Below are 92,817 nucleotides of genomic sequence, written 5' to 3'. Positions count from 1 at the left end.
TGTTTCGTCTGCTTTGGGGTGGGGGGGTTCTTGTCTTTCGCGGGGGGGGGGGGGGGGGGGGGCGGGGCCCGCGGGGGGGGGGGGGGCCGCGGCACCGGCCCCCACCCGGACCTGCGGTCCGACCTCCCCACAAAGGGGGAGGTAGACGGCTGAGCTAAGCCCGCTAAAACAGCGCCTTCAGCTCGTCCAGCTTGTCGTTGACCAGCCAGCCGTAATAATTCTCCTCGGGCAGTTTGACCGCCTCACCCGCTGCGCGACGTCTGTCGTTTTCAACCTTCAGCGCATAGGCGCGCTGCTCGGGATTGCCGACATTGTAGAGCGTGGCGGTCAGCCCCGGATTGCCTGAGATGTCGAAGCCGGCAATGTTTTTGTAGGCGTCGACCGATTTTCTGATCGTCGCTGCGACGTAGGGCAATGTCAGATCCGGATCCATGATCGTCTTGTAGACCCCATTGGGGTCGCCGACATCGAGTTCGGGCAGCCCCGAAACCTTATGCACGAGATCGCTCATCTGCAGCGCGGTCAGCGGGTTGAGCTGGCCGAGGCCAAAGGTCTGGCCGGCATAATAGGGCTGGAAGAAGGTGGCGCCGAAGCGGTCGTTGGGAAAGCTTGTGCCGCCGACGGTCTTGCCGCGGAAGGAGCGGTTCCACACCTGCTCGCGGCATTCCCACAGGTCGTAGCTGTCCGACATTGTGCACTTCTTGAATTCCGGCCGCTGCACGAAATCGGTGATGTCCTCGCCGTCATAGGCGAAGGACAGCTTGCTGGAGAGGTAGGAAATCGCCTTGACGTAGTAGGTCTGCAGCCGGTCGTAGGCGTCGACATTGTAGGTGTGCTCGCCGACGATGGCGCCGACGATGTGCAAAGGATTGATGCCGTAGGCAGCGGCGGCCTTCCTGATCTTGGCGCGCAGTTCGGCGTCGTTCTGAAGCAAGGCGTAGACCTTGCGGTATTTGGCCTGGAAGGTGGTGTTGGTGGCCTGGGTGCGGCGGCTGGAGGCGCCCGGTATGTCAGGTTGCACGGCATTGCGGTTGCCCGCCGGCACCAGTGTCGCCGCGTCGGCCGCGAACAGCGTCGCCGCCAGCGTCAAGCCGAGAATGACAAGGATCAGTTTTTTCATGCGCCGCCGCCCAAGCAATTCCAGGAAAGTGTGAAACGGCTTTCCGTCCGGAATTGCGTCTAGAGAATTGCCGCGCAAACTAGGGAGTGCTCCCGGTCGAGTCGAGAGCGCCCCTGCAGCCGGCAAGACGAAAGGTGGTCCGATGATACCATCCGGCCACACATCAACCTGTTAGCCGGATTGTTGCCTAAGCATCGGCCCAAAGATCGAAACCGATTTTTGGAAAGTCCGATGCATCGATTCAATACTGCTAGAGCGACCTTTGCGTGTCCAAAGGACGCGCGGCGCTCTAATACCGGCGCCGGATGAACCGGCGCCCTCGTTTAAAGGATGAATCGCGACAAATCTGTGTTTCGCGAGAGGTCGCCGACATGCTTTTCCACATAGGCGGCATCGATGGCGACGCTGGTGCCGTTGCGGTCGGGCGCGTCGTAGGAGATCTCGTCCAGCACGCGCTCCATCACCGTCTGCAGGCGTCTCGCTCCGATGTTTTCGACGCTAGCGTTGAGGTCGACAGCGATGCCGGCCAGCGAATCGATGGCATCGTCGGTGAAGGTGAGGTCGACGCCTTCGGTCTTCATCAGCGCGATATACTGCTTGATGAGGCTGGCCTCGGTCTCGGTGAGGATGCGAATGAAATCGTCCTTCTCCAGCGCCCGCAACTCGACACGGATCGGCAGGCGGCCCTGCAATTCCGGCAACAGGTCGGACGGCTTGGAGACATGGAAGGCGCCCGAGGCGATGAACAGTATGTGGTCGGTCTTCAACGGTCCGTATTTGGTCGCCACCGTCGTGCCTTCGATCAGCGGCAGCAGGTCGCGCTGCACGCCTTCGCGCGAGACGCCGGCGCCCATGCCGCCTTCGCGCGAGGCGATCTTGTCGATCTCGTCGAGGAAGACGATGCCGTCATTTTCGGTCGCGTCGAGCGCCCGGCGCACCACCTCGTCCTGGTCGAGCAGCTTGTCGGACTCGTCGTTGACCAACAGCGCGTAGGACTCCTTGACCGTCGTCTTGCGCGCCTTGGTCTTCTTGCCACCCATCGCCTTCGACAGCATGTCGTTGATGTTGAGCACGCCGATATTAGCGCCCGGCATGCCGGGGATCTCGAAGCCGGGCATGCCGCCGGTGCCGGTGTCGGCAACCTCGATCTCGATCTCCTTGTCATCGAGCTCGCCGTCGCGCAGCTTCTTGCGGAAGGAATCGCGGGTCGCCGGGCTCGCCGTCTTGCCGACCAGGGCTTCCAGCACGCGCTCCTCGGCATTGAGGTGCGCGCGCGCCTTCACGTCCTCGCGCATCTTCTCGCGCACCAGGCCGATGGCGATCTCGACCAGGTCGCGGATGATCTGCTCGACATCGCGGCCGACATAGCCGACTTCGGTGAACTTGGTGGCCTCGACCTTGACGAAAGGCGCACCGGCGAGCCGCGCCAGGCGGCGCGAGATCTCGGTCTTGCCGACGCCGGTCGGGCCGATCATCAGGATGTTCTTCGGCATCACCTCTTCGCGCATCTGGCCTTCCAGCTGCTGGCGGCGCCAGCGGTTGCGCAAGGCAATGGCCACGGCGCGCTTGGCGTCCTTCTGGCCGATGATGAAGCGGTCGAGTTCCGAAACGATTTCACGGGGAGAGAAGGTGGTCATATCACTGAATTCCACTTTGCCACTGCTTGATGGACTCGAACGGATGCAGCAGCATGATCACGTTGAGCGTCAGATTGTCCCGGATGAGGTAGCCGACACCCAGTTCGAAGATGAGGGCGAGGCCGACGACCACCCATATAGGTAGCTTTCTGGCCATCACAAACCCCAGCACCATGGCCAGCGTGTCGGACACCGAATTGATGATGCTATCGCCATAGTAATCCAGCGAAATGGTGCCGGCGCGGTAGCGCTCGATGATGAACGGGCTGTTTTCCAGGAGTTCCCAGCCGCCCTCGATGACAACGGCGAAAGCCAGGCGCAGACCGATTGGCGAGCGCGGGAAGAGGAACCAGGCCAAGGCGTAGAACAGGAAGCCGTGGATGATGTGCGAGAACGTGTACCAGTCGGAAATATGCTGGGAATTCTCCGAACTGTTCACCACACCGTGCCAGAGTTTGACGTAACCGCAGGTGCAGATCGGCGTGCGGCCCATGCCGTAAAGCGCGCCGGCCTGGAAGATGAGCAGAGCGAGCACGAGCAGAAGCCCCATGCGCCAGCTGTCTTCATAGGCCGAGTAATTTTTGGCAGTGCCCGGTGTCGCCATCAACTCATTCCCCTTCTTCCGCGTCGCTCTCTTTGGCATCGACAGACATCAGCACGACGTCCCCATATCTAGAGTGTCTGCGATCGATAGCCCTGAAGCCCGCCTTTTCATAGGCGCGGATGGCGCGGCCATTGTCGGGATGCGGATCGATGATGACGCGCGGCGCGCCTTCCTCGAACAGTTGCTCAACGAATTGCCTGACGATAGCCGAGCCATGACCTTTGCCGACCAGGTCCGGCACGCCGATCGACAGGTCGATGCCGAGCGTGCCGAACGGCTGGTCGGCATAGGGATGGCCGTGTTCCAGATGCGGATCGTAGCTCTGCAGATAGGCGATCGGCCTGCCGTCGAGCTCGACGATCAGCGGCTCTACAGAAATAGAGTCGATGTGCTCCCGGATTTCGGCGATTTCCGTCTCCGGATCGTCCCACAATTCGGCGACATGCGGCTCGGCCAGCCAGCCGGCGATCATGGGCAGGTCTTTTTCGGCAACCGGTCGAAAATCATAGAGCACCGGCGGGTTAGCCGGCATCGAGCGTTTCGACAACAAAGTTGTTGTTGGTGTAGACGCAAATGTCGGAGGCGATCTGCATCGCCTTGCGGGCGATCTCCTCGGCATCCTTGTCGCTGTCCATCAGCGCGCGGGCAGCGGCCAGCGCATAGTTGCCGCCGGAACCGATGGCCATGACGCCGAATTCGGGCTCCAGTACGTCGCCGGTGCCGGTGAGCGCCAGCGAAACCGACTTGTCGGCCACCAGCATCATCGCTTCCAGCCGGCGCAGATAACGGTCGGTGCGCCAGTCCTTGGCGAGCTCGACGCAGGCGCGTGTCAACTGGTCGGGATATTGTTCGAGCTTGGCTTCGAGCCGCTCCAGAAGGGTGAAAGCGTCCGCTGTGGCGCCGGCGAAACCGGCAATGACATTGCCGCCCTTGCCGATGCGGCGCACCTTTTTGGCGTTGCCTTTCATGATGGTCTGGCCAAGGCTGACCTGGCCGTCGCCGGCGATCACCACCTTGTTGCCCTTGCGCACCGTCACGATGGTCGTGGCGTGCATACTCAGTTCATTGGACATTTTTAGCTCCGATTCGCGCGATCCCGATAAGGCGATTGGCGCGCGGTACGAGTGATTTCGATCGGCCATATGTATGCATGGGGCGGGTGATTGCAAACGGCGTACGCCATGGCCGGTGGCTGTCCGCATCGCAACTGGCAATCGCCGGATCATGCTGCTAGAAGGCTTTCGTTTTCAAGCAAATGACAGCTTGGAACCCCGTCTTGAGTTTCGAACCCCTCAGCCAAGGACAAGGTCATGGCGTCCCGTTCCGCCGAAGTCAGCCGCAAGACCAAGGAAACCGAGATCAGCGTCTCGGTCCATGTCGACGGCACCGGAAAATCCGACATGTCGAGCGGCGTCGGCTTCTTCGACCACATGCTGGACCAGCTGTCGCGCCACTCGCTGATCGACATCACGGTGAAGGCCAAGGGCGACCTGCACATTGACGACCACCACACGGTCGAGGACACCGGCATTGCGATCGGCCAGGCGCTGGCCAAGGCGCTGGGCGAGCGGCGCGGCATCATGCGCTACGCCTCTGTCGACCTTGCCATGGACGAGACGCTGACGCGGGCCGCGATCGACGTGTCGGGCCGTCCGTTCCTGGTCTGGAATGTCGCCTTCTCGTCGCCCAAGATCGGCACGTTCGACACCGAACTGGTGCGAGAATTCTTCCAGGCGCTGGCGCAGAATGCCGGCATCACGCTGCATGTCACCAACCATTATGGCGCCAACAACCACCATATTGCCGAGACCTGCTTCAAGGCGGTGGCGCGCGCGCTGCGTTTCGCACTGGAGCGCGACCCGCGCCAGCCGGAAGCGGTTCCCTCCACCAAGGGATCTCTGAAAGGGTAGGCTGATGGCCATCTATGTCGTGATGGAACCGCCAGGCCGCACCGAGGCGGCCGACGCAACCATTTTTGTCCGCGACGGTTTTTCCTGGCTGGCTTTCCTGGTGGCGCCGCTGTGGCTCGCTTGGCACCGGCTTTGGATCGAGGCCGCGCTCGCCTTCGTCGCCATGGGGCTCATCTCGGTGCTCGGCCAATGGCTGGGACTGGACTGGGCCGGCTCCGCACTGTCTTTACTGGTGTCGCTCTATATCGGGCTGGAAGGCCAAGGGTTGCGGCTCGCAGCGCTGCGCCGCGGCGGCTGGCATGAATGGGGCGTCGTCGAAGCCGACAATCCTGACGATGCCGACATCCGCCAGTCACTGGACGCCGAGGCGCTTGCCGATGAGCCGGCGCCGCTGCCGCGCATCGTGCCGGACGCCAGCCTGGCCCGGCCGGCGCAGACCGGGCTGACGCTGGGCCTGAGCCATACGCCGGGAAAAGCCTGAGATGCGGGTCGCGATCATCGATTACGGGTCGGGCAATCTGCGCTCGGCCACCAAGGCCTTCGAGCGCGCCGCGCATGAAGCCGGCATTGCGGCTGCCATCGAGCTGACCGCCGATGCCGAGCGTGTGCGCAGCGCCGACCGCATCGTTTTGCCCGGCGTCGGCGCCTATGCCGATTGCGCGGCGGGCCTGCGCGGCGTCGCCGGCATGTGGGAAGCGGTGGAAGAGGTAGCGATCGCCAAGGCGCGGCCGTTCCTCGGCATCTGCGTCGGCATGCAGCTGATGTCGGAGCGCGGCCTGGAAAAGACCGTGACCAAGGGCTTCGGCTGGATTGCCGGCGACGTCAAGGAGATCACGCCCGCCGATCCGGCACTGAAGATCCCGCAAATCGGCTGGAACACCATCGATCTGGAGCGCAAGCACCCGCTGTTTTCGGGTATTGCGACCGGGCCTAAGGGTCTGCACGCCTATTTCGTTCATTCCTACCATCTCGACGCGACAAGGCCGGACGAAGTGCTGTCCGTCGCCGATTATGGCGGCCCGGTAACGGCGGTGGTCGCGCGCGGTAACCTTGCCGGCACGCAATTCCATCCGGAAAAGAGCCAGGCGCTCGGCCTGGCACTGATCACCAACTTCCTGCGCTGGAGGCCTTGAGATGAGCAAGAAGGGCTACTGGATGGCGATGGTCGATGTGACCGATCCGGAAAACTATCCGAAATACATCGCCGCCAACAAAGCGGCGTTCGACAAATACGGCGCGAAATTCCTGACGCGAGGCGGTCAGTCGTCAAGCCCGGAAGGGCCATCCGGCAATCGCCATGTGATCGTCGAGTTCGAAAGCTACGAGGTCGCGCTGGCTTGCTTCCATTCCCCCGAATACCAGGCAGCGCTGAAATTCCGGCGCGCTTATTCGACCTCGCATTTCGCCATTGTGGAAGGGGTCTGAACGGTGATCCTGTTTCCGGCCATCGACCTCAAGGACGGCAAGTGCGTGCGGCTGAAGCACGGCGATATGGCGACCGCGACCATCTACAATGACGACCCTGCGGCCCAGGCCAAGGCCTTCGAAGAGCAAGGGTTTGAATGGCTGCATGTCGTCGACCTCAACGGCGCCTTCAAGGGCCAGAGCGTCAACAGCGCGGCGGTCGGCGCCATCCTCAAGGCGACGAAAAACCCGGTGCAGCTCGGCGGCGGCATCCGCACGCTGGCGCAGATCGAGGACTGGCTCGACCGCGGGCTGGCCCGCGTCATCCTCGGCACGGTGGCGGTGCGCGATCCCGACCTGGTCCGGGAAGCCTGCAAGGAATTTCCTGGAAAGATCGCCGTGGGCATCGACGCCAAGGGCGGCAAGGTGGCGGTCGAAGGCTGGGCCGAGGCCTCCAGCCTCGGCGTCATCGAACTGGCGCAGAAATTCGAAGGCGCCGGCGTTGCCGCCATCATCTACACCGACATCGACCGCGACGGCGTTCTGACCGGCATCAACTGGGACGCCACGATCGATCTCGCCGACGCGGTGTCGATCCCGGTCATCGCCTCGGGCGGGCTGGCCTCGATCGCCGACATCGTGCGCATGACCATGCCCGACGCAAAGAAACTCGAAGGCGCCATCTCCGGCCGCGCGCTCTATGACGGGCGCATCGATCCGGCCGAGGCGCTTGCGGTGCTGCAGGGCAAGGCGATGGAGGCCCGATCTTGAAGATCTCCATCATCCTGGCCTCCTATGACAGCGGCCACTATCACGGCGGCATGGGCCGAGGCCCGGATGCACTCGTCGCCGGCGGGCTGGTCGACGCGCTGACGCTCTCCGGGCATGACGTCGTCGTCACCGATATCGGCAGGGTTGGCGACGAACAGCAGCGCGAGATCGCCACCGGCTTTGCCGTGTGCGGCGCCGTCTCCGGCGAGGTCCGCATCGCCATAGACCGCAGCCGGTTTCCCATCGTGCTGGCCGGCAATTGCCTGACATCGGCCGGTGCGGTTGCCGGCGAGGATGCCGATGCGATCATCTGGGCCGACCAGCATGGCGATCTCAACACGCCGGAGACGTCCATCTTCGGCTTTCTCGACGGCATGGCGCTGGCCACGGTTCTCGGCCTGTGCTGGAAGCCGATGGCCTCGGCCATCCCCGGCTTCAAGCCGATCGATCCGGCGCGCTGCGTGCTGGTCAACGCGCGCGATCTCGATCCGGCCGAAACAGAGCTGTTGAAGACGTTGCCGGTCATCCGCACCGAATGCCCGGACTGGGCCACGGCGAGCGGCAGGCTGAAGGCGCCGGATGCGAAGCGGGTGCACCTGCATCTCGATCTCGACGTGCACGACCCCGGGGCGCTGCAGGCCAACCGCTACACCACGCCCGGCGGCCCGGAGCCGAAACAGCTGCGCCAGGCTGTCTGCGGCATGGCCGGCCTGCTGCCGATTTCCGGCATCACCATTTCCGCCTACGATCCGGCGTTCGATGCGCAGGCCGAGGTTCCGCCGCTGGTCGGCGAACTGCTCAGCGAGTTGCTGGCGACGATGGAGAAGGGCTGATGCTGAAGGCCCGAGTCATCCCTTGCCTCGACGTCAAGAACGGCCGCGTCGTCAAGGGCGTCAATTTCGTCGACCTCATCGATGCCGGTGATCCGGTCGAGGCGGCCAAAGCCTATGACGCGGCCGGCGCTGACGAGCTTTGCTTTCTCGATATCACCGCGTCGTCCGACAACCGTGAAACCATCTTCGACGTCGTCGCCCGCACCGCCGAACAATGCTTCATGCCGCTGACCGTCGGCGGCGGCGTGCGCCAGGTGGCCGATATTCGCAAACTGTTGCTGGCCGGCGCCGACAAGGTGTCGATCAACACTGCGGCGGTGAAGAACCCCGATTTCGTCGCGGAAGCCGCCGACAAGTTCGGCAACCAGTGCATTGTCGTCGCCATCGACGCCAAGAAGGTGTCGGCACCCAATGAAGCCGACCGCTGGGAGATCTTCACCCATGGCGGCCGTGAAAAGACCGGCATCGATGCGGTCGAGTTTGCGCGAAAAATGGTCGATCGCGGCGCTGGCGAGATCCTGCTGACCTCGATGGACCGCGACGGCACCAAGGCCGGTTACGACATTGCGCTGACCCGCGCGATAGCGGATGCGGTGCGCGCGCCGGTCATCGCGTCGGGCGGCGTCGGCACGCTCGACCATCTGGTCGAGGGCATTCGCGACGGCCACGCCGGCGCCGTGCTCGCGGCCTCGATCTTCCATTTCGGCACTTACACGATTGCGGAAGCCAAGGCGCATATGGCCGAGGCCGGGCTACCGATGCGGCTGGACTACCCGGTTCAATCCACTCCACAAAGGCTGTAGGCTGCGCCATGGCTGAATTTTCGCTGTCCGATCTGGAAACGATCATTGGCGAACGCGCCCGTTCCGGCGACCCGGACTCGTGGACGGCAAAACTGTTCGCCAAAGGCATCGACAAGGCGGCGCAGAAGCTTGGTGAAGAGGCAGTCGAGACCGTCATTGCCGCCGTCAAGGGCGACAAAAATGCCCTCGTTTCCGAAAGTGCCGATCTCATATATCATTGGCTCGTCGTGCTTGGCATGGCCGGCGTTTCGCTGGGCGAGGTGCTGAAGGAGCTTGAGGGCCGTACCGGCCGTTCGGGCGTCACTGAAAAGGCATCCCGGCCGAAAGGCTGACCGCTAGAGCCGGATGATTTCGGGCCGAGGCCTTAAATCTGAATCCGTCTCTAAATTGATAGAGGGAGCATGATGTCGCCCGAAAACCGCTTCACACTTTTCGGCCTCATGCTCTAGAGGGCAGGAAACTCGATGGACCAGCTCGCTCCGACCGAGAAATATTCCCCCTATCGTTTCTTCTCGGCCGAGCAATGGTCGAACTTCCGCGCCGACACGCCGATGACGCTGGGCGAAGACGAGATCAACCGTCTGCGCTCACTGAACGATCCGGTCGACCTGGAAGAAGTCAAGCGCATCTATCTGTCGCTCTCGCGGCTGCTTTCGGCGCATGTCGAGGCCAGCCAGTTGCTGTTTCGCCAGCGCCAGGCCTTCTTCAACGCGCTGGATGTGGTCAAGACACCGTTCATCATCGGCATTGCCGGTTCGGTTGCGGTCGGCAAATCGACCACGGCGCGCGTGCTGAAGGAGCTTCTGGCGCGCTGGCCGTCGAGCCCCAAGGTCGATCTCATCACTACCGACGGGTTCCTGCTGCCCAACAAGGTGTTGCGACGCGACAATCTGATGGAGCGCAAGGGCTTTCCCGACAGCTACGATGTCGGTGCGCTGCTGCGTTTCCTGTCGGGCATCAAGTCGGCCCAGCGCAATGTCCGCGCGCCCGTCTATTCGCATTTGACCTATGACGTCATTCCCGGCGAGTTCGTCACCATCGACCGGCCAGACATTCTGATCTTCGAAGGCATCAACGTTCTGCAACCCGGCAAATTGCCGAAGGACGGCAAGATAGTGCCGTTCCTGTCGGATTTCTTCGATTTCGCCATTTATATCGACGCCGACGAAAAGCTGATCCACCAATGGTACATCGCCCGCTTCATGCGCCTGCGCGAGACGGCCTTCCGCAATCCGGACTCCTTCTTCCACCGCTATTCGCAGCTTTCGGAAGACGCCGCGCGTGCCATTGCGGAAGGCTTGTGGGCCAACATCAACCTGAAAAACCTGCGCGAGAACATCGTGCCGACACGAGCGCGGGCCGACCTCATCCTGCGCAAGGGCGCCAATCATCTGGTCGAGGAAGTGGCGCTCAGGAAACTGTGACGACTGGGTTAACGGCGCCTTAGGCAATCCCGGCTAGTTTTTGCTGCAATTCCAGCGGGTCGGGAGCAAGCGGTGATCAATGCGAGCGATGCCGGGGGCCGCCAAGCCCCGGTCTATTCCCTGGTCATTCCGATCTTTAACGAGGAAGCGGTGCTACCGCTGCTGGTGCGGCGGATCCGCATGCTGCTGGACGCGCTGGACGGCCGTGCCGAAGCGATTTTCATCGACGATGGCAGCCGCGACACCAGCCTCATCTTCCTGCGCGGCATGGTTGCCGAGGACGACCGCTTCCGGCTGATCGAGCTGTCGCGCAATTTCGGCCACCAGATCGCCATCACGGCCGGCATGGATGCTGCCGCCGGGGACGCCGTCATCGTCATGGATGCCGACCTGCAGGACCCGCCGGAGGTGGTGCTCGATCTCGTCGCCAAGTGGAAAGAAGGCTACGAGATCGTCTATGCGCGGCGCATCCGGCGCGAGGGCGAAACCTGGTTCAAGCGGGTCAGCGCCAATCTGTTCTATCGCGCGCTCGAGCAGATGACCTCCGTCAGCATTCCGCGCGATGTCGGCGATTTCCGCCTCGTCGGCCGCAAGGCGCTCGAGACTTTCAAACGCATGCCCGAGCGTGACCGCTTCGTGCGCGGCATGTTCGGCTGGATGGGTTTCAAGCAGACCGCCGTGCCGTTCGAGAGGCCGACGCGGGCAGCAGGCGAAACCAAATATCCGTTCTGGAAGATGGTGCGGCTGGCCGTGCACGGTATCATCAGCTTTTCCGACAAGCCGCTGCGGCTGGCGCTGTGGGCGGGTCTGGCCATTTCCGGCCTCGCCGCCCTGCTTGGGCTCTACGCGGTGTTTTCCTGGCTTTTTGTCAGCGGCGTCGTCCATGGCTGGACATCGACGGTGGTGATCATTTCCTTCTTGTCGGGCATCAATCTGCTGATGACCGGCGTCATCGGCCTTTATGTTGGCGGCATTCATGCCGAGGTGAAACGGCGGCCGCTTTACGTCGTCGACCGGCTGACCGGCTTCGAGGAAGCGATCGCCGCCATCAGCAATTCCCAGGCGTCGAAAAAGACGCCGCCCGCGACGCACGAACGCCGGTTCGGTTGACTGTGCGCCAGGCGGTCAACGATCCTTTGCCCGGCTACCGGTTCTGGTCATGGGCCATGGGCCGTTCGGAGCCGGCGCGAATCCTGCGGTTTGCTACAATCGGCGGCGTATCAACCCTGATCTACGCCGTGCTGACCTTGGCCCTTTCGGCTCTGCATGGCTTTGGCAGGCCTGCGACAATCGCCTCGGTCGCTGGCTATGGCGCCGGCGCGGTGTTCTCCTATTGCGGGCATCGCTTCGTGACGTTCATGTCGGACGGCTCGATTGGCTTCGAGATCGTCCGCTTCGCCTGCGCCACGGCGATCGGGTTTCTGCTCTCGGTCGGGCTGGCCATGATCCTTACCGACGTAGCTGGACTGCCGCCATTGGTGCCAGTGGCAATCGCTTCCATCCTGGTTCCGGTCCTGAACTTCATTATCCTGCGCAAATTCGTCTTCGTGGCGGCCCGATGAGTACGGAGATCCGCACTTCGCTCATCGAGAGATCCGCCCTGACTTCGGCCCAGGGCAGCTCGCGAACGCTGCCACCGACCAGGGTCATCTGCCTGCTCGTGCTGGTGGCGGCCGTGCCCTGGCAGATGCGCTGGGGCGTCATACCCGACACCAGTTGGGCAATCACCATGTCCGAGAAGGTGCTTGCCGGCTCACGGCTCTATGTGGATCTCTTCGAGGTCAATCCGCCGTTCACGCCGTGGATGTTCATGCCGGCCGTGGCCTTGGCGCACGCTCTCGGCATTTCGCCGGAAGTCGTCATTCATCTCTATGCCTATACGATCTGCCTGCTGGGTCTCGGCATTGCCGCACGGATCGCTAGATTGGCCGGCTTTGCCGAGAACCATGTGCTGTTCTCGATGCTGCCGCTGTTTCTGGCACTGCTGATCATTCTTCCGGGCAACGCTTTCAGCGAGCGGGAACATCTGGGCATCGCCCTGTTTCTGCCGTTGCTGGTGTTGATGGCTTGGCGCGCCGCGCCGACGGAAGGGCGCACGCCGAGCTTGTCGATAGCGGCATTGGCCGGCCTTTGTGGCAGCGTCCTGGTGCTGGTGAAACCCTATTATGCGCTGATGGTGCTGGTTCCGGCGCTGTACGTGGCCTTTCAGCGCCGGTCGATCTGGTCGCTCTTCCGCATCGAATACTGGGTAATCGGCTTGGTCTGCGTCGCCTATCTCGTCGCCGTGCTGTACTTTTATCCAGAGTTCCTCAACACCATCTATCCGGTGCTGACCGACACCTATATGCGGCTGCGGGTGGTGCAAGCGCTGTTGGTCAAGTATGCACCAGCCTATCTCGTCGCTCTCTACATGTTACGCTCGCTTCGGCCAGGCCTCTCCCTGTCGCCGATGATCGTGGTGTTCGTCCTGGCGTCATTGGCCGCCACCGTGCCTCTCGTCTACCAGGCCAAGGGCTGGCCTTATCATGCATTCCCGGCGATCAGCCTGATAGCGGCGGCGTTGCTGCTCAGAGCCATCCAGATTGACCCAGCGAGGCAATCGCTATCGGGCATGGGGCTGGCGCGGATGCTTTTGCTTGCCGCCACCATTTTGGCCAATGCTGTCCCCTTCTGGCCCAGCCAGAAGCCCAGCGCCGATTTCGTCGCGACGATAAATGCCGCGGTAGACCATCCGAAGGTCGCGCTCATAGGTTCGGACATTGCGGCGGGCCATCCGCTGACGCGAATGGTCGGCGGGAGCTGGATCTCGACGTACTGCAGCGATTGGCTCGGGGGATTTGCTACCTATTTCGCGAAGGTCGAGGCGCAAAGCGGCAACGAGGCGGGGGCCGAACACTACAAGCGGATCACCGATCGCTACATCGATGACAAGCTTGCCCAACTCGAAACCAACCAGCCATCGCTGGTCATTGTGCAGAAGGAGGACATCTTGTGGCTGACCGAGCTTTCCGGCCGGCAGGATTTCGTCCGCTTCATGCAACACTATCGCCAGATCGCGGAGGACGATACGTTGAGGGTCCTTGTTCGCGACGACTTTAGCCGGGCTCCGTCACCCGCCGCAGCGTCAGATTGATGCGGCCGCCATTCTTCAGCAGCGCCGAGGTCGACGGATAGATGCGGTCGACGCCGTGTAAGCAGAGCCGGCCTTCGCCGCCGAGCACGACGACGTCGCCGCTTTTCAGGCGGAACGATTTGGTGCCGCCGTCGCGTGTGGCCCCCCTGCCCGTCACTTGGCCGACCCGGAACAGGCAATCGTCGCCAAGTGACACCGAGACCACTGGGGCCGAGAAATCGGCTTCGTCGCGATCCTGGTGCAGACCCATTTTGGCGTCCTGCGTATAGAAATTGACCAGGCAGGCCTCCGGCGGATTCGGATAGGCGGCGACCTCCCGCCACAATTGCAGCAGCGCGTCCGGGATCGGCGGCCATGGCTCTCCGGTGAGTGGGTGCGTTGGCTGGTAGCGATAGCCCAGCTCCTTGTCAGTGACCCAGCCGAGCGAGCCGCAATTGGTCATGCGCACGCTCATCTCCTTGCCGGTCCGCGGCATCGCCGGCACGTACAGCGGCGCCCGCTGTACAATTGTCCTCACCTCTTCCACCAGCGCTTCCTGCGCCGCGCGGGACAGATAGCCGGGCATATGGCGGACGCCTTTGGGCAGAACGAGCATGACTTCGCCTCCGGTTGATACTGAAACCATGCCACCGCCAATCAGAAACGGCGACCCGAAAGCCACCGTTGTCGGTCTCCCTTGCTGTGGCAATGGTGAAACCTTGCGTCTGCGGTTCCGAAGGGGAGGCCGCTTTATGCACGCAGTCGGCGCGGTCCTTAGTCGTTCTCTACCCGGCCGCGCAGCTTTTTGATCGTGCCGCGCCCTGCCTTGCTTTGCAGCCGCCGCTCCACCGAGCCTTTCGACGGCCTGGTCTTCTTGCGCGGCGGCGGCGGCGGTTCCGCGGCCTTGGCGACCAGCGCCGTCAGCCTTGCCCGGGCATCGGCCCGGTTCTGCTCCTGGGTGCGGAAGCGGCCGGCCTCGATGACGATGACGCCGTCCTTGGTGGCGCGCTGGCCGGCGAGCTTGATCGTGCGCGCGCGCACGCGTTCGGACAGGCCAGCCGCATTGGCGGCGTCGAAGCGCAACTGGACCGCGGTCGCCACCTTGTTGACGTTCTGGCCGCCGGGACCCGACGAGCGGATGAAATCCTCGTGCAGGTCGCCCGGGTGGATTACGGCCTCGTCTGATATGATGATGTCGTCGATAGGCATACCGCAGTCATGGCGCGGCGGACCAAAAAAGAAAAGGCCCGATCGAGACCGCGCCTTTCAAGGATGCTTCGGTGAAGATGTCTCGACTATTCCGCAGCTTCCTGCAGGCGGGGTGCTGCGCCGAGCACGACGGCATCGACATGGCTCTCGAATTTCTCGAAGTTGACGGCGAACATGCCGACCAATCGCGCTGCCTGCCGGTCATAGGCTGCCTTGTCGGCCCAGGTCGAACGCGGGTCGAGAATGGCGCCGTCGACGCCAGGCACAGCAACCGGCACCTCGAAGCCGAAATTGGCGTCGGTGCGGAAACCGGACGCCTTCAACGAACCGTCAAGCGCTGCGGCCAGCAAGGCGCGCGTCGCCTTGATCGGCATACGCTTGCCGGTGCCGTAGGCGCCGCCGGTCCAGCCGGTGTTGACCAGCCAGCAATCGGCGCCGTGGCGGGCGATCAGCTCGCGCAGCAGATTGCCGTATTCCTTGGGGTGGCGCGGCATGAACGGGGCGCCGAAGCAGGTCGAGAACGTCGCTTCCGGCTCGGTAACGCCTTTCTCGGTGCCGGCCACCTTGGCGGTGTAGCCGGAGAGGAAGTGATACATCGCCTGCGCCGGGGTCAGCCGTGCGATCGGCGGCATGATGCCGAAGGCATCGGCGGTCAGCATGATGATGTTTTTCGGGTGGCTGGCCCGTCCGCTCTTCGAGGCATTGGGGATGAAATCCAGCGGATAGGCGCAGCGCGTGTTTTCGGTGAGCCGGCCGTCGTTGAAGTCCGGCACGCGGTCGGCGTCGAGCACGACATTTTCCAGCACCGTGCCGAAACGCTGCGTGGTGGCGAAAATCTCCGGCTCGGCCTCGGCCGACAGCCGGATCGTCTTGGCGTAGCAGCCGCCTTCGAAGTTGAAGATGCCGTGCGGTCCCCAGCCGTGCTCGTCGTCGCCGATGAGCGTACGTGACGGATCGGCCGACAGCGTCGTCTTGCCCGTCCCGGAAAGCCCGAAGAAGATCGCTGCGTCGCCGCCCGGGCCCTCATTGGCCGAGCAGTGCATCGGCATGACGCCCTTTTCCGGCAGCAAATAGTTGAGCATGGTGAACACCGACTTCTTCATCTCGCCGGCATAGGAAGTGCCGCCGATCAGCACGATCTTGCGGGCGAGATCGACCGCAATCACCGTATCGGTGCGGCTGCCGTGACGGGCCGGATCGGCGCGGAAGGACGGCAGGTCGATGATCGTCATCTCCGGCACGAAATCCTCGAGCTCGGCGGCCTGCGGGCGGATCAAAAGATTGCGGATGAACAGCGAGTGCCAGGCGAATTCGGTGATGATCCGCGTCGGCAGCTTCAGCTCGGCATCGGCGCCGCCGATCAGGTCCTGGACATAAAGGTCCCTGTCGGCCGCATGGGCAAGGAAATCGGCAAGCAATGTTTCGAACTGAGCCGGCGAAATCGCCTTGTTGTTATCCCACCAGATATGCGGCTCGGTGGCACTGTCGCGGACGACAAACTTGTCCCTGGGCGAGCGGCCGGTGTGCTGGCCGGTCTCGGCAAGCAGCGCGCCATGCGCGGTCAGCCTTGCCTCGCCACGGCGGATCGCGTCCTCGTACAGCGCCGCGGCACCGAAATTATAACGCACCGTTCCGGTAGTTTTCAGTCCGATGCGATCGATCGCGCAGGCGGAATTGCGTTTGCCGACTTCCGACATCAAGGGTACCTTCTTCTGGAATCGCCGCACTTTGCCGTCGTATTTCCGGCAGGCCCGCGAAGTGGGCTAAGATGGTCAGAACCAGAAAACCCAAATGATATCAAATCATTAATCGATTTAAAAAAATTGAAAGTTGTTTAAATCGTTTATATATGCAAAAAATTACAGTGGTTACCCAAAGGATTGGCCAGGGTCAGGCTTCCAATCTGCATAGAGGTGCGGGATGGGTCACCGGCAAGCCTTCCGTGACAGCGGACGGAGCCTGTGCCACATTTTGTACCTAATTTGTCCTGCAAAAGCCCTTTCTCTTATCGAAGAAGGGACAGCTCATGAGGGAGCCGCTTGAAATGGCAACAATCGCGCTTGTCGATGACGACCGCAACATTCTGACATCGGTGTCGATCGCCCTCGAGTCCGAGGGGTATCGCGTCGAGACCTACACGGATGGTGCGTCGGCGCTGGAAGGCCTGGCGGCGCGGCCGCCGAATCTCGCCATCCTCGACATCAAGATGCCGCGCATGGACGGCATGGAGCTGTTGCGCCGGATGCGGCAGAAGTCCGACCTGCCGGTGATCTTCCTGACCTCGAAGGACGATGAGATCGATGAGCTTTTCGGCCTCAAGATGGGCGCCGACGATTTCATCCGCAAACCGTTCTCGCAGCGCCTGCTGGTCGAGCGGGTGCGCGCCGTGCTGCGCCGCGCCAGCGCCCGCGAAGCTGCGGCAAAGGCGCCCAGCCAGCAGGCCCGTTCGCTGGAACGCGGCCAGCTCGTCATGGACCAGGAACGCCATACCTGCACCTGGAAGGGCGAGCCGGTGACGCTGACGGTCACCGAATTTCTCATCCTGCACTCGCTGGCGCAGCGCCCCGGCGTGGTAAAAAGCCGTGATGCGCTGATGGATTCGGCCTATGATGAGCAGGTCTATGTCGACGACCGCACCATCGATAGCCACATCAAGCGGCTGCGCAAGAAGTTCAAGGCCGTCGATGACGACTTCGAAATGATCGAAACCCTTTACGGAGTCGGATACCGGTTCCGCGAAGCTTGAGTTGATGCATGTCGCCCAAAAGTGGTCGCGTTTATGGGACGACGACATGCATAAAACCAAAGACTAGGCGGGAGCTGCTATTCGATGGCAGTGGATGTACAGCGGAGCAGACGAACGAGCGCTGTCAGGCGGTCGCGGATTCTGCCCGCATTCCTGTCGAGGTTGACGGTGCCGATGCGCCGCTTCCTCGGCCACCACATCTTTTCCAGCCTGACCCGGCGCATCCTGTTCCTCAACCTGGCCGGCCTCGCCGTGCTGGTCACCGGCATCCTCTATCTCAACACCTTCCGCGACGGGCTGATCGACGCCCGCGTCGAAAGCCTGATGACGCAGGGCGAGATCATCGCCGGCGCCATTGCCGCGTCGGCAACGGTCGAGACCGATTCGATCAGCATCGATCCGGAAAAACTGCTCGAACTGCAGGCCGGTGAAAGCCTGGGGCCGGGCTCAGACCAGCTCGACAATCTGGATTTCCCGATCAATCCCGAGCGCGTCGCGCCGGTGCTGCGGCGGCTGATTTCGCCGACGCGCACCCGGGCCCGCATCTATGACCGCGACGCCAATCTGCTGCTCGATTCGCGCCATCTCTATTCGCGCGGCCAGATCCTGCGCTACGACCTGCCGCCGGTCGAGGACGAGCAGCCGGATATGCTGGAGCGCGTGCAGAAATTCGTCTTCGACTTCTTCCGCAACAAGGACCTGCCCGTCTACCACGAGCAGCCCGGCGGCAACGGTGCGGCCTTCCCGGAAGTGGTCAAGGCGCTGACCGGCAGTCCATCGACGATCGTGCGGGTGAGCGAACAGGGCGAGCAGATCGTTTCCGTGGCGGTGCCGATCCAGCGCTTCCGCGCCGTTCTCGGCGTGCTGATGCTGTCGACGGAAGGCGGCGACATCGACAAGATCGTCGCCGCCGAGCGCAAGGCTATTTTGCGCGTGTTCGGCATCGCCGCCCTGGTCACCGCCATCCTGTCGATGCTGCTCGCATCCACCATCGCCAATCCGCTGCGCCGGCTATCGGCGGCGGCAGTGCGGGTGCGGCGCGGCGTCAAGAGCCGCGAGGAGATCCCCGACTTTTCCGACCGCCAGGACGAGATCGGCAATTTGTCGGTCGCGGTGCGCGACATGACCAACGCGCTCTATGCCCGCATCGAGGCGATCGAAAGCTTCGCCGCCGATGTCTCGCACGAGCTGAAGAACCCGCTGACCTCGCTGCGCAGCGCGGTGGAGACCTTGCCGCTGGCCAAGAACGACAATTCACGCGGCAGGCTGATGGAGATCATCCAGCACGATGTCCGGCGTCTCGACCGGCTGATCACCGACATTTCCGATGCCTCGCGCCTCGACGCCGAACTGGCGCGTGAGGATGCCGCCACGGTCGATTTGAAGAAATTCATTACCGATCTCGTCGCCGTGTCGCGCGAAGCGACGCGCAACAAAAAGGCTGTCGAGATCGAATTCAAGGCCGCCAAGCTGCCGCAAGGCGTCAAAGGCTATTTCGTCACCGGCCATGATCTGAGGATCGGCCAGGTCATCACCAATCTGATCGAGAATGCCCGCTCCTTCGTGCCGGAGGACCACGGCCATATCGCCATTTCCCTGGCACGCTCGGGCAAGGTCAACATCGTCACCGTCGACGACAACGGCCCCGGAATCCGCGCCGACGCCATCGACCGCATCTTCGAGCGCTTCTACACCGACCGCCCGGCGGGCGAGGCGTTCGGCCAGAATTCGGGGCTTGGCCTGTCGATATCCAGGCAGATCGTCGAAGCCCATGGCGGCACGCTGACCGCCGAGAACATCCCCGGCACCAAGCCCGGCGACATCAAGGGCGCGCGCTTCGTCGTTACGCTGCCGGCCGAAGGCTGATCGCGGCTGCGCATGCCCGATCCCACCGCGGAACCCGAGAACATCCATGCCACCGCAGTCCTGATTGGCGAGCGGGGCGTCCTGATCACCGGGCCGTCCGGCTCGGGCAAGACAACGCTGGCGCTGGCGCTCATCGACCATTTCAGCCGGCTCGGGCTGTTTGCGCGGCTGATCGGCGACGACCAGCTGTTTGTCGCGGCGCGTTTCGGGCGGCTGGTCTGCCATGCGCCCGCCAGCATTGCCGGCCTCGCAGAGGTGCCCGGGCTTGGTCCGAAGCCGCTTTTGTTCCAACCTGTGGGGGTCATCGACCTGGCAATCCGGATGGTTTCCGCAGACGCGATCGCGCGTTTCCAGGAAGAGTCGACCGCGACCATTGCCGGCTGTGTGGTGCCGCGCATCGACCTCGTTCAGCGCAACGTCACTGCGGCTTTGCCGGCGGTAATGGCGCGGCTGGCGATTGCGCCTTTCGTATGATCCGCCGCCGGTTTTTTGCTGCAATGCGTCAAATTGGCCATGGCTGACGCAATTTTGGGCTTGTCAACGCGCCGCGCGTCGACAAGATAGCGCTCCCGCCGCCTGGGATGGCCGGCGAGCATAAAAAGCGCCTGTGAAGCGGCGATGACGGGAGCCACCATAGAATGATCGGACTCGTGCTTGTAACGCACGGTCAACTGGCCGCCGAGTTCCGCCATGCCGTGGAACATGTCGTGGGGCCACAAGACAATTTCGAAACCGTGGCAATCGGCGCCGATGACGATATGGAGCAGCGTCGGCGCGATATCGTCGACGCCGTCGGCCGCGTCGACACCGGGACCGGGGTCATCGTTCTGACCGATATGTTCGGCGGCACGCCTTCCAACCTCGCCATTTCGGTGATGGAATCCGGTCGCACCGAGGTCATCGCCGGCATGAACCTGCCGATGCTGATCAAGCTGTCATCGATCCGCAAGGGCGACAACATGGCGACCGCGCTCGACGAGGCGCAGGCCGCGGGGCGCAAATACATCAACGTCGCAAGTCAGCTGCTGAGCAGCAAATGAACGCGCTGTCGCCCGGTGAGATCGTGCGCGAGTTCCCGATCGTCAACCAGCGCGGCCTGCATGCGCGCGCCTCGGCGAAGTTCGTCCAGGTCGCCAGCGGCTTCGACGCCACCGTCCATGTCGAGAAGGATGGTCTCAAGGTCGGCGGCACCTCGATCATGGGGCTGATGATGCTGGCGGCGAGCCCCGGTTATTCGATCCGCGTCACCGCCAGCGGCGCTGAAGCCGCAGCGGCGATGGACGCGCTGGAGCAGCTGGTCGCCTCGCGCTTCGGCGAAGAGTGCTGAAGTTTTTGCTTTGAACGCCGTTGCCCCAAACCGCGGGATACTTTTGGGCGGCATGCATCCCCGTAAACACATACGCGCATAAAGATTTCTTTATATCCCATTGTCGTCTTGGCGGCGATCTGCTAGTCAGGCCGGCATTCCGCGCCCTTCGACGCGCCGTGTGGCGCAGGCGCATTCTGAAGACAAATCACACCGGAGCACTGCCATGACAGGTAGCAAGGACTATGTGGTCGCCGACATCTCGCTTGCCGGCTGGGGCCGCAAGGAACTCGATATCGCCGAAACCGAAATGCCGGGCCTGATGGCCTGCCGCGAGGAATTCGGCGACAAGAAGCCGTTGAAAGGTGCGCGCATCACCGGATCGCTGCACATGACCATCCAGACCGCGGTGCTGATCGAGACGCTGAAGGCGCTTGGCGCCGATATCCGTTGGGCCTCGTGCAACATCTTCTCGACCCAGGACCATGCGGCCGCAGCCATCGCCGAGGCCGGCATCCCGGTGTTCGCCGTCAAGGGCGAGTCGCTCGAGGAGTATTGGGACTACACCGACAGGATCTTCCAGTGGGCCGATGGGGGCCTCTCCAACATGATCCTCGACGATGGCGGCGACGCCACCATGTACATACTGATCGGCGCCCGCGCCGAAGCCGGCGAGGACGTGCTGTCCAACCCGCAGAGCGAGGAAGAGGAATACTTCTACGCCCAGGTCAAGAAGCGGCTGAAGGCTTCGCCCGGGTTCTTCACCAAGCAGAAGGAAGCCATCCGCGGCGTCACCGAAGAGACGACCACGGGTGTCAACCGACTCTACCAGCTGCAGAAGAAGGGCCTGCTGCCCTTCCCGGCGATCAACGTCAACGACTCGGTCACCAAGTCGAAGTTCGACAACAAATATGGCTGCAAGGAATCGCTGGTCGACGGCATCCGCCGCGGCACCGACACCATGATGGCCGGCAAGGTTGCGGTCGTCTGCGGCTATGGCGACGTCGGCAAGGGCTCGTCGGCTTCGCTCAAGGGCGCCGGCGCCCGCGTCAAGGTCACCGAAGTCGATCCGATCTGCGCGCTGCAGGCGGCGATGGACGGCTTTGAAGTCGTCACGCTGGAAGATGCCGCACCGACCGCCGACATCGTCATCACCACCACCGGCAACAAGGATGTGGTCACCCTCGACCACATGCGCTCGATGAAGGACATGGTGATCGTCGGCAATATTGGCCACTTCGACAATGAGATCCAGGTCGCGTCGCTGCGCAACCTGCAATGGACCAACGTCAAGCCGCAGGTCGACATGATAACCTTCCCGGACGGCAAGCGGATGATCCTGCTGTCCGAGGGGCGCCTGCTCAACCTCGGCAACGCGACCGGTCATCCGAGCTTCGTGATGTCGGCTTCGTTCACCAATCAGGTGCTGGCGCAGATCGAGCTCTACACCAAGCCCGGCCAGTACCAGAACCAGGTCTATGTGCTGCCCAAGCACCTCGACGAGAAGGTGGCGCGTCTGCATCTCGACAAGCTTGGAGCCCGCTTGACCGAACTTTCCGGCGAACAGGCCGCCTATATCGGCGTGACCCCGCAGGGTCCGTTCAAGCCGGAACACTACCGCTATTAGCCAAAGCGGCGTTTACCACTAGATATTGAAGCCGGGCGATTGACTTTTCGCCCGGCTTCTTTTTTGCGCGGATGATTCTTCACGCCGATTCCAGCACGCGCTATTGTGCTGATTCGTGGGCCGGGGACGAGGCCGGCGTACGCATCGAGAGCATGATTCGAACCGAAGGACCGCGTCAGCGAAAAGTGGGAAGCGGTTTTCGGAAAAGATCATGCCCTTTAGAAAAGAGTTAGGTCAGAAGGGCGTTTCCATCAAACGTGATCCTGATCTAGGCGGTCTTGCATTCAGGCGGCGAAGAGGACCAAGGCATGCCGGGGGAAAACCCGCCTCGCGCGGGATCGGCCGTTTCCGGCGGCCATGACGATTCCGATAGCAATGGCTCCGTCACGACAGGCGGTGGCCTGAAGAGGCGCGTTGGCGCCCGCACCGCCGGCTTTCTTGCCACCTCAGCTCTTGCCGGCCCGCTCACCTCGTTTGCCGCCCATGCCGAGCCGGCCATTGCGCAGAAGGCCGGACTGTCGGTCAGCGCGGTCGAAGTCATCCAGCTCGCCATGTTCGTCGGCGTCATGGGCGCGGCACTGGTCTCGGCCATCTTCCTGATCCGCGAAAGAGCCCGCACCTCGGCGCAGAATGTCGAACTCAGAGCCCGCATTGCCGACATCAATGCGGCGCTGCAGCGCTCCGAGGCGCTGCTCAATCTGCGTGACCAGCGCGTCATCGTCTGGGCGTCGGAGAACAAGAAGCCGGAGCTGATCGGCACGCTGCCGCTGGAAAGCGGTGCGCCGGACGACCGTGCAGCCTTCCTCGCCTTCGGCCGCTGGCTGATGCCGCGCTCGGCGGCGGCGCTCGAAAATGCCGTCGCTGGTCTGCGCGAGAAAGCGAAACCCTTTGATCTCGTGATCGAATCGCAGGCCGGGGCGCCGCTTGAAGTGCATGGCCGCAAGAGCGCCGCGCATGTGCTGGTGCGCTTCGTCTCGCTGTCGGAGACGCAGCGAAGCCAGGCCAGGCTGAAGATCGAGAACCAGCGGCTGGCCGCCGACTACGAGACGATGATCGGCCTGCTCGACGCCTTGCCGATGCCGGCCTGGCTGCGCGCCACCGACGGGCGGCTGAAATGGGTCAACCGTGCCTATGCCGGAGCGGTCGAGGCACCGAACGCCGAGACCGCGGTGCGCGAAGCCAAGGAATTCCTCGGCGCCCAAGCGCGCGAACAGATCGCCGCGCAGCACAAATCGCGCCCGATCTTCGAACAGACGCTGTCGACGGTGATCGAGGGCGACCGCCGGGTGTTCGCCGTCACCGACTTCGCCGGTGCCGACGGCTCGGCCGGTCTTGCCTGCGACACCAGCGCCACCGAAACCATTCGCGGCGAATATGAGCGCACGGTGCGCAGCCATGCCGACACGCTCGACCAGCTCAACACGGCGGTGGCGATCTTCGATGCCAACGAGAAGTTGCGCTTCTTCAACCAGGCGTTCCAGAAACTGTGGGGGCTGGACCCGGGCTTCCTGCACAGCGCGCCCGACAATGCGCTGCTGCTCGACCGGCTGCGCAGCGAAGGCAAGATCGCCGAGCAGCCGGAATGGCGGCGCTGGAAAGAAGGCCTGCTTGGCGCCTACCGCGCGGTGGAATCGCAAGAGCATTGGTGGCATCTGCCCGACGGCAAGACCATCCGCGTGGTGGCCAACCCGCAGCCGAAGGGCGGCGTGACCTGGGTGTTCGAGAACCTGACCGAGAAGATGGACCTCGAAAGCCGCTACCAGACGGCGGTGCGGGTCCAGGGCGAAACGCTCGACAATCTGGCCGAAGGCGTCGCCGTGTTCGGTCCCGATGGGCGGCTGCGCCTGTCGAACCCGGCCTTTGTCGCGCTGTGGGGACTGAGCCAGGATGTGATCAAGCCCAACGTCCATGTCTCGGCGATCCGCGATCTCAGCGACCAGCGCGCCGTCGACAGCCCGTGGGGCGGGTTCGTCGCCGCCATCACCGGTTTCGACGACGAGCGCCGCGACCGCCATGGCCAGACCGAACTGAAGAACGGCACAGTGCTCAGCTACGCCGTCATCCCGCTGCCCAACGGCCAGGTGATGATGACCTTTGTGGACGTCACCGACAGCGTCAATGTCGAGCGCGCGCTGAAGGACAAGAACGAAGCGCTGCAGAAATCCGACCAGCTGAAGAACGAGTTCGTGCAGCATGTCTCCTACGAGCTGCGCTCGCCGCTGACCAACATCATCGGCTTCACCGAGCTTCTGTCGCTGCCGGCGACCGGGCCGCTCAGCCCAAAGCAGCGCGAATATGTCGAGCATGTCGGCTCGTCATCCTCGGTGCTGCTCACCATCGTCAACGACATACTCGACCTCGCCACCGTCGACGCCGGCATCATGCAGCTCGACATTTCGGAAGTAAGCGTCGAGCGCACCATCGAGGCCGCGGCCGAACTGGTCGCCGACCGGCTGCAAGAGCATTCGATCAAGCTCCGGATCGACGCCGCTGCGGCGCCGAAGAGTTTTCACGGCGACGAGACCCGGGTTCGCCAGATCCTCTACAATCTGCTCAGCAACGCCGCCAATTACGCGCCGGAGGCGAGCACTATCACGCTTGCCTGCCGGCATTTGGAGCAAGGTGTGGAATTCTCCGTCCATGACAACGGCCCCGGCATGCCGCCGGACCTGCTCGATTCGGTGTTCCGCCGCTTCGAGCCGCGCACCAATGGCGGGCGCCGGCGCGGTGCGGGCTTAGGCCTGTCGATCGTCAAGAGCTTTGTCGAGCTGCACGGCGGCAGCGTGCGCATCGAGACCGGCAAGGACAAGGGCACCACCGTCATCTGCACCTTCCCCGATGCACCGTCGGGCATCCGCGCCGCGGCCGAGTAGCGCGCTCGATGACCGTTGTTGTGCTGGAGCGTTTTCTCGCCGACGAGGCTGCGACCGCAAGGCTCGGCGAGGACCTGGCCATGGCGCTGCGGCCGGGCGACGTGCTGGCGCTCAAGGGCGATCTCGGCGCCGGCAAGTCGACGCTGGCGCGGGCCCTGATCAGGGCGCTGGCCGACGATGCCGGCCTCGATGTGCCGAGCCCTACCTTCACCTTGGTGCAAAGCTACGACACGCGCATCCCCGTGCACCATTTCGATCTCTATCGCCTGTCCTCGGCCGGCGAGATGGACGAGCTGGGTTTCGACGAGGCGCTGCTGCAGGGCGCTGCCCTTGTCGAGTGGCCGGAACGGGCGGAGGCCGCTCTGCCCAGGACGTCGATCTGGATCGAACTCGTCCATCAGGGCGAAGGCCGCCTGGCGAAACTATCGGGCCAAGGCGTTGCCTTCGAACGCGTGGCCCGATCGCTGGCGATGCGCGATTTCCTCAAAACGGCCGGTTGGGGCGACGCCGCGCGGCGCCATTTCGTCGGCGACGCCTCGGCGCGCTCCTATGAGATCGTCTCGCGCGCCGGCCTTGCGCCGCGCGTGCTGATGAATTCGCCGCGGCTGGTGCTGGGGCCGCCGGTGCGCGACGGCAAGCCCTATGCCGTGATCGCCCACACCGCGCAGTCGGTCACCGCCTTCGTCGCCATCGACAAGGCGCTGCTGGCGCAAGGTGTCAGTGTCCCAAAAATCCATGCCGAGGATCTCGAGCAAGGGTTTCTGCTGCTGGAGCATCTGGGCTCGGAAGGTTTTCTCGACGGCAATGGTGAGCCGGCGGCCGAGCGCTACACGGCAGCAGCCGAATTGCTGGCCATGATGCATGGCAAGACCTGGCTGCAGCGCATGGAAGCCGTCCCAGGCGTCTTCCACGAGGTGCCGCCCTTCGATCGCGACGCCATGCTGATCGAAGCCGATCTCTTGGTCGATTGGTATGTGCCGATGGTGACCGGCAGCCCGGCAAGCGAGGCTTTACGCGCCGGCTATCACAGGGAATGGAACGCGGTTCTCGATCGGCTGGACACACAGGAATACACGCTGATGCTGCGCGACTTCCATTCGCCCAACATCATCTGGCGCGGTGACCGCAAAGGCCACGACCGCCTCGGCATCGTCGACGTCCAGGACGCGCTGATGGGTCCGGCGGCCTATGACGTTGCGTCGCTGGCCATGGATGCCCGCGTCACCGTTTCGCCCGATATCGAGCAGCGGACCGTGGACGCCTATGTCGCTGCGCGCCACGCCGCCGGCGGCTTCGATGAGGACGCCTTCCGCGCGGCCTATGCGATCATGGCGGCGCAGCGCAATTCGAAGATCCTCGGCATTTTCGTGCGGCTCGAAAAGCGCGACGGCAAGCCCTATTATCTCCGACACCTGCCGCGCATCCGCGATTATCTCAGGCGGGCGCTGGCGCACCCGGCGCTGGCTCAGCTGAAGGAGTTTTACATGGCACATGGCCTGCTGGAGGAACGGCTCCCGTGACCTTGACCACAGCGATGGTGCTGGCGGCGGGTCTTGGCAAGCGCATGCGGCCGATCACCGACACCATGCCGAAGCCGCTGGTGCGGATCGCCGGCAGGACCTTGCTCGACTGGGGGCTGGACAGTCTCGAAGCGGCCGGCGTCGAGAAAGCCATCGTCAACGTGCACTATCTGCCGGACCAGATCGTCGCCCATATCGCCCACAGGCGGGCGCCAAAGATCGTCATTTCCGACGAGCGCGACGCGCTGCTGAATTCGGCGGGTGGCATCGTCAAGGCATTGCCGCTGCTGGGTTCCGAACCCTTCTACATCATCAACGCCGATACGTTCTGGATCGACAGCGGCCAGCCCAGCCTCGAGCGCCTTGCCCTTGCATGGGACGACGCGAAAACGGATATTCTGCTGATGCTTACCGATCTCGACTCGGCCACCGGACACGGTGTCGGCACGGATTTCCTGATGGCGCCGGATGGCGGCCTGCGGCGCTCGAAAGGCGATCCGGCCGGGTTGATCTATGCCGGAGCGGCAATCGTCAATCCCGCCATCTTCATGGATGCGCCGGCCGGGGCGCATTCGCTCAACACCTATTTCGACAAGGCAATCGCCTCTGGCCGTCTGTTCGGCATGCAGATGCGCGGAAGCTGGATCACCGTCGGCACTCCCGACGCCATTCCGCAGGCGGAAGCGGCGGTCGCCGAAGCTCTCGCGAAGGTGGTATGAGCGGCGCGCGCCGCGTTCTTTCGATCCCGCCCGGAGCGCCATTCCTGCCGACTCTGGCCGAGGCCTTGCTGGCCGGACGGCTGGTGCCCGGCTTCCGGTTCGACGGCGATCCGCTGGCGCTGGCTGATGTCACCATCTATGTGCCGACACGGCGCGCGGCCCGTGCGCTGCGCGGCGCTTTTGTCGACGCGCTTTCGGGACCGGGGGGGAGCCGCCGTTCGGCGATCCTGCCGGTCATCCGCCCGCTCGGAGAGTTCGACGAGGACGAAGCCGCCTTCGACGCCGGCACGCCGACCGAGCTTGAAATGGCGCTGCCGATCGCAGCCATCGAACGCCTGCTGCTACTGGCGCCGCTGGTGCGGGCCTGGAAGCGCACCTTGCCGGCGCATGTCCTTGATATGTTCAACGAAGAGATCGTCGTGCCGGCCTCCGCCGCCGATGCGATCTGGCTGGCGCGTGACCTCGCCCGGCTGATGGACGAGATCGAAACCGAAGGCACGGACTGGACCAGGCTTGCCGATCTGGTCACCGGCAATCTTGCCGGATGGTGGCTTGTGACGCTCGATTTCCTCCGTATCGTCACCGAGGCCTGGCCGAAATTGCTGGAGGAGCGCGACCGCTCCAACCCGGCCGCGCACCGCAATGCGCTGATCCGGCGCGAGGCGAAGCGGCTGGAACGCAACCCGCCCAAAGGCCCGGTGATCGCCGCCGGCTCGACGGGCTCTATTCCCGCCACGGCCGAACTGCTTGCCACGGTCGCCAGCCTGCCCAACGGCGCCGTGGTGCTGCCCGGGCTCGATGGGATGCTGGACGAACCGTCTTTTGCCGCGATTGGGGCGCCCGGTGCGCGGCCGGCACTGCTTGGCCACCCGCAATACGGCATGGCCAAGCTGATCGGCAAGATTGGCGTGCTGCGTGGCGATGTCGAGGAAGTGGTCTCCGCCGAGCCCGCACTGGCGCTCCGCGCGGCCCTTGTCGGCGAGGCGCTGCGGCCGGCCGAGACCACGGAACTATGGGCCGAGACCCGCATACGCTTCAACGCCCTGGATATCGCCGAGGCCTTCGCCGATGTGACGCTGGTCGAAGCCGCCAGCGAACGCGACGAGGCGGCGGCGATCGCCATCGCGCTGAAAACCGCCGTGGAACAGCCGGGGCACAGGGCAGCGCTCGTTACCGGCGACCGCGGGCTGGCGCGGCGCGTCTCGGCCGAGCTGTTGCGCTTCGGTGTGATCGCTGACGATTCCGGCGGCACGCCGCTCGCCAACACGCCTGCCGCCAGCCTGCTGCGGCTCACACTTCAAGCGGTATTCCGGCCCGGCGATCCCGTCGGCCTTTTGTCGCTGCTCAAGCATCCGCTGCTCGGGCTCGGACTTGAGCGCACCGGCGTGCGCCATGCCGCCGAGCTCATCGAACTCGTGGCGCTGCGCGGCGGCACCGGACGCCCCGACATCGCCGCCTTGCCAGCACTGTTCGAGGAGCGTCTCGCCGGGCTGAGCGGGGACAAGCGCCAGCCCTTCTGGTTTTCGCGCCTGAGCGTGCGCGGCATCGACGATGCCCGCGATATGCTGAGCCGGCTTGTGACGGCACTGGCGCCGCTGACCGCCTTTCGCGGTGAAGAGAATGCCGATCTTGTCGCGTTGACCAGAGCGAGCGTCGCCGCGCTGGAAAATCTCGGCCGCACGGCGGAGCGCAGCCTGGCTGAATTTTATGCCGGCGACGCCGGCGAGAAACTCGCCGAGCTGCTGCGCGGTGTGGTCGCGGCCTCGGCCTCGTTCGACTTCCCGGCCGACGAATGGCCTGATGTGATGGACGCGCTGGTAGCACCGGAAACGGTCAAGCCCGGGCAAGGCACCGACCGCAACATCGCCATTTGGGGGGCGCTGGAAGCGCGGCTGCAGAATGTCGACACGCTGGTCATTGGCGGGCTGAACGAGGGCGTGTGGCCACGCAAGCCGGAAAGCGATCGCTTCATGTCGCGGTTGATGAAGACCGGCATCGATCTCGAGCCGCCGGAGCGCCGTATCGGCCTTGCCGCCCACGACTTCCAGATGGCGATGGGGGCGAAAAAGGTGGTGCTGACGCGCTCCGCCCGAGCCGGCGACGCACCGGCGGTGCCGTCGCGCTGGCTGCAGCGCATCCTCACCTTCATCGGCAAGGATCCGGCGGCCGCATTGCGCGGGCGCGGCGACGAATTGCTTGCCTGGGCGCGCGCGCTCGATGCCGGCGAGCGGCAGCATTTCGCGCCGCGACCGCAGCCGAAACCGCCGCTGAGCATGCGGCCCACCCACTTCTCGGTGACCGAGATCGAGACGCTGCGCCGCGACCCCTATGCGGTCTATGCCAAGCGTATTCTGAGCCTTCTGCCGCTCGAGCCGGTGATCCGCGATCCCGGTGCGGCCGAGCGCGGCACGCTGTTTCATGACATCCTGCATCTGTTCTCGACAGAGGTGGCGGATCCCCGCGCGCCCGAAGCTCTGGAACGCCTCATCGCTGCCGGCCGGACCTGCTTCGCCGACATTGCCCTACCCGCCGATGTCGAGGCGGTGTGGTGGCCGCGCTTCGAAAAGCTCGCCGCCAACATCATCGAATGGGAGCGCGGCCGCGCCCCTGCCGTCGCCCGGCGGCATGCCGAGGAGCGCGCCGAAAAGACGGCTGTCGGCCGTACCGGTGTGACGCTGTCCGGCTATGCCGACCGCGTCGACCTTTTGGCCGGTGGCATGGCCGACATTCTCGATTACAAGACCGGCTCCTCGCCGTCCAAGGCGCAGGCGCACACGCTGCTGGCGCCACAGCTGGCGCTCGAAGGGGCGCTGCTCCGGCGCGGCGCCTTCAAGGGGCTTGGCGCGCGCGAACCCTCGCAGCTTGCATTCGTGCGGCTGAAGCCGAATGGCGAAGTGTTCGAGGAATCCATCCTCGACTACAACCGCCAGCCCCGGACCGCAGAAGACCTCGCCGAAGAGGCCTGGGCGCGGCTGGAAAAACTGCTCATTCACTATGCCGATCCGGCGACCGGCTATCTGTCGCGGGCGCTGCCGTTTCGCGAAGGCGAGAGCGATGGCGACTACGACCACCTGGCGCGCGTGCTCGAATGGTCGGCCGGCGGCGACAGCGATGACGAGGCGGGGGAGGCATGAAGAAAGCCTATCCCATTCCCGGCGAAACCGCCGCCAGCCAGACGCGCGCTTCCGACCCGAAGAACTCGGCCTGGGTGTCGGCCAATGCCGGATCCGGCAAGACGCATGTGCTGGCCCAGCGCGTCATCCGGCTGTTGCTCAACGGCACCGATCCGTCGAAGATCCTGTGCCTGACCTATACGCGGGCGGCCGCCGCCAACATGTCGAACCGCGTGTTCTCGACCCTGTCGGAATGGACGGCGCTCGGCGATGCCGAGCTTGCCACAAAGATTGAGGCGGTGGACGGCCGCCGACCCGACCGCGACACGATGCGGCGGGCGCGCCGGCTGTTTGCCGAAGCGCTGGAAACGCCGGGCGGGCTGAAGATCCAGACCATCCACGCCTTCTGCGAATCGGTGCTGCACCAGTTTCCGCTGGAGGCCAACATCCCGGCGCATTTCGAAATGCTCGATCCGCAGATGGAGGCCTCGCTGTTTGCTGGCGCCCGCCGGGACATGATTTCGGGCACGTCAGCCGGAGACACCGGACTGGCCGAGGCCTTTGCCACCGTGCTGGAGCGCGGCGGCGAACACGGACTCGATGCGCTGCTCGCCGAAATCGTGCGCAAGCGCGACGGCTTACGCGGCTTCATCGGTGCGGTCCGGCGCGACGGCGGCGGCTTTCAGGCCCTGTTCGACGAATTCCATTTTCGCCCCGGGCAGAGCGCCGAAGACATAGCGGCATCGGTATGGCCGCTGCCGGGTTTCCTGCCGGACTTCTTTGCAGTGTTCGCCAGTGCCGCCGAGGCCACCGACGCCCGCACCGTGCTCAACAATCTCTTGCCCTATGCCCGCTTGGCCTTTGCCGAGACGGACCCGACCCGCCGGCTGCAGATGCTCGGCAAAGCCTTTCTCAAGGCCGATGGCGACCCCTATGATCCCTCAAAGTTGTTCAAGAAGGCGCTGCTCGGCCGGCTGCCCGACCTTCCCGAGCGCTATCTGGCGGCCGTCAAGTCGATAACAGACGTCTCCGACCGGCTGGCGCTGTTCCGGATGCTGGAAGGCACGGTCGCGGCGTTGACCATAGCCGACTGGCTGATCGTGCGGTACGAGCGCCTGAAGCGCAGCCGCGGCTTTCTCGATTTCAACGACCTCATCACCCGCACCGTCAACCTTCTGGCGCGGCCCGATGCCGGCCCCTGGGTGCAGTACAAGCTCGACCAGGGCATCGACCACATCCTGCTCGACGAGGCGCAGGACACCAGCCCCGACCAATGGGAGGTGGTGAAGCGGCTGGCGGAGGAGTTCTTTGCCGGCCACGGCCAGCGCGGCACGGCCAATCGCACGGTGTTTGCCGTCGGCGACGAAAAGCAGTCGATCTATTCCTTCCAGGGTGCCGCACCGGATTCCTTTGCCGACAGCCGGCTCTTGTTTTCCGGACGCGTGAACGCAGCCAATGCTTCGTTTGCCGACCTGAAACTGACCTGGTCGTTCCGTTCGACCGACGACGTGCTTGCCGCAGTCGACCGCGTCTTTGCCGATCCGGGCGTGCGGCGCGGCATCAGCCACGACCCCGATCCGCTCGACCACAAGGCGATCCGCAACGACGCGCCTGGCTATGTCGAGGTCTGGCCGTCGCTCGGCGCTGACGCCGTCGAGGAGCCCGACGACTGGACGTTGCCGGTCAATCATGCCAGCGCGCCGGCTGTGCGGGTGGCCGAGCACGTGGCTGCGACCATCCAGACCTGGCTCAAGGACCGCGAGATCATCGAGGGCAAGGGACGCAGGCTGAGGGCCGGCGACATTCTTGTGCTGGTGCGCAAGCGCGACCGCTTCGTCCATGCGCTGTCGCGCGCGCTGAAGGACCGCGATATTCCCGTCGCCGGCGCCGACCGGCTGAGCCTGCCCGGCCACATCGCGGTCAAGGACCTGATCGCACTCGGCCATTTCCTCATCCAGCCGCAGGATGACCTGTCGCTCGCCGCCGTGCTGCGCAGCCCGGTTTTCGACGTGTCGGAGGAGACGCTTTTTACGCTTGGCGCCGGACGGCCAGCCGGAACATCGCTGATCGCCTCATTACGCCAGCATGCTGGCGACAATACCGCGCTGACCGATGTCGTTGCCCGGCTCGACGGCTGGGCCAACGAGGCGGCGTTCCGGCCGGTGTTCGAATTCTACGCCGGGGTGCTGGCGCGCGACGGCCTGCGCAAGAAGATGATCGCCCGGCTTGGACCGGAAGCCGGCGATATTCTCGACGAGTTCCTGAGTTTCTGTCTGGCCGAAGAACGCACCGGCTTGCCGGGGCTGGAGGCTTTCCTGGCGACGCTGGAAAACACCGGCCCGGAGATCAAGCGCGAGATGGACCAGACGCGCGACGAGGTCCGCGTCATGACCGTGCATGCCGCCAAGGGCCTGGAAGCGCCTGTTGTCTTCCTGGTCGATGGCGGTTCGGCGCCGTTCAGCGACCAGCATCTGCCGCGGCTCATGCCGTTCGACGCTTCGGGCCGCAATTTCGACGGCAAGGGCTATCTCTGGCGCTCGGCCGCCGATGTCGCCAACGGCTTCTCCAAGGCGGCCTCGGCCAGGGCGCGGGAGCTTGCCGACGACGAATACCGGCGGCTGCTCTATGTCGGCATGACGCGCGCCGAGGACCGGCTGATCGTCTGCGGCTATCACGGCAAGCGTCAGCCCAGCACCGGCACCTGGCATTCGATTGTCAGCCGCGCGCTGCTTGCCGCGCCGGAAAGCACGGAGCGCCGCCACCCCGCCAGCAGCGAGCCGGTGCACCGTTTCGTCATGACCAAGCTTCCGCCGGTGGCGCAAGCGGCAGCCGACGAGTCGCGGCTGCCGCAACAGGTGCCGCCGCTGCCGGTGGGCTTGTTCCGGCCCTTGCCGCCTTATGAGGAGCTGCCGCGCCCGCTGTCGCCTTCCGGCGCGTCGGCGCTGATCGACGAGGCCAAGGAAGCTGTTGTCGATACCCGCTCGCCGGTGCTGGACAGCGAGGCGGAGCCGGGCTTTGCGGTGATGCGCGGGCTGGCGCTGCACAAGCTGCTGCAGATGCTGCCCGGTTTTGCCGAAGACGAACGGCAAGGCGCGGCGGCGCAGTATCTCATTCGAGCCGGCGCCGACTGGCCGGAGGCCGAGCGCAACAAGGCGCTGGCTTCGGTGATGGCGATCCTCAGAGATTCGCGTTTTGCCGGGCTGTTTTCGCCGTCGTCCCGCGCCGAAGTTGCTGTGATGGGCAGCCTTGAGGTCAAGGGCAGGCTGCGCTCGATCTCCGGCAAGATCGACCGGCTGGCGGTGACGCCCGGGCGCGTATCGATCGTCGACTACAAGACCAACCGGCCGGCGCCCGCAGGCCTGGCCCAGGTGCCGCCGGCCTATATCCTGCAGCTGGCGCTCTACCGCGCGCTGCTCCAGCCGCTTTACCCCGGCCGCGCGGTGACGGCAGCACTGCTGTTCACCGAGGCACCGAGGCTTATCGAACTGCCGGTGCAAGCGATGGATGACGCCCTTGCCCGACTCACGGGAGCGTGACACAAGTTCTGCTTGAAGAAGGGCTGCTGAACCACCACATTTGGTGCGAGATAAATTTCGAAAGGATTTTCGTATGGCCACCGTCAAGGTCGACAAGAGCAATTTCCAGGCCGATGTGCTCAACGCCTCGCAGCCCGTCGTCGTGGATTTCTGGGCCGAATGGTGCGGCCCCTGCAAGATGATCGGTCCGTCGCTGGAAGAGATCGCCAACGAACTCGGCGACAAGATCAAGATCGCCAAGCTGAACATCGACGAGAACCCCGAGCTTGCCGCCCAATTCGGCGTGCGCTCGATCCCGACGCTGATGATCTTCAAGGGCGGCGAAGTCGCCGACATGAAGGTCGGCGCCGCGCCGAAGACCGCGCTGTCGCACTGGATCAATGGCAGCCTCGCCTGATCTGGCTTTGTTTTGATGCATGTCGTCCTCCCAAAACCGGGACCACTTTTGGGCGACCTGCATTAGTTCCCGAGATCGAAGCCCGGCCCTCGCGCCGGGCTTTTTCTTTGGCGTCATCGCCCGGCCGCCTCTGGCCCTCGCATCGGCGCACTCCATGTCATCTGCTTGAGGCAGGACAGGGAGAAACAGAATGACCGGATCCGCCAAGGCCACCGTCTTCATCGACAATGAGCGCGTCATCGTCACCGAATACCGCTTCCAGCCCGGCGACAACACCGGCTGGCACCGGCATCGCCATGACTACGTCGTGGTGCCGCTGATGGACGGCAAGGTGAAGCTGGTGACCAAGGACGGCGAGAGTTTTGCTGAAATGAAGAAGGGCGCGCCCTACTTCCGCAAGGAAGGCGTCGAGCACGACGTCATCAGCGCCAATGACGGCGAATACGCCTTCATCGAGATCGAGCTGAAATAGGCCTCAGACTGGTGCCGCGGCCGCCGATGTCTATTTAGTTTGAGCCACGGTTTTTTTGGCCTGCCTAGGCTTGCCGGGCTTCCGTCCGGTCGCGGGCTTCAGGACCTGCCCATATCCCTCTATAGCGCCCGTATACACACGATAGAGAAACGTCTCTCGGCTTACGAAATACGCGACACTGGGCTGGCCGGATGCATCATTGGGGCGCGTCGGTCTGTGGGCCACTCGAACAATTGGGTGCGGTGGCTCGATGGCTCCCGGTAACATCACATGATCGCCGACCCGCGGAGCATATTCAAATATCAGCTCCTCCGGCGGGTCGTTGTCGACGGTAACAAGACACTTCACAACCATTCGAGCTTGCCTCCATGCTTGGCCAAGCATATCGGGGCTTCTGCCCGAGGGGCAACCGCCCGATAGATTCCCCGGGCCAAAATACTACCAGTCGGCGATGCGGTCGCCTCCGGTAAATTGCGCGCTTTTTGCGGTGTATTCGAACAGCTCGATCTTCACGCCGTTGGGGTCGCGGATCCAGGCCTGAAAAGTGTCGTCGCAGGCGTGCTTCTTGGCGGTGACGTCGATGCCCTTCGATTTGATATGGGCGATCGCCGCGTCGAGATCTTCGACTTCCAGGCAGAAATGGTTGATCTGGTTCTGCTCGCTGTATGCAGTGCCGTCCTTCTGGAACACCTCGACATGGCTGCGGCCGCCGCAATTGAGGTAGAAGCCGAAGACCTTGTCGTCGCGCAGGAAATTGAACTGGGTGTCGAGGCCAAGCACGTCGCGGTAGAAGCTTCGCGTCGCCTCCAGATCATGCGCGAAGATGCAGACATGGGCGAGTTGCTTGACCTTGATCATGATGGGCTCCTCGCAGTGAAATGGCTTCAGGTTGGCGGCGTGCCGTTTTCGGCCAGCACCGCGCCGGCGAGATATAACGACCCCCCGATCAGGATGCGTGGCGCCGGCCCGTCCCAGGTGTCGCGCAGCAGCATCAGCGCACTGGCGACGGAACTGACCGGTTCGGCCGTGAGGCCGGCTTCGGTCGCCCGCACCGCCAGCTCGTCATTCGGCACGCCGGCATCGCTCATGCTCACCGGCACGGTGTAGACGTGCCGAGCCAGGCCCTTGAAGGCGTGGAAGTAGCCGCTCTGGTCCTTGGTGTTGATCATGCCGGAGATCAGAAACAGCGGCCGCGGGTTCTTTTCCTCCTGCTCGGCCAGCGCCTCGGCAATGACCATGCCGGCGCCCGGATTGTGGCCGCCGTCGAGCCAGATGTCGGCGCCCTTGGGCGCCAGCTCCATCAGCCGGCCCTGTACCAGTTTCTGCATGCGGCCCGGCCATGCGACGCTCGCCATCGCCTTCTCAGTGGCGCGATGACTGATTTCGAAACCGGTGGCCTTGACGGCGGCAATCGCTGCCGCCGCATTGGCGAACTGGTGGCGCCCGGGCAGGCGCGGTGGCGGCAGGTCCATCAGCCCGTCCTCATCCTGATAGACCATGCGGCCGTTTTCCTCGAAGGCGAGAAAATCCTGGCCGTAGACGAAGGTCGGGCAATCCAGCCGCTCGGCGGTTTCGATCAGCACTTGCAGCGCCGTCTCGCTCTCCTGCGCGCCGATGACCACCGGGCAGCCGCGCTTCATGATGCCGGCCTTTTCGGCGGCGATCAGTTCGACCCGGTCGCCGAGATAGGCTTCGTGATCCATCGACACCGGCATGATCACCGACACCGCCGGCCGGGCAACGACATTGGTGGCGTCGAAGCGGCCGCCAAGGCCGACCTCGATGATGGCGGCGGCAGCCGGATGCTCGGAAAACAGGATGAAGGTGACGGCGGTTAGGATTTCGAAGACGGTGATCTTCTGGCCGGCATTGGCCCGGGCGACGCGGGCGATGGCCTCGGCGAAGGTCTCGTCGTCGACCAGCCGGCCGCCGCCCTCGGCCGCCAGCCGGTAGCGCTCGGCCCAGTTCACCAGATGCGGCGAAGTGTGGACATGGACAAGGTGGCCGCCGGCTTCGAGCAGCGCGCGCGAAAAGGCCGCGCACGAGCCCTTACCGTTGGTGCCGGCGATATGGATGACCGGCGGCAGCCGCTCCTGCGGATTGCCGAGGCGTTCGAGCAGCCTTGTGATGCGGTCGAGCGAAAGGTCGAAGCCTTTCGGATGCAGCGCCATCAGGGCTTCGATTTCACGATCTGCGGCAAGCGTTGTCATGAGCGAATCCTACGCATGCGCGCAGGTGCACGCAATCGCGGTTTGCGGCCAGAAATGTCGCGTCAGGCTTGCGGGCGGGCTTCCGTCGGGATGACCGACGGCGGCAGGATTTCCGGCTCCAGCGGCTTTTGCTCCTGCGGCAGTTTGAGCAGGATTTTCAACAGCCGTGAAATCGTCTCGCGCAGTTCCAGCCGCGACACCACCATATCGACCATGCCGTGCTCCATCAGATATTCGGAGCGCTGGAAACCGTCCGGCAGTTTCTCCCGGATGGTCTGCTCGATGACGCGCGGGCCGGCAAAGCCGATCAGCGCGCCGGGCTCGGCAATGTGGACGTCTCCCAGCATGGCGTAGGAGGCGGTAACGCCGCCGGTGGTCGGGTTGGTCAAGACGACGATGTATGGCAGGCCGGCTTCCTTCAGCCGGTCGACGCCGATCGTGGTGCGCGGTAACTGCATCAGGGACAGAATGCCTTCCTGCATGCGCGCGCCACCGGAGGCGGCAAACAGGATCAGCGGCCGCTTGCGCTGCAAGGCGACCTCGAAACCGTGCACAATGGCGTCACCCGCGGCCATGCCGAGCGAGCCGCCCATGAAGGCGAAATCCTGCACCGTCACCACAACCGGCAGGCCTTTGACCGTGCCCAGCGCGTTGATGATGGCGTCTTCCAGGCCGGTCTTGGCCTTGGCGTCCTTCAGCCGGTCCGTGTAGCGCTTCTCGTCGCGGAACTTGAGCGGGTCCTGCATGACCTTGGGGTTCTCAAGCTGCTCGTATTTGCCGTCGTCGAGGAAGAATTTCAGCCGTTCCTTGGCCGAAATCTTCATGTGATGGCCCGATGACGGGATGACGAACTGGTTGGATTCCAGGTCCTTGTGAAACACCATCTCGCCGGTCTCGGGATCCTTGATCCAGAGATTCTCGGGCATGTCGGTGCGCCGACCGAGCATCGAATTGATCCTCGGGCGAACGTAATTGGTGATCCAGTTCATCGCTTCGGCTCCTGTCCTGACGAAGAGTTGGCTCGTGCATGTCGCCCAAAAGTGGGAACCGGTTTTGGGATAACGACTTGCACAAGGCCTAAGTAGGGAAACTATTCGGCAGCAGCAAGGCGGGCCGAACGCACGCCCTGAGACAGTCCGCTGACCAGGGTGGCGACGGCCTCGGCCGGGTCGGCGGTCTTCTCGCCCTTCGGTCCCAACACATTGGCGACCGCGTTGACGATCGCGGTGCCGACGACGACGCCATCGGCATTGGCGCCGATAATGCGCGCCTGCTCGGCGGTCTTGACGCCGAAGCCGACGCAGACCGGCAGATTGGTGTGGCCCTTGATGCGCTTGACCGCGGCGGCAACCTTGCCGGTGTCGGCCAAAGCCGAGCCGGTGATGCCGGTCATCGACACGTAATAGACGAAGCCCGACGTATTCTGCAGCACCTTGGGCAGGCGCTTGTCGTCGGTGGTCGGCGTTGCCAAGCGGATGAAGTTGATGCCGGCCTTCAGCGCCGGAATGCAGAGTTCTTCGTCCATCTCCGGTGGCAGGTCGACGACGATCAGCCCGTCAATGCCGCTGGCGATGGCGTCCTTGAGGAAGCGATCGACACCGTAGATGTAGATCGGGTTGTAGTAGCCCATCAGCACGATCGGCGTTTCATTGTCGGTGGCGCGGAAATCAGCCGCCGTCTTCAGCGTCTTGACCAGGGTCTGGCCACCTTTCAGCGCCCGCAGGCCAGCGGCCTGGATCGCCGGTCCATCGGCCATCGGATCGGAAAACGGCATGCCCATTTCAATGATGTCGGCGCCGGCCTTGGGCAGCGCCTTCATGATCGACAAAGCGGTGTCATAGTCGGGGTCGCCGCTCATGAAATAGGTGACGAGCGCCGGGCGGCCCTCGGCTTTCAGTTTTGCCATGCGGCGGTCGATGCGGGTCACCATGATCAGATCTCCATGCCCAGCATCGAGGCCACTGTGTGCACATCCTTGTCGCCGCGTCCCGACAGGTTGACGATGACGATCTGGTCCTTGTCCATATCAGGCACGATCTTCACCGCATGCGCGATGGCGTGGGCGGATTCCAGCGCCGGGATGATGCCTTCGACGCGCGTCGTCAGCTTGAAGGCTTCCAGCGCCTCGTCGTCGAGGATCGGCACATATTCGACGCGGCCGGAATCGCGCAGCCAGGAATGTTCGGGGCCGACGCCGGGATAGTCGAGGCCGGCTGAGATCGAATGGCCGTCGAGGATCTGGCCGTCGGCGTTCTGCAAGAGATAGGTGCGGTTGCCGTGCAGCACGCCGGGCGCGCCGGCATTCATCGAGGCGCAATGCTCGATGCCGTCAAGGCCGCGGCCGCCGGCTTCGATGCCGATGATGCGGACTTCTTTGTCATCCAGGAACGGATGGAACAGGCCGATGGCGTTCGAGCCGCCGCCGACAGCCGCGATGATGGTGTCGGGTAGCCGGCCTTCCTGTTCGAGGATCTGGGCGCGCGCCTCGATGCCGATCACCGACTGGAAGTCGCGCACCAGCTCCGGATAGGGATGCGGGCCGGCGGCAGTGCCGATCAGGTAATAAGTGTCCTCGACATTGGTGACCCAGTCGCGCAACGCTTCGTTCATGGCGTCCTTCAGCGTGCCGTGACCGGCGGTCACCGGCCGCACTTCGGCGCCGAGCAGCTTCATGCGGAAGACGTTGGGGCTTTGGCGGGCGACATCGGTGGCGCCCATATAAACGACGCAGGGAAAGCCGAAGCGCGCCGCGACCGTGGCCGCGGCAACGCCGTGCTGACCAGCGCCCGTCTCGGCGATGATGCGCTTCTTGCCCATGCGCTTGGCCAGCAGGATCTGGCCGAGGCAGTTGTTGATCTTGTGCGAACCGGTGTGGTTCAAATCCTCGCGCTTGAAGTAGACTTTGGCGCCGCCCCCGAGGCCCTTCGCCGAGGAAACCTCACGAAGGTGTTTTGTGAGCCCTTCGGCGAAATACAGCTTTGATGGCCGACCGGCATAATGGGTCGACAGGTCGGTCAGTTCGGCCTTGAAGTCCGGATCGTTCTTGACCTCGTTCCAGTGCCGTTCGAGGTCGAGGATCAGCGGCATCAGCGTCTCGGCCACGAAGCGGCCCCCGAAGATGCCGAACATGCCCTGTTCGTCGGGTCCCGTGCGGAAGGAATTGGGTGTCGCCGGCTTGTTCATCGCCGATCTCCTGGTCTTGGTTCTGAGCATGTCTTATCGGAAAACCGGTTCCCACTTCTCCGGAAGATGCTCGGGTTCGAAAGAAGTGCCTCAGGCAGCGCGGTCGTCGCGCGCGGCCCTGACGGCCCGGAAGAACTGCTCGATCAGCGCCGGATCCTTGACGCCCGGGCCGCTTTCCACCCCCGACGAAATGTCTATCGCGGGCGGATTGGCTGATATCAGGGCGTCGCCGATATTGGCGGCGTTGAGCCCACCGGAAAGCATGTAATCGAGCCCGGCGTCAAGGCCGGCCAGGATGCGCCAGTCAAAGGCGACGCCATTGCCGCCCGGAAGTTGCGAGCCCTTTGGTGGCTTGGCATCGAACATGAAGCGATCGGCAACGCCGATGAACGGCTTTAGCCGCTCGAGATCGGCTACCTCACTGACGGAGAACACCTTCATGACAGGCAGGCCGTAGCGAGCTTTCACCTCGGCCACCCGCTCGGGCGTCTCCGTGCCGTGCAACTGCAGCATGTCGGGGCGCATCTTTGCGACGATCTCATCCAGGAACGCGTCATCGGCATCGACCGTCACGGCGACCGCCCTGGCCTTGCCGATTGCCGCCTCGCGCAGGCGGCCGGCTGCCGCAGGCTCGACATAGCGCGGGCTTTTAGCAAAGAAGATGAAGCCGACATGGCTGGCGCCGCCGGCCAGGGCCGCGGCCATTGCCTCATCGGTCTTCAATCCACAGATCTTGATATCGAGCGCCATGGCGCGGGGCTTGGCACGAAACCGGCCAAGAGTCGAGAAAAAGCATGCTGTTTGCCGGCAACGCCAAAGGCGCTACCTATTGATGGGAGAAGCAAGGCGGAGCAGACGAATGGCCGACCAGAGCATAGCCGAACTCAGGCAGAAGATCGCGCAAGCGCGCGACGTCATCGCCCATCTGATGCAAAAGGCCGCCTTCGACGGGGCGGAAGCGCACCGGGTCCTGGATTATTTCGGCAGCGATGCGTTCGAGCAGAATTTCCTGCCATGGCCGCGCCATGGCGACGAAGGGCTGCGGCCTGAAGAGCTTAATGCGGCCAATGATGATTGAGCGCGCCGCCGGCGAAGGCTAATCGAACACAATCGCCTGCAATGCCCCACCATTCCGCTTCAGCCAGTCCTTGCAGCGGTCGGTGTCGGGGCAGAGCTGCTCGCACAGTTTCCAGAATTTCGGGCCGTGGTTCATCTCCTTGAGATGCGCCACCTCATGCGCGACCAAGTAGTTTATCACCGGCGTCGGCGCCATCATGATGCGCCATGAGAAGGACAAATTGCCGTCGGAAGTGCAGGAGCCCCAGCGGCTCGACGTGTCCTTGAAGCGGATAGCCTTGGCGCGCTTGCCGATGGCCTCGGTATGCTTGACCACCAGCTTCTCGATGTCCTTCTTGGCCTCGCGCCTGAGGAAATCGGCGATGCGGCGCGGCAAATGTATGCGCTCGCCATGGACGATCAGCAGCGGACCGCGCTCGTCGCGCGACACGGTGACGGTGCCGCGTTTCGACGGTTCGTGGACGATGCGATGCGCGACGCCGCGTATCGGGATCTTGATGCCGGGGCGCACTTGCGGCCGTGTCGGTACCTTGGCCAGACGCTGCTCCAGCCAGCCCTGATGGCGGTGAAGGAATTTCTCCACCTCGCCGCGGCGCAGGCCCGGCGGCACGGTGATGCGCAGCCCCTGGCCGCCCGAATCGATGCGCAGCGTCAGCCGCCGTGCGCGGGCGCTCTCGACGATCCTGAGCGGCAGTGTGCGGCCGGCAACGACGTGCTCTCGCTCTTCGACAGGCGAGGGTTTTGGTTTGGTCAGGTTGCGGAAAAAGCCGAAGGACATGGCTGAACGATACGCGATTCGAGGAAAACGACCAGAACAAAAAAGAAACGGCGCCGCTCGCGCGACGCCGTCCATCATGCCAAGGCCTGTCTTAGAGCGCCGCGCGTCTCTGACGCGCAAAGGACGCTGTAGCACTCTAATTCGGCGCATGAACCTTTCCGAAAATCGGTTTCGATTTTCGGGGTCATGCGCGCAGCCTCAGTCGTCAAGCAGGTTCGGGCCCTTGCGCTTGGGCGTCGCGGGCTTGGCCGTTTCGGCCGAGCCTGTCTTCGCAGGCGCTGTCGACTTGTTGCGGTTGGCCATGAAGCGGTCGAACTCGTCCTGGTCCTTGGCGCGGCGCAATTCGCGGGCGTACTCGTCGAACTCGCTCAGCATCTCATCGAGCTTGCGACGCTCTTCGGCGAGGCGTTCGAGTTCCTTCTCGCGCCAGTCGTCGAAAGCGACATTGCCGGTGCGGGCCGAACCGTGGCCCCAGCGCGCGGCCTTGTCGGAACCGCGACGGCAGCCGGCGAAGATGCCGTCGGTGGCCCGGTTGACGTCGCGCTTGAAGCCGTCGAGCCGGTCGCCCCAGATGATGTAGGCGAGCATGGCGAAGCCAAGCGGCCAGAACACCATGAAGCCGATCACCATCAGCGCGATGGTCGCCGGCGTCCAGGCCGGGCGGATCAATGCGGATGTGTTCATTTTCTCCCATTCCTTCGGTTGGAGACAGCCAAGAGCGGCTGCGTGGATTCGAAATGGGATGAGAAAAACGGCGATTCAAGACAACGTCCGCCAAAACCGGACAAGGTCCTGAATTGATTATCGCTTTTTGACCGCTTCGAGGAAAAGCACGACCAGGCCGGCGACCAAGCCCCAGAAGGCGGCGCCAACGCCGAACAAAGTCAGCCCCGACGCGGTGACAACGAAGGTGACAGTAGCCGCCATGCGCTGGTCCTCGTCCTTGAGCGCGATCGCCAGCGCGTTGGCCAGCGACCCCATCAACGCCAGGCCGGCCACCAGCACGATCAGGCTTTGCGGCAGCACTGCGAAGATCGCCACCAGCGAGGCGCCGAAAACCGCGAAGATCAGATAGGCAAGTGCATAGAAGGGTCCGGTCTTCCAGCGCTCGGCCGGGTCGGGATGGACGTCCGGCCCGGTGCAGATCGCCGCAGAGATCGCGGCCAGATTGGTGGTCGAGCCGCCAAACGGCGCCGACAGCAGCGAGAACAGGCCGGTGACGCCGATCAGCGGGCCGGGTTCGGGGTGATAGCCGGCGGCGCGCAAGACGGCGAGACCCGACAGGTTCTGCGACGCCATGGTGACGAGGTAGAGCGGCAGCGCCAGGCCGATGACAGCTGCGGCGCTGAAATGCGGAGCAATCAGCGTCAGCGTCGACAGTTCCGGTGCCGGCAGTCCGCCGACGCGGCCTGTCAGGAAGGCGGCGATGCCGCCGCCGATCAGCACCGCCAGCACCGACAGCGCCGGGTTGAACAGGCGAATGACGAAGAAGGCCGCGATCAGCGGCAGGATCAACCAGGGGTCGACCGGAATGGTCTTGACGGCATTGAGCGCGAAGGTGACGACGATGCCCGCCAGCATGCCGGACGCGACTGACGCCGGTATCCTTGATATCAGCTGGGTCAGCGGCTTGAACAGGCCGGTGGCGATCAACATTAGGCCGGTGACGATGAAGGCGCCGACCGCATCGGCCATGGTAAACCCGCTCGATGCCGCCATCAGCGCCAGGCCCGGTGTCGACCAGGCGGTGATGATGGGTATTTTCGTGCGCCAGGACAGCCACAAGCATTCGATCGCCATCGCCACGCACACTGCCGTCACCCAGCTCGCGGTTTCGGCTTGCGTGGCGCCAACCGCCTTGGCGGCGGCAATGACGACGGCCAGCGTGCCGCCGAAGCCGACGATTGCCGCGACAAAGGCGGATATCGGGATGGAAATGCGCATTCTCGCCTACCCCGCCCGCTGAACCATGTCGCCCACCGCCCTCAGCAGCATGTCGAGATCCTGCGGCCGCGACAGGCGGTGGTCGCCGTCGGGAATGAGCGACAAGGTGACGTCGTCGGCCGGCAGCAGCGAGACCAGCTTCAGCGCATGGCTTGCCGGCACATCGGCATCGGCCAGGCCCTGCAGGATGTGGACGGGGCAATGGGTATCGATCGGCCCGGTCATGACCCGGTTCGCCCTGCCGTCCTCGATCAGCGCGCTTGTGTAGATGTAAGGCTCGGCGGAATAGTCCGAAGGTTCTTCGAAAAAGCCTTTCTCCCGGAGGTCGCGCCTCTGTTCCTCCGTCAGAGCCGGCTCGACCAGCTCGGCGGTGAAATCCGGCGCCGGCGCGAGCAGCACCAGGCCAACCACATTGCTGTCGCCCGCCTTGCGCAGTTCCTGCACCATGCGCAGCGCGATCCAGGCGCCCATCGACGAGCCGACCAGGATTTGCTTGCCCTCGGTGAAACGCCGGAAGACGGCGAGGCTCTCGCCAAGCCATTTCGAAATGGTGCCGTCGGCAAAGGCGCCGCCGGATTCGCCATGGCCGGAATAATCGTGGCGCAGATACGCGCGGCCTTCCCTTGCCGCCCAATCCGACAACGTCTGCGCCTTCGTGCCCAGCATGTCGGATTTATAGCCGCCGAGCCAGACGATGCCGGGCGTTGCGCCCGAGGAATGGCGAACCGCGATATCAATGCCGTCGACATCCAGCAGGGTTGGGGTGGTCGCGGTCATGGCTGTGGATCAATCCTGGTTCTGGGGGCCTGATTGCGGGAGCCTGATTTTACTCGCCGGTCTTTTGACACAGGCACAGGCGAGGCGGAAAGTGCTCGCGACATCCTTTGTTTGGTGCAGGCCTGCGATCAGGGTGATTTTCTGTCAGCGCTGTGCTATTGACTCCGCCCGCGCGCTCACCACATTGGCGCGTCCTGAACATTTCTAGATTGAAACCCTGAACGAAACGGCCAAGGAGACCACGACCATTCGCAGACCTTTCAAAGCAGCGGCGCCCACCAAAGATGGCCCGCGCTCCAACCGTGATATCCGGGTTCCCCGGGTCCAACTGATCGACGCCGATGGCCAGAACCGCGGCGATATTTCCATCAACGACGCATTGCTGCTCGCCGAAGAGGCAGGGCTCGATCTGGTCGAGATCTCGCCCAATGCGGTGCCGCCTGTCGTCAAAATTCTCGATCTCGGCAAATTGAAATACGCCAACCAGAAGAAGGCGGCCGAGGCGCGCAAGAACCAGAAGGTCATCGAGATCAAGGAGATCAAGATGCGCCCGAACATCGACAGCCATGACTACGAAACCAAGATGAAGGCCGTGCGGCGCTTCTTCGAGGAAGGTGACAAGGTCAAGCTGACGCTGCGCTTCCGCGGCCGCGAGATGGCGCATATGGAACTCGGCATGCAGCTCCTGAACAAGGTGCGCGAGGAGACGGCTACCATCGCCAAGGTCGAAGCCGAGCCGAAGCTGGAAGGCCGCCAGATGATGATGGTGCTGGCCCCGCGCTAGATCAGTTCGGGCGTTGCGCTCTAAATCCGCCTGAATCCTGTCTCATGGCGTCCCGGCGATCGGCGGGACGCCGATTCTCCTGTCCAGACGCCGCGATCGCCGGCAAAGCTTCTCGACGATCGGATTCCCGACATGGCCAATGAAATCAACCCTGCGCCCATCAAGGAGCTGGGCGGCTACCAGCACATGCGCCGGATGGTGCTTGCGGTGCTGGTGGTGGTGCTGTTTGCGGCACTGCTGTTCGGCCAGTCGACCTTCCCGCCCGATACCCCGGTGCATGAAACGATCGAGATGGTCGGCGTGCTGCTGATCTTCCTTGGCGTCGTCGGCCGCTTGTGGTCGACACTCTATATCGGGGGGCGCAAATCCTCCGAAGTGGTCACCGGCGGACCCTATTCGATCACCCGCAATCCTCTCTACGTGTTCTCGACCGTTGCCGCCGCCGGCGTCGGGGCGCAGATCGGCTCGTTCTCCGGCATCGTCCTGTTTGCGCTTTTGTGCGCCGGCGCCTTCCACATCGTCATCCTGCGCGAGGAACGGTATCTCAAGGAGGTTCTCGGCGCGCCCTACACAGCCTATCTGGCGCGGGTGCCGCGTTTCTTCCCCCAGCTGTCGCTCTACCAGGAAGGCGACACCGGCAGCTTCAAGCCGCGCCTCTTGCTGACCACCTTGCTCGACGGGCTGGTGTTTCTGGTGGCGTTGCCGGTGTTCGAGACCATCGATGGTGCCCAGCAATCGGGCATTCTGCCGGTGCTGTTTAGGCTGCCCTGATCGCGGAGAGAGCGTCGCAGCCGCTCGGGTGTTGCGCGCCAGCCCGCTTTGACGTATAGGACCGCCGTTCCAAGAAAACCGCCCGGCAGGGCATGCCGTGGCGGTTTCATTTGCTTTTCGGGCTTTTGGTCCGCCCGAAGCGAACAAGAAGCGCGATTGTGCGCCACCAATACGGAGTAGCAAAATGCCCAAGATGAAGACCAAATCGGCCGCCAAGAAGCGGTTCAAGATCACAGGTACGGGTAAAGTCCTGTCGGCTGCGGCCGGCAAGCGTCACGGCATGATCAAGCGTTCCAACAAGTTCATTCGAAATGCCCGCGGCACGATGGTTCTGGCTGAACCGGATGGCAAGAAGGTCATCAAGAATTTTCTGCCGAACGGCCTCTGAGCATTCGGTTTCAGGAACAGCGTTTAAGGAGATCATGACATGGCACGCGTAAAAAGAGGCGTCACCTCGCACGCCAAGCACAAGAAGGTCCTGAAAGCCGCGAAAGGCTTCTACGGCCGCCGCAAGAACACCATTCGCATCGCCAAGCAGGCGGTCGAAAAGTCGATGCAGTATGCGTATCGCGACCGCAAGAACCGCAAGCGCTCGTTCCGCGCGCTGTGGATCCAGCGCATCAACGCCGCGACGCACGAGCATGGCCTGACCTATGGCCGCTTCATCGACGGCCTCAACAAGTCCGGTATCGAGATCGATCGCAAGATCCTGTCCGACATGGCCATCCATGAACCGCAGGCGTTCGCCGCACTCGTGGCCAAGGCCAAGGTCGCGCTCGAATATCTGAAGAACACCACCCCGAATGCTTTTGAAAGCGCTGTCGCCTAGAGCATGATGCCAAAAAGTTGCTGACTTTTTGGACAACATCATGCTCAGGGAAATTTAGCGAGGAGCGCGATCTTTCCGAAAAGTCTGCAACTTTTCGGGATCGGCCTCCGAGCCCAGCGCTTCCCAGCATTCGCAATTCTGATTGGGGAACCCGCGCTGGCACGGCTGGCGCGGGTTTTTCTTATGGCTGAACTTTCAACTTGAAAGTGACTTTCACCTCAAAGTTGACTCCCAACACAGCGAGTTTGACCGTGAACGACATAGCTACCGGCTTGGATACTCTCGAAAACTCCCTGATGGCCGACGTCGCGTCGGCCGCCGATGAGGCTGCTATCGAAGCCGTGCGCGTCGCGGCTCTCGGCAAAAAGGGGTCGATCTCGGAATTGCTGAAGACACTGGGCGCGATGAGCGCCGAGGAGCGCCAGGTCAAGGGCCCCGCGATCAACGGCCTGAAGAACCGCGTCACCGAAGCGCTGACGACACGCAAGGCCGAGCTGAAGGATGTGGCGGTCACGGCGCGCCTTGCCGCCGAGACGGTCGACGTGACGCTGCCGGTGCGGCAATCGCCGGCCGAGCGCGGCCGCATCCATCCGATCAGCCAGGTCATCGACGAGATCGCGGCGATCTTCGGCGATCTCGGCTTTGCCATCGCAGAAGGTCCCGATGTCGAGAGCGACTATTACAATTTCACCGCGCTGAATTTCCCCGAAGGGCATCCGGCGCGCGAGATGCACGATACCTTCTTTTTCCAGCCGGACGAAAAGGGCGAGCGCAAGCTGTTGCGCACGCACACCTCGCCGGTACAGATCCGCACCATGGAGAAGCAGAAGCCGCCGATCCGCATCGTCATTCCCGGCAAGACCTACCGGCAGGATTCCGACGCTACCCACTCGCCGATGTTCCATCAGGTCGAGGGGCTGGTGATCGACAAATCGGCCAATGTCGCCAACATGAAGTGGGTGCTGGAAGAATTCTGCAAGGCTTTCTTCGAGGTGCCGCAGGTCAAGATGCGCTTCCGGCCGTCGTTCTTCCCGTTCACCGAGCCAAGCCTCGAGGTCGACATCCAATGCGACCGCTCGCGGCCCGGCGAAGTGCGCTTCGGCGAAGGCTCCGACTGGATGGAGATCCTCGGCTGCGGCATGGTCCACCCCAATGTGCTGCGCGCCGGCGGGCTCGATCCCGACGAATATCAGGGCTTTGCCTGGGGCATGGGAATCGACCGCATCGCCATGCTGAAATACGGCATGCCGGACCTGCGCGCCTTCTTCGACGCCGATGTCCGCTGGCTGTCGCATTACGGTTTCCGGCCGCTCGACATGCCGACGCTGTTCGGAGGTCTTTCCGCATGACGGCGCCGCACGCCGGTGGCTGCCGCTGCGGCGCGGTACGGTTCGAGGCCTCGGTCGAACCGCACCATGTCAGCTATTGCCATTGCGGCGATTGCCGGCGCGCCAGCGGCGCGCCGGTGTCGGCCTTTGTCGGCTTCCTTACCGAGCAGGTGGCTTTCACCGGCAAGGCACTGAAGATGTACGAGAACGGCCCGGTTACACGCTCGTTCTGCGGCATTTGCGGCTCGCCTATCGCCTATGTCGACGAGCGGCTGGAAGACCACATCTATTTCATGCTGGGCGCCATGGACATGCCGGCTTATTTCCGGCCGACGCACCATGCCTATGTGCGCGAGCAGCTGCCCTTCGTGCATATGCCCGACGACTTGCCGCGCCATTTGAAGACAAGCGTGCCCAGACCCGATGGACAAGGTCCGGGCGGGTACAGACAAAACGGAACATAGTGATGAAACTCACCCTTTCCTGGCTCAAGGATCATCTCGACACCGACGCCACGCTCGACGAGATCGTCGAGAGGCTGACCTCGATCGGCCTCGAAGTCGAGCATGTCGACGACAAGGCCGGCCTGAAGCCGTTCGTCATCGCCAAGGTGCTGACGGCGGTGCAGCATCCCGACGCCGACCGGCTGCGGGTGCTGACCGTCGACACCGGCAATGGCGCAGCCCCTGTCCAGGTGGTGTGCGGTGCGCCGAATGCCCGCGCCGGCCTGATCGGCGCCTTCGCCGCGCCCGGCGCCTATGTGCCCGGTATCGACGTGACGCTGACCGTCGGCAAGATCCGCGGCGTCGAGAGCCATGGCATGATGTGTTCCGAGCGCGAGCTGGAGCTGTCGGATGAGCACAATGGCATTATCGACCTGCCGGCCGATGCGCCTGTCGGCACCAGCTTCGCGGCTTACGCGCATCTCGACGATCCGGTGATCGAGATCAATCTGACGCCGAACCGGCCGGATGCGACCAGCATTTACGGCGTCGCCCGGGACCTGGCGGCAAGCGGGCTTGGCCGGCTCAAGACCGCGCCGGTCGAAGCGGTCCCTGGCAAAGGTGAAACGCCGGTCAAGGTGACCATCGAGGCGCCGGAGCTCTGCCCCGGTTTCGCGCTGCGCCTGGTGAAAGGCGTGAAGAACGGGCCGTCGCCGAAATGGCTGCAGCAAAGGCTGATCGCCATCGGCTTGCGCCCGATCAGCGCGCTGGTCGACATCACCAACTACGTCACCTTCGACCGTGGCCGGCCGCTGCATGTGTTCGATGCCAAGAAGGTCGCCGGCAATCTCGTCGTGCGCCGCGCACGCGACGACGAGAAGGTGCTGGCGCTTGACGGGCGCGAATACACGCTGACGCCGCAGATGTGCGTGATCGCCGACGACAATGGCGTCGAATCGATCGCCGGTGTCATGGGCGGCGAGCATTCCGGCTGCGACGAGAACACCACGGACGTGCTGATCGAATCCGCTCTTTGGGATCCGATCACCACGGCCCGCACTGGCCGTACGCTCGGCATCATCACCGATGCCCGTTACCGTTTCGAGCGTGGCGTCGACCCAGAATTCATGGTGCCCGGCGTCGAGCTGGCGACAAAGCTTGTGCTGGAGTTCTGCGGCGGCGAGCCGACGGAAACCGAGGTCGTTGGCTATGCCGGCTACAAGCCTAAGATCGTTTCCTTCCCGATCTCGGAAGTAAAGCGGCTGACCGGCACCGAAGTGCCAAAGGCGGAAAGCCTCGACATCCTTTCGCGCCTCGGCTTCGAGCCGCAGGGCTCGGACGACATCGTCGATGTGGCGGTGCCGTCCTGGCGGCCCGATGTCGATGGCAAAGCCGACCTGGTCGAGGAAGTCATGCGCATTCACGGCGTCGACAACATCGCGCCGCAGCCGCTCGGCGCTCATGAAGCGGTCAATTCCAAGATCCTGACGACGCTGCAGGTGCGCACCCGCATTGCTAAGCGCTCGCTCGCCGTGCGGGGCATGCTGGAGGTTCTCACCTGGTCGTTCATCCCGGCCAAACACGCCGAACTGTTCGGCGGCGGCCAGACGGCGCTGAAGCTCGCCAATCCGATTGCAGCCGACATGTCCGATATGCGGCCCTCGCTGTTGCCCGGCCTGATCGTCGCCGCGCAGCGCAATGCCGACAAGGGCATCGGCGATGTCGCGCTGTTCGAGGTCTCCGGTACCTATGAGGGCGACGGCCCCGACCAGCAGCGGCGCGTTGCGGCCGGTGTGCGCCGCGGCACCGCCAAGCTCGACGGCTCCGGCCGCAGTTGGGCCGGCAATTCCGGTCCGGTCGGCGTATTCGACGCCAAGGCCGACGCGATTGCAGCGCTGGAAGCCTGCGGCGCCCCGGTCGACAGGCTGCAGATCGAGCCAGGCGGTCCGGCCTGGTACCATCCCGGCCGCTCCGGCACGATCAAGCTCGGCCCGAAGACCGTGCTCGGCACGTTCGGCGAATTCCACCCCAAGACGCTGGAGGGGTTGGACGTTTCCGGACCGATCTGCGGTTTCGAGGTCTATATCGACGCCGTGCCGGAACCGAAGGCCAAGCCGACGAAAACCAAGCCGAAGCTCGAGCTGTCCGCCTTCCATGCGGTGAAGCGCGACTTTGCTTTCGTCGTCGACAAGGCGGTCGAGGCCGGTACGCTGGTGCGCGCGGCGCTCGCTGCCGACAAGAAGCTGGTCACCGGCGTTTCGGTGTTCGACGTGTTCGAGGGGGCATCTCTCGGGGCCGCCAAGAAGTCGATTGCCATCGAAGTGTCTATCCAGCCGGTTGAAAAGACGCTCACCGACGAGGATTTCGAGGCGCTGGCCAAGCGCATCGTCGACAATGTCGGCAAGCAAACGGGCGGCATGCTGAGAACGTAGAGCGGCTAACGCCCGCCCTACATATTTCGCCTTCACGCAATTCTTAGGGAAAGCGCGTCTTAGGGAAAGCGCGGCGCGCTTTCCCAGGAAAACCGCTACACACTTTTTCCTGGAATTGCTTCTGAGGATTGCCGGCAGTTGCGAATCGCTCTCCAAAGGGCGATGGACCATCTGCGCTATTCCGGTCTGCCGTTCGAAGCCCAGCGCGAAGCGTTTCTCGCAATGGTGTTGGCGGATGCGCTCGTCAGCGACGCGCTGGAGCGGGCCCGCACGCTGGCGTTGCCGGACTGGCTGGTGGTGTCCGGCGCGCTCTACAACAGCATCTGGAACCATCTGACCGGCAAGCCGCCGGGCTACGGCATCAAGGATGTCGATCTCTTCTACTTCGATGACAGCGACCTGTCCTACGAGGCCGAGGACGCGGTCATCCGCCGGGCGGCGCAGCATTTCGAGGGGCTGGCTCTGCCGGCCGAGGTGCGCAACCAGGCACGGGTGCATCTGTGGTATCCGCAGAAATTCGGCCAGCCCTGCCCGCGCTATACGAGCTCCAGCGAGTCGGTGAGCTATTTCGCCTCGAAGACGCATGCGGTCGGGGTGCGATACGATGCCGACGAGCAGCTTGAGATCGTGGCGCCGTTCGGGCTGGATGACCTCTTCGCGTTTCGCATCACGCCCAACCGGCTGATGGATAACAGGCGCACGCATGAGGCGAAGGGGGCGAGGGCGAAGGCGTGCTGGCCGGAGATTACGGTGGTGCCTTGGTGATACGAAATGGCGGCGCGAGGCACCCCCCTCTGGCCTGCCGGCCATCTCCCCCGCAAGGAGGGAGATTGGCAGCTTCATCGTTGGCGCACTTTCTGCAACGTTGGTGATTGGCGAAAACAGCGACGACAGCCGATCTCCCCCCTTGCGGGGGAGATGTCCGGCAGGACAGAGGGGGGTGCCGCGCGCTGACTTCTCAGGGCGCCAAGCTCCCCCGCTTGTTCACCCATTCACCAGCGCCAACAGTTCCTCCGTATAGCGCTTGCCAACCACCTTATCCGGCGACAGCGCGTCGCCAATCGCCGCCACCTCGGCCGCGCTCAGCTCGATCCCGACCGCCGCCGTGTTCTGCTCGAGATGGCGTATCTTTCTTGCGCCGGGGATCGGCACGATGAAGTCGCCCTGGTGCAGCACCCAAGCCAGCGCCAGCTGCGCCGATGTGACGCCTTTTTCCACCGCCAGCTTTTCCAGCGTCGCAACGACCTTGGCGTTTGCCGCCATGGCGTCGGCCTGGAAACGCGGCAAGGTGCGGCGCCAATCGTCGTCGCTGAGGGCCTCGGGCTTGGCGATGGTGCCGGTGAGCAGGCCGCGACCGAGCGGGCTGTAGGGGACGAAGCCGATGCCGAGTTCGCGGCAGACATCGAACACTTCGTCTTCGGGGTCGCGGCTCCAAAGCGAGTACTCACTCTGCACGGCAGCGATCGGATGCACGGCGTGCGCCCGGCGGATGGTGGCGGCACTGACCTCCGACAGGCCCAGCGCCCGCACCTTGCCATCGCGCACCAGCTCGGCCATGGCACCGACCGTGTCCTCTATCGGCACGTCGGGATCGACGCGGTGCTGGTAGTAGAGGTCGATAACATCGGTATCGAGCCGCTTCAGCGAGGCTTCCGCCACCGCCTTGACGTGCTCCGGGCGGCTGTCGACGCCGACCATGCGTTCGAGGCCTGAGCCTTCCTCGGAAATCTTGAAGCCGAATTTGGTGGCGATCGTCACCCTGTCGCGCACCGGCTTCAACGCCTTGCCGAGAAGGATCTCGTTCTCAAAGGGACCATAGACTTCGGCGGTGTCGAAAAACGTCACGCCGATCTCGACAGCGCGGCGCAGCGTGGCGATTGCGTCAACCTCTGCCTGACCGCCATATGCGAAGCTCATGCCCATGCAGCCGAGGCCGACGGGGAAGACTTCGAGCTCAGTACCAAGTTTGCGGGTTTTCATGGCGCATCTCCTTGTTGCGATGAAACAGAGATAGCGCCTGGCTTTACGTTCGATAATTGGCTGTCATTCGCACGGGCTGTTCTATAAAATAGAGCAATGAACCGAGCGCATCTTTCTCAACTCGCTGTACTGGCAACAGTCGCCCAATGCGGTAGTTTTCGCGGCGCGGCGCGCGAACTGGCCATCGCGCCCTCGGCAGTTAGCCATGCCGTGTCCAGCCTGGAGGCGCGGCTCGGCGTGCGGCTTTTGGCGCGCAGCACCCGCAGCGTGGCACCAACGGAGGAGGGCGCGCAGCTGCTCGAACGGCTGCGGCCGGCGCTGTCCGAGATCGATCTGGCGCTGGAAACGGCGATCGAGGCGCGCGACCGGCCGGCCGGGAACCTGCGGCTGACCGTGCCGCGCACCGCGGCCCACCTGGCATTGACGCCCAGGCTCGGCGGCTTTGCCGCGGCCTATCCCGACATCGTGCTGGAAATCGTCATCGAGGATCGCTTCACCGACGTCGTCGAAGGCGGCTTCGATGCCGGCGTGCGGCTCGGTGAGAGCCTGCAGCGCGACATGATCGCGGTGCGCATCGGACCGGACCTTCGCGGCGCCGCGGTCGGCGCGCCATCCTATTTCGCGACCATGCCAAGACCCCGCCATCCGCGCGATCTTGCCGACCACCGCTGCATCCGCTTCCGTTTTTCCAGCGGCATTCTTTACCGCTGGGAATTCGAGAAGGATGGCGAAGAGATCGAGATCGCGGCGCAAGGGCCGCTGATCCTCGACGAAGACCATCTGATCGCCCAGGCAGCGGTCGACGGCGCAGGGCTCGCCTTCGTCTTCGACGATTATGTGCGCGCGCCGCTCGCCGACGGCCGCTTGATCCGCGTGCTGGAAGACTGGTGTCCGCCCTTCGACGGTTTCTTCGTCTACTACCCCAGCCGCCGCCAGATGCGCCCGGCGCTGCGGGCGTTTGTGGATTTCTTCAAGGTCGGTGCTTAGCCACCTCCCCCTTGTGGGGAGGGTGGAAGAAAGCCCAGCTGCCATTCGTTCACCAGCCATGCCGGCATTCATCACCAACAACTCAACCCGCTACGGCTGGGCGGCGATCGTCCTCCACTGGCTGATCGGCATCCTGTTCATCGGCCAGTTCATGCTCGGCTTCATCATGGTGCGGTTGACCAGCCAGCGCACCGCCTTCGAGCTGATCCAGCTGCACAAATCCTTCGGCTTCCTGCTGCTCGGCCTCCTCATCCTGCGCATTGCCTGGCGGCTCGGCAATGCGGCCCCGGCCTTGCCGGCCTCGGTCGGAGGCCTGGAGCGTCGGACGGCGCCGCTGGCGCATCTGGCACTTTATGGCTTCCAGCTCGCGGTGCCGCTGTCCGGCTGGGCACTGGTTTCGGTGTCGATGCTGGAGATCCCCAGCATGCCGTTCAACCTTTTCGTGATGCCGAACCTGCCGCTCGGCGTGTCCGATGCGGCGGAAAACTTCTGGGCGGCAGCACACTGGTATCTCGCCTATGCCGGCATTGCCTTGGTTGCGCTGCATGCGCTGGCGGCGCTGCGGCATCATTTCTGGCTGCGCGACAGCGTGCTCACGCGCATGATCACGCCTTCGTCAGATCAGGACATGGAATAGCGCGCGCCGCGCATTCGTTCATTGGAGTGAGGGCGCAACACTTCGCCTGCCCCAGTAAGGACAAAACCCATGTATGCGCGCATCTTCGGATTGGCGGCTGTTGCCGCTTGCCTTGCCATGCCTGTCTCCGCCGCTGTGGACCTCGGCGACGCCGCCGGCAGCTACACGGTCAACCCGGCCAGCTCCAGCATTCGCTTCTCCATCGGCAAGGTCGGTGGCGGCGGCCTCGACGGCGCCTTTGGCCGCTTCAAGGGCTCCATCCGCATCGACAACAGCGATGTCGGCCGTTCCGCGGTCAACTTCACCATCTATCCCGAAAGCGTCGGCACCGGCCAGGGCCGCATCGACGCCTTCCTGCGCTCCGATGCGGTGTTCGACGTGGCCAACAGCCCCGAAATCCAGTTCCGCTCGACCAGCGTAACCCGAACCAGCGACACCACGGCGCTGGTCAGCGGCCGGCTGACGGCGCGCGGCAAGACGTTTGCGGAAAAGTTCACTGCCGAGCTCGGCGGGCTGAAGGGCGGCGTCATTAAATTCCACGTCACCGGCAAGGTGCTGCGCTCCCGGTACGGCATGGATGTCGGCACGCCGATCTATTCGAATATCGTCAATTTCGACATGACGCTAACGGGCAAGCGAGGCTAGCAGGACCAGCGATCCGCATTGGCTTTTCCTGCAATTTCGGGCAAACCTCCTCGCCTGTAAATCGATAGGAGAAGCCTGATGTTCCGATGGGGTGTTTTGTCGACGGCCAAGATCGGCCGCGAGCAATTGTTGCCGGCAATCGTCGAGGCCGAGAATGGCGTTTTGTCCGCGATCGCCAGCCGCGACCTGTCGAAGGCCGAGGCCCTGGGCGAGCGGTTCGGCGCCAGGCATGCCTTTGGTTCGTATGAGGAGCTGCTCGCTTCGAAAGACGTCGACGGCGTCTACATCCCGCTGCCGACCTCGCAGCATGTCGAGTGGACGGCCAAGGCCATCGAAGCGGGCAAGCATGTGCTGGTGGAAAAGCCGCTGGCGCTCGACGCCAAGAATATCGCACCGCTGATCAAGCTGCGCGACCAGAAGAAGGTGCTGGTCTGCGAGGCCTTCATGGTCATCTACCACCCGCAATGGATCAAGGTGCGCGATCTCATCGCCGATGGCGCCATCGGCCGGCTGCGCCATGTGCAGGGCGCCTTCTCCTATTACAATGTCGATCCCACCAACATGCGCAACCAGCTCGATCTCGGCGGCGGCGCGCTGCCTGATATCGGCGTCTATCCGACGGTGTCGACGCGGTTTTCGAGCGGCAAGGAGCCACTGCGCGTGCAGGCGACGATCGAGCGCGACAAGAAATTCGGCACCGACATCTATTCCTCGATCCGCGCCGATTTCGGCGATTTCGAACTGTCCTTCTATCTGTCGACGCAGATGGCGGCGCGGCAGGTGATGGTGTTCCACGGCGAGAAGGGTTTCATCGAGGTGTTCTCGCCGTTCAATGCCGGGCTCTACGACCATCACCGCATCGAATTGCACAACCAGAACCATACGGAGGCGCAGGTGTTCCGCTTTCCCGGCACGCAGCAATACCGGCGCGAGGTCGAGACGTTTGCCAGGGCGGCACAGGGTGGCAAGGAGCGTGTCTTCACGCTGGAGGAGTCCGTGCTCAACCAGAAGGTCATCGACGCCATCTTCCGCGCCGGCGGCAAGGAAGGCTGGGAGGCCGTCTGATACAGCAATCTTAGCGGGTAATTTCATGGGAGAAGGGCGTCCGCATTGTGCATGCGGACGCTCCTTTCCTGTTGAACTGACGATCTCACGCGCCTCTGAGCGTCAGGTGCAAGGTCTCGGCGAAGCGGTCGGGATAGGGCGCAAAGCCCATGTGGTCGCCGGGGAAGGCGGCGCGCTTGCTGCCGAGCCCGTCGGCCAGCGCCTTGCCCATGCCGTCGATCGGCTGGCCGATGGACTCTTCGCCGATGCCGACCACGACCGGGCGGCCGCGCAGCGCCTCGATATCAGGACGGTAGAGCGACAGCGGCATGACGCCATGCGCCAGCCAGTATTCGAAATTGCCGCTGACCCTGGCAAAGGTCTCGGCCTCCTCGGGCGACGGTTCGAACGAAGGCGGTCCGTCCTGCGGCCCGGCTTCATCCTGACCCGGCCCTTCCGACAGGCTGTTCTCGCTGAAGAATTTCTGCATCGCCGCCTCGACACCCTGGCTGCGATAGGTGTCGTGCAGGTCGCGCATGCCGGCCAGTGACGGCGACGGGTCGTCGAGCAGCATCATGCTGGGCGGCTCATGCGCCACCAGTGCACGAACCCGGCCGGGATGGCGGGCGGCGAGGTTGAGCCCGATCTGGGCGCCGCCGCTGGTGCCGAACACATAGGCCGGTCCGGCGCCAAGCGCCTCGATCAATCGCGCGGCATCGTCGCCATGGACATCGAGGTCCTGCTCTTGCGGCTCTCCGTCGAAGGTGCTGCGCGAATTGCCGCGCGGATCATAGGCGACCACCGTGTAGCGGTCGGCGAGGTGGCCCGCGACATCGGCGAAGACGCCGGCGTCCTGCGGTCCGCCGGGGATTATCAACAGTACGGGGCCGGAACCGCGCATCTCATAATAGAGGCTGGCGCCCGGTACTTTCAGCGTCGACGTTTGGGGGGTCATGTCCATCTCTCCTGTTGTTCTCATGTCAAAGTTCGGCTTTGCGCCGGGTCCGATCATTTGCTGGCGACAACCATGCGGTTGCCCTCGCTGTCGCGGAATTCGGCGACTGTGCGGCCCGGCTGCCAAGGCGCTTCCTGCGGCTCGGTGATGATTTCGACGCCGCGCGCCTTCAGGCCCGCGACCGTTGCCTCGACATCGCCATCAACGAGCACCAGCACGGGCTCAGTGCCCGGCGTGTCATCGGGGCGTTTGACGAAATGCAAATTGGTGACGGCGCCGGGAAATGTCAGCTCGATCCAGCGCCAGCCGCTGTCGCCCATCAGCTGGTCCTCCGCCACTTGGCAAGCAAGATGTCCGGTGTAGAAGGCCTTGGCGCGGTCCTGGTCGAACACCGGCAATTCGGCAAACTGGATGTGCATGATGGGTCTCTCCTGCTCCTGGACGGCTGCCGCGCAGCCGTCGACGGGAAAGACGATCCGGACGATCGAAAAGATTCGCCGGGCGACGAATCTTTTCGAGGCCGCGAAACGTCTTCTCTGTGCAGAGTTGAAAAACAGGAGACGACAATGGGCTACAATCTCATCCGCTACGGCGTGAAGGACGAAAGCATCGCCGAGAACCGTATGCTGGTTGCACAGGTGTTCGAGGCACTCGACGACACGAAGCCGCAATCCGTGCGCTACCTCGTCCTGGAACTGGAGAATGGCGAGTTCATCCATCTTGTCAGCCAGGATGGCGACGGCCTGACGGGGCTCGCAGCCTTCAAGGCCTTCAGCGCCGATCATGCCGGGCGCCGCTCGACGCCGCTTGCCAGATCGCCGGCAAAGATCGTCGGCAATTATCGTATGCTGGCCGGCGAGGTCGTGCCGGCTTGAATGCAAAGACCGGCATTTTGGGAACGGACAGGATGAACACAGCAAAACTCGACCGCGTTGCCCTGGAGGCGATGCTCGGCGCCTTGCGACCGAAGCTGCACCGCTACTGCGCCCGCATGGCCGGCTCGGTGATCGATGGCGAGGACATCGTCCAGGAGACACTGATCAAGGCACTGCAGGCCATCGACGGCGACGCCACCGTTGGGCGTCCGGAGCAATGGCTGTTCCGCATAGCCCACAATGCCGCGCAGGATCATCTGCGCCGGCGCCAGCGGGAGCAGGCGCGCATGAGCGAGACCGACATGACGACGATCGAAGACCCCTCCGCAAGCGCCGATGCGAGGCTCGCCACCGCCGCCAGCCTGCGAAGCTTCATGCAGCTGGCAACAGTGCAGCGCAGCGCCGTGATCCTTGTCGACGTGCTTGGCCTCAGCCTGCACGAAACCTGCGAAGTGTCCGGCGCGACGCTGGCCGCGACCAAGGCAGCGCTGCATCGCGGGCGGTCGCAGCTGCGCCTGCTGGCGTCACAGGACGAGCAGGCGCCTGCCCCAAAGCTCGACGCCGACGACGAGCGGCGCCTGCGCCGCTATGTCGACCTGTTCAACGCGCGCGACTTCGACGCCGTGCGCGCGTTGATCGCCGAGGATATCCAGCTTGAAGTCGTCAACCGCACCCGCATGCGCGGCAAGGCGCAGGTTTCCAACTATTTCGGCAATTACGACCGTGTCCAGGACTGGGCGCTGTCGCTCGGCTTCGTCGACCGCAGGCCGGCCATCCTGATCCGCAACCCGCAAACGGGAGATGACGCCGTGCGCGGCTTCATGCTGGTCGACTGGCAGGATGGAAAGGTCAGCCATATCCGCGATTTCCGCTACGCGCCCTATTGCCTTGCCGATGCGGACATCCGCTTCATCGACGAGTAAGCATCGGCCAGAGAGCGCGGACTTCGCGCCTCAGGCGAAGCTTTGCAAATTGGCGTCCTGCAGCTTGGAGCCGGCGAGCAAGGCCTCGAGCACCTGCTTCTTGAGCGACAGGCACTGCGAGCGGGCAAGCTTTGCGATGGCCGAGACTTCGGCCAGCTCGCAGGCAAGCACCAACTCCTTCTGCTGGCCGATGATCGCTTGCGTGAAGTCGCGCGATTTGAAGCCGAGATGGAGGACACGCTCCGACTGGTCGAGCGTTTGGTCGAGCAGGCGAACCAGCCGCAGATTGCCGGAGAGTTCAGCCAGGGCCAGGCGAAAGGCGCGGTCGGCCGCCAGAAAGGCGACATGGCTGCGCAGCGTCTCCGGCTTCAGCACCTTCTGCGCCGCCAGCCTGATGTCGTCGAGCCCGCGTTCGGTGAGGTTTGCCGCGGCCACCCGGAACACTTCCGGTTCGATCAGGCTGCGGAGGTCGAAGATCTCGTTGACGTCGCGCAGGCTAAGCGGTGCGATGACATAACCGCGGCGCGGCTCGCTCTTGATCAGCCCTTCCTGCGTCAGGCGGGCCAAAGCCGAGCGGATCGTCGCCTTCCTGATCTGGTAGCGGTCGCCGATCTGCTTTTCGGTCAGGCTTTCGCCGGGTTGCAGGACGCAGGCGACGATGTCGCTCTTCAGCTGCTCATAAGCTTCCTCGCTGCGCAATATGTCGGCGGTCGACGGCGCCTTGACGGCGGACGGTGACACTGATTTCGGAAGAGCCATATCTGCCTGCCCGTTTGGTCTGCCCGCGTGGTCTGCCCGCGTAGTCTGCTTGCCCGTTCGACCATCCGGTTGACGGGTCTGCCGGCATTCGCTAGCCTGAGCATCTCAGTTGTATTGGTTGAGCTTCCCAATGGAGATGACGACAAATGCCTCTTGCCGCCAACTCGCCTCTTTACGCCGTAACCTCCGATATCGTCAACGCAGCCAAAGGTGCTCATGCCTTCGAACGGGTCAAGGCGGTGCTGCGCGAACACACCGACCGCTTCCATGCATCAGGCGTGCTCGCGCATGAGGAAGACGACGATGAGGTGCTGCTGCATGCCAGCCCTGACTTGACCATCTACCACATCACGCTGTCGCCCGGCCTGCAGTACCCGCCGCACAACCATCTGATGGATGCGCTGATCGGCATCTACAAGGGCAGCGAGACCAACTTCATCTATCCCGTCGACGGCAGCGAGATCGATGCGCCGGAACGCCACGACGTCGCGGCGCCCGCGGTGGTGCACATGACCCCTGATACTGTGCACGCGGTCGCCAACACCGGCAACGCCCGCTCAGGCGCCCTGCATGTCTATCTCGGCAATCTTACCGAGACCCACCGCCACATGTGGAGCCCGGACAGCACCCACGCCGAGCCGTTTGACAATGAGCGGTATCTGGCTGGGGCGAGGCCTATTGGGCCCTAACTGCCGAGTACGGATTGGCCGAACTCGATCAGGGGTGACGGTGTCGCCGTTTACGATTGCAAACCGCTTGGGTTGCGGGATCGAATGCCATCGGCGGCCGCTTTGCGGCATTATCGAGCCAGCAGGCCGAATTCTCCTCGGCCAATCCCGGGTTGAACGTTGAGGGGAGGCCCTGACCGTTGTCGAGGTGACTCGGATCGGCAAGGGCCTGCGCGATATCGAAGGACACCACGAGACTTAGCGGATGCCACACCCATCCGGCGCTGAGCAGCCGCCTCCCACCCGTTTGTAGCCGCGTGAGTACATAATTTTGTAGCCGCATGTGAACTCTTGACCCCAGATTGGGCCGCTATGGTCCATGGTTGCAGTCGAGTCCACGGTGGACCATATTGAGCCATGTCGACAGCCGAGCCGCCCCTTCGTATCCGCCTGCCCGAAACCATGAAGGCTAAGGTTCAAGCACGTGGGGCCGAGAACCGGCGAAGCATGAACGCGGAAATCGGTCGGCGACTGGAATGGGCGTTGGAAGCCGAACACGATCAGAACGGGTCACACGCCACGCGAAAGTACTTACACATTGGGCTCTCTCATGAAGTTACAAACGCTGATCGTATAGCGGAATTTGAGCAGCGACTTGCCCGCCCAGAGAAGGGCGCAAAATCGAAATGAAGTTCATCCCCCCGTCAAGGAAAGCGACCGCTTTCAACTGCCCACATTGCCAAGTCCTCACCACGCAATACTGGTACAGGGTTGGTGCGGCCGAGTTTCCCGATGGGGAAACGCCAGAAAGCAGCCACACTCTTGTAAGCAGACTCATTGCCGACCGGGTAGTTATCAGCCCCGGCGGTTCCGAGCATGGCGCGGTTCCCGTTCACAACATCCATCTATCTAAGTGCATGGAGTGCAAGGAAGTCACTGTTTGGGTCCGTGACACCATTGCGCATCCATCCACTGGTCCCGCGCCTCTGCCAAATCCTGACCTGTCGGAAGACATTCGTCGTGACTACAATGAAGCAAGCACGATCCTAGACCTTTCACCGCGTGGAGCGGCGGCTTTAGTGCGTCTGTGTATTCAAAAGCTATGCAAAGAGCTTGGCCAGCCGGGGAAGAACATCAATGACGACATTGCCACGCTCGTGAAGGCGGGACTGGATAGCCGCATTCAGAAGGCATTGGACGTCGTGCGCGTGATCGGAAACAACGCCGTGCATCCGGGAAGTTTCGATCGTGATGATCGGGCAACAGCGGAAAGCCTTTTCCGCCTTCTAAACCTGATCGCGGACAAAACGATTTCCGAACAGAAGCATGTTGATGAGGTCTACGCCACGCTTCCACCAAACGCGCTTGCTGCGATAGAGGCACGGGATAGGAAGGGCTGAAAACGCGATTGTTGCGCTTGTGGTAGTGAGCTTAACCGACAGGCGAGAGGGGCGCAGGAACAAGATGGACGAGATTTCGATACTGGGAAAACTCAATCAGATACACATTGAGGCAATGTCATTTTTCGACCGCGCTGGTGGTTATTTAAAGTCCAACGGCAGTTGGAAAGAAGACAAGGATTTCGGTTATTCGTATGAACACATTGATTATTGGGTGAAGTTGCCTGAAGACGCGCAAAGCGAGGCCAAATTAATAGCTTCACGCCTTGCCGGGTTGGCGCAACAAACCGCGCCCACCATTCGCCGCTCACCTTTATTGACCGAGGCGGATGAGCGCGAAGCGGGCCACGCATTCAAAGGCATGCGTTCCGCGCTGCGGTTCCGTGATTTTGAATTTGAGGATGTTCAAGTTCTGCATGATGAGGGCTCCGTACTAGGGCTTCAGGCAGCTCGTGAAAGCGAGCGAATGGCCGACCCTTCGGAGGCGAAGCGCCACTTCAGTTCGTGGTGCAATTCACTGATTGCTCGATTGGAACTTGCCGATCTACGGCCAGCCGAAGGCAAGGACATTCCGCTGACTAGTTCGGGTGCGATAGCAGCGGGCTATCGTCCAGATACCGCGTTCATAATAATGCGGATTTCCAAGGAACACCCGGAATTGGAAGACGCTTGTAATAAGATCAAGGAATGCTTTAGGCGATTTGGTATTAAGGCAGTTCGCGCCGATGACATAGAGCATGAAGAAATCATCACTCAGCGCATTCTAGATGAAATTAAAACTGCTGAATTTCTGATTGCGGACATCACGGGCGAAAGACCCAGCGTTTACTATGAGATCGGTTACGCTCACGCGCTTGGTCGGCGCGTTATCATGTACCGAAAGGCCGGGACACCGATCCACTTCGACATCGCAGCTTACAACTGCCCCGACTATACGAACCTCACAGCGCTGGAAGGAATGCTTATGAAGCGGCTTGAAGTGCTTACCGGCGGGCCTCCAAGGAACCCTTGAGCGACCTATGGTTTCGCTCCGTACAAGTAAGCGTGAGACGCCGACTAGCAGTGCCTCAGGCTCTTGGACGCCAACTAGTCGGCCATGTTCTTCTCGCAGGAGAAACATGCTTCCCCCGGATGGCTTTCGTATGCCTCCTTAAGAAGATCAGTGTATTCGCGAGCTTTCATAGCGGCGGCCCATGGAACCGGCCCGTTGTCGCCACGGTTCCGGTCACTCATCACCTGCTTGTAGAAATCGGCCTCCAAATCCCAAACGGCTCCTCCGTAGATTGTTCCGTGGCCTTCGCAGCTTTCCAGCCTTCCTATTTCCACTAGATAAGACGCAGCCATGGCTACGTTCTCTTCGTGCTCCATCATCGCCGCCTTAGCGCCACCCATGTTGTTCTCCTTCCCTGAAATATAGCCCACTCCCTCGGCCCCGGACGGGGCAGATATATGTGGGCATCGGCATTTAAGGAAACAAGATGGGCGTCTGTCGGACTATCCGGGACTCTGCCCGCCGCATGTCCGATACCTGATTAGCGAGGATCGAACTTTCGCGGCTTGAAGCTGTCCGGCGGATTGGACTTCATCGCACGGTCGACGGCCTGGCAATGCGGTCGGCAAGCAGTCCATCGTTACGCCCAGCGGCGTTGATGGCCAGTGACGGCGCGGAGGTGTTCAACGGCGCGATGGCTCCATTGCTGATGAATCCTCCGCTGCCAATACTCGACGTTGGCGTGTGACAGGGTCGTGCCTGACAAATCCGGAATCTGGGGTCAGCCGCGCGTAGTCGCTTTATGGCGTTTAATGTATTGATTTCGTTGGTTGCTTTGGCGCGCCCGAAGAGATTCGAACTCCTGACCCCCAGATTCGTAGTCTGGTGCTCTATCCAGCTGAGCTACGGGCGCGCAATAGGCCATGCTTTACATAGCCCCGCTAACCGATCCTGACGACCGGCCGCGACAAGACGTGTTCCCTAGCGACTGAATTTCCGAAAAGCAAGCCAATCCGGCAAAAGTTTTCTCGCAGCTGCTTTCGACGGTGCCGATCAAGGTGTGCTGAGATTCAGCTAAGTCCGACTTCGGCTGAATATCAAATACAGCTCAGGCCGGGCGGCGCAGGCCGCTGCGGGCCTGGTCGAGGCGGACCGGCTGGTCGGGGATGGTGACGGCGAAGGTGGTGCGTCCGCCGATCGATTCGACCAGCTCCACCGTGCCGCCATGGGCGCGGATCAGTTCGTGCGCGATGGCCAGGCCAAGGCCGGTGCCGCCGCTGCGGGCCGAGCCGCGAAACGCCGCGAACAGGTTTTCTCGAGCCTTCGCCGGCAGGCCGGGACCGGTGTCGGTGACAATGATGCGGCTTACGCTGCCTATGCGCTCGGCCGATACGGCGAGCCGGCGCACCAGCGCGCTCTCGGCGTCGGCCGCCATCGCCTGGACCGCGTTGCGACAGAGATTGGTGAGCACGCGAAACAGCTGGTCGGAATCGGCATCGACCTCGAAGGCGAGCTCGACGGCATTGACGAATTCGATGCCGTCCTCGATGTCGAGCAGGCCGTGGACGTCGTCGACCAGCTGGCGCAGCCGCAAGCGGCGGCGTGAGGGCGCCGGCTCCTGCGTGCGGCCATAGTGGAGCACGCCTTCGGAATAGGAGACGGCGCGGTCGAGCGCGCGCAACAGCTTTGGCGCGAAGGCCTGCACCGTCGGGTCCTTGACCAGGCGCAGGCGGTCCGACATCAGTTGCGCCGAGGCCAGGATGTTGCGCATATCATGGTTGATCTTGGAGACGGCGAGGCCAAGATCGGCAAGATGCTTCTGCTCCGACAGCATCTTTTGCAGCCGTTCCTGCATCTGCGACAGTTCGCGCTCGGCAACGCCGATCTCGTCGGCACGGGCGGCCGGGTGGATGATGCGCCCTGGATCGTCGGGCGCCTCGGAAAAGGACAGCATCGAGCGCGTCATGGTGCGGATCGGGCCGATCATGATCAGGTCGATCGCGGCATAGACCAGCATTGCGGTGAACAGCGAGATCAGCAGCGAGACGAAGGCGACGTTGCGCGAATAGCGCAGCATGGCGTTGCGCAGGGAATAGTCGGGCATGATCAGCTCGAATTCCTTGTCGCTGTCGCCGACCGGGCCGAACACCCGCAGCATGCGCTTGCCGCCGAAGAACAGCGTATCCAGCGCCCCGGTCATGCCCTTGATCATGCCGACATTGGCGATGTCGATATGCTCGTCGACCTGCGGCGGCATCTCGGCCACCACCAGCAGGCGCGATACGCCGCCGTCGCGCACCGCGATCGCCTTGGCGCCGATTGCCATCAGCACGTCGTTCTGGGCGGCGCGGGAGAGCGAATTGGGCTCGCCCTGCACCAGCACGATCGACACCGCGGCAGCGGTGCTTAGCCGCTCCTTCAGCCAGGCCAGGCGGTAGCTGGCGATCCAGGGCAGGAAAATGAGGACTTCGGCCAGGAGCACGAAGACAATGGTGAGCAAGAGCAGCTTGGTCGACAGGCCGCGCGCCAAGGGCACTGAACGATTGGGCACCGAACGGCTCGCAACCGGGCGAACGGTCGCCGGGCTGGCATCGGCTGTCGCCGGGCCGCTCCCTTCATCCGCTGATGCAACTTCGCTCATTAAGGCCTGTCTTCACAAACGCTTGATCGGTTGAGATTAGGTGATTGCGGCTTTTTTGCCAATTTCATCCTTCGTTGGACGATGGTACCAGCAATAAAGATCGCCTCGAACTGGGTTTTCGCGCTGCGACGAACGGGGTGTCGCGCCATGACGAACTGGCAGTTCGCGCTGCGACGAACTGGCGTTCGCGCTGGATTGACTCCCAAAACCCTTCTTTCTATAAGCCGCTCACGCTCGGGCCATTCGTCCCGGCGCGGTTTCGATCGCGCCAATGCCGGCCCGGCAAAGCTCCTGTTACACAGTGACAGAATCAAGAAGGGCCGCACCCCGCGGTATTAAAACAAATGAAGCGTACCTACCAACCGTCCAAACTCGTCCGCAAACGCCGGCACGGTTTCCGTGCTCGCATGGCCACCAAGGGTGGTCGCGGCGTCGTCGCAGCTCGCCGCAACCGCGGCCGCAAGCGGCTCAGCGCCTGAACGGAAGACGAGATCGTTGCCCGCAACCGGCAAGCCAGTGGGACCAAACCCCAAGCGGCTTCTGAAACGTGCGGAATTCCTGGCCGTCCGCCGCGGTGAAAAGCGGCGCGGGCGGCTTTTTCTCGTTGAAGTTCTCGACCGCAAAGACGGCCTGCCGCCGCGCGTCGGCTTCACCGTCACCAAGAAGGTCGGCAATGCGGTTGTGCGCAACCGCGTCAGGCGGCGGCTGAAAGAAGCCGTGCGCACCCATGCCGCAAGTGACATGGCGCCCGGCAATGACTATGTCATCGTCGGGCGTGAAGACGTGCTTACCATTCCGTTCGGCCAGTTGAAGGCCGAACTCTCCCGCCGTCTCAGCGGAACACGATAGGCCAAGGGCTTTCGATGGAAAACAACCGGAACTTCTACATCACCATCGTCTTGTCGGTGCTGATCCTCGGGCTGTGGCAATATTTCTATGTGCTGCCGCGCAGCGAACAGCAGCGCGAGGCGGCCCGCATCGAAGAGCAGCGGGCGGCGGAGCAGAAGAAGGCGGCCGAGGCCGCCAACCCCGGCGGCACGCCGGCGCCCGCAGCGCCCGGCGCCATTCCAAACGCGCCCGGCACCTATGTCACGACGCCGGAAGGCCGCGCGCAGGAAGTGGCCAAGACGGCCCGCGTCAACATCGACACGCCGAGCCTGTCGGGCTCGATCAACCTCACCGGCGCCCGCCTCGACGACCTAAAGCTCAAGCACTACACCGAGACGGTCGACAAGACATCGCCGCAGATCCAGCTGCTCAATCCGCAGGCGCTGCCCACCGGCTATTATGCCGAGATCGGCTTTGTCGGCAGCGACACGACCGGCACGGTGCCGGGCCCGGAAACGGTCTGGAGCGTCGACGGCACTGCGACGCTGACGCCGGCGACGCCGGTGACGCTGACCTTCACCAACGACAAGGGCCTGACCTTCAAGCGCACGATCTCCGTCGACGGCGACTACATGTTCACCGTTTCCGATGCGGTGCAGAATTCAGGCTCGGCCCCCGTCACGCTGTCCAATTACGGCCGCGTCATTCGTTTCGACAAGCCAGCCATTGCCAGTTCCTATGTGCTGCATGAAGGCCTGATCGGCGTCACCGGCACGGAAGGCCTGCAGGAGCACAAATACGCCGACATCGAGAAGAACAAGCTCTATACGCCGAGCAAATCGACCGATGGCTGGCTTGGCATCACCGACAAATACTGGGCGGTCACCCTGGTGCCGACCGAGAAGCAGCCGTTCCAGCCGCACTATGCCTATTACGACAATGGCCGCCCGCGCTACCAGTCGGACTTCCTCACCGACCCGATCACCATTGCCGCCGGCCAGTCGGCGACGGTCGAGACCGAGATCTTCGCCGGCGCAAAGGAAGTCAACAAGATCAACGCCTACGCCCAGGACCGCCAGATCAGGCTGTTCGACCGGCTGATCGATTGGGGATGGTTCATCTGGATCACCAAGCCGATGTTCTACCTGATCGACACGCTGTACAAATTCTTCGGCAATTTCGGCCTGGCCATCCTTGCCACCACGGTGGTCGTCAAAACCCTCTTCTTCCCGCTCGCCAACAAATCCTATGCGTCGATGGCGAACATGAAGAAGGTGCAGCCCAAGATGCTCGAGATCCGCGAGAAATACGCGGACGACAAGATGAAGCAGCAACAGGCGATGATGGAGCTGTACAAGACCGAGAAGATCAATCCGCTCGCCGGCTGCTGGCCGGTGGCGCTGCAGATCCCGGTGTTCTTCTCGCTCTACAAGGTGCTCTACATCACCATCGAGATGCGGCACGCGCCGTTCTTCGGCTGGGTCCAGGATCTGGCGGCGCCCGATCCGACCTCGGTCTTCAACCTGTTCGGCCTGCTGCCCTTCGCGCCACCGGCCTTCCTGCCCCATATGGGCGCCTGGGCGGTGGTCATGGGCATCACCATGTTCCTGCAGATGCGCATGAACCCGACGCCGCCGGATCCGACGCAGGCGCAGATCTTTACCTGGATGCCGGTGATCTTCACCTTCATGATGGGCAGCTTCCCGGCCGGCCTCGTCATCTACTGGGCCTGGAACAACACGCTGTCGATCCTGCAGCAAGGCGTGATCATGAAGCGCCAGGGCGCCAAGATCGAATTATGGGACAATCTGACGGCATTGTTCCGAAAGAAACCCTCGCCGGCTGAATAGAAGGCGCTATTCCGGCAATCAAAGCCCCGGCTCGTCCGGGGTTTTTGTGGACGAGGCGCGCATCACGTTCCCGTGAGGCGCGAAACTTGCGGCGTGCAACCGGCGTGGCTGCTGCTTGTACCGCCAAGGCCGATCAACACCGATCAGCTCTAATCCGAAGACCGCTGTTTTTGATCCGTGACCCCGTCATGTCCATCGCGGGGATGCGGCGCGTGGAATGGGCATTCGCCTTTAAGTATTTGTTATCATTATCGTTTTTTACTCTGCACCGAAACTTTCCCGCAATCGCCGCGTAACTCTTCCCGACAATCGAATCAACAATTGTCGCACCAGAAGGGTTCTCCAATGGCAAAGTCCATCCTCAAGGCATTCTGCTTTTCCGCCGGCCTGGCTCTATCGGGCCTCGCAGCTACGACGGCCTATACGCTCGCCAATCCCGCCGTTGGCGGCGCTGCGATGCTGACCTCGAAGAACATCGTCGAGAACGCCCTCAACTCGCCGATCCACAAGACGCTGGTTGCCGCCGTCAAGGCCGCCGGCCTGGTCGACACGCTGGAAAGCGCGGGACCCTTCACGGTGTTTGCGCCGACCGATTCCGCCTTCAAGAAACTGCCGGCCGGCACCGTCGCCACGCTGGTGAAGCCCGAAAATAAGGACAAGCTGGCCAAGATCCTGACCGCCCATGTCGTGGCCGGCAAGATCTCCGCCAAGGATATGATGACCAAGGCCAAGGCGATGGGTGGCAAGTATGAAATGAAGACCGTCAGCGGCGACACGCTGATCGCCGAGGTAAAAAAAGGCGCGCTTTATATCGTCGACGAATCCGGCGGCGCCGCCAAGGTAACGGTCGCCGACGTCAACCAGTCGAACGGCGTCATCCACGTCGTCAACAAGGTGCTGTTGCCGAAGTAACGGTTTTAGGCAACGGCGAATGACGGCGGGCTGCGACGGGCTTTCTCGGTCTGCCTTCCCCACCTCACGGCGAGGTGCCATTCTTTTGAAGCCGTCTTCGCCACCACGGGGTCCTGCTTGTCCTTCGCAGGGCCCCGTTTTTCGTTTCAGGGCGCCTTAGGCGACTGCGCTGCGGTCGACCTGATCGTGATCTGCCGCGGCACGAACTGAACATCGAAGCCCAGCAGGGCTCGCTCATCGGGCGATTGGTGCTATAGGGCGGATCACGCCATCTAGAATGGCGGCTTTAATTTGCGCCACTCTCGACGGATCTCGCCATGGACGGACCCAACCCAGACATCAAGCACCCGATCCCGATGCACACCCGCGTCGGCTTCCTCAAGCCCCTGGTCACCGCGCCGAATATCGAGATCGGCGAGTTCACCTACTATGACGATCCTGACGGACCGGACAAATTCGCCGAGCGGTGCGTGCTGCATCATTATCCCTTCATCGGCGACAAGCTGATCATCGGCAAGTTCTGCGCCATCGCCGAGGGCGCGCGCTTCATCATGAACGGCGCCAACCATGCCATGTCCGGCTTTTCCACCTATCCGTTCAACATTTTCGGCCATGGCTGGGAGCAAGGCTTCGACCCGAAGACGTGGTCGCAGGAACTGCGCGGCGACACGGTGGTCGGCAATGATGTATGGATCGGCATGGATGCGGTGATCATGCCCGGCGTGTCGGTCGGCAATGGCGCCATCGTGGCGGCGAAATCGGTGGTGACGCATGACGTGCCGGCCTATGCGATCGTCGCCGGCAATGCGGCAAAGGTGGTGAAGATGCGTTTCGACGACAGGACGGTCAGGCGGCTGCTTTCCGTGGCGTGGTGGAACTGGCCGGTGGACAAGATCGGCCGCAACCTCAACGCCATTCGGGGCGCCGATATTTCCAGGCTGGAGGCAGCGATTTGAACGCGCTGGGCAACACCGTCATCGGAACCGACCTGTTCACCAAGGGGTGGATCTTCATCCGCGGCGTGCCGGCGATGAAGTTCCTGCCGCCGGAGGGGCCGCCGGAGATCGCCTTTGCCGGCCGCTCCAATGTCGGCAAGTCGTCGCTGATCAATGCGCTGGTCGGCCATAACGGGCTGGCGCGCACCTCCAACACGCCGGGGCGCACGCAGGAGCTCAACTATTTCGTGCCGGGCGGGTTTTCCGGCGAAGGCACCGACTTGCCGCCAATGGCGCTGGTCGACATGCCGGGCTACGGCTATGCCAGCGCGCCGAAGGAAAAGGTGGACGATTGGACCAAGCTGGTCTTCGACTATCTCAAGGGCCGCGTGACGCTGAAGCGGGTCTATGTGCTGATCGATTCCCGCCATGGCATCAAAGCCAAGGACGACGAAGTGCTGTCGCTGCTCGACAAGGCGGCGGTGTCCTACCAGATCGTGCTGACCAAGACCGACAAGATCAAGGCCGCCGGCGTGCCGCAGCTGATCGAAGAGACATTACTGAAGATCAAGAAGCGACCGGCGGCGTTTCCGTTCGTGCTCGCCACGTCGTCGGAAAAGGGCGAGGGTCTGGACGAACTGCGCGCGGCGATCGTGCTGGCGGCCAATGGCGGTTAAAAGCAACTCCGGGAAAAGTGTGAAGCGGTTTTCCGTCCGGAGTTGCGAAAAAAGACCTTTGGCTAACTAGGCCTTTGCCTTGGACTTCGCCTCGAGCGCGATCATCTGGTGGCTTTCTTCCTCGGCAAGTTTTTCAGTGCCGTAGGACTTCAGGAACAGGCTGACGCCCGACCGCACGATGTGGTCGATTTCATCCTGGCTCGGCGCCTTGGTGCGGTAGGCGAAGATGCACTGGCGAAACAGGCCGGCGAGGCACAGTTCGGTGAATTGATAGGCGGCAAGATCGACATCATCGATCTTGAGCAGGCCGCGTTCGATGGCTGCATTGAGGAACTTGACCACCTTGTCGTGGCCGCGTTTGGGGCCACGTTCGTAAAACCGCGCGCCCATGTCCGGTATCCTGTCGGAGGCGCCGATCACGGTGCGTTGCGCCTGGATGACCTTGGCCGAGGTGATCTTCATCGACAGCACCTTGCCGAATTTCACCAGCGTCTGGCGCAGATCGTCGGCGCGGTCGAGCATGTCGTACATGTTCTTGAAGATGGTGCCGCGCTCTTCCTCGATCAGTGCCTCGAACAGCTCTTCCTTGTTGGCGAAGTAGACATAGATCGTGCCCTTGGAGACGCCGGCCTCGCGGGTAATGTCGTTCATCGACGCCGCTTCGAAGCCCTTGTCGATGAACACGCGCCGCGCGCCTTCGATGATCTGGCTGCGCTTGACCGGATCCTGGCCCGCCGCCGGGCGGCCGCGACGCGCACTATCCAGCACATCGCACGGATCATTTTCGACGTCGGGTAACGTGTCGGCCATTAAAGTCACACCTCGCGAAATAATTCGAACCGAGCGGTTCGATTGCTCTTGATATGGGCCTGCTTTAGCGCTATGTCAACGTTCGCATCGAACCGAACGGTTCAGTATAACACATTTTCCTTATGTAGCTACGGTAGCGAGATATCATGTCCTCGAACACGCCAACCACCGCCGAAGTCCGCCCCTTTCCCAACGCCAAGGTCTCGCCGGCTATCGAAGCGCCGGAAGCGCCGATCAAGCCTGCCGCCGAAGTTTTGGCCGAGGTGCCGGCCAAGAAGAAGCGGTCGGCTCGCTCGTTCATGCTGCCGATCATCGGCCTCGCTCTGCTCAGCGCCGGCGCCTGGTATGGCTATAATTACTGGACGGACGGCCGGTTCCTGATCTCGACCGACGACGCCTATGTCCAGGCCGACATGTCGTTCGTCTCGCCGAAGATTTCCGGCTATGTCGATCAAGTCAAGGTCTCGGAGAACCAGCAGGTCAAGGCTGGCGATCCGCTGCTGACGATCGACGACGGCGACTACAGAATAGCCGTTGCCCAGGCGGAGGCGCAGATCGCCACGCTGGCCAAGACGCTCGACCGTATCGACGCGCAGACGAAGGCGGCGCAAGCTTCGCTGCAACAGGCGCAGGCGCAGAAGGTCGCCGACCAGGCGGCAGCCGACAACGCCGCTCGCGCCCAGCAGCGCGCCGCGCAACTGGTCAAGACGCATGTCGGCACACAGGCGCAACTGGACGATGCCCAGACCGCTCTCGACCAGGCCAATGCAGCCCTCGTCGGCGCCGACGCGCAGATTGCAGCCGCACAGGCCAATATCGGCGTGTTCGAAGCGCAGCGCGCCGAATCGGCCAGCACGCTGGCTTCGCTGCGGCTGAACCGCGACAAGGCCGCGCGCGATCTGTCCTTCACCGTGCTCAAGGCGCCTTATGACGGCGTCGTCGGCAACCGCTCGGTCGAGCAGGGCGACCTCGTCAGCCCCGGCCAGAAGCTCGCCGTCGTGGTGCCGCTGGACAAGCTCTACATCGTTGCCAACTTCAAGGAGACGCAGCTGGCCAAGCTGGTGCCCGGTGAGAAGGTGCGGGTCTCGGTCGACGCCACGGACGGCCATGATTTCGAAGGCACGGTGTCGTCGCTGGCGCCGGCTTCGGGTGCGGTGTTCTCGCTGCTGCCGCCGGAAAATGCCACCGGCAACTTCACCAAGGTGGTGCAGCGCATCCCGGTTCGCATCGACGTGCCGGCCGATGTGCTGAAGGCAGGCAGGCTGCGCGCCGGCCTGAGCGTCGTCGTCGCCGTCGACAGCCGCACGGCTCCGGCTACGACGAACTGAGCGAAAGCCGGGAGCAACGCCATGGCAACCGCAACCATAACTGCAGGAGCGGGGCCGGCGCCTGCCATGCCGGCGGTACCGACGACCATCTCGACGCGCCGCCTCATCGCCTTCCTGGCGATGGTGTTCGGCATGTTCATGGCGATCCTCGACATCCAGATCGTCTCAGCCTCGCTGGCGGAGATCCAGGCCGGCCTCAGCGCCAGTTCCGACGAAATCCCATGGGTGCAGACCGCCTATCTGATCGCCGAAGTGGTGATGATCCCGCTGTCGGGCTTCCTCAGCCGGATGCTGTCGACGCGCGTGCTGTTTGCAGGCGCCGCGGCCGGCTTCACGGCGGCCAGCGCGCTGGCCGCGACCGCCACCAACATCGACCAGATGATCGTCTACCGCGCCATCCAGGGCTTTATCGGCGGCGGCATGATCCCGAGCGTTTTCGCCGCCGCCTTCACCATCTTCCCGCCGTCGCGCCGCGCCATGGTGTCGCCGATGATCGGCCTGGTGGCGACGCTGGCGCCGACCATCGGCCCGACCGTCGGCGGCTATATCAGTCATGCCATGTCGTGGCACTGGCTGTTCCTCATCAATGTCATTCCAGGCATTCTGGTGACGGTCACGACCTGGACCCTGATCGATTTTGACAAGCCCAATCTCGGCCTGTTCAGCAAGTTCGACTGGTGGGGCCTTGCCGGCATGGCGGCGTTTCTCGGCTGCATGGAATATGTGCTCGAGGAGGGTCCGAACCATGACTGGCTGCAGGAACAGGCCGTGTTCATCTGCGCCATCATCATGGTTGTCGGTGCGGCGCTGTTCTTCTGGCGTGCCTTCACCGCCGAGGAGCCGATCGTCGATCTCAGGGCCTTCACCAACGTCAATTTCGCCTTCGGTTCGCTGTTCTCTTTCGTCATCGGCATCGGCCTGTACGGTCTGACCTATCTCTACCCGGTGTTCCTCGGGCGCATCCGCGGCTACGATTCCATGATGATCGGCGAAGCCTTGTTCGTCAGCGGCCTGGCGATGTTCGTCACTGCGCCGATTTCCGGCATCCTGTCGAGCAAGATGGATTTGCGCATCATGATGATGATCGGGCTGTTCGGCTTCGCTGCCGGCACATGGTGGATGACGCATCTGACCGCCGACTGGGATTTCTGGGAATTGCTGATCCCGCAGATCCTGCGCGGCAGCTCGATGATGCTGTGCATGGTGCCGATCAACAACATTGCGCTCGGCACCTTGCCGCCGGACCGGCTGAAGAACGCGTCGGGCCTGTTCAACCTGACCCGCAACCTCGGCGGTGCGGTCGGCCTTGCCGTCATCAACACCGTGCTGATCGATCGCAGCGCCTTCCACTACGCCAGGCTGGCCGAGCATGTGGAATGGGGCAGTGCGGCGGCGCAGACCAAGCTGCAGAACATGACGCTCGACTTCCAGCAGACTCCCGGCCTCGACGCCACCAAGGCGGCGATCTCCAAACTGTCGGGCATGGTCCAGCAGCAGGCGTCGCTGCTGTCGTTCATGGACGTGTTCACCATGCTGACCGTGCTGTTCGCGACCATGGCGGTCTTCACCCTGGTCATCGCCAAGCCGGCGCCGCCCGCGGGCAGCGGTGGCGGAGGCCATTGAGCGCGCCGGATCCCCCGCCTGGCTCCCTCATGTGTGACCCCGGAAATCACCCCCGATTTCCGGGGTCACGCTTAAGCATCGATCGTTGTCAAGCTCCTTGGTCGAGGCGGCCCAAACCATTTGGTCAGCGAGTCGGTTAGCCCGGCTGCTTCAGGGCCGCCGACCCAGGCCACATAACCGTCAGGCCGGACCAGCACTGCGCGTGGGGCTTCGACTGCCCCCAGCACCGGAAGCTCCCACGCGCCATCGTAGCTGGCGTCGACCAGCTGAATCCGCTCCACCCACTGGCCGATACCAAAAGCGCCGGGCTCACCAAGATTAAGCAGCAGCGGCCGAGCGTCGTGCAGCAGGGCGAAAACCGGCAGCGGACCGGCAGCGGTGACGAGGTCGAGATCCGGCATGCGACGCCCCAGCAGCGGATGCCCCTCGCCAATATCGTAGTGGATGTCCAGGCCGGACAACAGGCCGGCAAAACGCTTGCGCGGCTCTTCCATGCCGAGAAGTTCCGACACTGTATCGCGCAGCGCCTTGGTGCGCTCGTCTTCGCGACGGAGCACGACCGACGCCATGGTGTTTTTCATCACACGCGCGGCAATCGGGTGGCGCTCTGCCTGGTAGCTGTCGAGCAGGCTTTCGGGCGCAGTTTTCCTGACCACTTGGGCGAGCTTCCAGCCCAGATTGACCGCGTCCTGCACGCCGGTCTGCAGCCCCTCTCCACCGTCCGGTGGATGCACATGCGCGGCGTCGCCGGCGAGCAGCACCCGCCCCTTGCGGTATGAGGCTGCCTGCCGGGTCATGTCGGTGAAGCGGGCCAGCGATGTTGGATTGTGGACGCCGTAATCGGTGCCGTAGACGGCAATGAGCGCCTCGCTGAGCTCATGCAATGTGGGCACGCCGCCGGCCCCGACCTCGCGTTCGGTCACCAGCACCCGCACCGTACCGTCTTCCAGTCTGCTGAGGCCGTGAATTCCGATGGCATCGCGGTGGATACCCCATTGCGGCTCTTCCGTTACCTCGATCTCGGCGATCAAATTGCTGGTTGTCGGCTCGGAACCGGGGAACTCGATGCCCGCCGCCTTGCGCACGAGGCTTCTGCCGCCGTCGCAGCCGACGAGATAATCGGCACGAAGCGACCCGCCATCGCTCAGCGCGACATCGACGCCGCCGCCATCCTGCACCAAGCCTGTCACCTCGCGGCCACGGTAGAACGTGACGCCAAGCTCCTCGACCCAGCAGGCAAGGATGCGCTCTATGTGCTTTTGCCACAGCGCCAGCCCGTAATTGTGGCGGGTGGGGAAGTCGCTGATATCAAGCGAAACGCCGGCGAAGCCTGCGACCTGTGCGGTCTGGCCTTGCGACAGGAACCGATCGGCAATGCCGCGCTGGTCGAAGATCTCGATGGTGCGCGAATGCAGGCCGCCCGAGCGCGCGCCCGCGAGGTCTTGGTTCTCGCGCCGCTCGACGATGGCGACATCGATGCCGGCCAGGGAAAGCTCGCCGGCCAGCATCAACCCGGTCGGGCCGCCGCCGGCGATCACCACGGAATGGGATATTCGCGGCCGGTCCGCATCAACACCGTCGGTCGATTTGGAGGTCGATTTGGGCTCGCCGTCGCGAGCCCGTGCTTCAGTTAGTTGCATAGGTTCTGGCCCTCTCGTTAAGGGCTGCGGAATCTACGCATAAAAAGCCGTCTGCCAATTCTTGAAGTTGACTGTTTTCGCCCCATTTCAAGAGATAGGAGGCGGTCGTCACGCCGGCGCCAAATCCCCAATCCCGCCAAAAGACGCCGAACGGTCAGGCAGTGGCCGGCTTGAAGCTGAGCGCCACGCCGTTGATGCAATGGCGCAGGCCGGTGGGTGCGGGACCGTCATCGAAGACATGGCCGAGATGACCGCCGCAGCGGCGGCAATGAACCTCGGTGCGGGTCATGCCCAGCGAACGGTCCTCGGTCTTGCCGACGGCGTTGGCAATCTCCTGCCAGAAGCTCGGCCAGCCGGTGCCGGACTCGAACTTGGTGTCTGAGGGGTAGACCGGCAGGTCGCAACCGGCGCAGGCGAAAATGCCCTTGCGATGCTCGTTCAGCAGCGGGCTGGTGCCGGGATACTCGGTGCCTTCCTTGCGCAGCACGTTGAAGGCTTCGTCGGACAGGATGGCGTGCCATTCGGCGTCGGTCTTGGTGACCTCGAAGGTTTCGGCAGCCTTAGCGGGCCCGCCCATGCGCAACGTTGCCGCCGCGCCGGCCACGGCAACGATGGCGGCGCCGCTCAAAAGCAAATCTCGACGGTTCATGACAGAAATCCTCCTGCGGGTTGTTTTGCCAATTTTGGCCGCCACTGGAAAATCAAAAGCCGGTGACGGTTGTCCTGCAAACGAACGCTCCACACCGGCTCCGCGCTTGTTGCGGACGGGATGGAGCGCTCGGTCGTTGCTCGGCCCACGGGGGCGGGGCCGCGCAATCTGCAGGAGCTTACCGCCTGTTCGTCGGCGGCAGGGGCTTTGTTACATCTTCGGCAGCAGGACCTTGTCGATGACGTGGATGACGCCGTTCGACTGCTCGACATCGGCGATCGTGACATTGGCGACATTGCCGTTCTCGTCGGCTACGGTGACCTTGCCGCCATCGGCCTTGAGCGACAGCTCGCAGCCGCCGACCGTCTTGACCTTGTGGGTGCCGCCATCGGCCTTGGCCATCGAGGCGACATCGGCGCCCATCGCCTTGGCGCCGATGACATGGCAGGTCAGGATCTTGGTGAGCTTGTCCTTGTTCTCGGGCTTGAGCAGCGACTCGACCGTGCCAGCCGGAAGCGCGGCGAAGGCCTCATTGGTCGGCGCGAACACGGTGAACGGGCCGGCGCCCTGCAGTGTCTCGACCAGGCCGGCAGCCTTGACGGCGGCGACCAGTGTCGTGTGATCCTTCGAATTGACGGCGTTCTCAACGATGTTCTTGTTGGCGTACATGGCGGCGCCGCCAACCATCGGATTCTCGGCATAGGCGATTGTGGCGAGGGCGGAGACGGCAATGGTACCGGCGAGCAAAAGGGTGGCGATTCTACGCATAGTGTTCGAACTCCTCAGGGTTGTTGTTTCCTCTTTCGGGAACATGAGGAGATACGTAATAGAACTGCCTGAGTTTCCGCGCGCCGGGAAAAATTTATCCTTTATCTTGTCGGCGAATTATCTCCGGAGATCGAATCTCTAATCTCCAGCAGCGTATCCAAAACGAAAACAGCGGAAGATGTACTTCCGCTGCCTTCATTGTCACGTCATGATCTTACGATTTATCAGATGCCCTTCAGGTCGCCCGCGGCAACGACCGGTCCGGTCGGCTGTCCGGTCGTCGAACCGCCCGTCGGCTCGACGCTGACGGCAAGCACGGCGCCTTGCGCCAGCTTCTGCTGCACTGCCGGGGTAACCGGAATGTGCGTGACCTGGCCGGCGGGAATGACACCCATCGAGACCGGCGCATTCTTGCCTTCGATCATCCACAGTTCGAAGTCCTTGCCGGGGGCGCGTTCGCCCGAAACCAGCGACAGGCCGACATCGCGGCGGGATGCGTCGTAGACGACGAGGTATTTGACATCGCTGCCTTCGGCGGCCAGCGAGGCGACGAGGCGCTCCTGTGGCACGACGACCGGCGACCTGACGTAGGGCACGGCGACATAGAGTACCAGGGCCGCGAGAGCCGCTGCGGTGAGGCCGCGCCAGAAGGCAAGGCTGGACCAGAGACTGCCGCTCGGCGCCGTCATCGACGCCGCGGTGGAGGAGAACAGCCGGCGATCGATAGCCGGCTTGACCGTGGCCGGCGGCTCTACCTCAGCATAAGCGGCAGCGATCGGCGAGAGGTTCACTTCCCAGGAATCGACGAGACGGGCAAAGCCGGTCTCCGCGTCGATGCGTCCGGAGGCTATCTGGCGCTCATCCGCCGGCAGCACGCCGAGAACGTATTCGGCTGCGAGCAGGTCGTCGCCTCCACGTTCCGGTCCATTTTCTTCTGCCAGGGTCATCTTTCCAGACATTCTCTAAGTTTCAACAGGCTGCGGCGCAGCCATGTCCGCATCGTGTTGAGCGGAACCTTATGACGTTCCGCGAGCTCGGCGTAACTTTCGCCGTTCAAATACGCACCCCGAACGGCTTGCGCCCGGTCTTGTTCCAACTCTTCAAGGCACTGATAGATGCGCTCGGATTCACCGCCCGCAACAACCATAGCCTCTGGCCCGGGACCGGGGTCAGCCACGTCGAGCGCGGCATCGATATCGGCAGCAGGCTTGCGTCGCGAGCGGATGCGATCAATCGCATGATTGCGTGCTATGGCCACCAGCCAGGAGATTGGGCTGAGATCAGAAACAGCGAAACGATCCGCCTTCGTCCACACTTTGACGAAGACCTCTTGCAGCGCTTCTTCCGCATCTCCGCGATCCTTCAATACACGAAGGCACACGCCGAAAAGTTTCGCACTGGTTTGCCGGTAAAGCAGATCGAACGCAGTCCGATCCTTCATCGAGGTCCGGACAATCAGGGTGGAGATATCCTGCGGCGTCATACGGACAAGCTAAGCGATCACAATTTATTTGCAAAGGCAGAAATCTTGTTGTCCACGCAAACGATGTCCGCGCCCGATCGCCAGTAATCGCCGGTCGGTGCCAAGGAAATCGGCTGTCGTTAGCCTCCCGCAGAAAGGGGAACAGCAATGTCGGCCGAACAGATGCTGTGGGAGAACGATGCAACCGACTTGGCAGGCTGTGCACAGAGGCGAGATCTCGCCGCCAGACCTTGTCGATGCTGCGATCGCGCGCGCCGAGGCAACCCGATCATTGCGCATCCGCCGCTTGCCTGAGGCGCCATGGACCCGAAGGGGGCCGACGAGCTCATCGAAAACCTGCTCGACAAATTGCATTTGACCCGTCTCTTGGAGATCAGATCCCTGTTTGGGCAATTGATGGACAAGAGCCAGTGGTTCACCACTGGCCGGCGATCCAGAATGTCAGCGGCCAGCCGTCGATCGCGCTGCCGGCCCATGTCACCGATGCCGGCCTGCCGCTCGACATCCAGGGCGTCGGCCGCCCCGGCGACGAGCAGACGGTTTTGTCGCTCGCCGCGCAGATGGAGAAGATTTCCGGCTGGCTGACGCGGCGGGCGCCGCTCAAGGTGCCGGCCTGATCCGGCAGATTTCATCATCGTGATAGCAAAGCTGTTTGCGGCCTGGGCCAATTCCCGCTAAGACGCCGCCGTCCTTACCCGCATCCAGGGAACCATGCCGATGACGGAGATCACCGCCACCGCCGAAATGCAGGCCGCCCTGCTCTCGCGGGCCCTGCCCTATATGCAGCGCTACGAGCACAAGACGGTGGTGGTGAAATATGGCGGTCATGCCATGGGCGATATCGAGCTCGGCAAGGCTTTCGCCCGTGACATCGCGCTGCTGAAGCAGTCCGGCGTCAACCCGATCGTCGTCCATGGCGGCGGGCCGCAGATCGGCGCCATGCTGGCCAAGATGGGCATCGAATCCAAGTTCGAAGGCGGACTGCGCGTCACGGATCAGAAGACGGTCGAAATCGTCGAGATGGTGCTGGCCGGTTCGATCAACAAGGAGATCGTCGCGCTGATCAACGCCGAGGGCGAATGGGCGATCGGCCTGTGCGGCAAGGACGGCAACATGGTGTTCGCCGAAAAGGCTCGCAAGACCATGATCGACCCGGATTCCAACATCGAGCGTGTGCTCGATCTCGGTTTCGTGGGCGAACCGGTCGAAGTCGACCGCACCCTGCTCGACCTGCTGGCGCGCTCCGAAATGATCCCGGTGCTGGCGCCGGTGGCGCCCGGCCGCGATGGCCATACCTACAACATCAATGCCGACACCTTCGCCGGCGCCATCGCCGGCGCCTGCCAGGCGACGCGCCTTTTGTTCCTGACCGACGTGCCCGGCGTGCTCGACGAGAACAAGAAGCTGATCGACGAGCTGACGGTGGCCGAAGCCAAGGCGCTGATCAAGGACGGCACGGTGTCGGGCGGCATGATCCCCAAAGTCGAGACCTGCATCGAGGCGATCGAGCGCGGCGTCGAAGGCGTCGTCATCCTCAACGGCAAGACGCCGCATGCGGTGCTGCTGGAATTGTTCACCGAACACGGCGCCGGCACGCTAATCGTGCCCTGATCGGCAACTGGCTTGGCGGCCAGTTGGTCGGCTGGCCAGCCCTTAGGCAGGCTGGGGCAGGCGCGCGATGACCTTTATCTCGAAGTCGAAGCCGGCTAACCAGTTGACGCCGACCGCCGTCCAATTGGTGTAGGGCGGTTCACCGAACACCTTCAGCCGAACGGCATCGATCACGGGCCATTGCGTTGCCGGATCGGTGTGGAAGGTGGTCACGTCGACTATATCGTCGAACGTGGCGCCCGCTGCTTTCAGCACTGCCGCGAGATTATCGAAGGCAAGCTGGACCTGCTTTTCGAAGACAGGTTCGGGCGACCCGTCCTCGCGGCTGCCGACCTGGCCCGAGACAAACAAAAGATCGCCTGATCGGATTGCAGCAGAATAGCGATTTATCTCGTAGAGAGCCTGCCGGCCGGCAGGAAAGATCGCGTCACGTTTGGTCATTTTCACTCCATTGTCCGGGGCACTCACATACGTCCCGTATGCATGAGGTGGGTACATACGCTGCGTATGTCAATACGCATACGGTAGGTATGAAGGGCAGCGAGCCCGTCAGGCGCCGGCCGAGATCGCGACAGCCGCTTCGGCCGGCTTGAGCGGCGGGCGCATGACGACCATGGATTCCTCATCGGCATCCTGCGGCGCGCCCCCGAACTCAGCCAGCGTCGGACCATCCTTAAGGCGGCGGTCGCGGGCCAGAAAACCCCAGACCTCGCGGAACCAGACGCGGCGGCCCATTTGCGTGTACCAGCGCATCGAATGGCGCTGTTCGGGATCGGGGTGGAAGAGAATGCGCGTCAGCGCCTTCGGCCGCGACTGCACCGCGACCTCGATCAGCTTGATCGAGAAGAACAGCATCCACGGTTTCAGCCGGGTCATCTGCAGCACCTGGTGCTTGTAGTCCCACAGCCGGGCATCCGTCTGAATCACCTTGCGGTTCTTGGCGATGCGGAAGAACGGCGTCCAGCGGTGCGGCGCGACATAGAGCGCCTGGATCTGGTCGGGGTCATAGGCAAGCAGCTGGCGAAAGCCGCGCCACAGATCGCGAAAGGTCTCATCCTCGAACCCGGCCACCCAGGTCGCCATGGACAGTATGCCATGCTGGCGGAGCAGCCGGATTGCCTCGCGGTCGGATGAGGTGCTGCCGCCCTTGCGGATCAATTGAAGCGTCTGTTCGTCGGTGTTTTCCATGCCGAGCAGCCAGCGGATGACGCCGGCCTTGCGATAGAGGTGCAGGATGTCGGCATCGCGCACGATGTCATTGGCCCGGGTCGAGCCGACGATCAGCACCGGCACGTTCTCGGCGATCAGCGCATCGAGAAAGGCGCGCCAAACCTTCTTCGACACGGTCGGGTTTTCGTCGGCGAGGTTGATCAGTTCGACGCCGTGCTGGCGGTGCAGCCAGGCAATCTCCTGCGCAAATTTCTTGGGGTCGCGATGCCGCCAGCGAGTCCAGAAACCGCGTTGGCCACAATAGTTGCACAGATGCGGGCAGCCCCGCGAAAACTGCATGACCACGGCGCGCTTGCCGCCCCAATAGCTGTAGCGGCGGTGATCGATCAGCTCCCAGCCGACGCGGTACTCGTCCAGATCGGCAATGGTCCCGGCCGGCCGCGTCGCGAAGGGGCGGCCGAGATCGTCGCGATAGGCGATGCCCGCGACATCGGCCAGTGGCCGGCGATTGTCCAGTGCCACGACCAGGGCAAGGATGGTTGCCTCGCCCTCGCCGCGCACGATGAAGTCGAAGACATCGCTCGCCGCCAGTATGTCGCGCCAGTGATAGGTCGGGAACACGCCGCCATAGATCACCAGCGTCGCCGGCTCGAGCGCCTTGACCATGCGGGCGATCGCGAGCGCGGTGGGATGCGCCGAGGTCGAGCCGGAATGGCCGATCAGGATGCAATCGGGCTGGCCGCTGAGCGCATCGCGCACCAGCGTTTCCAACGGCATCGGCCCGAATTCGGCATCGACCAGCCGGACTTTATGGCCGGCTTCGATAAGCGGGCCGCCCAGTGCCAGCAGGCCGAGCGGTGGCAGATGGTCATCGGGCACGCGGCTGCCGATGGCGGTGTGCGGCGGATTGATCAGCACGATGTTCATGACGGACCTTTGAGCGACGGTCCGCATGGCGTAGCCGGCGTTTCAGTTTCGCATTTGGGCTCCGTTCAGCAGTTTGCGTGCAGCTTTTCCGCAGAAATGGCGGTGCGTGTCCTACCGCCTGAGGTGGGCGAGCGGCACGTGGCCCGGGCCCTTGATGTTCTGCAGCACCAGCTGGGTGTGAACGTCGCGCACGCCGGCAAGACGCATCAGGCGGTGCATGACGAAGGCGTTGAGTTCGTCGACCGACGGCACCATGACGTGCAGCAGGAAATCGTGGTCGCCGGTCATCGTCCAGCATGACGACACTTCATCCATGCGTTGCACGGCGGCGATGAAGGTTTCGGGCGAACCGTCGCTGTGGCTGGTGAGCCGCACCTGGATGAACACCTCGACCATCAGGCCGACGCCGCGGCGGTTGAGCACGGCGGCAAAGCCCTTGATGATGCCGGCCTCCTGCAGCGCCTCGAAGCGGCGAGCGCAAGGCGTCGTCGACAGGCCGATCTCCTGCGCCAGTTCGGACACGGGCTTGCGTCCATCGCGCTGAAGCACATCCAGCATCTTGATCTCGAAATCGTCGAACTGAGGCATTTTCACTCTCTTTCAGCTTCTGCTTGGTGATTTTTACCCCAAATCATGGACCCAAGCCATCATCAAAGCTGAACTGCCTCGCCGGCCGCCGCTAGACTCTGCGGACATATTCAAGTGTCACGATCAGGGGAGAAGAACCATGACGACGATGAGCGTTGCCGAATATGCCCGTGATTGCGCGGCGCAAGGCCTGCGTGGCGACTATTCAGTGTGCCGTTCCGACTTCACCGTGGCGCAGGGCTACAACTACAGCGCCGACGAACAGGCGGTGTGGCGCACGTTGTGCGACCGGCAGACCAAGCTGACGCAGAAGCTGGCGCACCATTCCTATCTCGATGGGATCGCCGCACTCGGCCTGCTCGACAAGATCCCGGATTTCGGCGCGGTCTCAGACAAGCTGCGCAAGCTGACCGGCTGGGAAATCGTCGCCGTGCCTGGCCTCATCCCGGCCGCGCCCTTCTTCGACCATCTCGCCAACCGGCGCTTTCCGGTGACCAACTGGCTGCGCACCAAGGACGAGCTCGACTACATCGTCGAACCCGACATGTTCCACGACTTCTTCGGCCATGTGCCCATCCTGACACAGCCGGTGTTTGCCGACTTCATGCAGATGTATGGCGAAAAGGCCGAGAGCGTGATTGCACTGGGCGGTGACGAGATGATCACCCGGCTCTACTGGTACACCGCCGAATACGGGCTGATACAGGAGGAGGGCCAGAAGCGGAAAGCTTTCGGCGCCGGGCTGATGTCGTCGTTCACCGAATTGCAGTTCGCCGTCGCGAGCCCGGACGCGCACCACGTGCCCTTCGACCTCGAAACGGTGATGCGCACCGGCTACGAGATCGACAAGTTCCAGCGCGCCTATTTCGTGCTGCCGTCCTTCGACGTGTTGCGCGATGCGTTCCGGACCGCCGATTTCAAGGCGATCGTCGCCCGCCGCAAGGGGCAGCCGGCGCTGGATCCAGCGACGGTTTAGCAAATCCTGAAGGGTTTGCGCGGCACCTACCCCCACCCTTAATCCCTCCCCACAAAGGAGGACGGAGATCTCGTTGGCGCTGATTTCCGAGGGTTTCGACACCAAGGCATGGGTAGCGCCGGCAGCAATCCTGTCGCGCCGTTCCCTTTTTTGACAATCAGACGGTAATGACTTCGTCACATCGTGGATGACTTCGTCACACCGTGATCACTTTGGTCAGATGGTCGCCTAGCCGGCAGGCAAGCGCTGTGATCGTCGTCGTTGGATTGCATTCGCCAGAGGTGCAGAATACCGAGGAACCACCGACATAGAGATTATCCATGCCGTGCACCTTGCAGTTGGCGTCGACCACGCTCTTGACGACATCGGTGCCCATGCGCGTGCCGCCCATGTGGTGGTGGCCGGCCAGTTCCTCATCCGTCGGGTAGTCCTCGCCATTGGTCAGCCAGTCCATGATGCGGACGCGGCCGAGGTCCTTCTCGATCAGCGTCGTTCCGAACAACTTGAGCCCCTCGAGGATGGTGCGGCGCTCCAACGGCGACTTCTTCCAGTGCAGCTCGATGCGCGGCACGCCGGCACGGTCGACATCGGTCTTCGACAATTCGATATGGTTCGAGGCCAGCGGCGCCTGTTCCCAGGCGACGTAGAGCTGGGCGGCGCAGCGCAGGTTCTGGCTGAGCTGGTAGGCGACCCATTCGGCGGCCTCGGGCGCGGTGCAGGCAAGGTCGGCAATCAGGCTCTTGACGCCGGCATAGGGCGTCTCGATCAGGCGTATGCCGAAATTCATGATCTGCAGCCGCTCCATGGCGGCGAGCGTCGGCGAGAAGAACGCCTCGTTGACGGCATCGACCTCGAACTCGCTGTAATCGGCCAGGATGGCATTGCCGCCCTCGAAGGTCGGGTGCTCCATCCAGTAGCGGCCAAGTGCCGTGGCGTTCGGCACCGCGCCGCCATTCGAGCGCTGGTTCGACCATAGAAGCAGCCGCGAATTCTCCAGCCCGCCGGCGCAGACGATGAAATAATCGGCGCTGAAGGCGCCGGCATCCTTGCCGTTCGACCACAGCCTGGCGCCGGTCACTCGCTTGCCGTCGCCGGCAAGTTCGGTGGCATAGGTGTTGAGGACGAGCGCTATGTTCTTGCTCTTGTCGAGCTCGTCGGAGAATTTCTCGCCAAAGCGCACGGCCGGGCTCTTGATCAGCTGCACCCAGCGTATGTCGTCTGAAATCGGCACATCGGGCTTGAAGTCGGGAAGCTCGAGTATGTCGTGCACCTCGGACAGATAGGGCTCGATGTCGGTCCGGGCGATTGGCCAGCCGGTGTCCGGCGCCCATGCCTTGGGCTCAAAGTCCTGCTTGTCGAGCACGCGGCACCAGCCGGCCCAGTGGTTCGACGACCCGCCCATGAAGCGCAGCCGGGTGATGTCGAGATCGAAATATTGATCGCCGACCGTGGAGCCGCGGTAGAAATCCTGCGACTCGTCGCTGAATTCGCGTGCGCCGGCCTCCAGCACCACGACCGGAATGCCGGCGGCGCCGAGCTTTCTGGCAATGGTGGTGCCGGCCGGCCCGGAGCCGAGAATGCAGACCTTGGGCTTGAAATCCGAGGCTCGAAACGCCTCATAGCTGTCGAAGATCATGCCAGGTCGCTCCGCTTCAGGATCCAGCCATTGACCACGACGATCTCGTCGGGATCGGCCGGGGGGCGGTCGCTGTCAGGCAGCTTGCGAAAAAGCTGTAGCGCCGGCATCGCAATCAGCGCCTGCACGATGGTGCGGCGCGATATTTTCCTGATGAACAAACTCATGACACGTCTCTGGATGGGGGCTTCGATCCACGCATAGCGTTCCCTGAACGGCACACGTACCGGCCAGACATGCCATTCCCGTGCCAAGCCTTGCGTGTAAACGAGTTACAACCCGGTAAACGGCGCAGTTGCGTGGAAACAATGTCGGCGAACCGTTAACAGCCCCACCACCAACACCTCAGGCAGCTTCGGAAATATCCCGGTCTAGGATCGACAAATTGCGGCCGCGGTGCTTGGCCTCGTAGAGCCGGCGGTCGGCGGCGCGCATCAGGTCCGAGACATCGGCATCTTGCGCACAGGTGATGCCGCCGATCGAGACGGTCAGCGGCACCGTGCGCTCGTCGACCGGACGAAAGCGGACCAGCTCGACTTCACGGCGGATGCGCTCGGCCACGCGCCGGGCTTCGGCTTCCGTAGCGCCGACCAGGAAGGCGCCGAACTCCTCACCGCCAATGCGGCCGAGCACGTCGCCGCTGCGGACGCCGCGCTCGATGGCGCTGGCGATCAACACCAGTGCGTCATCGCCGGTCAGATGGCCGAAACTGTCGTTGATCGCCTTGAAATGGTCGGCGTCGATGATCAGCAGCGCGCCGCGATCGGATTTGCGCCGCGAGCCGTCCAACGCGGCAAAGAAGCTCTCGCGGTTGAGCATGCCGGTCATGTCGTCGCGGCTCGCCTTCGCCGACAGGCGCCGATGCGCGGCGGCGAGCTGGGCATGCGCGCGGGCGAGATCGCGATGCGCGTTTTTCAGTCGGTCGCTCTGCCAGAAGGTGCTGGCGCAGGCGATCCAGGCGAGCGCCAGCGGGCACACCGTCGATGTCAGCCAGACAGTGCGGTCGACCGGAAAACCCATGGCGGGAACGATGATCAGCGTCAGCAAAAGCGAGATGGCTACCGAGCCGAATGCGACCGCGGCGGACTTTAAGACTATGCGACTCATCGCTGGCTCCCACTGAACCGTCTCTGTGCCAGCAAGCCCTGAAGGCCACCTTTCCGTGATGGCTAAAATTTGAATGGTGAGCCCATTTTTACAACTCTAGATGCACATAGGTTGTGGATAAGCTCTACATCAGAAAGGGGTTCGAACGGCAGATATTTCATGCCATAAGGACGCCATGACCACGCTGCCCGATCCCGCCCGCTTCGCCCATGTCACCGACTGGGTGTTCGACCTCGACAACACGCTTTATCCGCACCATTCGAATCTGTTTTCGCAGATCGACGTCAAGATGACGGCCTATGTCGGAGAACTGCTCACGCTGCCGCGCGAGGAAGCGCGCAAGCTGCAGAAGGAACTCTATCAGGAATATGGCACGACGCTGAACGGGCTGATGACGCGTCACGGCATCGACCCCGACGACTTTCTCGAAAAGGTGCATGATATCGACTATTCGTGGCTGGTGCCGGATCCGGTGCTGGGCACCGCTATCCGCCAGCTGCCCGGCCGCAAGTTCATCTTCACCAATGGCGACCGCAGGCACGCCGAGCGCACCGCGCGCCAGCTCGGCATACTCGACCATTTCGACGACATTTTCGATATCGTCGCCGCCGGGCTGACGCCGAAGCCGTCGCGGCAGACCTATGAGAAGTTTGCCGAACTGCACGCCGTCACCGGACACAATGCGGTGATGTTCGAGGATCTCGCCCGCAACCTCGAGGTGCCGAAATCACTGGGCATGACCACGGTGCTGGTGGTGCCGCGCAATTTCGAGCCGACCTTTGCCGAGATCTGGGAGCGCGATCCGGCCAATGAGGACGACGTCGATTTCGTCACCGACGATCTCGCGACGTTTCTGACGGGGATAGTGGAGGGGGTAGAGGAATTGAGGAGCTGAAGAATTGAAGAACTGGTGAAAGGGAGACCGATCCGGACCTCCTTTTCCTCAATTCTTCAGTTCTTCAATTCCCGGTTCCCCTACTCCCCCAACTTGTAGAAGCGGCTGATGATCCCCCAGGCCTCGTCGGCGGTGTCGACAAAGTCGATGATATCCTGGTCGCCGGGCGTGATGGTGCCTTGTTCGGCCAGGAAATCGAGGTCGATCGCGCGCTGCCAGAACGCCTTGCCGAACAGGATCACCGGCACGCGCTCCATGCGGCCGGTCTGGATCAGCGTCAGCGTCTCGAAGAATTCGTCCATGGTACCGAAGCCGCCCGGAAACACCGCGACGGCCTTGGCGCGCATGACGAAATGCATCTTGCGGATGGCGAAATAGTGGAAGTTGAAGCACAGCTCCGGGGTCACATAGGCGTTCGGCGCCTGCTCGTGTGGCAGGACGATGTTGAGGCCGATCGACGGCGCGCCGACATCGTCGGCGCCGCGATTTCCCGCCTCCATCACGCCTGGGCCGCCACCGGTGACGACGACGAATTCGCGGTAGTAGGACGTGGCCGATTGCTGTGAGCAGAGGCGGGCGAATTTGCGCGCCTCCTCGTAGTATTTGCTGTTTTCCTCGAGGTTTTTCTTCTGCGTCTCGTTCTTGGCGGCCCAGGCCTCGCCGCCGGGCTCGGGAATACGCGCGCCGCCGAACAGGATGACCGTCGAGCGGATGCCGCGCTCGGCCAGGATCATTTCGGGCTTCAAGAGCTCAAGCTGCAAGCGCACAGCGCGCAATTCCCGGCGCGTCATGAAGTCGGGATCGTTCCAGGCCAGCCGGTAGGTTTCGGCGCGCGTCTGCGGCGTGTCGGGAACGCTTTTCGAGCGCTCCAGATCCTCGTCCGAATGCGGCAGCGGCGTCCATCCCGCCTTTTCCATAGGAGTCATATGCTTTCTACCCGTCCCAACAGTTCACTTGCGCCGTCCCATGGCGCACGCGCGATTGACCCCCAATACGCCTTAACATAGGGTCCGCGCGACTTTCAAAACAAGGTTAAGGCCGACGGCCTTAACAGCGTGGTAACGGAGCGAATTCATGTCGAAGCCTGATCTGGCCAGCCTCGAAAAGACGATCGAGAAGGCCTTCGAGGAGCGCGACACGATTTCGACCGCGACCCGGGGCGAAACGCGCGACGCCATCCAGTCCTCACTCGACCTGCTCGACCGTGGCACCGTGCGCGTTGCCGAGCGCCAGGCCGATGGCAAATGGCATGTCAACCAATGGCTGAAGAAGGCGGTGCTGCTCTCGTTCCGGCTCTATCCGATGGAGATCATCAAGGGCGGCCCCGGCCAGGCGGTCTGGTGGGACAAGGTGGCGTCGAAGTTCGACGGCTGGAGCGCGGTCGATTTCGAGAAGGCAGGCTTCCGCGCCGTGCCGTCTTCGATCGTGCGCCGCTCGGCCTATGTCGCGCCGGGCGCGGTGCTGATGCCGTCCTTCGTCAATGTCGGCGCCTATGTCGATAGCGGCACCATGGTCGACACCTGGGCCTCGGTCGGCTCCTGCGCCCAGATCGGCAAGAATGTGCACCTCTCGGGCGGCGTAGGCATCGGCGGGGTGCTGGAGCCGATGCAGGCCGGCCCGACCATCATCGAGGACAATTGCTTCATCGGCGCGCGCTCCGAAGTGGTCGAGGGCTGCATCGTGCGCGAAGGCTCGGTGCTCGGAATGGGTGTGTTCATCGGCCAGTCGACCAAGATCGTCGACCGCGCCACCGGCGAAGTGTTTTATGGCGAGGTGCCGCCGAATTCGGTCGTCGTCGCCGGCTCGATGCCGGGCAAGGCCTTTCCGAACAACGAGCCGGGCCCTGGCCTCTACTGCGCCGTCATCGTCAAGCGCGTCGATGCCAAGACCCGGTCGAAAACCTCGATCAACGAACTGCTGCGTGATTGATCCTGTCCGAGCAACCAGAGCGCTCCAGATTGCCCAACACACCACCACTTCCCTGGCTTTTCTTCAGCCTCTCAGGGCGCGTCAGCCCAAGTGCCTACGTGCTCGCCGGGCTGCTGCTGGTGCTTGCACAGTTTTTCCCGCTCTACCAGTTGTCGAGACTGGAACCCGGCACCGCAACCAGCCAGAACTGGGCACTTGTGTTCTGGGTCGTTTTGCTGATCTCGACATGGTCGAGCTTTGCGGTAACCGCAAAGCGGTTTCATGATTTCGGCAAGCCGACTTATTACGCGTTGATCTCTCTTGTCATCGGCCCCATTCTTCTCATCGTTCTAGCGTGTTTCCGCGGTGACCCCGGTCCGAACCGCTACGGCAAACGCAGCAACGCGCCGGCTGAACCATGAGCGCCGACCGGATATCTCGCCATGCGCTACCGCACGCTTGATCCGAAACTGATCATCGACACCGCCGAGCGGCTGGAAGAGCGCGTCGCCGAGCGTTTTCCCGATGCCGGCCTGCGCGGCGTCGCCGCCGAACTGGTGTCGCTGTCGCGCGACCTGGCCAAGGCGGCGCAGGCGCTGGAAGCGCCGATCTGGTGGCTGCGCGGCGCCATCGTCGCCGCTGTTGCCGCCGGCGCGCTGATCTTCCTGTTCGTCGGCACCATCCTGCCGCTCATCCATATCTCGCAGGCCGACGATGCGGTGCAGTCGGTGCAAGGCATCGAAGCCACGATCAACATGATGATCCTTGCCGTGCTCGGCCTGCTGGCGCTGATCCGCACCGAGGAGCGCATCAAGCGCAAGCGGGTGTTTCGCCAGCTGCATGGGTTGAGATCGCTGATCCATGTCATCGACATGCACCAGCTGACCAAGGATCCGGCAGCATTGTCCGCCAATTTCAGGCCGACCGCGCATTCGCCGGCTCGCATCACCAATGCCGCCGACCTGGCGCGCTACCTCGACTATTGCTCGGAAATGCTGTCGATCACCGGCAAGATCGCGGCGCTGTTTGCGCAGTCCGTCAATGACGATGTGGTCATCGACGGCGTCAACGACGTCGAGAACCTAGCGTCCAACCTGTCGCGCAAGATCTGGCAGAAGATCACGCTGATCGAGAACCACCCGGCGGCGCAGCCCGTGCCGGCGCCAGGCCCGGCGAGCAAAGCGCCGGCTCCGAGGCGCGCACCAAAGCTGTGACGCGGGGCCCACGCGCCTGTTTTCGGGCTATGCGGGCCAAGGCCCGAGGCTCGCGGCAAGTAGACTATCCAGTGACGGCTTCCGGCGTCAGCCCGGGTGAGCCGCGCTTTTCCCGCTCGGCCTGCCGCACCAGCACGGTGACCCGCTTCAGCAGAGGCGCCGGCGTGCCGGCCTTTTCGGCGAGGTTCAGGACGGCCCCCTGCAGGTCACCGATCTCGGTCGGCCGACCACGCTGGAGGTCGTCCCACATCGACGAGCGCGCCTGCGGGTCGATGGCGAGCATGCGGCGGGCGACCAGCCCGAACAGCCAGTCCGGCAGCCGGAGCAGTTTCGGCAGCAGGACGGGATGCAAGCCGCCGATTCGTGCCGGCGCGATATGTAACGCCTTCATCGCCGTCAGGGCCTCGTCGATCTGACCGGCCAGGATTCGCCGCCAGCGGCGGTCGGCAAGTTCGCTCGCCAGCGGCAGGCCGGACAAGGCGACAAGCGCGTTGTTGAGGTTGATCAGCAGCTTGCCCCACTGAACGGCTTTCATGTCGGGATGGGTTTCCACGCCAAGCCCTTCGACATCGAGAAGGCCGGCAAGGCCGGTCACGCCATCTTCGATCATGACCTTGCCGTCGCTGGCGCGATGCACGTGAAGCGGCAAATTGCCTATGGCCGACTGGACGACATTGAACGGCACCATGCCGGCGAGCACAGTCCGTCCACCGAGCCCGGCGCGTAACCGGTCGGCATTGCCGACGCCGTTCTGCAGGCTGACCACCACGACATCGCCGCGCGCATGTCCGGCAACAAGCGACGCCATCTCCTCGGTAGCGCCGTTCTTGACCGTCACCAGCACCACGTCGGCACTGGCGAGGGCAGCGGCGGGATCGGTGGTGACGGACCCCGGCCGGATGGATCGGTCGCGACCATCGAGATCGGTGATGCGCAGGCCACCGTCCAGCAAGGCTGTCGCGATGCCTGGCCGCGCCAAAAACACCACCTTGCGTCCGGCCAGCGCCAGGCAACCGCCGACATAGCAGCCGATGCTGCCGGCGCCGGCAATGACGATGGTCTTTTCGGCGTTGGCCATGCGATTATCTCGTGTTGGCCTGCACTATACGACAGGAAAACCATAATGTCGGCGGCAGGATCGGTCATCATCTCTGGCCGTGACAGGCCTTTCGCTTTCGACTATCGCTTTGCCCATGAAACTGCCGACCGATCCCGCCGC

General features: G+C 63.2%; 98 protein-coding genes and 1 tRNA gene (1 of these 99 running past the window's edge). 60 read left to right on the top strand and 39 right to left on the bottom strand.

Translation table 11 applies throughout. The features are described from left to right. Nucleotides 1-163: 163 nt before the first annotated feature. The 5 genes from NKI64_RS20905 to hslV all read right to left on the bottom strand — a co-directional run bounded on the left by NKI64_RS20905 (nt 164) and on the right by hslV (nt 4,434). On the bottom strand, nt 164-1,120 hold the full coding sequence (locus NKI64_RS20905; RefSeq protein ID WP_352669710.1) for a DUF1402 family protein: 957 nt from the start codon (nt 1,118-1,120) through the stop codon (nt 164-166). 323 nt (nt 1,121-1,443) lie between these two features. Beyond that, on the bottom strand, nt 1,444-2,757 hold the full coding sequence (gene hslU / locus NKI64_RS20900; RefSeq protein ID WP_023672325.1) for an ATP-dependent protease ATPase subunit HslU: 1,314 nt from the start codon (nt 2,755-2,757) through the stop codon (nt 1,444-1,446). Nucleotide 2,758: 1 nt separating this feature from the next. Continuing rightward, nucleotides 2,759-3,361 (bottom strand): DUF2585 domain-containing protein, encoded by a 603-nt coding sequence (locus NKI64_RS20895; protein WP_023672324.1) that lies wholly within the window; start codon nt 3,359-3,361, stop codon nt 2,759-2,761. 4 nt (nt 3,362-3,365) lie between these two features. Further along, nucleotides 3,366-3,893, bottom strand: coding sequence for a GNAT family N-acetyltransferase (locus tag NKI64_RS20890; protein WP_352669707.1), 528 nt, complete (start codon nt 3,891-3,893; stop codon nt 3,366-3,368). Then, nucleotides 3,883-4,434 (bottom strand): ATP-dependent protease subunit HslV, encoded by a 552-nt coding sequence (hslV, locus tag NKI64_RS20885; RefSeq protein ID WP_023672322.1) that lies wholly within the window; start codon nt 4,432-4,434, stop codon nt 3,883-3,885. Before hslV ends, NKI64_RS20890 begins: the two co-directional genes overlap by 11 nt. Nucleotides 4,435-4,671: 237 nt before the next feature. Between hslV and hisB the strand changes: the two genes are divergently transcribed. From hisB to NKI64_RS20825, 12 genes are all read left to right on the top strand, one after another. Beyond that, entirely contained in the window at nt 4,672-5,271 is a 600-nt protein-coding gene (gene hisB / locus NKI64_RS20880; RefSeq protein WP_023672321.1) for an imidazoleglycerol-phosphate dehydratase HisB, read from the top strand. A gap of 4 nt (nt 5,272-5,275) precedes the next feature. After that, on the top strand, nt 5,276-5,752 hold the full coding sequence (locus NKI64_RS20875; RefSeq protein ID WP_023739747.1) for a DUF2628 domain-containing protein: 477 nt from the start codon (nt 5,276-5,278) through the stop codon (nt 5,750-5,752). Nucleotide 5,753: 1 nt separating this feature from the next. After that, on the top strand, nt 5,754-6,404 hold the full coding sequence (gene hisH, locus NKI64_RS20870; RefSeq protein WP_352669704.1) for an imidazole glycerol phosphate synthase subunit HisH: 651 nt from the start codon (nt 5,754-5,756) through the stop codon (nt 6,402-6,404). A 1-nt stretch (nt 6,405) separates the two neighbouring features. After that, nucleotides 6,406-6,696 (top strand): DUF1330 domain-containing protein, encoded by a 291-nt coding sequence (locus NKI64_RS20865; RefSeq protein WP_023672318.1) that lies wholly within the window; start codon nt 6,406-6,408, stop codon nt 6,694-6,696. A gap of 3 nt (nt 6,697-6,699) precedes the next feature. Continuing rightward, nucleotides 6,700-7,446, top strand: a complete 747-nt coding sequence (gene hisA, locus NKI64_RS20860; protein WP_023834609.1) for a 1-(5-phosphoribosyl)-5-[(5-phosphoribosylamino)methylideneamino]imidazole-4-carboxamide isomerase — start codon at nt 6,700-6,702, stop codon at nt 7,444-7,446. Continuing rightward, nucleotides 7,443-8,279 carry an arginase family protein gene (locus NKI64_RS20855; RefSeq protein WP_352669700.1) on the top strand — a complete coding sequence of 279 codons (837 nt, stop codon included), beginning with the start codon at nt 7,443-7,445 and terminating at the stop codon, nt 8,277-8,279. The genes hisA and NKI64_RS20855 overlap by 4 nt, the downstream gene beginning before the upstream one ends. After that, a complete protein-coding gene (gene hisF, locus NKI64_RS20850) occupies nt 8,276-9,082 on the top strand; it encodes an imidazole glycerol phosphate synthase subunit HisF (RefSeq protein WP_023695992.1) in 807 nt (268 codons plus the stop codon). The genes NKI64_RS20855 and hisF overlap by 4 nt, the downstream gene beginning before the upstream one ends. An 8-nt stretch (nt 9,083-9,090) precedes the next feature. After that, complete coding sequence (locus tag NKI64_RS20845; RefSeq protein WP_023672314.1) at nt 9,091-9,414, top strand: phosphoribosyl-ATP diphosphatase; 324 nt, start codon at nt 9,091-9,093, stop codon at nt 9,412-9,414. Between the two features lie 132 nt (nt 9,415-9,546). Further along, entirely contained in the window at nt 9,547-10,506 is a 960-nt protein-coding gene (gene coaA, locus NKI64_RS20840; RefSeq protein WP_023672313.1) for a type I pantothenate kinase, read from the top strand. 72 nt (nt 10,507-10,578) lie between these two features. After that, on the top strand, nt 10,579-11,616 hold the full coding sequence (locus tag NKI64_RS20835; protein ID WP_352669697.1) for a glycosyltransferase family 2 protein: 1,038 nt from the start codon (nt 10,579-10,581) through the stop codon (nt 11,614-11,616). Between the two features lie 2 nt (nt 11,617-11,618). Beyond that, nucleotides 11,619-12,068 carry a GtrA family protein gene (locus NKI64_RS20830; protein WP_050588575.1) on the top strand — a complete coding sequence of 150 codons (450 nt, stop codon included), beginning with the start codon at nt 11,619-11,621 and terminating at the stop codon, nt 12,066-12,068. Next, entirely contained in the window at nt 12,065-13,639 is a 1,575-nt protein-coding gene (locus NKI64_RS20825) for a hypothetical protein (RefSeq protein WP_352669694.1), read from the top strand. The genes NKI64_RS20830 and NKI64_RS20825 overlap by 4 nt, the downstream gene beginning before the upstream one ends. Here the strand turns inward: NKI64_RS20825 and NKI64_RS20820 are convergent. From NKI64_RS20820 to NKI64_RS20810, 3 genes are all read right to left on the bottom strand, one after another. Then, nucleotides 13,602-14,234, bottom strand: a complete 633-nt coding sequence (locus NKI64_RS20820; protein WP_352669690.1) for an alpha-ketoglutarate-dependent dioxygenase AlkB family protein — start codon at nt 14,232-14,234, stop codon at nt 13,602-13,604. The two genes, NKI64_RS20825 and NKI64_RS20820, sit on opposite strands and share 38 nt — an antisense overlap. Nucleotides 14,235-14,392: 158 nt before the next feature. Then, complete coding sequence (gene arfB / locus NKI64_RS20815; protein WP_023672309.1) at nt 14,393-14,827, bottom strand: alternative ribosome rescue aminoacyl-tRNA hydrolase ArfB; 435 nt, start codon at nt 14,825-14,827, stop codon at nt 14,393-14,395. Nucleotides 14,828-14,913: 86 nt separating this feature from the next. Continuing rightward, a complete protein-coding gene (locus NKI64_RS20810; protein WP_352669687.1) occupies nt 14,914-16,524 on the bottom strand; it encodes a phosphoenolpyruvate carboxykinase in 1,611 nt (536 codons plus the stop codon). 347 nt (nt 16,525-16,871) lie between these two features. Here NKI64_RS20810 and NKI64_RS20805 point away from each other — a divergent pair, with 347 nt between their 5' ends. The 13 genes from NKI64_RS20805 to NKI64_RS20745 all read left to right on the top strand — a co-directional run bounded on the left by NKI64_RS20805 (nt 16,872) and on the right by NKI64_RS20745 (nt 35,002). Continuing rightward, nucleotides 16,872-17,573 carry a response regulator transcription factor gene (locus NKI64_RS20805; RefSeq protein ID WP_010912942.1) on the top strand — a complete coding sequence of 234 codons (702 nt, stop codon included), beginning with the start codon at nt 16,872-16,874 and terminating at the stop codon, nt 17,571-17,573. Between the two features lie 84 nt (nt 17,574-17,657). Next, complete coding sequence (locus NKI64_RS20800) at nt 17,658-19,439, top strand: sensor histidine kinase (RefSeq protein ID WP_023672307.1); 1,782 nt, start codon at nt 17,658-17,660, stop codon at nt 19,437-19,439. Between the two features lie 12 nt (nt 19,440-19,451). Continuing rightward, a complete protein-coding gene (locus NKI64_RS20795; RefSeq protein ID WP_352595151.1) occupies nt 19,452-19,913 on the top strand; it encodes an HPr kinase/phosphorylase in 462 nt (153 codons plus the stop codon). A 164-nt stretch (nt 19,914-20,077) separates the two neighbouring features. Then, nucleotides 20,078-20,479: a PTS sugar transporter subunit IIA gene (locus NKI64_RS20790; protein ID WP_023672304.1), complete on the top strand. Its 402-nt coding sequence runs from the start codon at nt 20,078-20,080 to the stop codon at nt 20,477-20,479. Then, on the top strand, nt 20,476-20,766 hold the full coding sequence (locus NKI64_RS20785; protein WP_023672303.1) for an HPr family phosphocarrier protein: 291 nt from the start codon (nt 20,476-20,478) through the stop codon (nt 20,764-20,766). Before NKI64_RS20790 ends, NKI64_RS20785 begins: the two co-directional genes overlap by 4 nt. A 205-nt stretch (nt 20,767-20,971) precedes the next feature. Further along, entirely contained in the window at nt 20,972-22,372 is a 1,401-nt protein-coding gene (gene ahcY / locus NKI64_RS20780; RefSeq protein ID WP_023681401.1) for an adenosylhomocysteinase, read from the top strand. Nucleotides 22,373-22,680: 308 nt separating this feature from the next. After that, nucleotides 22,681-25,245, top strand: a complete 2,565-nt coding sequence (locus NKI64_RS20775) for a sensor histidine kinase (protein ID WP_023672300.1) — start codon at nt 22,681-22,683, stop codon at nt 25,243-25,245. An 8-nt stretch (nt 25,246-25,253) separates the two neighbouring features. Continuing rightward, a complete protein-coding gene (gene tsaE / locus NKI64_RS20770; RefSeq protein ID WP_023681400.1) occupies nt 25,254-26,765 on the top strand; it encodes a tRNA (adenosine(37)-N6)-threonylcarbamoyltransferase complex ATPase subunit type 1 TsaE in 1,512 nt (503 codons plus the stop codon). Nucleotides 26,766-26,779: 14 nt separating this feature from the next. Continuing rightward, the gene (locus NKI64_RS20765) at nt 26,780-27,484 is read left to right on the top strand and encodes a nucleotidyltransferase family protein (protein ID WP_352669724.1); all 705 of its coding nucleotides are present in this window, start codon (nt 26,780-26,782) and stop codon (nt 27,482-27,484) included. Continuing rightward, nucleotides 27,481-30,618: a double-strand break repair protein AddB gene (gene addB, locus NKI64_RS20760; RefSeq protein WP_352669682.1), complete on the top strand. Its 3,138-nt coding sequence runs from the start codon at nt 27,481-27,483 to the stop codon at nt 30,616-30,618. The genes NKI64_RS20765 and addB overlap by 4 nt, the downstream gene beginning before the upstream one ends. Continuing rightward, entirely contained in the window at nt 30,615-34,133 is a 3,519-nt protein-coding gene (gene addA / locus NKI64_RS20755) for a double-strand break repair helicase AddA (protein WP_352669680.1), read from the top strand. Before addB ends, addA begins: the two co-directional genes overlap by 4 nt. A 73-nt stretch (nt 34,134-34,206) precedes the next feature. After that, nucleotides 34,207-34,530, top strand: coding sequence for a thioredoxin (gene trxA / locus NKI64_RS20750; RefSeq protein WP_023672297.1), 324 nt, complete (start codon nt 34,207-34,209; stop codon nt 34,528-34,530). Nucleotides 34,531-34,720: 190 nt separating this feature from the next. Beyond that, on the top strand, nt 34,721-35,002 hold the full coding sequence (locus NKI64_RS20745; RefSeq protein WP_023672296.1) for a cupin domain-containing protein: 282 nt from the start codon (nt 34,721-34,723) through the stop codon (nt 35,000-35,002). A 438-nt stretch (nt 35,003-35,440) separates the two neighbouring features. Here NKI64_RS20745 and NKI64_RS20740 read toward each other — a convergent pair whose 3' ends face one another. From NKI64_RS20740 to NKI64_RS20715, 6 genes are all read right to left on the bottom strand, one after another. Continuing rightward, nucleotides 35,441-35,860 (bottom strand): VOC family protein, encoded by a 420-nt coding sequence (locus NKI64_RS20740; protein ID WP_023681395.1) that lies wholly within the window; start codon nt 35,858-35,860, stop codon nt 35,441-35,443. Nucleotides 35,861-35,886: 26 nt separating this feature from the next. Continuing rightward, nucleotides 35,887-37,212 (bottom strand): bifunctional folylpolyglutamate synthase/dihydrofolate synthase, encoded by a 1,326-nt coding sequence (locus tag NKI64_RS20735; protein ID WP_023672293.1) that lies wholly within the window; start codon nt 37,210-37,212, stop codon nt 35,887-35,889. A 62-nt stretch (nt 37,213-37,274) separates the two neighbouring features. Continuing rightward, on the bottom strand, nt 37,275-38,201 hold the full coding sequence (gene accD, locus NKI64_RS20730; protein ID WP_023672292.1) for an acetyl-CoA carboxylase, carboxyltransferase subunit beta: 927 nt from the start codon (nt 38,199-38,201) through the stop codon (nt 37,275-37,277). Between the two features lie 101 nt (nt 38,202-38,302). After that, the gene (gene trpA, locus NKI64_RS20725) at nt 38,303-39,142 is read right to left on the bottom strand and encodes a tryptophan synthase subunit alpha (RefSeq protein WP_023693067.1); all 840 of its coding nucleotides are present in this window, start codon (nt 39,140-39,142) and stop codon (nt 38,303-38,305) included. A 2-nt stretch (nt 39,143-39,144) separates the two neighbouring features. Further along, nucleotides 39,145-40,395: a tryptophan synthase subunit beta gene (trpB, locus tag NKI64_RS20720; protein ID WP_023681393.1), complete on the bottom strand. Its 1,251-nt coding sequence runs from the start codon at nt 40,393-40,395 to the stop codon at nt 39,145-39,147. 90 nt (nt 40,396-40,485) lie between these two features. Beyond that, a complete protein-coding gene (locus NKI64_RS20715) occupies nt 40,486-41,145 on the bottom strand; it encodes a phosphoribosylanthranilate isomerase (protein WP_023681392.1) in 660 nt (219 codons plus the stop codon). A 109-nt stretch (nt 41,146-41,254) separates the two neighbouring features. Here NKI64_RS20715 and NKI64_RS20710 point away from each other — a divergent pair, with 109 nt between their 5' ends. Further along, entirely contained in the window at nt 41,255-41,473 is a 219-nt protein-coding gene (locus NKI64_RS20710; RefSeq protein ID WP_023672288.1) for a hypothetical protein, read from the top strand. Nucleotides 41,474-41,491: 18 nt separating this feature from the next. On the opposite strand, the gene NKI64_RS20705 is transcribed toward NKI64_RS20710, so the two are convergent. The 4 genes from NKI64_RS20705 to NKI64_RS20690 form a co-directional block, all read right to left on the bottom strand. Beyond that, nucleotides 41,492-42,250 carry a M48 family metallopeptidase gene (locus NKI64_RS20705; protein ID WP_023681391.1) on the bottom strand — a complete coding sequence of 253 codons (759 nt, stop codon included), beginning with the start codon at nt 42,248-42,250 and terminating at the stop codon, nt 41,492-41,494. Nucleotides 42,251-42,448: 198 nt separating this feature from the next. Further along, nucleotides 42,449-42,934 (bottom strand): DUF2852 domain-containing protein, encoded by a 486-nt coding sequence (locus tag NKI64_RS20700; RefSeq protein ID WP_023672286.1) that lies wholly within the window; start codon nt 42,932-42,934, stop codon nt 42,449-42,451. Between the two features lie 117 nt (nt 42,935-43,051). Continuing rightward, complete coding sequence (locus NKI64_RS20695; protein ID WP_023681390.1) at nt 43,052-44,194, bottom strand: benzoate/H(+) symporter BenE family transporter; 1,143 nt, start codon at nt 44,192-44,194, stop codon at nt 43,052-43,054. 6 nt (nt 44,195-44,200) lie between these two features. Then, nucleotides 44,201-44,971 carry an alpha/beta hydrolase gene (locus NKI64_RS20690; protein ID WP_023681389.1) on the bottom strand — a complete coding sequence of 257 codons (771 nt, stop codon included), beginning with the start codon at nt 44,969-44,971 and terminating at the stop codon, nt 44,201-44,203. A 247-nt stretch (nt 44,972-45,218) separates the two neighbouring features. Between NKI64_RS20690 and infC the strand changes: the two genes are divergently transcribed. The 8 genes from infC to NKI64_RS20650 all read left to right on the top strand — a co-directional run bounded on the left by infC (nt 45,219) and on the right by NKI64_RS20650 (nt 52,323). After that, the gene (gene infC / locus NKI64_RS20685; RefSeq protein ID WP_023744911.1) at nt 45,219-45,755 is read left to right on the top strand and encodes a translation initiation factor IF-3; all 537 of its coding nucleotides are present in this window, start codon (nt 45,219-45,221) and stop codon (nt 45,753-45,755) included. 132 nt (nt 45,756-45,887) lie between these two features. Further along, complete coding sequence (locus NKI64_RS20680; RefSeq protein ID WP_023681388.1) at nt 45,888-46,526, top strand: methyltransferase family protein; 639 nt, start codon at nt 45,888-45,890, stop codon at nt 46,524-46,526. Between the two features lie 184 nt (nt 46,527-46,710). Beyond that, nucleotides 46,711-46,914: a 50S ribosomal protein L35 gene (rpmI, locus tag NKI64_RS20675; RefSeq protein WP_006201248.1), complete on the top strand. Its 204-nt coding sequence runs from the start codon at nt 46,711-46,713 to the stop codon at nt 46,912-46,914. Between the two features lie 39 nt (nt 46,915-46,953). Beyond that, a complete protein-coding gene (gene rplT, locus NKI64_RS20670; protein ID WP_023672281.1) occupies nt 46,954-47,355 on the top strand; it encodes a 50S ribosomal protein L20 in 402 nt (133 codons plus the stop codon). Between the two features lie 296 nt (nt 47,356-47,651). Next, a complete protein-coding gene (gene pheS / locus NKI64_RS20665; protein ID WP_032891898.1) occupies nt 47,652-48,704 on the top strand; it encodes a phenylalanine--tRNA ligase subunit alpha in 1,053 nt (350 codons plus the stop codon). After that, entirely contained in the window at nt 48,701-49,147 is a 447-nt protein-coding gene (locus NKI64_RS20660; RefSeq protein WP_023681387.1) for a GFA family protein, read from the top strand. Before pheS ends, NKI64_RS20660 begins: the two co-directional genes overlap by 4 nt. Before the next feature lie 2 nt (nt 49,148-49,149). Further along, the gene (gene pheT / locus NKI64_RS20655) at nt 49,150-51,558 is read left to right on the top strand and encodes a phenylalanine--tRNA ligase subunit beta (protein WP_023681386.1); all 2,409 of its coding nucleotides are present in this window, start codon (nt 49,150-49,152) and stop codon (nt 51,556-51,558) included. 162 nt (nt 51,559-51,720) lie between these two features. Then, nucleotides 51,721-52,323, top strand: coding sequence for a nucleotidyltransferase family protein (locus NKI64_RS20650; protein WP_023681385.1), 603 nt, complete (start codon nt 51,721-51,723; stop codon nt 52,321-52,323). A 219-nt stretch (nt 52,324-52,542) separates the two neighbouring features. Here the strand turns inward: NKI64_RS20650 and NKI64_RS20645 are convergent, their stop codons facing one another. After that, a complete protein-coding gene (locus NKI64_RS20645) occupies nt 52,543-53,538 on the bottom strand; it encodes an aldo/keto reductase (RefSeq protein ID WP_023681384.1) in 996 nt (331 codons plus the stop codon). A 96-nt stretch (nt 53,539-53,634) separates the two neighbouring features. On the opposite strand from NKI64_RS20645, the gene NKI64_RS20640 reads away from it, so the two are divergent. From NKI64_RS20640 to NKI64_RS20625, 4 genes are all read left to right on the top strand, one after another. Beyond that, nucleotides 53,635-54,525 carry a LysR family transcriptional regulator gene (locus NKI64_RS20640; RefSeq protein WP_023681383.1) on the top strand — a complete coding sequence of 297 codons (891 nt, stop codon included), beginning with the start codon at nt 53,635-53,637 and terminating at the stop codon, nt 54,523-54,525. 58 nt (nt 54,526-54,583) lie between these two features. Then, entirely contained in the window at nt 54,584-55,162 is a 579-nt protein-coding gene (locus NKI64_RS20635; RefSeq protein WP_023681382.1) for a cytochrome b, read from the top strand. A 69-nt stretch (nt 55,163-55,231) separates the two neighbouring features. Next, nucleotides 55,232-55,807, top strand: a complete 576-nt coding sequence (locus NKI64_RS20630) for a YceI family protein (RefSeq protein WP_023681381.1) — start codon at nt 55,232-55,234, stop codon at nt 55,805-55,807. Nucleotides 55,808-55,885: 78 nt separating this feature from the next. Next, nucleotides 55,886-56,872, top strand: a complete 987-nt coding sequence (locus tag NKI64_RS20625) for a Gfo/Idh/MocA family protein (protein ID WP_023681380.1) — start codon at nt 55,886-55,888, stop codon at nt 56,870-56,872. Between the two features lie 85 nt (nt 56,873-56,957). On the opposite strand, the gene NKI64_RS20620 is transcribed toward NKI64_RS20625, so the two are convergent. Continuing rightward, complete coding sequence (locus tag NKI64_RS20620; protein ID WP_245261692.1) at nt 56,958-57,806, bottom strand: alpha/beta hydrolase; 849 nt, start codon at nt 57,804-57,806, stop codon at nt 56,958-56,960. Nucleotides 57,807-57,859: 53 nt separating this feature from the next. Beyond that, a complete protein-coding gene (locus NKI64_RS20615) occupies nt 57,860-58,225 on the bottom strand; it encodes a VOC family protein (protein ID WP_023672270.1) in 366 nt (121 codons plus the stop codon). A gap of 147 nt (nt 58,226-58,372) precedes the next feature. Here NKI64_RS20615 and NKI64_RS20610 point away from each other — a divergent pair, with 147 nt between their 5' ends. Beyond that, nucleotides 58,373-58,681 carry a hypothetical protein gene (locus tag NKI64_RS20610; protein ID WP_023681378.1) on the top strand — a complete coding sequence of 103 codons (309 nt, stop codon included), beginning with the start codon at nt 58,373-58,375 and terminating at the stop codon, nt 58,679-58,681. A 32-nt stretch (nt 58,682-58,713) separates the two neighbouring features. Beyond that, nucleotides 58,714-59,604 (top strand): sigma-70 family RNA polymerase sigma factor, encoded by an 891-nt coding sequence (locus NKI64_RS20605; protein ID WP_023672268.1) that lies wholly within the window; start codon nt 58,714-58,716, stop codon nt 59,602-59,604. Nucleotides 59,605-59,634: 30 nt separating this feature from the next. Here the strand turns inward: NKI64_RS20605 and NKI64_RS20600 are convergent, their stop codons facing one another. Further along, nucleotides 59,635-60,363: a GntR family transcriptional regulator gene (locus tag NKI64_RS20600; protein ID WP_023672267.1), complete on the bottom strand. Its 729-nt coding sequence runs from the start codon at nt 60,361-60,363 to the stop codon at nt 59,635-59,637. A gap of 146 nt (nt 60,364-60,509) precedes the next feature. Here NKI64_RS20600 and NKI64_RS20595 point away from each other — a divergent pair, with 146 nt between their 5' ends. From NKI64_RS20595 to NKI64_RS20580, 4 genes are all read left to right on the top strand, one after another. Then, nucleotides 60,510-61,052 (top strand): autotransporter, encoded by a 543-nt coding sequence (locus tag NKI64_RS20595; protein ID WP_023828836.1) that lies wholly within the window; start codon nt 60,510-60,512, stop codon nt 61,050-61,052. A 396-nt stretch (nt 61,053-61,448) separates the two neighbouring features. Beyond that, the gene (locus NKI64_RS20590; RefSeq protein ID WP_352669671.1) at nt 61,449-61,721 is read left to right on the top strand and encodes an Arc family DNA-binding protein; all 273 of its coding nucleotides are present in this window, start codon (nt 61,449-61,451) and stop codon (nt 61,719-61,721) included. Then, complete coding sequence (locus NKI64_RS20585; RefSeq protein WP_352669668.1) at nt 61,718-62,431, top strand: DUF4145 domain-containing protein; 714 nt, start codon at nt 61,718-61,720, stop codon at nt 62,429-62,431. Before NKI64_RS20590 ends, NKI64_RS20585 begins: the two co-directional genes overlap by 4 nt. Before the next feature lie 64 nt (nt 62,432-62,495). Further along, on the top strand, nt 62,496-63,443 hold the full coding sequence (locus NKI64_RS20580) for a hypothetical protein (RefSeq protein WP_352669665.1): 948 nt from the start codon (nt 62,496-62,498) through the stop codon (nt 63,441-63,443). A gap of 74 nt (nt 63,444-63,517) precedes the next feature. On the opposite strand, the gene NKI64_RS20575 is transcribed toward NKI64_RS20580, so the two are convergent. The 3 genes from NKI64_RS20575 to NKI64_RS20565 form a co-directional block, all read right to left on the bottom strand. Continuing rightward, nucleotides 63,518-63,823: a hypothetical protein gene (locus NKI64_RS20575; protein ID WP_352669662.1), complete on the bottom strand. Its 306-nt coding sequence runs from the start codon at nt 63,821-63,823 to the stop codon at nt 63,518-63,520. Nucleotides 63,824-64,258: 435 nt separating this feature from the next. Further along, nucleotides 64,259-64,335 (bottom strand) — tRNA-Arg (locus NKI64_RS20570). Between the two features lie 195 nt (nt 64,336-64,530). Next, entirely contained in the window at nt 64,531-66,063 is a 1,533-nt protein-coding gene (locus tag NKI64_RS20565; protein WP_023728827.1) for an ATP-binding protein, read from the bottom strand. A 344-nt stretch (nt 66,064-66,407) separates the two neighbouring features. Here NKI64_RS20565 and rpmH point away from each other — a divergent pair, with 344 nt between their 5' ends. From rpmH to yihA, 6 genes are all read left to right on the top strand, one after another. Continuing rightward, nucleotides 66,408-66,542: a 50S ribosomal protein L34 gene (gene rpmH / locus NKI64_RS20560; protein ID WP_008833937.1), complete on the top strand. Its 135-nt coding sequence runs from the start codon at nt 66,408-66,410 to the stop codon at nt 66,540-66,542. Nucleotides 66,543-66,558: 16 nt separating this feature from the next. Continuing rightward, complete coding sequence (rnpA, locus tag NKI64_RS20555) at nt 66,559-66,912, top strand: ribonuclease P protein component (protein WP_023736958.1); 354 nt, start codon at nt 66,559-66,561, stop codon at nt 66,910-66,912. A 14-nt stretch (nt 66,913-66,926) separates the two neighbouring features. After that, nucleotides 66,927-68,741 (top strand): membrane protein insertase YidC, encoded by a 1,815-nt coding sequence (gene yidC, locus NKI64_RS20550; protein ID WP_023736959.1) that lies wholly within the window; start codon nt 66,927-66,929, stop codon nt 68,739-68,741. 345 nt (nt 68,742-69,086) lie between these two features. Beyond that, nucleotides 69,087-69,653, top strand: coding sequence for a fasciclin domain-containing protein (locus NKI64_RS20545; RefSeq protein ID WP_352519059.1), 567 nt, complete (start codon nt 69,087-69,089; stop codon nt 69,651-69,653). A 317-nt stretch (nt 69,654-69,970) separates the two neighbouring features. Next, on the top strand, nt 69,971-70,609 hold the full coding sequence (locus NKI64_RS20540) for a CatB-related O-acetyltransferase (protein ID WP_023681358.1): 639 nt from the start codon (nt 69,971-69,973) through the stop codon (nt 70,607-70,609). Then, nucleotides 70,606-71,265, top strand: coding sequence for a ribosome biogenesis GTP-binding protein YihA/YsxC (yihA, locus tag NKI64_RS20535; protein WP_023673242.1), 660 nt, complete (start codon nt 70,606-70,608; stop codon nt 71,263-71,265). The genes NKI64_RS20540 and yihA overlap by 4 nt, the downstream gene beginning before the upstream one ends. Before the next feature lie 66 nt (nt 71,266-71,331). On the opposite strand, the gene NKI64_RS20530 is transcribed toward yihA, so the two are convergent. After that, nucleotides 71,332-72,075 carry a TetR/AcrR family transcriptional regulator gene (locus NKI64_RS20530; RefSeq protein ID WP_023681357.1) on the bottom strand — a complete coding sequence of 248 codons (744 nt, stop codon included), beginning with the start codon at nt 72,073-72,075 and terminating at the stop codon, nt 71,332-71,334. 146 nt (nt 72,076-72,221) lie between these two features. Between NKI64_RS20530 and NKI64_RS20525 the strand changes: the two genes are divergently transcribed. Next, nucleotides 72,222-73,403 carry an HlyD family secretion protein gene (locus NKI64_RS20525; RefSeq protein ID WP_023681356.1) on the top strand — a complete coding sequence of 394 codons (1,182 nt, stop codon included), beginning with the start codon at nt 72,222-72,224 and terminating at the stop codon, nt 73,401-73,403. A 21-nt stretch (nt 73,404-73,424) separates the two neighbouring features. Beyond that, nucleotides 73,425-75,026, top strand: a complete 1,602-nt coding sequence (locus NKI64_RS20520; RefSeq protein WP_352535254.1) for a DHA2 family efflux MFS transporter permease subunit — start codon at nt 73,425-73,427, stop codon at nt 75,024-75,026. Between the two features lie 71 nt (nt 75,027-75,097). Here the strand turns inward: NKI64_RS20520 and NKI64_RS20515 are convergent, their stop codons facing one another. The 5 genes from NKI64_RS20515 to NKI64_RS20495 all read right to left on the bottom strand — a co-directional run bounded on the left by NKI64_RS20515 (nt 75,098) and on the right by NKI64_RS20495 (nt 79,566). Then, nucleotides 75,098-76,666 (bottom strand): FAD-dependent monooxygenase, encoded by a 1,569-nt coding sequence (locus tag NKI64_RS20515; protein ID WP_352669656.1) that lies wholly within the window; start codon nt 76,664-76,666, stop codon nt 75,098-75,100. 154 nt (nt 76,667-76,820) lie between these two features. Then, on the bottom strand, nt 76,821-77,315 hold the full coding sequence (gene msrB / locus NKI64_RS20510; protein WP_023687458.1) for a peptide-methionine (R)-S-oxide reductase MsrB: 495 nt from the start codon (nt 77,313-77,315) through the stop codon (nt 76,821-76,823). Between the two features lie 210 nt (nt 77,316-77,525). Continuing rightward, nucleotides 77,526-78,083 (bottom strand): fasciclin domain-containing protein, encoded by a 558-nt coding sequence (locus tag NKI64_RS20505; RefSeq protein WP_023687459.1) that lies wholly within the window; start codon nt 78,081-78,083, stop codon nt 77,526-77,528. A gap of 224 nt (nt 78,084-78,307) precedes the next feature. Next, complete coding sequence (locus NKI64_RS20500; RefSeq protein ID WP_023687460.1) at nt 78,308-79,030, bottom strand: anti-sigma factor; 723 nt, start codon at nt 79,028-79,030, stop codon at nt 78,308-78,310. Next, nucleotides 79,027-79,566: a sigma-70 family RNA polymerase sigma factor gene (locus tag NKI64_RS20495; protein WP_023673234.1), complete on the bottom strand. Its 540-nt coding sequence runs from the start codon at nt 79,564-79,566 to the stop codon at nt 79,027-79,029. Before NKI64_RS20495 ends, NKI64_RS20500 begins: the two co-directional genes overlap by 4 nt. A gap of 410 nt (nt 79,567-79,976) precedes the next feature. Between NKI64_RS20495 and NKI64_RS20490 the strand changes: the two genes are divergently transcribed. Both NKI64_RS20490 and argB read left to right on the top strand, forming a co-directional pair. Beyond that, nucleotides 79,977-80,183: an amidase family protein gene (locus tag NKI64_RS20490; RefSeq protein WP_023687462.1), complete on the top strand. Its 207-nt coding sequence runs from the start codon at nt 79,977-79,979 to the stop codon at nt 80,181-80,183. 100 nt (nt 80,184-80,283) lie between these two features. After that, nucleotides 80,284-81,177 carry an acetylglutamate kinase gene (gene argB / locus NKI64_RS20485; protein ID WP_352669651.1) on the top strand — a complete coding sequence of 298 codons (894 nt, stop codon included), beginning with the start codon at nt 80,284-80,286 and terminating at the stop codon, nt 81,175-81,177. A gap of 42 nt (nt 81,178-81,219) precedes the next feature. Here the strand turns inward: argB and NKI64_RS20480 are convergent, their stop codons facing one another. The 3 genes from NKI64_RS20480 to NKI64_RS20470 all read right to left on the bottom strand — a co-directional run bounded on the left by NKI64_RS20480 (nt 81,220) and on the right by NKI64_RS20470 (nt 83,862). After that, the gene (locus NKI64_RS20480; protein WP_023687463.1) at nt 81,220-81,618 is read right to left on the bottom strand and encodes a RidA family protein; all 399 of its coding nucleotides are present in this window, start codon (nt 81,616-81,618) and stop codon (nt 81,220-81,222) included. Nucleotides 81,619-81,726: 108 nt separating this feature from the next. Next, the gene (gene bchE, locus NKI64_RS20475; protein ID WP_352669648.1) at nt 81,727-83,274 is read right to left on the bottom strand and encodes a magnesium-protoporphyrin IX monomethyl ester anaerobic oxidative cyclase; all 1,548 of its coding nucleotides are present in this window, start codon (nt 83,272-83,274) and stop codon (nt 81,727-81,729) included. 111 nt (nt 83,275-83,385) lie between these two features. After that, a complete protein-coding gene (locus NKI64_RS20470) occupies nt 83,386-83,862 on the bottom strand; it encodes an Lrp/AsnC family transcriptional regulator (RefSeq protein ID WP_023728109.1) in 477 nt (158 codons plus the stop codon). 139 nt (nt 83,863-84,001) lie between these two features. Here NKI64_RS20470 and phhA point away from each other — a divergent pair, with 139 nt between their 5' ends. Continuing rightward, nucleotides 84,002-84,838: a phenylalanine 4-monooxygenase gene (gene phhA, locus NKI64_RS20465; protein WP_023732756.1), complete on the top strand. Its 837-nt coding sequence runs from the start codon at nt 84,002-84,004 to the stop codon at nt 84,836-84,838. Nucleotides 84,839-85,034: 196 nt separating this feature from the next. Here phhA and NKI64_RS20460 read toward each other — a convergent pair whose 3' ends face one another. From NKI64_RS20460 to NKI64_RS20450, 3 genes are all read right to left on the bottom strand, one after another. Continuing rightward, nucleotides 85,035-86,474, bottom strand: coding sequence for a GMC oxidoreductase (locus NKI64_RS20460; RefSeq protein WP_352669644.1), 1,440 nt, complete (start codon nt 86,472-86,474; stop codon nt 85,035-85,037). After that, entirely contained in the window at nt 86,471-86,641 is a 171-nt protein-coding gene (locus NKI64_RS20455; protein ID WP_197031281.1) for a hypothetical protein, read from the bottom strand. Before NKI64_RS20455 ends, NKI64_RS20460 begins: the two co-directional genes overlap by 4 nt. 178 nt (nt 86,642-86,819) lie before the next feature. Continuing rightward, nucleotides 86,820-87,581 (bottom strand): GGDEF domain-containing protein, encoded by a 762-nt coding sequence (locus tag NKI64_RS20450; RefSeq protein ID WP_023681345.1) that lies wholly within the window; start codon nt 87,579-87,581, stop codon nt 86,820-86,822. Between the two features lie 175 nt (nt 87,582-87,756). On the opposite strand from NKI64_RS20450, the gene NKI64_RS20445 reads away from it, so the two are divergent. Then, on the top strand, nt 87,757-88,476 hold the full coding sequence (locus NKI64_RS20445; protein WP_023681344.1) for a pyrimidine 5'-nucleotidase: 720 nt from the start codon (nt 87,757-87,759) through the stop codon (nt 88,474-88,476). Nucleotides 88,477-88,556: 80 nt separating this feature from the next. Here NKI64_RS20445 and NKI64_RS20440 read toward each other — a convergent pair whose 3' ends face one another. Continuing rightward, nucleotides 88,557-89,402, bottom strand: coding sequence for an LOG family protein (locus tag NKI64_RS20440; RefSeq protein ID WP_023681343.1), 846 nt, complete (start codon nt 89,400-89,402; stop codon nt 88,557-88,559). A gap of 148 nt (nt 89,403-89,550) precedes the next feature. Here NKI64_RS20440 and dapD point away from each other — a divergent pair, with 148 nt between their 5' ends. From dapD to NKI64_RS20425, 3 genes are read left to right on the top strand one after another with little or no spacing between them, the layout of a single operon-like run. After that, the gene (dapD, locus tag NKI64_RS20435) at nt 89,551-90,405 is read left to right on the top strand and encodes a 2,3,4,5-tetrahydropyridine-2,6-dicarboxylate N-succinyltransferase (protein ID WP_023673222.1); all 855 of its coding nucleotides are present in this window, start codon (nt 89,551-89,553) and stop codon (nt 90,403-90,405) included. Next, nucleotides 90,402-90,806, top strand: coding sequence for a DUF805 domain-containing protein (locus NKI64_RS20430; RefSeq protein ID WP_084013651.1), 405 nt, complete (start codon nt 90,402-90,404; stop codon nt 90,804-90,806). Before dapD ends, NKI64_RS20430 begins: the two co-directional genes overlap by 4 nt. Nucleotides 90,807-90,827: 21 nt before the next feature. Then, entirely contained in the window at nt 90,828-91,598 is a 771-nt protein-coding gene (locus NKI64_RS20425) for a hypothetical protein (RefSeq protein WP_023673220.1), read from the top strand. Between the two features lie 64 nt (nt 91,599-91,662). Here the strand turns inward: NKI64_RS20425 and NKI64_RS20420 are convergent, their stop codons facing one another. Further along, complete coding sequence (locus tag NKI64_RS20420; protein ID WP_352669640.1) at nt 91,663-92,676, bottom strand: 2-dehydropantoate 2-reductase; 1,014 nt, start codon at nt 92,674-92,676, stop codon at nt 91,663-91,665. 115 nt (nt 92,677-92,791) lie between these two features. On the opposite strand from NKI64_RS20420, the gene dapE reads away from it, so the two are divergent. Then, on the top strand, nt 92,792-92,817 hold the start of the coding sequence (dapE, locus tag NKI64_RS20415) for a succinyl-diaminopimelate desuccinylase (protein WP_023681340.1). The gene runs 1,165 nt beyond the window's last position; only the first 26 of its 1,191 coding nucleotides appear in the window; the start codon lies at nt 92,792-92,794; its stop codon lies off the right edge, out of view.

The organism is Mesorhizobium sp. M0478, assembly GCF_040321305.1.
Lineage (GTDB): Bacteria > Pseudomonadota > Alphaproteobacteria > Rhizobiales > Rhizobiaceae > Mesorhizobium.
This window is presented reverse-complemented; position numbering and strand designations above follow the sequence as displayed.

What these genes read in the sequence shown, in the direction of transcription:
- NKI64_RS20905 (WP_352669710.1), bottom strand. Translation starts at nt 1,120, where the DNA reads ATGAAAAAACTGATCCTTGTCATTCTCGGCTTGACGCTGGCGGCGACG.
- hslU (WP_023672325.1), bottom strand. Translation starts at nt 2,757, where the DNA reads ATGACCACCTTCTCTCCCCGTGAAATCGTTTCGGAACTCGACCGCTTC.
- NKI64_RS20895 (WP_023672324.1), bottom strand. Translation starts at nt 3,361, where the DNA reads ATGGCGACACCGGGCACTGCCAAAAATTACTCGGCCTATGAAGACAGC.
- NKI64_RS20890 (WP_352669707.1), bottom strand. Translation starts at nt 3,893, where the DNA reads ATGCCGGCTAACCCGCCGGTGCTCTATGATTTTCGACCGGTTGCCGAA.
- hslV (WP_023672322.1), bottom strand. Translation starts at nt 4,434, where the DNA reads ATGTCCAATGAACTGAGTATGCACGCCACGACCATCGTGACGGTGCGC.
- hisB (WP_023672321.1), top strand. Translation starts at nt 4,672, where the DNA reads ATGGCGTCCCGTTCCGCCGAAGTCAGCCGCAAGACCAAGGAAACCGAG.
- NKI64_RS20875 (WP_023739747.1), top strand. Translation starts at nt 5,276, where the DNA reads ATGGCCATCTATGTCGTGATGGAACCGCCAGGCCGCACCGAGGCGGCC.
- hisH (WP_352669704.1), top strand. Translation starts at nt 5,754, where the DNA reads ATGCGGGTCGCGATCATCGATTACGGGTCGGGCAATCTGCGCTCGGCC.
- NKI64_RS20865 (WP_023672318.1), top strand. Translation starts at nt 6,406, where the DNA reads ATGAGCAAGAAGGGCTACTGGATGGCGATGGTCGATGTGACCGATCCG.
- NKI64_RS20845 (WP_023672314.1), top strand. Translation starts at nt 9,091, where the DNA reads ATGGCTGAATTTTCGCTGTCCGATCTGGAAACGATCATTGGCGAACGC.
- coaA (WP_023672313.1), top strand. Translation starts at nt 9,547, where the DNA reads ATGGACCAGCTCGCTCCGACCGAGAAATATTCCCCCTATCGTTTCTTC.
- NKI64_RS20825 (WP_352669694.1), top strand. Translation starts at nt 12,065, where the DNA reads ATGAGTACGGAGATCCGCACTTCGCTCATCGAGAGATCCGCCCTGACT.
- NKI64_RS20820 (WP_352669690.1), bottom strand. Translation starts at nt 14,234, where the DNA reads ATGCTCGTTCTGCCCAAAGGCGTCCGCCATATGCCCGGCTATCTGTCC.
- arfB (WP_023672309.1), bottom strand. Translation starts at nt 14,827, where the DNA reads ATGCCTATCGACGACATCATCATATCAGACGAGGCCGTAATCCACCCG.
- NKI64_RS20810 (WP_352669687.1), bottom strand. Translation starts at nt 16,524, where the DNA reads ATGTCGGAAGTCGGCAAACGCAATTCCGCCTGCGCGATCGATCGCATC.
- NKI64_RS20805 (WP_010912942.1), top strand. Translation starts at nt 16,872, where the DNA reads ATGGCAACAATCGCGCTTGTCGATGACGACCGCAACATTCTGACATCG.
- NKI64_RS20800 (WP_023672307.1), top strand. Translation starts at nt 17,658, where the DNA reads ATGGCAGTGGATGTACAGCGGAGCAGACGAACGAGCGCTGTCAGGCGG.
- NKI64_RS20795 (WP_352595151.1), top strand. Translation starts at nt 19,452, where the DNA reads ATGCCCGATCCCACCGCGGAACCCGAGAACATCCATGCCACCGCAGTC.
- NKI64_RS20790 (WP_023672304.1), top strand. Translation starts at nt 20,078, where the DNA reads ATGATCGGACTCGTGCTTGTAACGCACGGTCAACTGGCCGCCGAGTTC.
- NKI64_RS20785 (WP_023672303.1), top strand. Translation starts at nt 20,476, where the DNA reads ATGAACGCGCTGTCGCCCGGTGAGATCGTGCGCGAGTTCCCGATCGTC.
- ahcY (WP_023681401.1), top strand. Translation starts at nt 20,972, where the DNA reads ATGACAGGTAGCAAGGACTATGTGGTCGCCGACATCTCGCTTGCCGGC.
- NKI64_RS20775 (WP_023672300.1), top strand. Translation starts at nt 22,681, where the DNA reads ATGCCGGGGGAAAACCCGCCTCGCGCGGGATCGGCCGTTTCCGGCGGC.
- tsaE (WP_023681400.1), top strand. Translation starts at nt 25,254, where the DNA reads ATGACCGTTGTTGTGCTGGAGCGTTTTCTCGCCGACGAGGCTGCGACC.
- NKI64_RS20765 (WP_352669724.1), top strand. Translation starts at nt 26,780, where the DNA reads ATGGTGCTGGCGGCGGGTCTTGGCAAGCGCATGCGGCCGATCACCGAC.
- addB (WP_352669682.1), top strand. Translation starts at nt 27,481, where the DNA reads ATGAGCGGCGCGCGCCGCGTTCTTTCGATCCCGCCCGGAGCGCCATTC.
- addA (WP_352669680.1), top strand. Translation starts at nt 30,615, where the DNA reads ATGAAGAAAGCCTATCCCATTCCCGGCGAAACCGCCGCCAGCCAGACG.
- trxA (WP_023672297.1), top strand. Translation starts at nt 34,207, where the DNA reads ATGGCCACCGTCAAGGTCGACAAGAGCAATTTCCAGGCCGATGTGCTC.
- NKI64_RS20745 (WP_023672296.1), top strand. Translation starts at nt 34,721, where the DNA reads ATGACCGGATCCGCCAAGGCCACCGTCTTCATCGACAATGAGCGCGTC.
- NKI64_RS20740 (WP_023681395.1), bottom strand. Translation starts at nt 35,860, where the DNA reads ATGATCAAGGTCAAGCAACTCGCCCATGTCTGCATCTTCGCGCATGAT.
- NKI64_RS20735 (WP_023672293.1), bottom strand. Translation starts at nt 37,212, where the DNA reads ATGACAACGCTTGCCGCAGATCGTGAAATCGAAGCCCTGATGGCGCTG.
- accD (WP_023672292.1), bottom strand. Translation starts at nt 38,201, where the DNA reads ATGAACTGGATCACCAATTACGTTCGCCCGAGGATCAATTCGATGCTC.
- trpA (WP_023693067.1), bottom strand. Translation starts at nt 39,142, where the DNA reads ATGGTGACCCGCATCGACCGCCGCATGGCAAAACTGAAAGCCGAGGGC.
- trpB (WP_023681393.1), bottom strand. Translation starts at nt 40,395, where the DNA reads ATGAACAAGCCGGCGACACCCAATTCCTTCCGCACGGGACCCGACGAA.
- NKI64_RS20715 (WP_023681392.1), bottom strand. Translation starts at nt 41,145, where the DNA reads ATGGCGCTCGATATCAAGATCTGTGGATTGAAGACCGATGAGGCAATG.
- NKI64_RS20710 (WP_023672288.1), top strand. Translation starts at nt 41,255, where the DNA reads ATGGCCGACCAGAGCATAGCCGAACTCAGGCAGAAGATCGCGCAAGCG.
- NKI64_RS20705 (WP_023681391.1), bottom strand. Translation starts at nt 42,250, where the DNA reads ATGTCCTTCGGCTTTTTCCGCAACCTGACCAAACCAAAACCCTCGCCT.
- NKI64_RS20700 (WP_023672286.1), bottom strand. Translation starts at nt 42,934, where the DNA reads ATGAACACATCCGCATTGATCCGCCCGGCCTGGACGCCGGCGACCATC.
- NKI64_RS20695 (WP_023681390.1), bottom strand. Translation starts at nt 44,194, where the DNA reads ATGCGCATTTCCATCCCGATATCCGCCTTTGTCGCGGCAATCGTCGGC.
- NKI64_RS20690 (WP_023681389.1), bottom strand. Translation starts at nt 44,971, where the DNA reads ATGACCGCGACCACCCCAACCCTGCTGGATGTCGACGGCATTGATATC.
- NKI64_RS20680 (WP_023681388.1), top strand. Translation starts at nt 45,888, where the DNA reads ATGGCCAATGAAATCAACCCTGCGCCCATCAAGGAGCTGGGCGGCTAC.
- rpmI (WP_006201248.1), top strand. Translation starts at nt 46,711, where the DNA reads ATGCCCAAGATGAAGACCAAATCGGCCGCCAAGAAGCGGTTCAAGATC.
- rplT (WP_023672281.1), top strand. Translation starts at nt 46,954, where the DNA reads ATGGCACGCGTAAAAAGAGGCGTCACCTCGCACGCCAAGCACAAGAAG.
- pheS (WP_032891898.1), top strand. Translation starts at nt 47,652, where the DNA reads ATGGCCGACGTCGCGTCGGCCGCCGATGAGGCTGCTATCGAAGCCGTG.
- NKI64_RS20660 (WP_023681387.1), top strand. Translation starts at nt 48,701, where the DNA reads ATGACGGCGCCGCACGCCGGTGGCTGCCGCTGCGGCGCGGTACGGTTC.
- pheT (WP_023681386.1), top strand. Translation starts at nt 49,150, where the DNA reads ATGAAACTCACCCTTTCCTGGCTCAAGGATCATCTCGACACCGACGCC.
- NKI64_RS20650 (WP_023681385.1), top strand. Translation starts at nt 51,721, where the DNA reads ATGGACCATCTGCGCTATTCCGGTCTGCCGTTCGAAGCCCAGCGCGAA.
- NKI64_RS20645 (WP_023681384.1), bottom strand. Translation starts at nt 53,538, where the DNA reads ATGAAAACCCGCAAACTTGGTACTGAGCTCGAAGTCTTCCCCGTCGGC.
- NKI64_RS20640 (WP_023681383.1), top strand. Translation starts at nt 53,635, where the DNA reads ATGAACCGAGCGCATCTTTCTCAACTCGCTGTACTGGCAACAGTCGCC.
- NKI64_RS20635 (WP_023681382.1), top strand. Translation starts at nt 54,584, where the DNA reads ATGCCGGCATTCATCACCAACAACTCAACCCGCTACGGCTGGGCGGCG.
- NKI64_RS20630 (WP_023681381.1), top strand. Translation starts at nt 55,232, where the DNA reads ATGTATGCGCGCATCTTCGGATTGGCGGCTGTTGCCGCTTGCCTTGCC.
- NKI64_RS20625 (WP_023681380.1), top strand. Translation starts at nt 55,886, where the DNA reads ATGTTCCGATGGGGTGTTTTGTCGACGGCCAAGATCGGCCGCGAGCAA.
- NKI64_RS20620 (WP_245261692.1), bottom strand. Translation starts at nt 57,806, where the DNA reads ATGACCCCCCAAACGTCGACGCTGAAAGTACCGGGCGCCAGCCTCTAT.
- NKI64_RS20615 (WP_023672270.1), bottom strand. Translation starts at nt 58,225, where the DNA reads ATGCACATCCAGTTTGCCGAATTGCCGGTGTTCGACCAGGACCGCGCC.
- NKI64_RS20610 (WP_023681378.1), top strand. Translation starts at nt 58,373, where the DNA reads ATGGGCTACAATCTCATCCGCTACGGCGTGAAGGACGAAAGCATCGCC.
- NKI64_RS20605 (WP_023672268.1), top strand. Translation starts at nt 58,714, where the DNA reads ATGAACACAGCAAAACTCGACCGCGTTGCCCTGGAGGCGATGCTCGGC.
- NKI64_RS20600 (WP_023672267.1), bottom strand. Translation starts at nt 60,363, where the DNA reads ATGGCTCTTCCGAAATCAGTGTCACCGTCCGCCGTCAAGGCGCCGTCG.
- NKI64_RS20595 (WP_023828836.1), top strand. Translation starts at nt 60,510, where the DNA reads ATGCCTCTTGCCGCCAACTCGCCTCTTTACGCCGTAACCTCCGATATC.
- NKI64_RS20590 (WP_352669671.1), top strand. Translation starts at nt 61,449, where the DNA reads ATGTCGACAGCCGAGCCGCCCCTTCGTATCCGCCTGCCCGAAACCATG.
- NKI64_RS20585 (WP_352669668.1), top strand. Translation starts at nt 61,718, where the DNA reads ATGAAGTTCATCCCCCCGTCAAGGAAAGCGACCGCTTTCAACTGCCCA.
- NKI64_RS20580 (WP_352669665.1), top strand. Translation starts at nt 62,496, where the DNA reads ATGGACGAGATTTCGATACTGGGAAAACTCAATCAGATACACATTGAG.
- NKI64_RS20575 (WP_352669662.1), bottom strand. Translation starts at nt 63,823, where the DNA reads ATGGGTGGCGCTAAGGCGGCGATGATGGAGCACGAAGAGAACGTAGCC.
- NKI64_RS20565 (WP_023728827.1), bottom strand. Translation starts at nt 66,063, where the DNA reads ATGAGCGAAGTTGCATCAGCGGATGAAGGGAGCGGCCCGGCGACAGCC.
- rpmH (WP_008833937.1), top strand. Translation starts at nt 66,408, where the DNA reads ATGAAGCGTACCTACCAACCGTCCAAACTCGTCCGCAAACGCCGGCAC.
- yidC (WP_023736959.1), top strand. Translation starts at nt 66,927, where the DNA reads ATGGAAAACAACCGGAACTTCTACATCACCATCGTCTTGTCGGTGCTG.
- NKI64_RS20545 (WP_352519059.1), top strand. Translation starts at nt 69,087, where the DNA reads ATGGCAAAGTCCATCCTCAAGGCATTCTGCTTTTCCGCCGGCCTGGCT.
- NKI64_RS20540 (WP_023681358.1), top strand. Translation starts at nt 69,971, where the DNA reads ATGGACGGACCCAACCCAGACATCAAGCACCCGATCCCGATGCACACC.
- NKI64_RS20530 (WP_023681357.1), bottom strand. Translation starts at nt 72,075, where the DNA reads ATGGCCGACACGTTACCCGACGTCGAAAATGATCCGTGCGATGTGCTG.
- NKI64_RS20525 (WP_023681356.1), top strand. Translation starts at nt 72,222, where the DNA reads ATGTCCTCGAACACGCCAACCACCGCCGAAGTCCGCCCCTTTCCCAAC.
- NKI64_RS20520 (WP_352535254.1), top strand. Translation starts at nt 73,425, where the DNA reads ATGGCAACCGCAACCATAACTGCAGGAGCGGGGCCGGCGCCTGCCATG.
- NKI64_RS20515 (WP_352669656.1), bottom strand. Translation starts at nt 76,666, where the DNA reads ATGCAACTAACTGAAGCACGGGCTCGCGACGGCGAGCCCAAATCGACC.
- msrB (WP_023687458.1), bottom strand. Translation starts at nt 77,315, where the DNA reads ATGAACCGTCGAGATTTGCTTTTGAGCGGCGCCGCCATCGTTGCCGTG.
- NKI64_RS20505 (WP_023687459.1), bottom strand. Translation starts at nt 78,083, where the DNA reads ATGCGTAGAATCGCCACCCTTTTGCTCGCCGGTACCATTGCCGTCTCC.
- NKI64_RS20500 (WP_023687460.1), bottom strand. Translation starts at nt 79,030, where the DNA reads ATGACCCTGGCAGAAGAAAATGGACCGGAACGTGGAGGCGACGACCTG.
- NKI64_RS20495 (WP_023673234.1), bottom strand. Translation starts at nt 79,566, where the DNA reads ATGACGCCGCAGGATATCTCCACCCTGATTGTCCGGACCTCGATGAAG.
- argB (WP_352669651.1), top strand. Translation starts at nt 80,284, where the DNA reads ATGACGGAGATCACCGCCACCGCCGAAATGCAGGCCGCCCTGCTCTCG.
- NKI64_RS20480 (WP_023687463.1), bottom strand. Translation starts at nt 81,618, where the DNA reads ATGACCAAACGTGACGCGATCTTTCCTGCCGGCCGGCAGGCTCTCTAC.
- bchE (WP_352669648.1), bottom strand. Translation starts at nt 83,274, where the DNA reads ATGAACATCGTGCTGATCAATCCGCCGCACACCGCCATCGGCAGCCGC.
- NKI64_RS20470 (WP_023728109.1), bottom strand. Translation starts at nt 83,862, where the DNA reads ATGCCTCAGTTCGACGATTTCGAGATCAAGATGCTGGATGTGCTTCAG.
- phhA (WP_023732756.1), top strand. Translation starts at nt 84,002, where the DNA reads ATGACGACGATGAGCGTTGCCGAATATGCCCGTGATTGCGCGGCGCAA.
- NKI64_RS20460 (WP_352669644.1), bottom strand. Translation starts at nt 86,474, where the DNA reads ATGATCTTCGACAGCTATGAGGCGTTTCGAGCCTCGGATTTCAAGCCC.
- NKI64_RS20455 (WP_197031281.1), bottom strand. Translation starts at nt 86,641, where the DNA reads ATGAGTTTGTTCATCAGGAAAATATCGCGCCGCACCATCGTGCAGGCG.
- NKI64_RS20450 (WP_023681345.1), bottom strand. Translation starts at nt 87,581, where the DNA reads ATGAGTCGCATAGTCTTAAAGTCCGCCGCGGTCGCATTCGGCTCGGTA.
- NKI64_RS20445 (WP_023681344.1), top strand. Translation starts at nt 87,757, where the DNA reads ATGACCACGCTGCCCGATCCCGCCCGCTTCGCCCATGTCACCGACTGG.
- NKI64_RS20440 (WP_023681343.1), bottom strand. Translation starts at nt 89,402, where the DNA reads ATGACTCCTATGGAAAAGGCGGGATGGACGCCGCTGCCGCATTCGGAC.
- dapD (WP_023673222.1), top strand. Translation starts at nt 89,551, where the DNA reads ATGTCGAAGCCTGATCTGGCCAGCCTCGAAAAGACGATCGAGAAGGCC.
- NKI64_RS20425 (WP_023673220.1), top strand. Translation starts at nt 90,828, where the DNA reads ATGCGCTACCGCACGCTTGATCCGAAACTGATCATCGACACCGCCGAG.
- NKI64_RS20420 (WP_352669640.1), bottom strand. Translation starts at nt 92,676, where the DNA reads ATGGCCAACGCCGAAAAGACCATCGTCATTGCCGGCGCCGGCAGCATC.